This window comes from Cryobacterium zhongshanensis (assembly GCF_022760445.1).
Taxonomy (GTDB): Bacteria; Actinomycetota; Actinomycetes; order Actinomycetales; family Microbacteriaceae; genus Cryobacterium; species Cryobacterium algoricola.
Map to the genome: position 1 here is coordinate 1 of NZ_JALGAR010000008.1, position 104726 is coordinate 104726.

94 protein-coding genes are annotated in these 104726 nt (G+C 70.0%); 52 read left to right on the plus strand and 42 right to left on the minus strand.

Going from position 1 to position 104726, the window contains the following annotated elements; genetic code table 11:
- Positions 1 to 235: 235 nt before the first annotated feature.
- Positions 236 to 1090 (minus strand): RDD family protein, encoded by an 855-nt coding sequence (locus MQH31_RS19095; protein ID WP_243013371.1) that lies wholly within the window; start codon positions 1088 to 1090, stop codon positions 236 to 238.
- A 17-nt stretch (positions 1091 to 1107) separates the two neighbouring features.
- On the opposite strand from MQH31_RS19095, the gene MQH31_RS19100 reads away from it, so the two are divergent.
- Positions 1108 to 2103, plus strand: a complete 996-nt coding sequence (locus MQH31_RS19100) for a stage II sporulation protein M (protein ID WP_243013372.1) — start codon at positions 1108 to 1110, stop codon at positions 2101 to 2103.
- Positions 2104 to 2225: 122 nt separating this feature from the next.
- On the opposite strand, the gene MQH31_RS19105 is transcribed toward MQH31_RS19100, so the two are convergent.
- Genes MQH31_RS19105 through MQH31_RS19125 form a run of 5 tightly spaced genes read right to left on the minus strand, consistent with a single transcriptional unit; the run spans position 2226 to position 7638 of the window.
- The gene (locus MQH31_RS19105; protein WP_243013373.1) at positions 2226 to 3533 is read right to left on the minus strand and encodes a DUF58 domain-containing protein; all 1308 of its coding nucleotides are present in this window, start codon (positions 3531 to 3533) and stop codon (positions 2226 to 2228) included.
- Between the two features lies 1 nt (position 3534).
- A complete protein-coding gene (locus MQH31_RS19110) occupies positions 3535 to 4506 on the minus strand; it encodes an AAA family ATPase (RefSeq protein ID WP_243013374.1) in 972 nt (323 codons plus the stop codon).
- The gene (locus MQH31_RS19115; RefSeq protein ID WP_243013375.1) at positions 4503 to 5810 is read right to left on the minus strand and encodes a DUF4350 domain-containing protein; all 1308 of its coding nucleotides are present in this window, start codon (positions 5808 to 5810) and stop codon (positions 4503 to 4505) included. The genes MQH31_RS19110 and MQH31_RS19115 overlap by 4 nt, the downstream gene beginning before the upstream one ends.
- A complete protein-coding gene (locus MQH31_RS19120) occupies positions 5807 to 6490 on the minus strand; it encodes a DUF4129 domain-containing protein (protein ID WP_243013376.1) in 684 nt (227 codons plus the stop codon). Before MQH31_RS19120 ends, MQH31_RS19115 begins: the two co-directional genes overlap by 4 nt.
- Positions 6487 to 7638 carry a DUF7847 domain-containing protein gene (locus MQH31_RS19125; RefSeq protein WP_243013377.1) on the minus strand — a complete coding sequence of 384 codons (1152 nt, stop codon included), beginning with the start codon at positions 7636 to 7638 and terminating at the stop codon, positions 6487 to 6489. Before MQH31_RS19125 ends, MQH31_RS19120 begins: the two co-directional genes overlap by 4 nt.
- Before the next feature lie 135 nt (positions 7639 to 7773).
- On the opposite strand from MQH31_RS19125, the gene mtrA reads away from it, so the two are divergent.
- The 6 genes from mtrA (at position 7774) to secA (ending at position 16567) form a co-directional block, all read left to right on the plus strand.
- Entirely contained in the window at positions 7774 to 8454 is a 681-nt protein-coding gene (gene mtrA, locus MQH31_RS19130; RefSeq protein WP_134535102.1) for an MtrAB system response regulator MtrA, read from the plus strand.
- A gap of 7 nt (positions 8455 to 8461) precedes the next feature.
- On the plus strand, positions 8462 to 10171 hold the full coding sequence (mtrB, locus tag MQH31_RS19135) for an MtrAB system histidine kinase MtrB (RefSeq protein WP_243013378.1): 1710 nt from the start codon (positions 8462 to 8464) through the stop codon (positions 10169 to 10171).
- The gene (locus MQH31_RS19140) at positions 10164 to 11918 is read left to right on the plus strand and encodes an LpqB family beta-propeller domain-containing protein (RefSeq protein WP_243013379.1); all 1755 of its coding nucleotides are present in this window, start codon (positions 10164 to 10166) and stop codon (positions 11916 to 11918) included. The genes mtrB and MQH31_RS19140 overlap by 8 nt, the downstream gene beginning before the upstream one ends.
- 96 nt (positions 11919 to 12014) lie before the next feature.
- Entirely contained in the window at positions 12015 to 12764 is a 750-nt protein-coding gene (locus MQH31_RS19145) for a ComF family protein (protein ID WP_243013380.1), read from the plus strand.
- 99 nt (positions 12765 to 12863) lie between these two features.
- Positions 12864 to 13571, plus strand: a complete 708-nt coding sequence (hpf, locus tag MQH31_RS19150; protein ID WP_243013381.1) for a ribosome hibernation-promoting factor, HPF/YfiA family — start codon at positions 12864 to 12866, stop codon at positions 13569 to 13571.
- 173 nt (positions 13572 to 13744) lie between these two features.
- Positions 13745 to 16567 carry a preprotein translocase subunit SecA gene (gene secA / locus MQH31_RS19155; RefSeq protein WP_243013382.1) on the plus strand — a complete coding sequence of 941 codons (2823 nt, stop codon included), beginning with the start codon at positions 13745 to 13747 and terminating at the stop codon, positions 16565 to 16567.
- A gap of 273 nt (positions 16568 to 16840) precedes the next feature.
- Here the strand turns inward: secA and MQH31_RS19160 are convergent, their stop codons facing one another.
- Positions 16841 to 18367 carry an MFS transporter gene (locus MQH31_RS19160; RefSeq protein WP_243013383.1) on the minus strand — a complete coding sequence of 509 codons (1527 nt, stop codon included), beginning with the start codon at positions 18365 to 18367 and terminating at the stop codon, positions 16841 to 16843.
- A 104-nt stretch (positions 18368 to 18471) separates the two neighbouring features.
- On the opposite strand from MQH31_RS19160, the gene MQH31_RS19165 reads away from it, so the two are divergent.
- A complete protein-coding gene (locus tag MQH31_RS19165) occupies positions 18472 to 19179 on the plus strand; it encodes a TetR/AcrR family transcriptional regulator (RefSeq protein ID WP_243013384.1) in 708 nt (235 codons plus the stop codon).
- Here the strand turns inward: MQH31_RS19165 and MQH31_RS19170 are convergent.
- Entirely contained in the window at positions 19166 to 19603 is a 438-nt protein-coding gene (locus MQH31_RS19170) for an Rv3235 family protein (protein ID WP_243013385.1), read from the minus strand. The two genes, MQH31_RS19165 and MQH31_RS19170, sit on opposite strands and share 14 nt — an antisense overlap.
- A 130-nt stretch (positions 19604 to 19733) precedes the next feature.
- On the opposite strand from MQH31_RS19170, the gene MQH31_RS19175 reads away from it, so the two are divergent.
- Complete coding sequence (locus tag MQH31_RS19175) at positions 19734 to 20375, plus strand: hypothetical protein (RefSeq protein ID WP_243013386.1); 642 nt, start codon at positions 19734 to 19736, stop codon at positions 20373 to 20375.
- Positions 20376 to 20450: 75 nt separating this feature from the next.
- Here the strand turns inward: MQH31_RS19175 and MQH31_RS19180 are convergent, their stop codons facing one another.
- Entirely contained in the window at positions 20451 to 20753 is a 303-nt protein-coding gene (locus tag MQH31_RS19180) for a helix-turn-helix domain-containing protein (protein ID WP_243013387.1), read from the minus strand.
- 147 nt (positions 20754 to 20900) lie between these two features.
- Between MQH31_RS19180 and MQH31_RS19185 the strand changes: the two genes are divergently transcribed.
- The gene (locus tag MQH31_RS19185; protein WP_243013388.1) at positions 20901 to 21536 is read left to right on the plus strand and encodes a hypothetical protein; all 636 of its coding nucleotides are present in this window, start codon (positions 20901 to 20903) and stop codon (positions 21534 to 21536) included.
- A 2-nt stretch (positions 21537 to 21538) separates the two neighbouring features.
- A complete protein-coding gene (locus MQH31_RS19190; RefSeq protein ID WP_372488192.1) occupies positions 21539 to 22795 on the plus strand; it encodes a CpaE/TadZ family protein in 1257 nt (418 codons plus the stop codon).
- A 58-nt stretch (positions 22796 to 22853) separates the two neighbouring features.
- Here MQH31_RS19190 and MQH31_RS19195 read toward each other — a convergent pair whose 3' ends face one another.
- Together MQH31_RS19195 and MQH31_RS19200 are read right to left on the minus strand one after the other, a co-directional pair.
- A complete protein-coding gene (locus tag MQH31_RS19195) occupies positions 22854 to 24593 on the minus strand; it encodes a DUF5671 domain-containing protein (protein ID WP_243013390.1) in 1740 nt (579 codons plus the stop codon).
- Positions 24590 to 25054 (minus strand): LpqB family beta-propeller domain-containing protein, encoded by a 465-nt coding sequence (locus MQH31_RS19200; protein WP_243013391.1) that lies wholly within the window; start codon positions 25052 to 25054, stop codon positions 24590 to 24592. The genes MQH31_RS19195 and MQH31_RS19200 overlap by 4 nt, the downstream gene beginning before the upstream one ends.
- Positions 25055 to 25133: 79 nt before the next feature.
- On the opposite strand from MQH31_RS19200, the gene MQH31_RS19205 reads away from it, so the two are divergent.
- Positions 25134 to 26627: a sensor histidine kinase gene (locus tag MQH31_RS19205; protein WP_134535164.1), complete on the plus strand. Its 1494-nt coding sequence runs from the start codon at positions 25134 to 25136 to the stop codon at positions 26625 to 26627.
- An 89-nt stretch (positions 26628 to 26716) separates the two neighbouring features.
- Here the strand turns inward: MQH31_RS19205 and MQH31_RS19210 are convergent, their stop codons facing one another.
- Entirely contained in the window at positions 26717 to 26965 is a 249-nt protein-coding gene (locus tag MQH31_RS19210; RefSeq protein WP_035837005.1) for a WhiB family transcriptional regulator, read from the minus strand.
- A gap of 180 nt (positions 26966 to 27145) precedes the next feature.
- Between MQH31_RS19210 and MQH31_RS19215 the strand changes: the two genes are divergently transcribed.
- Positions 27146 to 27601 (plus strand): hypothetical protein, encoded by a 456-nt coding sequence (locus MQH31_RS19215; protein WP_243013392.1) that lies wholly within the window; start codon positions 27146 to 27148, stop codon positions 27599 to 27601.
- Between the two features lie 130 nt (positions 27602 to 27731).
- On the opposite strand, the gene bcp is transcribed toward MQH31_RS19215, so the two are convergent.
- From bcp to aroA, 3 genes are all read right to left on the minus strand, one after another.
- Positions 27732 to 28211 carry a thioredoxin-dependent thiol peroxidase gene (gene bcp / locus MQH31_RS19220; protein ID WP_243013393.1) on the minus strand — a complete coding sequence of 160 codons (480 nt, stop codon included), beginning with the start codon at positions 28209 to 28211 and terminating at the stop codon, positions 27732 to 27734.
- Between the two features lie 9 nt (positions 28212 to 28220).
- Positions 28221 to 29270: a ribosome small subunit-dependent GTPase A gene (gene rsgA, locus MQH31_RS19225; RefSeq protein ID WP_243013394.1), complete on the minus strand. Its 1050-nt coding sequence runs from the start codon at positions 29268 to 29270 to the stop codon at positions 28221 to 28223.
- A gap of 112 nt (positions 29271 to 29382) precedes the next feature.
- On the minus strand, positions 29383 to 30744 hold the full coding sequence (gene aroA, locus MQH31_RS19230; RefSeq protein ID WP_243013395.1) for a 3-phosphoshikimate 1-carboxyvinyltransferase: 1362 nt from the start codon (positions 30742 to 30744) through the stop codon (positions 29383 to 29385).
- Between the two features lie 110 nt (positions 30745 to 30854).
- Here aroA and MQH31_RS19235 point away from each other — a divergent pair, with 110 nt between their 5' ends.
- Together MQH31_RS19235 and MQH31_RS19240 are read left to right on the plus strand one after the other, a co-directional pair.
- Positions 30855 to 31499, plus strand: coding sequence for a sigma-70 family RNA polymerase sigma factor (locus MQH31_RS19235; protein WP_174775079.1), 645 nt, complete (start codon positions 30855 to 30857; stop codon positions 31497 to 31499).
- The gene (locus MQH31_RS19240; RefSeq protein ID WP_134449770.1) at positions 31496 to 31738 is read left to right on the plus strand and encodes a zf-HC2 domain-containing protein; all 243 of its coding nucleotides are present in this window, start codon (positions 31496 to 31498) and stop codon (positions 31736 to 31738) included. Before MQH31_RS19235 ends, MQH31_RS19240 begins: the two co-directional genes overlap by 4 nt.
- 50 nt (positions 31739 to 31788) lie before the next feature.
- Here MQH31_RS19240 and MQH31_RS19245 read toward each other — a convergent pair whose 3' ends face one another.
- Both MQH31_RS19245 and MQH31_RS19250 read right to left on the minus strand, forming a co-directional pair.
- A complete protein-coding gene (locus MQH31_RS19245) occupies positions 31789 to 32658 on the minus strand; it encodes a VOC family protein (RefSeq protein WP_243013396.1) in 870 nt (289 codons plus the stop codon).
- 151 nt (positions 32659 to 32809) lie between these two features.
- Positions 32810 to 36607 (minus strand): multifunctional oxoglutarate decarboxylase/oxoglutarate dehydrogenase thiamine pyrophosphate-binding subunit/dihydrolipoyllysine-residue succinyltransferase subunit, encoded by a 3798-nt coding sequence (locus tag MQH31_RS19250; RefSeq protein WP_243013397.1) that lies wholly within the window; start codon positions 36605 to 36607, stop codon positions 32810 to 32812.
- Positions 36608 to 36737: 130 nt separating this feature from the next.
- Between MQH31_RS19250 and guaB1 the strand changes: the two genes are divergently transcribed.
- From guaB1 to MQH31_RS19265, 3 genes are all read left to right on the plus strand, one after another.
- Entirely contained in the window at positions 36738 to 38177 is a 1440-nt protein-coding gene (gene guaB1, locus MQH31_RS19255; protein WP_134535171.1) for a GMP reductase, read from the plus strand.
- Positions 38178 to 38358: 181 nt separating this feature from the next.
- Positions 38359 to 39789, plus strand: coding sequence for a hemolysin family protein (locus tag MQH31_RS19260; RefSeq protein WP_243013398.1), 1431 nt, complete (start codon positions 38359 to 38361; stop codon positions 39787 to 39789).
- Complete coding sequence (locus MQH31_RS19265; protein ID WP_243013399.1) at positions 39782 to 40864, plus strand: hemolysin family protein; 1083 nt, start codon at positions 39782 to 39784, stop codon at positions 40862 to 40864. Before MQH31_RS19260 ends, MQH31_RS19265 begins: the two co-directional genes overlap by 8 nt.
- Positions 40865 to 40969: 105 nt before the next feature.
- On the opposite strand, the gene MQH31_RS19270 is transcribed toward MQH31_RS19265, so the two are convergent.
- Positions 40970 to 42097 carry an NADH:flavin oxidoreductase/NADH oxidase gene (locus MQH31_RS19270; RefSeq protein WP_243013400.1) on the minus strand — a complete coding sequence of 376 codons (1128 nt, stop codon included), beginning with the start codon at positions 42095 to 42097 and terminating at the stop codon, positions 40970 to 40972.
- 23 nt (positions 42098 to 42120) lie between these two features.
- Here MQH31_RS19270 and MQH31_RS19275 point away from each other — a divergent pair, with 23 nt between their 5' ends.
- Positions 42121 to 43002 carry an ADP-dependent NAD(P)H-hydrate dehydratase gene (locus MQH31_RS19275; RefSeq protein WP_243013401.1) on the plus strand — a complete coding sequence of 294 codons (882 nt, stop codon included), beginning with the start codon at positions 42121 to 42123 and terminating at the stop codon, positions 43000 to 43002.
- Between the two features lie 20 nt (positions 43003 to 43022).
- On the opposite strand, the gene MQH31_RS19280 is transcribed toward MQH31_RS19275, so the two are convergent.
- The 3 genes from MQH31_RS19280 to MQH31_RS19290 are packed head-to-tail and all read right to left on the minus strand — an operon-like array spanning position 43023 to position 45612.
- Complete coding sequence (locus MQH31_RS19280) at positions 43023 to 43781, minus strand: amino acid ABC transporter ATP-binding protein (protein WP_243013402.1); 759 nt, start codon at positions 43779 to 43781, stop codon at positions 43023 to 43025.
- A complete protein-coding gene (locus tag MQH31_RS19285; protein WP_372488190.1) occupies positions 43778 to 44680 on the minus strand; it encodes an amino acid ABC transporter permease in 903 nt (300 codons plus the stop codon). Before MQH31_RS19285 ends, MQH31_RS19280 begins: the two co-directional genes overlap by 4 nt.
- A complete protein-coding gene (locus tag MQH31_RS19290) occupies positions 44677 to 45612 on the minus strand; it encodes an ABC transporter substrate-binding protein (protein ID WP_134535177.1) in 936 nt (311 codons plus the stop codon). The genes MQH31_RS19285 and MQH31_RS19290 overlap by 4 nt, the downstream gene beginning before the upstream one ends.
- Before the next feature lie 166 nt (positions 45613 to 45778).
- Between MQH31_RS19290 and MQH31_RS19295 the strand changes: the two genes are divergently transcribed.
- The 3 genes from MQH31_RS19295 to MQH31_RS19305 all read left to right on the plus strand — a co-directional run bounded on the left by MQH31_RS19295 (position 45779) and on the right by MQH31_RS19305 (position 48747).
- On the plus strand, positions 45779 to 47065 hold the full coding sequence (locus MQH31_RS19295) for a glycosyltransferase 87 family protein (RefSeq protein ID WP_243013403.1): 1287 nt from the start codon (positions 45779 to 45781) through the stop codon (positions 47063 to 47065).
- A 2-nt stretch (positions 47066 to 47067) separates the two neighbouring features.
- The gene (locus tag MQH31_RS19300; RefSeq protein ID WP_134535179.1) at positions 47068 to 47394 is read left to right on the plus strand and encodes a thiamine-binding protein; all 327 of its coding nucleotides are present in this window, start codon (positions 47068 to 47070) and stop codon (positions 47392 to 47394) included.
- A gap of 72 nt (positions 47395 to 47466) precedes the next feature.
- Positions 47467 to 48747, plus strand: coding sequence for an MFS transporter (locus MQH31_RS19305; RefSeq protein ID WP_243013404.1), 1281 nt, complete (start codon positions 47467 to 47469; stop codon positions 48745 to 48747).
- Between the two features lie 93 nt (positions 48748 to 48840).
- Here the strand turns inward: MQH31_RS19305 and MQH31_RS19310 are convergent, their stop codons facing one another.
- The 5 genes from MQH31_RS19310 to metX all read right to left on the minus strand — a co-directional run bounded on the left by MQH31_RS19310 (position 48841) and on the right by metX (position 54384).
- Entirely contained in the window at positions 48841 to 49518 is a 678-nt protein-coding gene (locus MQH31_RS19310; protein ID WP_255454387.1) for a response regulator transcription factor, read from the minus strand.
- Positions 49519 to 49587: 69 nt separating this feature from the next.
- Positions 49588 to 50892, minus strand: coding sequence for a hypothetical protein (locus tag MQH31_RS19315; protein ID WP_243013405.1), 1305 nt, complete (start codon positions 50890 to 50892; stop codon positions 49588 to 49590).
- The gene (locus MQH31_RS19320) at positions 50889 to 51764 is read right to left on the minus strand and encodes a sensor histidine kinase (RefSeq protein WP_243013406.1); all 876 of its coding nucleotides are present in this window, start codon (positions 51762 to 51764) and stop codon (positions 50889 to 50891) included. Before MQH31_RS19320 ends, MQH31_RS19315 begins: the two co-directional genes overlap by 4 nt.
- Before the next feature lie 512 nt (positions 51765 to 52276).
- Entirely contained in the window at positions 52277 to 53062 is a 786-nt protein-coding gene (locus MQH31_RS19325) for a hypothetical protein (protein ID WP_243013407.1), read from the minus strand.
- Positions 53063 to 53181: 119 nt separating this feature from the next.
- Positions 53182 to 54384, minus strand: coding sequence for a homoserine O-acetyltransferase MetX (metX, locus tag MQH31_RS19330; protein WP_243013408.1), 1203 nt, complete (start codon positions 54382 to 54384; stop codon positions 53182 to 53184).
- Positions 54385 to 54508: 124 nt separating this feature from the next.
- On the opposite strand from metX, the gene MQH31_RS19335 reads away from it, so the two are divergent.
- The 11 genes from MQH31_RS19335 to tal all read left to right on the plus strand — a co-directional run bounded on the left by MQH31_RS19335 (position 54509) and on the right by tal (position 66443).
- Positions 54509 to 55135, plus strand: a complete 627-nt coding sequence (locus MQH31_RS19335; protein ID WP_243013409.1) for a TetR/AcrR family transcriptional regulator — start codon at positions 54509 to 54511, stop codon at positions 55133 to 55135.
- 98 nt (positions 55136 to 55233) lie between these two features.
- Positions 55234 to 55746, plus strand: a complete 513-nt coding sequence (locus tag MQH31_RS19340) for a CarD family transcriptional regulator (protein ID WP_134535187.1) — start codon at positions 55234 to 55236, stop codon at positions 55744 to 55746.
- A gap of 137 nt (positions 55747 to 55883) precedes the next feature.
- On the plus strand, positions 55884 to 56573 hold the full coding sequence (locus tag MQH31_RS19345) for a GntR family transcriptional regulator (protein ID WP_243013410.1): 690 nt from the start codon (positions 55884 to 55886) through the stop codon (positions 56571 to 56573).
- Positions 56574 to 56673: 100 nt separating this feature from the next.
- A complete protein-coding gene (locus MQH31_RS19350; RefSeq protein ID WP_243013411.1) occupies positions 56674 to 57633 on the plus strand; it encodes a sugar phosphate isomerase/epimerase family protein in 960 nt (319 codons plus the stop codon).
- Positions 57630 to 59360: a dihydroxyacetone kinase family protein gene (locus MQH31_RS19355; protein WP_243013412.1), complete on the plus strand. Its 1731-nt coding sequence runs from the start codon at positions 57630 to 57632 to the stop codon at positions 59358 to 59360. The genes MQH31_RS19350 and MQH31_RS19355 overlap by 4 nt, the downstream gene beginning before the upstream one ends.
- A gap of 11 nt (positions 59361 to 59371) precedes the next feature.
- Positions 59372 to 59881 carry a ribose-5-phosphate isomerase gene (locus MQH31_RS19360; RefSeq protein WP_243013413.1) on the plus strand — a complete coding sequence of 170 codons (510 nt, stop codon included), beginning with the start codon at positions 59372 to 59374 and terminating at the stop codon, positions 59879 to 59881.
- A gap of 26 nt (positions 59882 to 59907) precedes the next feature.
- Positions 59908 to 60711: a triose-phosphate isomerase family protein gene (locus MQH31_RS19365; protein WP_243013414.1), complete on the plus strand. Its 804-nt coding sequence runs from the start codon at positions 59908 to 59910 to the stop codon at positions 60709 to 60711.
- 82 nt (positions 60712 to 60793) lie between these two features.
- A complete protein-coding gene (locus MQH31_RS19370) occupies positions 60794 to 61570 on the plus strand; it encodes a hydroxypyruvate isomerase family protein (protein WP_243013415.1) in 777 nt (258 codons plus the stop codon).
- 84 nt (positions 61571 to 61654) lie between these two features.
- Positions 61655 to 62998 carry an MFS transporter gene (locus MQH31_RS19375; protein WP_243013416.1) on the plus strand — a complete coding sequence of 448 codons (1344 nt, stop codon included), beginning with the start codon at positions 61655 to 61657 and terminating at the stop codon, positions 62996 to 62998.
- 137 nt (positions 62999 to 63135) lie between these two features.
- Positions 63136 to 65316, plus strand: coding sequence for a transketolase (tkt, locus tag MQH31_RS19380; protein WP_243013417.1), 2181 nt, complete (start codon positions 63136 to 63138; stop codon positions 65314 to 65316).
- Entirely contained in the window at positions 65313 to 66443 is a 1131-nt protein-coding gene (gene tal, locus MQH31_RS19385; RefSeq protein ID WP_243013418.1) for a transaldolase, read from the plus strand. The genes tkt and tal overlap by 4 nt, the downstream gene beginning before the upstream one ends.
- A gap of 3 nt (positions 66444 to 66446) precedes the next feature.
- Here tal and MQH31_RS19390 read toward each other — a convergent pair whose 3' ends face one another.
- Positions 66447 to 66872: a MarR family winged helix-turn-helix transcriptional regulator gene (locus MQH31_RS19390; RefSeq protein ID WP_243013419.1), complete on the minus strand. Its 426-nt coding sequence runs from the start codon at positions 66870 to 66872 to the stop codon at positions 66447 to 66449.
- Positions 66873 to 67015: 143 nt separating this feature from the next.
- A complete protein-coding gene (locus tag MQH31_RS19395) occupies positions 67016 to 68347 on the minus strand; it encodes a bifunctional o-acetylhomoserine/o-acetylserine sulfhydrylase (RefSeq protein ID WP_243013420.1) in 1332 nt (443 codons plus the stop codon).
- A gap of 174 nt (positions 68348 to 68521) precedes the next feature.
- Here MQH31_RS19395 and MQH31_RS19400 point away from each other — a divergent pair, with 174 nt between their 5' ends.
- From MQH31_RS19400 to MQH31_RS19410, 3 genes are all read left to right on the plus strand, one after another.
- Entirely contained in the window at positions 68522 to 69553 is a 1032-nt protein-coding gene (locus MQH31_RS19400) for an alpha/beta fold hydrolase (protein WP_243013421.1), read from the plus strand.
- A gap of 48 nt (positions 69554 to 69601) precedes the next feature.
- A complete protein-coding gene (locus tag MQH31_RS19405) occupies positions 69602 to 70135 on the plus strand; it encodes a hotdog fold thioesterase (RefSeq protein ID WP_198415913.1) in 534 nt (177 codons plus the stop codon).
- Positions 70136 to 70243: 108 nt separating this feature from the next.
- The gene (locus tag MQH31_RS19410; protein ID WP_243013422.1) at positions 70244 to 71047 is read left to right on the plus strand and encodes an SDR family NAD(P)-dependent oxidoreductase; all 804 of its coding nucleotides are present in this window, start codon (positions 70244 to 70246) and stop codon (positions 71045 to 71047) included.
- Between the two features lie 152 nt (positions 71048 to 71199).
- Here the strand turns inward: MQH31_RS19410 and MQH31_RS19415 are convergent, their stop codons facing one another.
- The 3 genes from MQH31_RS19415 to MQH31_RS19425 all read right to left on the minus strand — a co-directional run bounded on the left by MQH31_RS19415 (position 71200) and on the right by MQH31_RS19425 (position 75184).
- Positions 71200 to 72825, minus strand: coding sequence for a monocarboxylic acid transporter (locus MQH31_RS19415; protein WP_243013423.1), 1626 nt, complete (start codon positions 72823 to 72825; stop codon positions 71200 to 71202).
- On the minus strand, positions 72822 to 73178 hold the full coding sequence (locus MQH31_RS19420) for a DUF485 domain-containing protein (protein ID WP_134535192.1): 357 nt from the start codon (positions 73176 to 73178) through the stop codon (positions 72822 to 72824). Before MQH31_RS19420 ends, MQH31_RS19415 begins: the two co-directional genes overlap by 4 nt.
- 62 nt (positions 73179 to 73240) lie before the next feature.
- A complete protein-coding gene (locus MQH31_RS19425) occupies positions 73241 to 75184 on the minus strand; it encodes an AMP-binding protein (RefSeq protein WP_308196489.1) in 1944 nt (647 codons plus the stop codon).
- Positions 75185 to 75290: 106 nt separating this feature from the next.
- On the opposite strand from MQH31_RS19425, the gene MQH31_RS19430 reads away from it, so the two are divergent.
- The 9 genes from MQH31_RS19430 (at position 75291) to MQH31_RS19470 (ending at position 82827) form a co-directional block, all read left to right on the plus strand.
- Entirely contained in the window at positions 75291 to 76007 is a 717-nt protein-coding gene (locus MQH31_RS19430) for a GntR family transcriptional regulator (protein ID WP_243013424.1), read from the plus strand.
- A 67-nt stretch (positions 76008 to 76074) separates the two neighbouring features.
- The gene (locus tag MQH31_RS19435) at positions 76075 to 77610 is read left to right on the plus strand and encodes an MmgE/PrpD family protein (protein ID WP_134535195.1); all 1536 of its coding nucleotides are present in this window, start codon (positions 76075 to 76077) and stop codon (positions 77608 to 77610) included.
- Positions 77610 to 78521: a methylisocitrate lyase gene (gene prpB / locus MQH31_RS19440; RefSeq protein ID WP_134535196.1), complete on the plus strand. Its 912-nt coding sequence runs from the start codon at positions 77610 to 77612 to the stop codon at positions 78519 to 78521. The genes MQH31_RS19435 and prpB overlap by 1 nt, the downstream gene beginning before the upstream one ends.
- 30 nt (positions 78522 to 78551) lie before the next feature.
- Positions 78552 to 79775 carry a bifunctional 2-methylcitrate synthase/citrate synthase gene (locus MQH31_RS19445; RefSeq protein WP_243013425.1) on the plus strand — a complete coding sequence of 408 codons (1224 nt, stop codon included), beginning with the start codon at positions 78552 to 78554 and terminating at the stop codon, positions 79773 to 79775.
- Positions 79744 to 80385, plus strand: a complete 642-nt coding sequence (locus MQH31_RS19450; protein WP_308196490.1) for a phosphoribosyltransferase — start codon at positions 79744 to 79746, stop codon at positions 80383 to 80385. Before MQH31_RS19445 ends, MQH31_RS19450 begins: the two co-directional genes overlap by 32 nt.
- Positions 80382 to 81131, plus strand: a complete 750-nt coding sequence (locus MQH31_RS19455; protein ID WP_243013426.1) for a Type 1 glutamine amidotransferase-like domain-containing protein — start codon at positions 80382 to 80384, stop codon at positions 81129 to 81131. Before MQH31_RS19450 ends, MQH31_RS19455 begins: the two co-directional genes overlap by 4 nt.
- A 3-nt stretch (positions 81132 to 81134) precedes the next feature.
- Positions 81135 to 81800 carry a uracil-DNA glycosylase gene (locus MQH31_RS19460; RefSeq protein ID WP_372488191.1) on the plus strand — a complete coding sequence of 222 codons (666 nt, stop codon included), beginning with the start codon at positions 81135 to 81137 and terminating at the stop codon, positions 81798 to 81800.
- 53 nt (positions 81801 to 81853) lie between these two features.
- Positions 81854 to 82432 (plus strand): GNAT family N-acetyltransferase, encoded by a 579-nt coding sequence (locus MQH31_RS19465; protein ID WP_134449800.1) that lies wholly within the window; start codon positions 81854 to 81856, stop codon positions 82430 to 82432.
- 5 nt (positions 82433 to 82437) lie between these two features.
- Positions 82438 to 82827 carry a hypothetical protein gene (locus MQH31_RS19470; RefSeq protein WP_243013427.1) on the plus strand — a complete coding sequence of 130 codons (390 nt, stop codon included), beginning with the start codon at positions 82438 to 82440 and terminating at the stop codon, positions 82825 to 82827.
- 2 nt (positions 82828 to 82829) lie between these two features.
- Here MQH31_RS19470 and MQH31_RS19475 read toward each other — a convergent pair whose 3' ends face one another.
- Positions 82830 to 83486, minus strand: a complete 657-nt coding sequence (locus tag MQH31_RS19475; RefSeq protein WP_243013428.1) for a hypothetical protein — start codon at positions 83484 to 83486, stop codon at positions 82830 to 82832.
- Positions 83487 to 83536: 50 nt separating this feature from the next.
- A complete protein-coding gene (locus tag MQH31_RS19480; protein WP_243013429.1) occupies positions 83537 to 85612 on the minus strand; it encodes an MMPL family transporter in 2076 nt (691 codons plus the stop codon).
- Between the two features lie 61 nt (positions 85613 to 85673).
- On the opposite strand from MQH31_RS19480, the gene MQH31_RS19485 reads away from it, so the two are divergent.
- From MQH31_RS19485 to MQH31_RS19495, 3 genes are all read left to right on the plus strand, one after another.
- Positions 85674 to 86312 (plus strand): MarR family transcriptional regulator, encoded by a 639-nt coding sequence (locus tag MQH31_RS19485; protein WP_243013430.1) that lies wholly within the window; start codon positions 85674 to 85676, stop codon positions 86310 to 86312.
- A gap of 51 nt (positions 86313 to 86363) precedes the next feature.
- Positions 86364 to 86852 carry a Fur family transcriptional regulator gene (locus MQH31_RS19490; RefSeq protein ID WP_243013431.1) on the plus strand — a complete coding sequence of 163 codons (489 nt, stop codon included), beginning with the start codon at positions 86364 to 86366 and terminating at the stop codon, positions 86850 to 86852.
- Positions 86853 to 86924: 72 nt separating this feature from the next.
- Positions 86925 to 88427, plus strand: a complete 1503-nt coding sequence (locus MQH31_RS19495) for a catalase (protein WP_243013432.1) — start codon at positions 86925 to 86927, stop codon at positions 88425 to 88427.
- Between the two features lie 21 nt (positions 88428 to 88448).
- Here MQH31_RS19495 and MQH31_RS19500 read toward each other — a convergent pair whose 3' ends face one another.
- Complete coding sequence (locus MQH31_RS19500; RefSeq protein WP_243013433.1) at positions 88449 to 89318, minus strand: SDR family NAD(P)-dependent oxidoreductase; 870 nt, start codon at positions 89316 to 89318, stop codon at positions 88449 to 88451.
- Positions 89315 to 89686, minus strand: coding sequence for a Fe-S oxidoreductase (locus tag MQH31_RS19505; RefSeq protein WP_243013434.1), 372 nt, complete (start codon positions 89684 to 89686; stop codon positions 89315 to 89317). Before MQH31_RS19505 ends, MQH31_RS19500 begins: the two co-directional genes overlap by 4 nt.
- A 43-nt stretch (positions 89687 to 89729) precedes the next feature.
- Here MQH31_RS19505 and MQH31_RS19510 point away from each other — a divergent pair, with 43 nt between their 5' ends.
- On the plus strand, positions 89730 to 92762 hold the full coding sequence (locus MQH31_RS19510; protein WP_243013435.1) for an ATP-binding protein: 3033 nt from the start codon (positions 89730 to 89732) through the stop codon (positions 92760 to 92762).
- Positions 92763 to 92814: 52 nt separating this feature from the next.
- Here the strand turns inward: MQH31_RS19510 and MQH31_RS19515 are convergent, their stop codons facing one another.
- From MQH31_RS19515 to MQH31_RS19545, 7 genes are all read right to left on the minus strand, one after another.
- Complete coding sequence (locus MQH31_RS19515) at positions 92815 to 93588, minus strand: ABC transporter permease (RefSeq protein WP_134535209.1); 774 nt, start codon at positions 93586 to 93588, stop codon at positions 92815 to 92817.
- Positions 93585 to 94571 carry an ATP-binding cassette domain-containing protein gene (locus tag MQH31_RS19520; protein ID WP_243013436.1) on the minus strand — a complete coding sequence of 329 codons (987 nt, stop codon included), beginning with the start codon at positions 94569 to 94571 and terminating at the stop codon, positions 93585 to 93587. The genes MQH31_RS19515 and MQH31_RS19520 overlap by 4 nt, the downstream gene beginning before the upstream one ends.
- A 116-nt stretch (positions 94572 to 94687) precedes the next feature.
- Positions 94688 to 96133, minus strand: a complete 1446-nt coding sequence (locus MQH31_RS19525) for a dihydrolipoyl dehydrogenase family protein (RefSeq protein WP_243013437.1) — start codon at positions 96131 to 96133, stop codon at positions 94688 to 94690.
- Positions 96134 to 96186: 53 nt separating this feature from the next.
- Complete coding sequence (locus MQH31_RS19530; protein WP_243013438.1) at positions 96187 to 97023, minus strand: crotonase/enoyl-CoA hydratase family protein; 837 nt, start codon at positions 97021 to 97023, stop codon at positions 96187 to 96189.
- Positions 97024 to 97188: 165 nt separating this feature from the next.
- Positions 97189 to 98022, minus strand: a complete 834-nt coding sequence (locus MQH31_RS19535; protein WP_243013439.1) for an arginase family protein — start codon at positions 98020 to 98022, stop codon at positions 97189 to 97191.
- Between the two features lie 117 nt (positions 98023 to 98139).
- Entirely contained in the window at positions 98140 to 98871 is a 732-nt protein-coding gene (locus MQH31_RS19540; protein WP_134535214.1) for a PspA/IM30 family protein, read from the minus strand.
- Positions 98872 to 98946: 75 nt separating this feature from the next.
- Positions 98947 to 101100: a TPM domain-containing protein gene (locus MQH31_RS19545; protein ID WP_243013440.1), complete on the minus strand. Its 2154-nt coding sequence runs from the start codon at positions 101098 to 101100 to the stop codon at positions 98947 to 98949.
- 207 nt (positions 101101 to 101307) lie between these two features.
- Between MQH31_RS19545 and MQH31_RS19550 the strand changes: the two genes are divergently transcribed.
- The 3 genes from MQH31_RS19550 to MQH31_RS19560 form a co-directional block, all read left to right on the plus strand.
- Complete coding sequence (locus tag MQH31_RS19550; protein ID WP_243013441.1) at positions 101308 to 102069, plus strand: gamma-glutamyl-gamma-aminobutyrate hydrolase family protein; 762 nt, start codon at positions 101308 to 101310, stop codon at positions 102067 to 102069.
- Positions 102070 to 102123: 54 nt separating this feature from the next.
- Entirely contained in the window at positions 102124 to 103494 is a 1371-nt protein-coding gene (locus MQH31_RS19555; RefSeq protein WP_243013442.1) for a M20/M25/M40 family metallo-hydrolase, read from the plus strand.
- Between the two features lie 209 nt (positions 103495 to 103703).
- On the plus strand, positions 103704 to 104726 hold a 1023-nt coding region (locus MQH31_RS19560; RefSeq protein ID WP_243013443.1), incomplete at its 3' end, for a hypothetical protein.

The following is a 104726-nucleotide window of genomic DNA, read 5'->3' on the forward strand; positions in this document are numbered from 1 at the left end:
GAGAGTAGGACACCGCCGGACTTAACTTAGAAACACCAGAAAAGCCACCCCACGGGGTGGCTTTTCTGCTTTAACCCACGACACGCACCCGACCCACAGCGCGCACCCACCACGACCCGCCGGTCCCGCATCAAGGCCGCGCTACAACACCGCCGCTCCGCACCAGGCATGCCAGGCGCGAAGCGGCGGAAGTGGCGCGCAGGCCGCAGGGCACAGCGCGCGCGGCGGCATCCGCTCAGCGGTTGGGGAAGTCGTGCGGGAGGCGCGTGAGGACCGGACGGAGGCGCTCGAGGCGCTCGCGCTCGAGGAGGAGTGCCGCATACTCGCGGCTGCGGCGCACGGCGGCGACGCCCGCCAGGAACACCTCGGGGGCGACGGCGGGAACCGGGGAGACGAAGGGCATCGCTTCGGCCGCGAGGTCCCTCGCGACGCGCACGCGCGTCTCCGGGGTGAGTCGTGCCGACTGGCGGAGGAACTGGGCGATGCGCCGGGACAGCCGGTCGGGTAGCCGCACAACATCGACGGTGTACGACCACGTAGCGAGCTCTGGCGGAAGACCGAGGACCGGCTCGTCGAACCGCGCCACCCGTTCGTACTGGCTGTAGGTGCCGGCCATCAGGTCGCCGAGGCGCTTGGACTTGCCGTTGAGCAGGGCTGTCGTCGCCGCGAGACCGCCGAAGGTGAGGTAGATCTCGAAGATCCCGATCAACGCCCGAGTGAACGCGTGCCGCAATTGGATGGATCCACCGTCGTCACGCACGATGCGGGCGCCGATCGCGAGCTTGCCGAGCGAGCGGCCGCCGGTCACGGTCTCCACGACGGTCGGGAGGACGAGGATCGAGAACGCGAGGCCCGCAATCGCCAGCGCCTGGGCGAGCGCGGGGTCCAGGGCGTCGCCCATGACGAAGTCGACGGCGAAGACGAGTCCCACGAAGAAACCGAGATAGGCGAGCCAGTCGATGATGGTGCCGGCCGCGCGCAGGACGAAACTCGCCGGCCGCACATCAAGGGCCACCGCCTCGCCAGTGACGAGCTCGTACTCATAGGGAGAACTTTCTCCCTGATCCGCCGCGTTTCCGGGGTGTGCCATGTCTACTATTAGAGCAGATGGACCTCGACGCATATTCAACGGCGCACCGCGCCCAGTGGGACCGCCTCGCCGAGCTCGGCAGGGAGCGGCGACTCTCCGGCGCGCAGTCCGACGAGCTGATCGGGCTGTACCAGTCCGGGGCCACCCAGCTGTCCGCGATCAAGAGCACCGCCGGCTCCACGATTCCGGGCGACCGGCTCTCCGTCGCACTGTCCAGGGCCCGGCTCCGCTTCACCGGAGTCGGCGCCAACGTCGTGTCCCAGGTGCCCCGATTCTTCGTGCTGCAACTGCCCGCCGCGCTCTACCGCCTGCGCTGGCTCACTCTCGCCGTCGCGGTCGTGACGATCGCGGTCGCCACGCTCTACGCGGTCTGGATCACCGGCGACCCCCGCGTGCTCGCCAACGTCGGCTCCGACGCCCAGCTGCAACAGCTCGTGAACTCGGACTTCATCGACTACTACTCCGCGAACCCCGCAGCATCGTTCGCCGGCCAGGTCTGGACGAACAATGCCTGGATCGCCGCGCAGTGCGTGGCCTTCGGCATCCTCGGCCTCTACGTGCCGTACATCGTGCTCTCGAACGCCCAGAACATCGGTACGACGGCCGCGGTCCTGTTCGCGTACGGCAAGGGCGACGTGTTCTTCCTCTACATCGCACCGCACGGGATGCTGGAGCTCACCGCGATCTTCGTCGCAGCGGCAGCGGGGCTCCGCATCTTCTGGTCGTGGATCGCGCCGGGCGGTCGTTCCCGCGGGCAGGCTCTCGCGGAGGATTCCCGGGCCCTCGCGACGGTCGCGATCGGACTCGTTTTCGTGCTCCTCGTCTCCGGCGTGATCGAGGGCTTCGTGACCCCGGCGCCGTGGCCGTGGCCGGTCAAAATCGGCATCGGCTTCGCCGCGCTCTGCGCGTTCCTGACCTACATGCTCGTGCTCGGTCGACGGGCCGCACGTGCCGGCGAGACGGGCGACATCGGCGAGTTCGAGGCCGGCAGCACCCGGATCTACGCGTCCTGAGGGCGGCATCCGCTCGCCCCCGGCGCCCTGAGGTCACCTTTCCGGTCGAGAGTGACCGGTATACGGGTGACTCTCGACCGGAAAGGTAGCTTTCGCGCGGGACGCGGGTGGGCGGCGACTGGCTAGAGGCGGCCGGCGAGCTTCAGGGCGAGGTAGTGGTCGGCGAGGCGGGGCGGCAGCTCTGCCGGCGGCCCGGTGACCACGTCGGCCCCCTGCTGGCGGATGGCCGCGGCGACCCTGGCGACGTCGAGCAGCGCCCGCTCGGCGGCGGCGGCCCGATAGACCTGTTCCCGGTCGGCGCGTTCGTGGGTTGCCTGCAGCGTCGTCGGGTCGGTGACCGACGCCACGACGACGGTGTGGCGACGGGTCAGCTGGGGCAGCACGGCGAGCAGAGCCGTCGACGCGCCCGCGGCATCGATCGAGGTCAGCAGCACGACGAGGGCGCGCTGGCTCGTGATGGCCCGCACCTGGGCGGGGACTCCCGCCCAGTCCATTTCGAGGAGTTCGGGGTCGATCACCGCGAGCGTGTCGACCATCCGCGAGAGCAGTTCGGCGCCCTGGGCACCCTGGACCCGGCCACGCACGCGGCGGTCGAAGGCGATCATGTCGACACGGTCTCCGGCCTTCGAGGCGAGGGCGGCGAGGAGCAGCGCGGCCTCGAACGCCGTGTCGAGCCTGGTCTCGTTGTCGATCCGCGCCGCAGAAGTGCGCCCCGTGTCGATCACGATGACCACCCTCCGGTCGCGCTCCGGGCGCCAGGTACGCACGACCACGTCGTGGTGCCGCGCCGTCGCCCGCCAGTCGATCGAGCGCACGTCGTCGCCGCGTACATACTCCCGCAGCGAGTCGAACTCGGTGCCCTGTCCGCGCACGAGCAGGCTCGTGCGTCCGTCGAGTTCCTTGAGCCGGGTGATGCGCGAGGGCAGGTGTTTCCGGGCGTTGAAGGGCGGCAGGACACGGATGCGTCCCGGCGCCTCGAGCGTCGCCTGGCGCGCCCACAGGCCGAGCGGTCCGTACGAGCGGATCGTGACCCGGTCCACCCGGCGTTCGCCGCGCCGGAACGGGGTCAGCGGGAGGGAGACGAGCCGGCGTTCCCCGGCCGGGACGGTCAGGGACGTGCGGTTGTTGCCGGCGCCGGCCGACGGTTGCCAGGCATCCCGCACGAGAGCCCTGAGCCGGCGCGGGCCGGAATTGGTGATGTAGAGCAGGCTCGTCAGCGTCTCGCCGAGGCGCACCCGCGTCGGAAGGCTGCGTTCGAGTCGCACGGCCCGGGGGGAGCCGGCCAGGGCGAGGTCGAGCACGCCCAACCCGACCGAGAGCAGCAGCCACAGGGCGAGGATGCCGCCGGCGACCGCCGGGCTGCTTCCGAGCAGCACGACCGGCACGACGCCGAGGGCGACGAGCAACGTGAACCGACCGGAGACTGTCACCTTAGATCGGAACCTGGACCTGCTGGAGTACGCTCCGCAGGATGGCGTCGACGGCGACGCCCTCGAGTTCGGCCTCCGGCTGAAGCTGGATCCGGTGCCGCCAGACCGGGAGGACCATCGCCTGCACATGGTCGGGGGTGATCGAGTCGTAGCCGCTGAGCCAGGCCCAGGCCTTCGTGGCCGCGAGCAACGCCGTCGTTCCGCGGGGGCTCACGCCGAGCTTGACGGAGGGGCTGCGCCGGGTCGCGCGGGCGAGGTCCACGATGTAGGCGAGCACGTCGGCGCTCGAGCCGACCTCCATGACCGCTTCCTGCGCGGCCGTGAGCTGCTCTGCCCCGAGCACGGCGGTCACGCCGGCCGCGGTGAGGTCGCGGGGGCTGAAGCCGGCGGCGTGGCGGCGGAGCACCTCGAACTCCGCGTCGCGGTCCGGAATGTCGAGCACGAGCTTGAGCAGGAACCGGTCGAGCTGCGCCTCGGGCAGCGAGTACGTGCCCTCGTATTCGATCGGGTTCATCGTCGCGGCGACGATGAACGGGTCCGGCAGCGGCAGCGTCCGGCCGTCGACGCTGACCTGGCGTTCCTCCATGGCCTCGAGGAGCGCCGACTGGGTCTTCGGCGGTGTCCGGTTGATCTCGTCCGCGAGCAGGATGTTCGTGAACACCGGCCCCTTCCGGAACTCGAACTCGCCGGCCCGCGCGTCGTAGATGAGCGACCCGGTGACATCGCCCGGCATCAGGTCCGGTGTGAACTGGACCCGTTTCGTCTCCATGCTGAGCGCCTGGCTGAGCGAACGCACCAGCAGGGTCTTGGCGACGCCCGGCACGCCTTCGAGCAGCACGTGACCGCGCGCGAGCAGGGCGATGATGAGCCCCGTCACGGCGCCGTCCTGGCCGACGACGGCCTTGCCGACCTCGGTGCGAACCTGCGCGAGCGATTCCCGGAGCGAAACGATGGTGTCGGTCGGTGTGCTCATAGGTCCATTCTTCCGGGGGCGGTGGGTGTGGCAGTGGCAGTGGCAGTGGAGGTGGCAGGAGGGGAGGCAGGAGGGGAGGCAGGGGGCGCGGCGGATGCGGCCGCGGTCGCCGGCAGGCCGCTCGCGTCGATCACGGCTCGCTCGAGGTCCTGGAGCAGGTCGGACTGGGCGATGAGGTCCCGGTCCCTGGCCGGGACCCCGTCGACGAGGACGAAGCGCACCTCGGCAGGGTCGCGCCCGGTCAGCGCGGACACCGCGAGCACGATGTCGTCGAGGCTCGCGAGCCTCGACAGCCCGACCCGGGTCGCGAGACGCTGGACGGTGGCGACCCGCAGGGAATCGAGGGCTCGGAGGCGCGCGTTGCCGCGGGCGTAGAGGCGGGCCCTGCCTTCCATCGTCTCGCTCGCGCGCACGATCACCGGCAGGTTCTCGGCGACGAGCGGCCCCAGTCGCCTGCCCTGCCATACGGCCGCGGCGAGGAAGACGACCGCGAACAGCAGGATCGAGGGCGTGACCCAGCCCGGCGTCAACTCGCCGAGGCTCGGCGGGCCGGTCACCGCGACATCCGCCAGGGTCGGCTGGTACCAGATCAGGTCGGCGCTCGCCCCGAGCAGGCCGAGTGCGAGCGCAGCGTGACCGGATGCCGTGATCTCCTCATTGCTGAAGATGCCGTCATCGGCGACGAGGGTGAGCTCCGTCGACGGCAGGGCCACTCCGACGACGGCGAAGGAGCCCCGACCGGAGGGGAAGCAACCGCGTTCCGCGGAGTCGGCGGGGAGGCTGAGCGTCTTCCCGCCGGGGGCGACGTCGCCCGCCCGGATCGCGGCGGGGAGGTCGCAGCGGGCGCCCGGCCCGTCGAAGCTGTCGGCGACCCCGCCGAACCCGACGGACGGCGCCAGCGTCTGGAGCAGGAGGAAATCGGGGGCGACCACGACCGTGCGGGGTGCGAGGCCGGCCAGGGTCGAGAGCTGGTCGTTCGACAGGTAGCCGTTCGGGTCCGTGAAGAACAGGGTCGGATCCGCGCTCGCTGCGGCGAGCGTGCGAGCCTCGTCGAGCGTTTTCGCCGTCGTGACGCGCACGCCCTGCTGGCGCAGTACCTCGGCGAGGGCCCGGGCGCCCGCCGGTGCGGCATTGTCGGCCGCGAGTGGGGTTCCTCCGCCCGAACCGGCGCCCGCGAGAAGTGTCGCGGCGATGGCGACGAGCAGGGCGCCGACGCCGGCGAGCACCCAGAACCGGGAGCGTCGTGCGGCGGCGCGCAGGGTCGGAGTCGTCGCAACGGCGTCGGTGCCCGCGAGCGTGGTCACTGCGTTGCCGTCTGCGCCGGGTCTTCGCGGCTCGTGGGCGTCCGCGTGCGCAGGGCGCTCTCGAGTGCGGCGAGCGACAGGAAGCCGGACTCGGTGCCGGCCGCGCCGAGGTAGCGCACGCCGTCGAAGAGGTCGGCCGCCGTCCGCAGGCTGACTCGCTCCTCGGGGAACGCCGTTGCCGCCCGCTCGGCGAAGCTGTGCGCGGTCGTGCCGGGAGTGGAGAAGAGCACCGTGCGTTCGACGAGCGACCTGGCCAGGGCCCGGAACATCTCGCTGATGGCGAGATTCCAGTCCTTATGCGACGCTGCGGACAGCGCCGCCCTGCGCAACTCGTCGGCGGACCGGGCGTCGTTCCTGCCGAACAGGTCGTGCTGCAGGGCACTGCGGCGGTTCCACCGCGGCAACCCGAAGACGAGCACGGCCACGACGACGACGGCGACGATCACGAGCGTCACGACGAGGGGAACCCAGGACCCGAGGCCCGCCCCGGATGGGGCGCCGAGGGAGCTGAACCAGTCGAAGAAGGCCTTGCTGACCCTGTCGAACCAGGTCGGCCGCGCGGCCTGGTACGGCGGCTTGGCGAGCTCGTCGCGCAACCAGGCCGTGGCCGTCGGAGCATCGGGATCGACCGGGATGCTCGCCAGGAGCGGCCCAGCCCACGTTCCCCCCGCACCGGTCATGACTGCGGGGCCGCCGGCATCCGCCCGGCCGGGATCAGGTACGGGTCGTCGGTGGCGCTGCCGGGGGCGGACTCGACGAAGCGCTGGAGGTCGAGGTCGAGGCCTTCCTTGCGCATCCGCAGGTCGATGTAGATGAGCGCGGTCGTGCCGGACTGGACGACCGCTGCGACGGCCCCGAGCACGAGGCTCACGATAATGGTCAGCACGTAGATCACGATCACCGGGATCCACGAGTCGATGGCGCCGGTCGGGTTGATGAGCGAGATCGCGACCCCGCCGAGCAGCGACAGCGGCGTCGAGACGATCTGGGAGACGATGTTCACAATCAGGGCCACGAGAAACTGGACCCCGAGCGTGCGCCAGAAGTAGCCCCTCGTGAGCGACCACGATCGGGCGATGGACGCCCAGATTCCGAGGCGCTCGAGCACGATCAGGCTCGGGACGAGGGAGGTCTTCGTGGTCAGCCAGGCCGAGAGCGCGAGGATGCCGAGCCCGCCGAGGATGCCGAAGATGATCCCGAAGACGACGCCTGCTCCCCCGAGCAGCACGCACACGACGACGACACCGGCGACGATGGCGAGGCCGGCGATGAGGGCGCCGCTGAGGATGGCCGCCCAGAGGGCGAGGGGCCAGAGGCGCCGGCCCGCAACCCGCCACAGCTGGCCGAGCCGGAGCTTCTGGCCGAGCATGGCACGGGAGACCTCGACGACGATGATGCCCTGGAGCAGCGCGGAGGCGATCACGGAGAGCAGGATCGGCACGATCGCCGACAACACGATGGTGAGGTTGGCGCCGGCCTCGACCGCGTCCCTGTCCGCGAGCGGGGCGCTGTCGACCCTGCCGAGGGCGAGCAGCGTCACCGGGCCGACGATCAGCAGGGTGACCAGCAGGATCGCGCCCTGCACGAGGAGTGCGCTGCCGAAGGTGGCCTTGGGATTGCGCCTGAGCACCTGGAAGGGCGCCCAGAGCAGGGAACCGAAGCCGAGAGGTCGCAGCGGGAGGAGGCCAGGGCGCGGCGGCGGGGTCCACGCGGGAGGGGGGCCCCAGGCTTGCGGCGCACCGGACGCCGGCGGCGGCGCGTATTCGCCGTATCGCGGTCGATCGTTCGCGTCACCTGTCGGTGCGTGCCAGTTCTGCGGGTCCGTCACGAGACCTATGCTGGCATACTCGGCATCGAAACGGGCGCGACGGGCAATGCCAGCCCCCCTCGACTACTCTGGTGTCAGTGATTGCACGACTCACCGGGAGTATTCCCCCCGGTGACCTAAGCGGAAAACGGTTGGATGAACGCACGCATTTTGGTCGTCGACGACGACACCGCGCTGGCGGAAATGATCGGCATTGTGCTGCAGGGTGAAGGCTTCGACCCTTACTTCTGCGAGGACGGCTCGCTCGCGCTCGACGCATTCCGGACGATCAAACCCGACCTGGTCCTGCTCGACCTGATGCTGCCCGGTCTCGACGGGATCGAGGTGTGCACCCTGATCCGCGCCGAATCGGGAACGCCGATCATCATGCTCACCGCGCGCACCGATACGACGGATGTGGTCAAGGGCCTCGAATCCGGCGCGGACGACTACATGGTCAAACCGTTCAACCCCAAGGAACTCGTCGCCCGGATCCGCACCCGGCTGCGTCCGGTGTCCACGGAGTCTCCGGCGAACCTCTCGATCGGCGACCTCACCGTCGACGCCGCCGGGCACGAGGTGCGGCGCGGCGACCGGCAGATCGGCCTGACCCCACTCGAATTCGATCTCCTCCTCACCCTCGCGTCCCGCCCCCAGCAGGTGTTCACTCGGGAGATGCTGCTCGAACAGGTGTGGGGTTACCACTACAAGGCCGATACCCGGCTCGTGAACGTGCACGTGCAGCGCCTCCGCGCCAAGGTCGAGGACGACCCGGACAACCCCCGCATCGTGATGACGGTTCGCGGTGTCGGGTACCGGGCCGGCGCGGCCATCTAGGCTCCGCATGGCCGAACCGACCGGGTTTGCCCGGACATGGCGCAGCAGGTGGCAGGACTGGCGTGACTGGAGGTCCTGGCGAGCCCGCCTGCTTCGCAAATGGCGTTCCTCGCTGCAGTTCCGCACCGTGACGATCACCGTCGTGCTGTCCGGCATCGCCATCGTCATGGTCGGCGTGTATGTCTCGGTGAGCGTCGGCAACGACCTGTTCCAGTCGCGGCTCGGCCAGGTCGAGCTCGACTCGAACCGGGCGACGAGCGCGGCCCAGGGCATCCTGGACTCCTCGGACGCTGCGGACCGCGTCCAGGTGCAGAGTCTGCTGGCCTCGGCGCGCAGCGCGATCTCCGCGGCGTCCTCGAGCCGGCTTGTCGCGGTGTTCCGGGTTCCCGGCCAGGACCCGTCGACCGCCGCGCCCCAGGACTTCTCGACGTTCGGCGACTCGACCGAGGTCATCTCGCCCGAGCTGCGCACCGCTGTACAGGGCGCGCCGGGCACCCAGTTCTGGCAGTCGGTGGCCCTCGCGACGGATGACGACGGCCAGGTCGCCGGGATCGTCGTCGGTTCGCAGATCACCGTCCCCGTCGCCGGCCGGTACGAGCTCTACATCGGCTACAACCTCGGCGAGGCGGAAACGACGCTGCAGTTCGTGCAGCGGACCCTCGGCGTTGCCGGGCTCCTGCTCATCGTCCTGATCGGTGCGGTGACCTGGATCGTCGTGCGCTTCGTGGTGACTCCGATCCGGGTGGCGGCCGAGACCAGCCAGCGGCTGGCCTCGGGGGACCTCGGCGTGCGGCTGCCCGTCAAGGGCGACGATGTCATCACGACCCTCGCCCGGTCGTTCAACGGGATGGCGGACAGCCTGCAGAGCCAGATCAAGGAGCTCGCCGACCTGTCCGAGGTGCAGCAGCGTTTCGTCTCCGACGTGTCGCACGAACTGCGCACCCCGCTGACGACGATCCGGCTGGCCGGCGACATGCTCTACGACCAGCGGTCGGGCTTCCCCCCGGCGACGGGCCGCACCGCGGAACTGCTGCACGCCCAGGTCGAACGGTTCGAACTCCTGCTCGCGGACCTACTCGAGATCAGCAAGTACGACGCCGGGTCCGTGGAACTCGAGGCCGAGCCGACGAACCTCGTGCACCTCGCCGCCGACGCCGTCGAGGGACTGCGGTCTCTGGCCGAATCCAAGGGTACCCGGCTCAATCTCGTCGCACCGGGAGGGCACCTCGACGCGGAGGTCGATCCCCGTCGCATCCGCCGGATCATGCACAACCTGATCGGCAACGCGATCGAGCACGGCGAGGGCAAGCCCGTCATCGTCTCGGTCGACAGCAACGAGACCGCCGTGGCGCTGTCGGTGCGCGACTATGGCCTCGGCATGAGCCAGGTCGACGTCAACCACGTCTTCGACCGGTTCTGGCGGGCCGACCCGTCACGCAAGCGCACCATCGGCGGCACGGGGCTCGGCCTCTCGATCTCCCTCGAGGATGCGACGGTGCACCGCGGCTGGCTCCAGGTCTGGTCGAGCCCGGGGAAGGGCTCGTGCTTCCGGCTGACCCTACCGCGGACCGCGCGCGGCGAGATCGCGAGCTCGCCGAGCCCGTTGCCGCCGGAGGACGCCGGGTCCGACGGCACGCTGCCGCGCCTCACGGTCGGCGAGGTCGGCAGGGCCGGGATCAAGGGTGCCCAACACGGTGAGGGAGCGGTCCATGACTGACCAGGACGGCGGCATCCGCCGGGCGACCCGGGCGAATCGGGTAACCCGGGCGAACCGGGCCGACCGGGCAACCCGTGGGGGCGCGCTCGCCGCCCTGCTCGTGCTCGCAGTCCTGCTCAGCGGATGCTCGGGGATACCCCGGAGCGGGAGCGTGCGCACCGGGCAGGAGGTCGCGGCCGGGGACAACCCCGCACCCGTCTTCCTTCCGTCGCACCCGCAGGCCAATGCCAGCCAGGAAGGCATCCTGCGCGGTTTCATCGACGCCCAGACCAGCCCGGAGAACGACTACGCGATCGCCCGCGAATTCCTCGCCCCCGGTTTCAACGGATCCTGGGCGGCTGACGCCGGGGTCACGGTCGACGACGGGACGGCCCGCACCATCATCCCGGTCGACCCCCAGACCATGCAGTTCTCGGTGAATCCCGTTGCCGACGTGGACGCGATCGGCGAATACCACGAGGTCGAGTCTCCCGCGCCCGTCGTGCTCCGCTACCAGTTCCAGAAGATCGGCGACCAGTGGCGGATCAGCGCGGCTCCGAACGGCACCGTCGTCGACCAGACCACGTTCACCGACGTGTTCAGCCCTCAGGCCCTCTATTTCTTCGACTCGAGTTTCGCGTTCCTGGTGCCCGACCTGCGCTGGTTCCCGCGTGGGGGCGCCACCCTGACCAAGATCGTCAACGGCGTGCTGCACGGGCCGAGCCCGTGGCTGAGCGGAGCCGTCGTCACCGCCTTCCCAGACGGGACCAAGCTCACCGCGGATGCCGTGCAGGTCGTGTCGCGCGACGCGAAGGTCGATCTCAACGGCGAAGCCCTGAACGCAGACCGGGTCACCCTGCAGCGGATGCGGGCGCAGCTCATGAGCAGCCTCCCCACGGGCATCACCGTCACGATCTCGATCAACCAGAACTCCCAGGACATCGGCGACCTCGGCGCCAACGCCCCGATCGTCAACCCGCGGGTGGACGCCCGGGCGCTCGTGCTCCGGCAGGGCGCCTTCGGATTCCTCTCGGCCGCAGGCAAGACCGTCACCCCGATTCCCGGGCTCTCCGACCAGGTCGTCGCGCTCGGACCGACGGCGGTTACCCTTTCTCCGGGGCAGACTGTCGCGGCGGCGCGGGCCGCGACCGGGGTCTCCGCCGTGCGGGTCGGCGAGGTCGCGAAGCTGCTCGATCCGCGGCCGGGCCTCATCGCGCCGGCCGTCGACAACTTCGGCTACGTCTGGTCCGTGCCCGCGAGCCGTCCGGGTGAGCTGTTCGTCTACGGCCCGAACGGGGATGCGGCGGCCGTACCGACCTCCTGGCCGGAGGCATCCGGAATCGTGGCGCTGCGCGTGTCCAGGGACGGCACCCGGCTGATCGCGCTGCTCACCTCCGGAACGGAGACCCGCTTCGTGGTCGTCTCGATCAAGCGGGACAAATCCGTCCCTGTCGCCCTCGGCGACGAGGTCCAGCTCCAGTCCGTTCCGGGCACCCCGCTCGACGCCACCTGGATCGACGAGCTCACGGTCGCCTATCTCGTCGCTCTCCCATCCGGCGAGGACCGGATCGTGACCCAGCAGCTCGGCGGAGTCAGCTCGAGCATCGAGTCGGCACCGGGCAGCACCACGATCACGGGCAGCAACACCGTGCGGGACGTGCGCGCACTCGTCGCAACGGGCAGCCTGATGATGCAGCGCGGAGTCGGCTGGCAGGAGCGCATCGACGACGTGACGCTTGTGGCCACCCAGCAGGGAATCGGCGGGTAGCAGCGGGCCTGTCCTCAACAGGCCGGCGCCGGACCGCGCGCCCACCGGTGTGCGCCGGCGGTCACCCGCCCGCGGCGGCCCGGCGAGTCTGGGGGCATGACGAGGACCGGCGCGGAACGAACGGCACGAGCCGCGCGGCGGGCCGTCCTGGACGCGTGGGCCGTTCTCCTGCCCACGGCGTGCAGCGGATGCGGGGTGCCGGACTCCGCCCTCTGTGCGGCCTGCCGCGCCCGCCTGGCGCCCGCCGTGCGCGTGACCGAGCGTGGCGGCCTGCGGGTCTGGGCGGGGCTCGACTATGCCGGTGTGCCGCGGCGCGTGATCGCGAGCTTCAAGGACGGCGGGCGAACGGATGCCGCCGCCGCGCTCGCCCCTCCGCTCCTGGCCGCCGTCGTGGCCGCGCTCGCCGCTGTGCAGCCGCACGGTGCTGTGGAGCCCCGAGGCACCCTGGAACCGGGCCGCGGCCGACACCCGGACGCGGGCATCCACCTCGTCACGATTCCCTCGTCGCGGCGCGCCTGGCGGGCACGCGGATTCCTGCCCGTCGACCTCCTGCTCCGCCGGGCCGGACTCGCACCGAGCCGGGTGCTCACCAGCAGGGAGACCGCCGACCAGGTCGGGCTCGACCGTGCCGCGCGGGCCAGGAACCGGGACGGGTCGCTCCGCGCCGTGCGCCCCCTGACCGGGGTACGCTGCCTCCTCGTCGACGACATCGTCACGACGGGCGCCACCCTCCTCGAAGCCCGGCGGGCCATCCTCGCCGCCGGGGGAGAGGTCGTCGGTGGCGCCGCTCTCGCGGAAACCCGGAGACGCCATCCGGTCACACACCGTTCATCGGAAACGGATTGACAAATTGCGGTGACTTCTCCGGCGGGCAGGGCTACGGTGGAGCTAAAGGCGCGCAACAATCGCCCGGCACCGGGCGGTTCGCCAGATCTGGAGGTCGTCATGGAAACTAACATCGTCGGACGAAACCTGGGGATCACTGATCGTTTCCGGTCATATGCGTCGGAAAAGGCCGAGAAGATTGCCGGCCTCGCCGACAAGGCCCTCGCCCTCGAAGTCAAGCTCAGCCGGAACCGCGAAAAGGGTTCAGCCACCGGCAACGACAGGGTCGAGCTGACCCTGATCGGGAAGGGGCCCATCGTCCGCGCCGAAGCGGACGGTTCGGACAAGTACGCTGCCTTCGACGTTGCACTCGGACGGCTCCTCGAGCGCGTTCGCCGCGCCAAGGACCGCCAGAAGCTGCACCGTGGCGGAGCGCACCGGCCCACGTCGCTGCATGACGCGGCATCCGTGGACTTCAGCGTCGTCGACATCAAGCCGGCCGACGCCGAAACCCTCGACGAGGTGCGCACCGGTGTCATCCGGGTGATCCGCCCCACCGAGTCCGAGGCCGCCGCTGCAGCGATCGCCGCAGAGGAGGAAGTGGACGAGGTGTACACGCCGGTCGTCATCCGCCGCAAGGTCTTCTCCGCTGCCCCGATGACCGTCGACGACGCCCTGTACTTCATGGAACTCGTCGGGCACGACTTCTACCTGTTCCAGGACTCCGAGACGAACCGGCCGAGCGTGGTCTACCGCCGCAAGGGCTGGGACTACGGGGTCATCGAACTCGATGAGAACAGCGAGGAGTTGCAGGTCGCCGCCGAGTAAGGCGTCCGGTAGGCCGTCGAGTGCACTCCCTGACCAACTAGCATTGTTATAGTTGCCGCACACCGGCGCACAACAGTGCCGGCGTGGTTCAATCCGTCGCGTGAGCAGCCAGACCCTGGTTCATCTCACCGAGACGACAGGCGTAACGGCGCCGTGACTAGTGGAGTGCATTCGTGGCCTCAATCCTTGAAAAGGTTCTTCGTGTTGGTGAAGGACGCGTCCTGCGTCGTCTTGAGCAGTATGCGAAAGCCATCAATGCGCTGGAAGAAGACTTCAGCCAGCTCACCGACGAGGAGCTGAAGAACGAAACCGTCGTGCTGCGGGAACGCTATTCGAACGGCGAGTCGCTCGACGACTTGCTGCCGGAAGCGTTCGCCGCCGTGCGCGAGGCCTCGACCCGCACCCTGGGACTGCGTCACTTCGACGTGCAGCTCATGGGCGGGGCGGCCCTGCACCTCGGCAACATCGCGGAGATGAAGACCGGCGAGGGCAAGACGCTCGTCGCGACCACCGCGGCGTACCTCAACGCCATCACGAGCCGCGGTGTGCACATCATCACCGTGAACGACTACCTCGCGAGCTACCAGAGCGAGCTGATGGGCCGCGTGTTCCGCGCCCTCGGCATGACCACCGGGTGCATCCTCTCCGGCCAGACCCCCGCGCAGCGGCACGACCAGTACCTCGCGGACATCACCTACGGCACGAACAACGAGTTCGGCTTCGACTACCTGCGCGACAACATGGCGTGGCAGGCGGCCGACATGGTCCAGCGCGGCCACTACTACGCGATCGTCGACGAGGTCGACTCGATCCTGATCGACGAGGCCCGCACCCCGCTGATCATCTCCGGTCCGGCATCCGGAGAGGCGAACCGCTGGTTCACCGAGTTCGCGAGCCTGACCAAGCGGCTCGTTCCCGAGGTCGACTTCGAGGTCGACGAGAAGAAGCGCACCGTCGGCGTGCTCGAACCCGGCATCGAAAAGGTCGAGGACTACCTCGGCATCGACAACCTCTACGAATCGGCGAACACCCCGCTGATCTCGTTCCTGAACAACGCGATCAAGGCGAACGCCCTGTTCAAGAAGGACAAGGACTACGTCGTGATGAACGGCGAGGTTCTCATCGTCGATGAGCACACCGGTCGCATCCTGATGGGCCGGCGCTACAACGAGGGCATCCACCAGGCCATCGAGGCGAAGGAGGGTGTCGCGGTCAAGGCCGAGAACCAGACCCTCGCGACCGTGACCCTGCAGAACTACTTCCGGCTCTACTCGAAGCTGTCCGGCATGACCGGAACCGCCGAGACCGAGGCCGCCGAGTTCATGAGCACGTACAAGCTCGGCGTGGTCTCGATCCCCACCAACAAGCCGATGAAGCGCATCGACCAGTCCGACCTCGTCTACAAGAACGAGGAGTCCAAGTTCGGCCAGGTCGTCGAGGACATCGTCGGCAGGCACGAGAAGGGCCAGCCGGTCCTCGTCGGAACGACGAGCGTCGAGAAGAGCGAATACCTCTCCCGGCTGCTCGCCAAGCGGGGTGTCCGCCACGAGGTGCTCAACGCGAAGAACCACGCGCGGGAAGCCGCGATCGTCGCCCAGGCCGGTCGTCTCGGCTCCGTCACGGTCGCCACGAACATGGCCGGCCGTGGCACGGACGTCATGCTCGGCGGCAACGCCGAATTCCTCGCCGTCGCCGAGATGAACGCCAAGGGCCTCAGCCCCATCGAGACGCCCGACGAATACGAGACCGAATGGGACGACGTCTTCGCCGGAGTCAAGGCGAAGGTCTCCGAGGAGGCCGAGAAGGTCGTCGAGGCCGGCGGCCTCTACGTGCTCGGCACCGAGCGTCACGAGTCGCGCCGCATCGACAACCAGCTCCGTGGGCGCAGCGGACGTCAGGGCGACCCGGGCGAGAGCCGTTTCTACCTGTCGCTGACCGACGACCTGATGCGCCTCTTCAACGCGGGAGCCGCCGAGAGCCTGATGAGCCGCCAGGGCGTCCCCGACGACATGGCGATCGAATCCAAGGTCGTGAGTCGCGCCATCCGCTCTGCCCAGTCGCAGGTCGAAGGCCGCAACGCCGAGATCCGCAAGAACGTGCTCAAGTACGACGACGTGCTCAACCGCCAGCGCGAAGCGATCTACGGCGACCGTCGCCACATCCTCGAGGGTGACGACCTCCACGAACGCACCCAGCGCTTCCTCGAAGACGTGATCGACGAGGTCCTCACCGTGCACACCGGAGAGGGCAACGGCGACGACTGGGACTTCGACGCCCTGTGGACCGAGCTCAAGACCCTCTATCCCGTCGGCATCACCATCGACGAGGTCATCTCCGAGGCCGGCAACCGCGGCAGGATCAACCGCGACTTCATGCGCAGGGAGATCCTCTCCGACGCCAAGGTCGCCTACCAGAAGCGCGAGGGCACCCTCGGCTCCCCGGCCATGCGCGAACTCGAACGCCGGGTCGTGCTCTCCGTGATCGACCGTCGCTGGCGCGAGCACCTCTACGAGATGGACTACCTCAAGGACGGCATCGGCCTCCGCGCGATGGCCCAGCGCGACCCGCTCGTCGAGTACCAGCGCGAGGGTTTCGCCATGTTCCAGCAGATGATGGGGCAGATCCGCGAGGAGACCGTCGGCTTCCTGTTCAACCTCGAGGTCGAGGTCAACCAGGCGCCCGATGCCGTCGCCGCGCCCGTCGTCGTCGCGAAGGGCCTCACCCCCGGTGAGGATTCCGGCGCCGACAAGCTCAGCTACACCGCACCGAGCGATTCCGGTGGAGTCGAGGTGCGCAACCAGCGTGGCCAGATCCAGCAGGCCGCGACCGATCGTGCCCGCCGGGCCGAGACGGACGCGAACGCCGGAGACGCCCCGGCGGCCGAGACCGCGGCACCCGCAGGGCCTCCGCGTCGCGGCGCGTTCGGCCAGCGCGACTCCGGCACGCCGGCCGTTCCGGTGAACCGCGCGGAGCGTCGGGCCCAGGGCAAGAAGTAGCACCAGCCGCCACGCAGAAAGGCCGGGTCCCAGGGGACCCGGCCTTTCTGCGCGCCGGCCCCGCCCGCCGCATCCGCCGCCCCGCCCTGTTGTGTTCCGAATTCAGGAGTACGCGCGGCCGGCGGTGCGGATGTGCCGGACCAGTGCGACCGACGAGTGACGAATCGGCGCAACTCCTGAATTCGGAACACCCTGCGGGCGGGAATACGTAAGCCGCCCCGTACCTGGGGGTACGGGGCGGCTGTGGTGGTGCGGGGTGCGGGGTGGGAGTGCCTAATGCACCGGGAGCGGAGCCTCGGCGGGTGCGGCCGCAGGGGTGCCGTGCGGGTTCGAGAGCGAAACGCCATGGCCCATCCGCCGGAAGAGCAGCCCCGCGAGGACGGCGCCGAAGGCGAAGAAGCCGGCGCCCCACCAGTACGCGACTGCGTAACTGTGGATCGCGGCATCCGCGGCCACCGCGGCGGTGAGCGGGGTGTTCGCGGCCAGGAAGTTGGTCGCAGCGGTCGCGGCGAGCGTGTTGAGCAGCGCGGTGCCGATCGACCCGCCGACCTGCTGGCTCGTGTTCACCATTGCGGAGGCGACCCCGGCGAACTGGCGGTCGACGCCGAGCGTCGCCGTCTGCATCGAGGCGGGCATGATCGAGCCCATCGCGAAGCCGAGGATCATCAGCGGCGGCAGCACGTCGGCGGCGTAGGTGCTGTTCAGGTCGAGGTGGGTCAGGTAGATCATCCCGAGTGCGCCGAGCGTCATGCCGAAGGGCACCATGATCTTCGGGCCGAACCGGGGAACGAAGATGTTCGTCGACAGCTGGGCCGAGACGACGAGCATCGCGATCATCGGCAGGAAGGAGAGGCCGGTCTGGATCGGGGTGTAGCGCAGCGAGACCTGCAGGTAGTACGTGACGAACAGGAAGATGCCGAACATGCCTGCACCCGCGATCAGCACAGACAGGTACGCGGCGCCGCGGTTGCGGTCGAGCACGATCGCGAGCGGCAGCAGCGGATGCGCGGCGCGGCGTTGCCACAGCACGAACGCGACGAGAAGCACGACAGACCCCGCGAGCATGCCCCAGGTCAGCGGCGAGTCCCAGCCGTCGGTCTCGGCGTTGGAGAAGCCGTAGACGAGGCCGAAGAGTGCTCCGGAGACCAGGATGGTGCCGGGGATGTCGAGCTTCGGGCGCGGGCCGGTGCGTTCGAGGTGATCGACGAAGACGATCGCGCCGATCACCCCGATCACGGCGATGGGGATATTGATGTAGAGGTTCCAGCGCCAGTCGAGGTTCTGGGTGAGGAAGCCGCCGAGCAGCAGGCCGACGGCGCCGCCGGCACCGGCGATCGCTCCGAAGATCCCGAATGCGCGGGCGCGCTCCTTCGGGATGGTGAACGTCGTCGTGAGGACGGCGAGGGCGGTCGGGGCGAGCAGGGCGCCGAACGCGCCCTGCAGGGCGCGGGCGCCGACGAGCAGCCCGAAGGTGCCAGCCGCACCGCCGAGCGCCGAGGCGGCGGCGAAGCCGATCAGGCCGATGATGAAGGTGCGCTTCCGGCCGATGAGGTCGGACAGTCGTCCGCCGAGCAGGAGGAGGCTCGCGAAGGCGAGCGAATAGGCGGTGATGATCCACTGGCGGTCTCCGTTGGAGAAGCCGAGGTCGGTCTGCGCGGAGGGCAGGGCGATGTTGACCACGGTCGAATCGAGCACGACCATGAGCTGGGCGAGGGCGACGGTGCTGAGGGTCCACCAGCGCCGGGAGTGCGGCACGGGAGTGCTCGTCAGAGTGGATGAAGTAGTGGAAGTCTTTGGCATGAAGGCGACTATATACGATACTGTGGAGTTCCGGATCTTAACAGTTCCTGAATTTACCTCCGGGTAACATTCGATCAGAAGGTCTCGATCAGAAAGTGGTGAGTGTGGCGAAGACGCAGCTCGATCCCGCCGTGGAGAACCCCGCCGAGGAGACGGAGCCCGTGAAGCTCGGACGGAGACGGGATCACACCCGCGATCCGGACATCCTTGCCGCAGCCGTCGACGTGCTTGCCGAGTGCGGGTACGACGGCATGACCATCGACATGGTCGCGACCAGGGCGAAGGCGGGCAAGGCCACCCTCTACCGGCGGTGGCCCTCGAAGGGCGAACTCGTCATCGACGCGGTCGCGTGCATGAAGAACGCCGACCTGAACCTGTCGCAGCTCCCGGATACCGGCACACTGCGCGGGGACCTCATCGCCATGATCAAGCCGCACTCGATCGAGGACGGCGAGAAGAAGCTCCGGGTGATCGCCGGTCTGATGTCCCTGCTCGCCCACTCGCCGGAACTCGCCGAAACCGCCCGGGTCTCCGTCGTCGAACCCCGGGTGACCGCGCATCGGTTCCTGCTGCGCCGGGCCGTCGAGCGCGGCGAGATCTCACCGGCGTGCGACATCGACAACCTGTCGACCGTGACCACCGCCATGGCCTCCATGCGGATCCTGTTCGAGAGCAAGACCATCGACAGGGAATTCCTGATCTCCCTGATCGACGGGGTGATCCTGCCCGCGGCGGGCCTGAGCCCCGGCACGGGGACCGGCCCGGTCGCGGAGCCGCCCGCCCCAGCGGAGACGGCCGTCACAGCACGTTGATCGCGCTGGCCCGCCAGCGATTGTCGAGGCCCTCAAGGCGTAACGCGACCGCGCGCACCCGTACCTTGCTGTGCACGATGACGACGGCCTCGACCACGCCGTCCCTCGGTTCGGTGATGGTGACCCTGCCGATGGAGATCGCCGGCCGCTGCGCCTGGAGGCCCTTGATCGCCCGTGCCCGGTTGGAGAGCACGACCCGTTTGAGCAGGTGACGGTAGACGTCGTCGCTCACCCAGCGCGCGAGCTGGTCGAGTTCGCGAGCCCCGGACAGCACCTCGATCACGCAGCGGGTGAGGTTGATGAGCAGCGGCTCCGGGTCGGGCAACTGCCGGCGGGAACTCGGCTGCAGCCCGAAGTAGTCTTCGTCGGCGAACCGCTCCGCTCGGGCGCTCGCCTGCTCACTCTGATTGACTGATTCGCTCATGACTCCTCCGGGGGTTCCGGGTGCTGAGGTACAGGTTCGCTACTCAACCAGCGGATGCCCGCGGTGTCGAGCGCTTATATGTCCTGTGGATAACGTGGCCGCCCGATGTGTGCCGAGCTAGCGTCGTTCTGTGCGCTGGGACAACCTGTTCGACGACCTCGAGGGGCAGCTCGAACACGAGCTGAACGCCGAGGACCTCGAGCTGCGTGCGGAAGAGGAGCGGCTCCGGCTCGGCCGGTTGTCCCTGCGGCACCGCCTGATGAGTCTCGGCGGGGGCGCGGGCCGGCGTGCGGGCGGGGGTGTCGTGCGGGTGGTGCTCAGCTCCGGGGTGACCCTGGCCATCCGCCCGACCACGTTCGGGCGGGACTGGCTCGCCGCCGAGATCCTCGACGCGCCGGTGGCGCCGGCCGGGACGGCCGCGCCGGGTGTCCCCGCCGGGGGCGCTGCGCAGTGCCTCGTTCCGATCGCCGCGATCGCCGGGGTGATCCTGCAGCCGGCGGAGGTGCACGCCTCGCTCGCGGCGCCCGCGGACCCCGAGTCCGGGGTCGTCGACCGGATCGGGTTCGCCTTCGTGCTCCGCGACCTGGCCAGGCGGCGCAAGTTCGTCGAGGTGCATACCCCGGGAGGTCTTCTCAGCGGAACGATCGACCGGGTCGGTCGCGACCACATCGACCTCGCGATGCACGAGCGCGGGGTGCCCCGCCGCAGCTCCGAGGTGCGCCAGTACCGGATCGTTCCCCTCGCAGCGATCCAGCTGCTGTGCCTGCGCTGACCGTGCCTGCGCTGACCGAGCCTGCGCTGACCGAGCCTGCGCTGACACTGCCCGCACTGACCGCGACCGCCCGGTTCAGTCGACTGGTCGGATGATCGTGCCTCCGGACAACTCCGGGATGTTCGCGTAGTCGGACTGTTCCCACAGCGACAGCCGTCTGGCCTCCTCGTACTTGGCCTCGATGTACGACTCGAGCACGACCCGCTCCACCCGCCAGTGCTGCATCCGCTCCGGCGCGGACGGGCCGATCCGGATGGCGGGGAGCTCGCCCGTGTGCACCAGTTCGCTGACCTCGGCCACGGTGAGGGCGAGGATGTCGGCGGTGTCCCCCAGCGTGAGGAAGCGGCCCAGCCCAGGATAGGCGTCGCGAGCGTTCATGGTTCGATTATCGGGGTTCCGGAGGCATTCCGCCGGGATAACGGCAGCCTGTGGATAACTTTCCCGCCGCGCACCGGGAACGGCGACGATAGAGACCGATGATCCGTCGGGCGGCGGCAGTTGCCCGCGCCAAGGAGAGGGGCAGTCATGGTCTCGAGGCCGAAACGGGCACCACGCCCGGGATTCTGGTTCGACCCGCGCCTACTCATCGGGCTGGTGCTCGTGCTCGGCGCGGTCGGCGGCGTGGCTGCGGTCGTCGCGGGCAGCGACCGGACGACCGCCGTCTACGCCGCCCGCGACGCGCTCATCGTGGGCGACCGCGTCACGGCCGCCGACCTCGAGCTCAGCCAGGTGCGCCTCGATTCTGCGCTCCCGCTCTACGTGACGCCCGAGCGGATGCCCGCTGACGGCCTGGTCCTGGCCCGCACCGTCGCAGCGGGCGAGCTGATCCCGGTGTCGGCGGTCGGCGCATCCGCTGACGCCGGTGTCACGACTGTCGTCGTCGAACCGACCGACGCGCTCGCGGAGGCGGTCGTTCCCGGCGCCGTCGTCGACGTGTGGTCGTCGCCGCAGAACGGACGCGGGGAGTTCGGCCCGCCTGCGGTACTCGTCGGGCAAGCCGGGGTGGTGCGCGTGCTCGAGCCGAGCGGACTCTCGGTGGCGGGCGTGCGCCGTTCGGTCGAGCTCCGGGTGCCGAGGGAGGCCGTTGCAGCGGTGCTCACCGCGATCGCCAACGCAGCGGCGATCGCCGTCGTTCCGGCCAACCAGCCCCTCGGCGGTTGACCGTGGCCCGGCTGCTGCTCGCGCTCGATCGCTCGACGGAGGACCGCCTCCTGCCGGATATCGTGCAATACGGGCACGCGGTCCTGGCCCGGGTGTCAGGGGCGGGGGAACTGCTCGCGGCCCTGGACCGCACCGAAGCGGATGTCGCCCTCGTCAGCGCGGGACGGGCGACCCTGAGTGCCGCCGTGGTCCGGGCCTGCGACGAACACGGCGTGCGGGTCATCGCGCTCGCCGTGACCGACCAGGACCGCAGGAACGCGGCGGGGCTCGGCCTCCTCGACGTGATCGACGCGACGGCGGACTGGGCGGGCATCGAAGCGGTGATCGAGGCCGGCGTGGTGATCCCGTTGCGGGTCACCGAACGCGCGTCCTCCCTCGCGGCGCCCGCCCGTGGCACGGTGATCGCGGTCTGGGGGCCCTCGGGCGCGCCGGGCCGCACCACGCTCGCGATCAACGTCGCCGCCGAGATCGCGGCGGCGGGACACACCGTCGCGCTCGTCGATGTCGACAGCTACGGAGGCGGGGTCGCGCCGGCACTCGGGATGCTCGACGAATCACCCGGCTTCGCCGCGGCCTGCCGCCTCGCCGGGACCGGCAGCCTCACCCGGCCGGAACTCGAACGCATCGCGCAGCGCTACACCTCGCCGCGCGGCGCGTTCTGGGTGCTCACGGGCATCGGGAGGCCCTCGCGCTGGCCGGAGCTGTCCGGCGAGCGCGTGTCGAAGACGATCGAGGTGGTGCGGAACTGGGTCGACTACGTCGTGCTCGACACCGGGTTCAGTCTCGAGAGCGACGAGGAGATCTCGAGCGACCTGTTCGCGCCGCGGCGCAACGCCGCGACGCTCACCACGCTCCGGTCGGCGGACCACGTCGTCGCGTGCGGGCTCGCCGACCCGGTCGGACTCGCCCGGTTCCTGCGGTCCTGGGCCGAGCTCGCCGAGGCGGTCTCGACCGACAGGGTCAGCGTCGTGATGAACCGGGTTCGGCCGAGCGCCGTCGGGATCGACGCGAACCGGCAGGTCATCGCCGCTCTCCGCCGGTTCGGCGGCATCCACGCTCCGTTCCTGGTCCCGCACGACCAGGCCGGCGCCGATGCTGCCGTGCTGACCGGACGCACGCTGCGCGATGCCGCGCCGAAGTCGCCGGCTCGCACGGGCATCCTGCGTCTGGTTCAGCGCGAGATTCTGCCGGAACCGGTTGCGGCGCGAAGCCGGGGTGTGCGGCGGATGCCGTGGCGTCGCCGGGCGACGGCGCTCTGAAGCTCGTGCCCTGAAGCTCGTGCCCTGAAGCGGGCGCCCTGAAGCCCGCGCGCGGCGGTCAGTCCCGTAGCGGGACCACGGTGACGCGGGAGCCCGGACCCGTCACGACGAGCACCCGTTTGCCGGTGACCCCGTCCAGGGCCGCGGCGAGGTCGGCGGCCGATGGGCCTGCGGGGGCAACACCCGTGCCTGCATCGGCGGCCTCTGTGTCGCTCTCGGCCCGCGCCCAGACGGTCACGGAGGCTCCGGTAGCCTCCGCGATCGCCCGACGGAGTGGTTCGGGGGGTGCCCCGGTGACCAGGATCACCCGTCCGATGGTGTGTCGCCTGCCGGGCGTCGCGGCGCTCACGGCCCGGTCGTGCCGCCAGACGGCGAAATGGTCCCCGGCGGCGAGACCGGTGGCGACGAGGAGCCCCAGCGGGGCGCGCACCCGCTCGAGCAGGCTGCCTCCTGTGACGTCGCCGAGGCCGAACTCGAAGATCCGGTAGCCGATCACGAGGAGCGTGACCAGGGCGACGACGGCGCTGATGCCGAAGATCAGGATCAGGTAGACCCGGCGAGCGGTCGCGGAGATGCTGCCGGGATCGACAGGAGCCAGCGGTCGCCAGGCCAGCCACCACAGCGGTCCGCCCACGATCATGGCGCTGATGCCGCCGAGCAGCAGGGCGCGCGGGCTCGCGCCGGCGAGCGGCTCCGCGAGTGCGGCCAGCAGGGAGTTGACCACGACGCCGAGCCCGGAGGCCGCGGAGACGAGCCCGATGCCGGACAGGACCAGGGATGCCGCCAGCCGGGTCGTGTCGCCGCGGAGCGGGACGAGGCTCCGGTGATAGGCCCAGACGAGGGCGCCGATCGACGCCGCGGCGAGTGCGTTGCCGAGGGGATCGAGGATGCCGGCGAGCGACTGCCCGGCTCCGGTCGACGCCTGCCGGTCGAATCCGAGCCTGAGCAGCACGAACACCGTGGTGCCTGCCCCGGCGAGCGTGAGAATCGCCGCTCCTCCGATTCCGCTGACGAGGAGGGCGACGTCGGCGAGTCCGCCGCGCAGGGAGACAGCCCGGCCGTGCAGCCAGTGCCACCACCAGACGGCGATGCCACCGGCGCACCAGACCAGGCCTTCGAGGGGGAGCCGCCACCACGGGGCGCCGGCGAACGTGGACGTCCCTGCCCCGGTGATGGCCGTGTCGAGCAGCGAACCGAGTGCGGTGACGGCTCCGCCCGCACCGATCACGAGACCGAACACGCTGCCGAGAACGAAGGCTGCCGTGGGGAGCCGCAACGGGCTCCTGGTCGCTTGCCCGGACATCCAGGCGTGCCACACCCACACGGCGGCCCAGACGAGCCCGGTGGCGAGGGTGCGGGGCTGCCAGTCCGACCGCACGAGAGCGGCGGCGGAGCTGAGCACGGCCGTGGCGAAGACGACGAGCGAGACCGTGCTCATGGTGGCCAGGTACAGACCCCAGGCGAGGGAGGACCGGTCTTCGCCGTCCAGACGCCGCCAGAGCACCCACCAGAGCACTGCGGCGAAGGGACCGGCGACGAGGGTGAAGGCGAGCGAGCGCGCGAGCCCGGACACGTCGTCCCCTACGAGTGGATTACCAGCGTCGAGCAGGCGACTGAGCAGACCGGCCAGGCCGATCGCGGCGATCACGACGAGGGCGAACAAGAGGACGAAGGCGATCAGGCGCCGGACCGTCGGCTGGGCCGAGCCTTCGCGCGGTGCCGGCGACCGGCGCACGCCGATCACGATCGCGGCGACGACCACACCGACCGCGACGAGGAGACCCGCTCCGATGATCATGGTGCGTCCGTCGTGCTCGGGCAGATCGTGAGCTGCCAGGGTGCGGAGTCGATCTTCCAGACGCCGTCGACCGTGAGCAGGTCGAACACCTCCCGGGTCTCGAATTCCGAGGACCCGAACGGGCCGGCATCCTCCGCCGTGACGATGGACACCGTGACGTCGGCCGAGCCCTGCCGTTCCGTCGTCGAGACGAGCGTGACCCGCAGGTCGGCGGCAGGCCGGTTGCCGACCGTGTCGCAGCTCGCGAGGGCGTGCGGGGTGAGGAAGTCGGCGGCCTTCTGCTCGTCACCGTCGAGGACCGCCGCCGAGTAGGCCTGGACGACGCCCGCCGGGGTCGCCCGGTCGATCTGCGCAGGGGCGCCGCGGGAGAAGACGACGACGAGCGCGACGATGACGAGACCCGCGATCACCGCCAGGACGGAGATCAGGGTGCGATCCGGCCTGCCCGACGTGGGGTTCATCTCCACAGCATGACACCGTGTGCCGATTCACTGTCATCCCCAGTCACATTCCTCGTTCGGGGGGACCTAGGCTGGCAGGGTGTCGACGCTTAGTGATCTCGTACTTGCCCAGGGCCGCAGCAGTGCCGAGGATGTGGATTGGCTCCACATGCTCGTCGCCGACGGCCAGCTCCTCGCCGACCTCGCTTTCGCGGACATCGTGGTGTGGGTGCCCGGCACGACCGGGAGCTTCGTGGCGGTCGCGCACGCGCGACCCTCGAGCGCGGCGACCCTGTTCTACCGCGACTTCGTCGGCCAGGGAATCAAGGGGGAGTGGCGCCAGCAGGTGACGGAGGCCTTCGAAACGGCCCGGATCGTGGACACCACCGCCCCGGACTGGTACGAGGAGACGCCGACCCGGGTCCGGGCGATCCCGGTGATGCGCCGGCTCAGCACGACCGGCTCCCAGATCGCGCCCGTGCCCGTCGCCGTACTCACCCGGCACACCAACCTGAGCGAGGCGCGCACCCCGAGCCGCCAGGAACTCACCTTCAACGACTGCGCCAACGACCTGTTCGCCATGATCGCCTCCGGCGACTTCCCCGATCTCGGCGCCCCGACCGGCCCGCGCCGCGGTGCCCCGCGCGCCTCCGACGGCCTGATCCGGCTCGACCTCGACGGGGTCACGACCTTCGCGAGCCCCAACGCGCTCTCCGCCTTCAACCGGATGGGCTTCGCCGACGAGCTCGAAGGCGAGTCACTCGCCGAGGTCACGACGGGCCTGCTGACCGGCACGGTCGTCGTCGACGAATCCCTGCCGCTCGTCGTCACCGGCCGCGCTCCCTGGCGCACGGACATCGAGGCGCGCGGGGTGACCGTGTCGCTCCGCGCGATCCCGATCCGCAACCGCGGCCAGCGAATCGGCGCGATCGTGCTCTGCCGCGACGTGACCGAGCTGCGCCACCAGGAGCGCGAGCTCATCACGAAGGACGCGACCATCCGGGAGATCCACCACCGGGTGAAGAACAACCTCCAGACGGTGGCGTCGCTGTTGCGGATCCAGGCCAGGCGGACCCACTCCGACACCGCGCGCGAGGCGCTCAACCAGGCGATGCGCCGGGTAGCGGCGATCGCCGTCGTCCACGACACCCTGTCGACGGGGCTCAACCAGCAGGTCGACTTCGACGTCGTCTTCGACCGGGTGCTGCTTCTGATCGCCGAGGTCGCATCCGCTCACAACACGACGGCGCACCCGAAACTGTCCGGCAGCTTCGGCGTGCTGCCGAGTGCCTTCGCCACCCCGCTCGCGCTCGCGCTCACGGAACTCGTCACGAATGCGGTCGAGCATGGCCTCGCCGGCCGTGAAGGCGAAGTCGTGATCGAGGCCGAGCGCAACGAAGAGACCCTCACCGTGCGCGTACGCGACAACGGTTCGGGCCTTCCGGAGGGCAAGGTCGGATCGGGCCTGGGCACCCAGATCGTGCGCACGCTGATCCAGGGCGAGCTCAGCGGAAGCATCGACTGGCACACGATGATGGGCAGCGGCACCGAGGTGACCATCGAGATCCCACTGCGGTACATGCGTGAAACCTGACGGACCGCGGGGGCGGCACGCCAGGTTTCAGGACACGTGCCCGGTCAGGCGTGAGCCTGGCCGGGCGGTGGGGTTGGGACGCGGTGGGGCTAGGAAGCGCGGCGCGCCCGTGCGGCGCGGCGCTTGAGAGCGCGGCGTTCGTCTTCGCTCAGGCCGCCCCAGACGCCGGAGTCCTGTCCGGTCTCCAGTGCGTACTGGAGGCACACCTCGGTCACATTGCAACGGGCACATACAGACTTGGCCTTTTCGATCTGGTCCACAGCGGGTCCAGTGTTACCGACGGGGAAGAACAATTCCGGGTCGGCGGTGAGGCAGGCAGCTTTGTCGCGCCAGTCCATAGAGATGCTCCTTTATTGCAGGGTGCCTGGCCGATTGGCCGAAGATGAGAGGCTGCCGATTGCAGGAAGGTAAGCGATTTACGCATTCATAGGGCTCACGTCCCTGTGAGCGTCAACCGGGCCTCAATTATGGTCGCATAATGGTGGGGTCAAATCAATAGTTTGGTATGGGATATCTCTGTGAATCAACAGTTCGACCAGCGTCCGGACGGTGACGCCGGTGCGTCGCGCCCGCGTCGTGCGCCCGCGCTCCTCCTCCTCGCCGGCCTGCTCTGGGCGGAGGCCGCCCTGCTCTGGGCCGCGGTGGTCTGGCTCATCCTCGAGCTCCTCACCGCGACGCCGACCTCGCTCGCGAGCGGGGTTGCGATCCTGATCATCGTGCTGATCGCCGCCGTCTGGGTGACCGCGATCGCGGTCAATTCCCTGCGGCACCGCGGTTGGATCCGCGGAGCCGCCGTCACGTGGCAGGTCGTGCAGATCGCCGTCGCCGTCGGCTGCTTCCAAGGCCTGTACGCGCGTCCCGACCTCGGCTGGGCACTCCTGGTGCCGTCGATCGTCGTGCTCGGGCTCCTCTTCACCCCCGCGGTGCTCGCGGCCACGCAGACCCCGCGCGACGAGGGCGACACGGCCGGGTAGACATCCGTCGCCTGATGTTCACCCACGATTCGTGGCGAGTCGTCGACCTCCCGGTTGGTCCGAGCCGGCAGTGGATGCCGCGCGCGGCCACAGGAGGCCGCTCACGGCTCCGGGAGCGTGGGACCGGGTGTCAGTCGCCGAGGCTGAGCTTCTTGCGCAGGCTCGCGACGTGGCCCGTCGCGCGCACGTTGTAGAGCGCGAGGGTGATCAGCCCGGCCTCGTCGATCACGAAGGTGGACCGCAGGACGCCGGTGACCGTCTTGCCGTAGAGGTTCTTCTCGCCCCAGGCGGCGTAGGCCCGGTGCACGGCGAGGTCGGCGTCGCTCAGCAGCGGGAACGTGAGGCCCTCGGCGTCCCGGAACGCCCGGAGCTTCTCCGGCGTGTCCCGCGAGATGCCGAGTACGCGATAGCCGGCCGTCTCGAGGGAGCCGAGGCTGTCGCGGAAGTCGCAGGCCTGTTTCGTGCAGGCCGGGGTGAGCGCGGCCGGGTAGAAGTACACGACGACCTTCGAGCCGGTGAACGTCGCGAGCGAGACGGATGCGCCGTCCTGGTCGGTGAGCGTGAATTGCGGTGCCGGGTCGCCGGCTTCGAGGCGCGTGGAATCAGTCATGCGCTCACGCTACCGGTGGGGGGAGACCGCGAAGGTCGCGAGCAGCCGCTGCAGGGAGTCGAGGCGCGCCTTTCCGGTGTCGCCGAGTTCGCCGGCCGCGACGGCCTCGTTGATGGCGCAGTCCGGCGAGTCCGGCAGGTGCGTGCAGCCGCGCGGGCACTTCTCCGCAATCACGGCGAGGTCGGTGAAGGCCTTGAGGATGTTGTCGGTGTTGATGTGCCCGAGGCCGAAGGAACGCACGCCGGGGGTGTCGATGACCCAGCCGCGGCCGGCATCCGTTTCGAGGCGCAGCGACACCGTGGAGGACGAGGTGTGCCTGCCGCGCCCGGTCACGGTGTTCACGACGCCGACGGCACGGTGGGCGTCCGGAACGAGGGCGTTGACGAGCGTGGACTTGCCGACGCCGGAGTGCCCGACGAAGACGGTGTCGTGGCCGACGAGCGCGGCCGAGATGCTCTCGAGCGGCATGGCGTCGTCGCGGCTCTCGAAGACGATCAGGTCGAGGCCGGCGAAGTTGTTCAGGAACTCGGCGGGATCGGCGAGGTCGGTCTTCGTGATGCAGAGGATCGGCGTGACGCCCGCGTCGTACGCCGCGACGAGGTACCGGTCGACCAGACGGATGCGTGGCTCCGGATTCGCGGCCGCGACGACGATGAGCATCTGGTCGGCATTGGCCACGATGACCCGTTCGACGGCGTCGGTGTCGTCGGCGCTGCGGCGCAGCAGGGTGACCCGCGGCACGATCCGCACGATGCGGGCGAGGCTGCCCTCCGCTCCGGTGGTGTCGCCGACGATGTCGACGCGGTCGCCGGTCACGACGGCGTGCTTGCGCAGCTCGCTCGCCCTGGCCGCGGTGACGCGGCGCTCGGTGGGTTTGTTCTCGTCGAGCATGACGGTGTACCGGCCGCGGTCGACGGAGAGGATGCGCCCGGTGAGCGCGTCCTCGTGGTCCGGGCGGGTCTTCGTGCGCGGTTTACTGCCCTTGCGGTTGGGGCGCACCCGCACGCTCGACTCGTCGAACTCGGGTTCGTCGTCCTCCGCGCCGGCCCACCAGCTCATGAGAGCACGGTCGGTGTCGTGGTTGCGCGGGACGGCCGCGCCGGTTTCGGCAGGCCGCGCCCGCCGTTTCGGGCGCGGGCTGCGGATTCGGGCGCGGACGCGGGCTGCGGCATCAGGCGCCGACCGGTGCGGCGAGGAGCGCGTGCCACAGTTCGGGGAACTGGGGGAGGGTCTTCGCCGTCGTGCCGATGTCCTCGACCTCGACTCCGGGAATCGCGAGGCCGATCAGGGCGCCGGCCGTCGCCATCCGGTGGTCGTCGTAGCTGTGCCACTGGCCGCCGTGCAGGGGCTGCGGGTCGATCTGCAGGCCGTCCGGCAGTTCGGTGACGGCACCGCCGAGGCCGTTGATCTCGGTCACGAGGGCGGCGAGGCGGTCGGTCTCGTGGTTGCGGATGTGGCCGATGCCGGTGATCGTGCTCGGGGAGTCCGCGAGGGCGGCGAGGGCGACGAGGGCAGGCGCGAGTTCGCCTCCGGTGGACAGGTCGAGAGTCACGCCGGTGAGTCGCTCGCCGGCTGTGACGGTGAGCCGGTCGCCCGAGCGGGTGACGACCGCGCCGAAGAGGGGCAGCAGGTGCGCGAGGTCGGCGCCGACCTGGGTGGTCTCGGCGGGCCAGCCCGTGATCGTGACGCTCCCGCCGGCGACGAGCGCCGCGGCGAGGAACGGCGCGGCGTTGGACAGGTCGGGTTCGATGTCGACCTCGATGCCGTGGATCGGACCGGGCTCGACGATCCATTCGCCGACGGTGGGACTCGTGACGGTGACACCGCGGCGGGCGAGGGTCGCGATCGTCATCTCGATGTGCGGCAGGCTCGGCAGGCGTTCGCCGTCGTGCCGGAGGTGCAAGCCGCCCTCGAAGCGCGGGGCGGCGAGGAGCAGGCCGGACACGAACTGGCTCGAGGTCGACGCGTCGATCGTGACCTCACCACCGGCGAGGCTGCCGGTGCCGTGCACAGTGAACGGCAGCGCGTGGCGGCCGTCGTCGTTGATGTCGGCGCCGAGGGCGCGGAGTGAGGAGATCGTGGTCGCCATCGGGCGGCGGCGGGCGCCGGCATCGCCGTCGAACGTCGTCGGGCCGAGCGCGAGCGCCGCGACGGGCGGGAGGAAGCGCATCACGGTGCCGGCGAGGCCGCAGTCGATCGTCGTCGAGCCGAAGAGCTCGCCGGGGGTGATGCGCAGGTCCGCGCCGAACTCACCGTCGCCGGGGACGGAGTCGATCGTCGTGCCGAGCTGCCGGAGCGCGCCGACCATCAGGTCGCTGTCGCGGGAGTGCAAGGGTGCGCGGAGGAGGGACGGCCCCTCGGCCAGGGCCGCGAGCACGAGCTCACGGTTGGTCAGCGACTTCGAGCCCGGCAGGGAGACCACGGCGGCGAGCGGCCGGGCGGCGACGGGGGCCGGCCACCAGGCATCCGTCTCTTCGGGCGCGTTGTCGCCGTAGGGATCGAAATCGGGCTTGGAATATCTCGAGATCAACATCGGTTATCAGGATAGTCGGTGATGAACAGATGAGGGAGGTCCCGATGGTGCTGTCAGCGGTGCTTGAACGACCCGAAACGTCCGTGATCGACGCATTAGAATTGTCCGTGATGACAACTGATGCGATCGACCTGCGGGACCTGTTCGAAGAACAGGCCATGCCTTACATCGACCAGCTCTACGCCGCAGCAATGCGGATGACGCGCAATCCCTCGGATGCGCAGGACCTGGTCCAGGAGACGTTCGTCAAGTCGTTCGCCGCCTTCAAGCAGTTCGAGCAGGGCACCAACCTGAAGGCCTGGCTGTACCGCATCCTCACGAACACCTTCATCAACACCTATCGCAAGAAGCAGCGCGAGCCCTATCAGGGCACGATCGACGACCTCGAAGACTGGCAGCTCGGGGGCGCTGAATCGACGACCGCGATGGCGAGCCGTTCGGCAGAGGCCGAAGCGATCGATCACCTGCCGGACAGCGCCGTGAAGGATGCCCTGCAGTCGATCCCGGAAGACTTCCGGCTGGCCGTCTACTTCGCCGACGTCGAGGGCTTCTCCTACCAGGAGATCGCCGAAATCATGAAAACACCGATCGGCACCGTGATGAGCCGCCTGCACCGTGGCCGGCGACTCTTGCGTGACCTGTTGGCCGGATATGCGCTCGAGCGCGGCCTGGGTTCAGCCCAGCCCGCATCGGCGGTCCCGGCCGTAACGGGCCGGGCACAGCCGGGCCGGACCACCTCTGGGAGCACGAAATGACCGATTGCGGCTGCGAGAAGGCCAAGGCCGAACTCGAGGAGTACCTCCACAACGAACTCTGCGGCGAGGACACCGCCGACATCCAGGAGCACCTCGCCCACTGCACAGACTGCAGCAGCGAACACCTGGTCGGGCGCACGCTGACCGAGGCCGTGCAACGCGCCTGCCGGGAGATCGCTCCGGAAGACCTGCGCGACCAGGTCCTGCTCAAACTGCGCACGATCCAGTCCTCCCACTAGCCCAGATCGCGCACCATCCAGTCCGCGCACCAGCGGATGCCCGGGGCGGGCTACCCGGGGGACTGGCTCGTTTCGACGTCGCTCTCGTCTACCTCGACGAACGCGGCGTCCTTGTCGACGGCGGTCGCTTCGGCTTGCCCTGCCGCGGCCGGCTCGACCGTCCCGAGGTAGAACATCGCGCCCGTCGGGTCTGCGACCTGGGCGAAGGTGCCGAACTCCGAGTCCCACGGCTCACGGAGCACCGCACCGCCCAGTTCGACGACCCGTGCTGCGGCCGTCGCCGCGTCCGGCACGCCGAAGTACACCGCCCAGTGCGAGGGGACGCCCTCCGGGAGGAACGCAGTCGCGTCCATCACGCCGGCGACGGGCATGCCCTCCGGCCCGACCGTGCTGTACCGGAATTCCGGGGTGTCGCTCAACACCTGCGGGTCCCAGCCGAAGACGGCCGAGTAGAACGGCAGGGCGGCGGCGTAGTCCCGGCTGCTGAGCTCGTGCCAGATCGGCGTCCCCGCCCGGGCGACGCTGTGGAACCCGTCGAACTCGATCGGCTGCCAGATACCGACGGCGGCGCCGGAGGGGTCGGCGAGCACCGCGGTGCGCCCCATCCCGCCGACCGTGAGCGGCTCGAGGAGCACCTGGCCTCCGGCGGCGACCGCGGCCGTGACCGTGTCGTCGACGTCGTCGACGGAGAGGTAGACGAGCCACGCGTCCGGGGCCGTCGACCCGTCCGGGGCGGCGGCCATTCCCGCGACATCCGCGGGTCCATGCCGGAAGGTCACGTAGTTGCCGTATTCGGGTCCGGAGTCGCTCGCGTTCCACCCGAAGAGCTGGGTGTAGAACGCGCGGTCCTTCGCGGGATCCGAGGTCATCAGGTCGTTCCAGCAGGGTTCGCCGAGCCGGGTCACATCGCGGGTGGACACAGCAGCACTCCTTCGGTCGCGTCGCGGTCCCTGGCACGCTCGGGGTCGCGATCGCGGCCAGCCTACGACCGGGCCCGTCTCCCGGCAATGCCTGTACCTTTCCGGTCGAGAGTGCCCGGCGGAACGGGAACTCTCGACCGGAACGGTGCGGCTAGAGGGTGAGCGCGTTCCTCAGCAGCTCGACCTGCTCGGCGGCGTGCCGCTTCGCGGACCCGGCGGCGGGCGATGCCGAGGCGGCCCGGGAGAACACCCGAACCGAGCGCTCGACGAGCTTGCTGGTGCTGAAGTAGAAGAACGGCCAGGCGCCCTGGTTCTCCGGCTCGTCCTGTACCCAGGCGAGTTCGGCGTCTGGGTACTGGGCGACGACCTCGGCGATCTCGGCTGCGGGCAACGGGTAGAACTGCTCGAGCCGCACGAGCGCGATCTCCGGGTTCGGGTTCTTCTCGAGTTCGCTGAGCAGGTCGTAGTAGAGCTTGCCCGCCATGAACAGCACCCGCTTGACGGCGGCCTTGTCCGTGATGCGCGCGTCATCGATCACGGGCTCGAAACGTCCGTGGGTGAAGTCGGCGACCGCGCTCGTCGCGCCGCGCAGGCGCAGCATCGACTTCGGCGTGAAGACCACCAGCGGGCGCCGCGGGCGCATGTACGCCTGGCGACGCAGCAGGTGGAAGTACGAGGCCGGAGTCGACGGACGTGCGACGGTCATGTTGTTCTCGGCGCACAGCTGCAGGTAGCGCTCGATCCTGGCCGAGGAGTGGTCGGGCCCCTGGCCCTCGTAGCCATGCGGCAGGAGGAGGACGACGGAGGACCGCTGGCCCCACTTCTGTTCGGCGGAGGCCACGAACTCGTCGATCACGGTCTGGGCGCCGTTGGCGAAGTCGCCGAACTGGGCTTCCCAGAGCACGAGGGCGTCGGCGCGTTCGACGGAGTAGCCGTACTCGAAGCCCATCGCCGCGTATTCGCTCAGGAGTGAGTCGTAGATCCAGAACCGGGCCTGGTCCTCGCTGAGATTCGCGAGCGGCAGCCATTCCTGGCCGTTGATGCGGTCGTGGAGGACGGCGTGGCGCTGCACGAAGGTGCCGCGGCGGGCATCCTGACCGGCGAAGCGCACCGGGGTCCGCTCGAGCAGGAGGGAGCCGAGGGCGAGCAGCTCGCCGAACGCCCAGTCGATGTTGCCGTTGCGGCTCATGTCCACGCGCTTCTGCATGAGCTGCTGGAGCTTGTTGTGCACGGTGAAGCCGGCGGGCTTGTTGAGGAAGGCGTCCCCGATGAGATGCACGACGGCCTCGGGCACGCCGGTGGTCGCCGGTTCGCCGACGGCTTCGTCCTGCAGGGTGTTGCCGGAGGACAGGCCCTGGCTGCCGACGATCGGGATCGAGGACGACTGCGCGGCGTGCGTTTCCATGAACGCGCGCTCGAGGCGGTCCTGGAAGTCGGCGTGCGCGGCCTCGTACTCGGCCTCGGTGATGTCGCCACGCCCGACGAGGGCTTCGGTGTAGAGCTTCCGCACCGAGCGCTTGGCCTCGATCAGGTTGTACATCAGGGGCTGCGTCATCGAGGGGTCGTCGCCCTCGTTGTGACCACGCCTGCGGTAGCAGATCAGGTCGATCACGACGTCGCGCTTGAACTCCTGGCGGTAGGCGAACGCGAGCTCCGCGACCCGCACGACGGCCTCGGGGTCGTCGCCGTTCACGTGGAAGATCGGGGCCTGGATGGTCTTGGCGACGTCGGTCGAGTACACCGAGGTGCGCGCGTCGAGGGGGAGCGTCGTGAACCCGACCTGGTTGTTGACGACGAGGTGGATCGTGCCGCCGGTGCGGAAGCCGCGCAGCTGGGACATCTGCAGCGTCTCGAGCACGATGCCCTGCCCGGCCATGGCGGCGTCGCCGTGCACGAGGACGGGGAGGGTCGAGAAGGTGCCGATCGGCTTGCGGTCCTGCTTGGCGCGCACGATACCCTCGAGCACTCCGTCGACCGCCTCGAGGTGCGAGGGGTTCGCAGCGAGGTAGACCGGGATCTCCACGCCGTTGTTTCCGCGGAAGCTGCCCTCGGTGCCGAGATGGTACTTGACGTCCCCGGAGCCCTGCACGCTGCGCGGGTCCTGGGTGCCCTCGAACTCGCGGAAGATCTGACCGTAGGTCTTTCCGGCGATGTTGGTGAGCACGTTCAGCCGGCCGCGGTGGGCCATGCCGATCGCGACGCCGTCGAGGCCCGCACTCGCGGCGCCCTCGAGGATCGCGTCGAGGAGCGGGATGGTGGACTCGCCGCCCTCGAGGCTGAATCGCTTCTGGCCGACGTACTTGGTCTGCAGGAAGGTCTCGAAAGCCTCGGCCTCGTTGAGCTTGCCGAGGATGCGCATCTGCTCGTCATGCGTGGGTTTGACGTAGCTCTTCTCCATCTTTTCCTGCATCCACTTGCGCTGGGCAGGGTCCTGGATGTGCATGTACTCGATGCCGGTCGTGCGGCAGTAGGAGTCGCGGAGCACTCCGAGGATGTCGCGGAGCAGCATCAGCCGCTGGCTGCCGAAGCCGCCGGTGACGAACTGGCGGTCGAGGTCCCAGAAGGTGAGGCCGTGGTTCGCGATGTCGAGGTCGGGGTGGGTGCGCTGGGTGTATTCGAGCGGGTCGACGTCGGCCATCAGGTGGCCGCGGACCCGGTAGGCGTTGATCAGTTCCTGCACGCGGGCGGTCTTGTCGACGGCGCTCGCGAGGTCCACGCTGATGTCCGGCGCCCAGTGGATCGGGTCGTAGGGGATGCGCAGGGCCGCGAAGATGTCCTCGTAGAAGTGGTGCCCGCCGATGAGGAGCTCGTGCACGATCTTGAGGAACTCGCCGGAGCCGGCGCCCTGGATGACGCGGTGGTCGTAGGTGCTCGTCAGGGTGATGGTCTTGGAGATGGCCAGCCCGGTGAGCGTCTTGACGCTCGCGCCCTGGAACTCCGCCGGGTAGTCGAGGGCGCCGGCGCCGATGATGCAGCCCTGCCCCTTCATCAGCCGCGGTACGGAGTGCACGGTGCCGATGCCGCCCGGGTTGGTGAGCGACACGGTCGCGCCGGAGAAGTCGTCCGCGGTCAGCTTGTTCTTGCGCGCGCGGGTGACGAGGTCCTCATAGGAGGACAGGTACTCGCCGAAGGTCATGGTGTCCGCACGCTTGATCGCGGGGACCATCAGGGCGCGGGTGCCGTCGGGCTTGGGCAGGTCGATCGCGATGCCGAGGCCGACGTGGGCGGGAGCGACGACGGAGGGCTTGCCGTCGACCTCGTCGTACCAGACGTTCTGGCTCGGGAACATCTTCAGGGCCTTGATCAGCGCCCAGCCGATCAGGTGGGTGAAGGAGACCTTGCCGCCGCGCGACCGGCGCATGTGGTTGTTCATCACGATGCGGTTGTCGATCAGGAGCTTGGCCGGGATGGTCCGCACGCTCGTCGCGGTCGGGACGGTGAGGCTCGTGGCCATGTTGGCGGCGAGGCTCTTCTGCATGCCGCGGAGCGGGGTCACGAGATCCTGCGTTTCCGCAGTGCCCGCCGGCGCCTGCGGTCCCTTGACCGGCGCATCGGCCGGGACGGGGAGCGAGCGCGGGGCGGTCGAGGTGGTGCGGGCGGTGCGCTGGCCGCCGATGATCGCGATCGGAGCCGTGATCGGGGCGGGCTCGACCGGGGCGGCTGCGACAGGAGCCGCTGCTGCCGGAGCCGCTGCTGCCGGAGCCGCTGCTGCGGGGGCGGATGCCGCGGGCTGGGCCGGCTGCGCGGCTTCGGCGGCGGGGGATCCCGCGGCCTGGCCTGCTCCGTTCGCGGTCTGGTGATAGCTCTCCAGCACGGGCCACCAGGACTCATCCACCGAGTTCTTGTCGACGAGATACCGTTCGTACAGCTCGTCCACGAGCCACTCGTTCGCTCCGAATTCACCCGACGTTGCTTCGTCGGATCCACTACCGGTCAACTGGCTCGACACAGCCGGTTCCCACTCTCTGCGTTGAATTTTGGATATCCCCGGCCGAAAATCGCCGGTTCGGTCTGCCCGCCCAGCCTAAACCAATCGCGCATGGCTGCGGGTATCGATGCGGGGGGCTAGCGTTATTTGCATGCAGTTCTATGGAGCGATCCCCAGCCACGATCTCACGTATTCCGACGTCTTCCTGGTGCCGAGCGAATCCGCCGTCACGAGCAGGCTCGACGTCTCCCTCGCGCCCGGTGACGGGACGGGGGCCACCATCCCCATCGTGTCGGCGAACATGAACTCGGTGACCGGTCCCCGGCTCGCCGCGTCCCTCGCGCGTCGCGGCGGACTCGGCGTGTTGCCGCAGGACATGCACCTGCAGGAACTCGACGCCGCGATCCGCTGGGTCAAGGACCAGTCGACCCGTTTCGACACCCCGTTCATCTTCGGGCCGGGTGAAACCGTCGCGAGCGCCCTGCGCCAGGTGCCTCCCGTCGCCGGCCAGGGCATCGTCGTCAACGACGCCCGCGGCGCATACCTCGGCTGCATCGACGCCGCCCGGCTCGGCACCGCCCTGCCGGACGCCCAGCTCGGCGACCTGCTGCACGGGCCGCTGACCTCGCTCGACGCTGAGGACATCGACGGACCGCGCCGTGCATTCGACGTGATGACCGCCGCCGAACTCGACTTCGCCCCCGTGCTCCGCCACGGCGTCATGGTCGGCACCCTGAGCCGCAAGAGCGCGCTCCGTTCCACCCTCTATCGCCCCTCCGTCGACGCCCAGGGGCGCCTGCTCGTCGCCGCGGCGATCGGCATCAACGGCGACGTCGCCGCGAAGGCGCGCGCCCTCGTCGCCGCCGGTGTCGACGTCCTCGTCGTCGACACCGCCCACGGGCACCAGGCCGGCATGATCCGGGCGCTCGGCATCGTCGCGGAACTCGGCCTCGGCATCCCGATCGTCGCGGGCAACGTCGTGACGGCGGATGCCGTCAACGACCTCGTCGGAGCGGGCGCCACCATCGTGAAGGTCGGCGTCGGGCCGGGAGCGATGTGCACAACCCGGATGATGACGGCCGTCGGCCGGCCGCAGTTCTCCGCCGTGCTCGAGACCGCGGCGGCTGCTCGCGAACTCGGCGCCCACGTCTGGGCCGACGGCGGGGTGCGATACCCCAGGGACGTGGCGCTCGCGCTCGCCGCAGGCGCGGCATCCGTCATGATCGGTTCCTGGTTCGCCGGCACGATCGAGGCGCCGGGGCTGCTCGACACGGATGCCGCCGGCGCGGTCTACAAGGAGAGCTGGGGCATGGCATCCACCAAGGCCGTCCAGGAACGCTTCGACCGGCTCGACGCCTACGAGCTCGCGAGGAAGACCCTCTTCGCCGAGGGCATCTCGAGCTCGAAGATCTACCTGGACCCGCTGCGCCCCTCGCTCGAGGACCTGCTCGACATGATCACCTCCGGCGTGCGCAGCTCGTTCAGCTATGCCGGGGCGACGAACCTCGACGAGTTCCACGAGCGCTCCCTCGTCGGCATCCAGTCGGCCGCGGGCTACGAGGAGGGCAAGGCGCTGCCGGTTTCCTGGTAGCGGAAACGGTGCCGGTGCTTGCTGGCAAAAGGGTCCGGGTGTGCCTCGCGCACCCGGACGCTTCCCGGTCGCACCGGTATAGTTGGATGAATAATGGACGACCCTCCTCCTGCGAATTCGCCCAGTGACCGTTCTCCGCGCGAGAACGGCTTTCCCCCTGTGATGACACCCGGATCCCACCATGTTTGAGTGGGCCATGCTCGGCGTCGGCATCATCCTGACCATCGGCACCGGCCTCTTCGTCGCGAGCGAGTTCTCCCTCGTGAACCTCGAGCGCAGCGACCTCGAGGCCAGGCAGGCCCGCGGCGAGACGCGGCTCGCCAAGACGATCGCCGCCCTGAAGATCACCTCGACGCACCTCTCGAGCGCCCAGCTCGGCATCACCCTGACCACGCTGCTCACCGGTTACGCGCTCGAGCCCGCCATCAGCAGCCTGCTCGCGCCGCCGTTGCTCGCGGCCGGGCTGCCGAAACTCGTCGTCCCCGTCGTCGCCTCGACAGCCGCGATCGTGATCGCGACCCTCGCCTCGATGATCATCGGCGAACTCGTGCCGAAGAACTTCGCCCTCGCCCTGCCGATCCGCACCGCGAAGCTCGTGATCCCGTTCCAGACGCTCTTCACGACGGTGTTCCGCCCGGCCGTGACCGTGCTCAACGGCAGCGCGAACGCCGTGCTCCGCTCGATCGGGATCGAACCCAAGGAGGAGCTCTCCGGTGCGCGCACCGCGGAGGAGCTCTCCTCGCTCGTGCGGCGCTCCGCGAGTGCCGGGCTGCTCGAGAAGGACACCGCGACGCTGTTGCACCGCACCCTGCTCTTCTCCGGCCACACCGCCGCAGACGTCATGACGCCCCGCCCGCGCGTCGCGAGCATCCAGCGCACCGCCTCCGCCCAGGCCGTCATCGACCTCACCCGCCAGACCGGGTACTCGCGGTTCCCCGTCGTCGATGAGGGCGTCGACGACGTCGTCGGCATCGTGCACGTCAAGCAGGCCGTCGCCGTGCCCCGGCACCGCCGGGCGGATGTCCCGGTGTCCGCACTCCAGTCCGAGGCCGTTCGCGTGCCGGAGACCATGAAACTCGACGGCCTCCTCGTCGAACTCCGCGGCCGCGGTTACCAGATGGCGGTCGTCGTCGACGAGTACGGCGGAACCGCCGGCGTCGCGACCCTCGAAGACCTCGTCGAGGAACTCGTCGGCGAGGTCGCCGACGAACACGACCGCACCAGGGCTGGGGTCGTGCGTTCGCCGGACTCGCTGACCTTCCCCGGCATGCTCCGCCCGGACGAACTCCTCGAACGCACCGGCGTCGAGGTCCCGGAGGACGGCCCGTACGAGACCGTCGCCGGTTTCGTGATGAGCGAACTCGGCCGGCTGCCCGTCGTCGGTGACGTCGTGCTCATCGACACGGGAGAACTCTCCGTCGAACGCCTGGACGGCCGCCGGATCGACCGCATCCGCTTCACCCCCACCTCGGAGCCCGAGCCGGAGACCGAGTCGGAGCCAGGGACCGCTGTCGCGCAGACGCCGGTCGCGCAGCAGGCGACGCCGGTTCCGGCGCCCGCTGCGCCCGCCAGACCCACCTCCACGAGGTCGAAGGAGCGCCGTCATGAGTGACTGGGCCGGAATCGTCTGGCTGTTCGTGCTGCTCGCCGGAAACGCCTTCTTCGTGGCCGCCGAGTTCGCGGTCATCTCCGCCCGGCGCTCCCAGATCGAGCCGCTCGCGGCCGCCGGCCGGATGGGCGCCCGGACGGCGCTCTACGCGATGGAGCACGCGACGCTCATGCTCGCGACGACCCAGCTCGGCATCACCGTGTGCTCGCTGCTGATCCTGAACGTGTCCGAGCCGGCGATCCACCACCTGCTCGAGGCGCCGCTCGCCCTGACCGGGCTGCCGGACGAGGCCCTCACCGCGATCGCGTTCATCGTGACGCTGCTGCTCGTCTCCTACCTGCACGTCGTGTTCGGCGAGATGGTGCCGAAGAACCTGTCGTTCTCGATCCCGGACAAGGCCGTGCTCGTGCTCGCGCCGCCGCTCGTGTTCTTCGGGCGCCTCGTCAAGCCCCTGATCGTGGCGCTCAACTCGACCGCGAACGGCGTCCTGCGGCTGTTCAGGGTCGAGCCCAAGCACGAGGCCAACAGCACGTACACGCTCGAGGAGGTCGCGACGATCGTCTCGGAGTCGACGCGGGAGGGCGTGCTCCGCGACGGGACCGGCGCGCTCAACGCGACCTTCGAGTTCACCACCCGCAAGGTGCGCGACGTCGCGGTCCCGCTCGCGGACCTGATCAGCCTGCCGGAGTCGGCGAGCCCGGCCGACGTGGAGAAGGCCGTCACCAAGCACGGTTTCTCGCGCTACGTGCTCGTCACCGCCGAGGGGGAGCCGACCGGCTACGTGCACCTCAAGGACGTGATCGATCTCGACGGCGACGCCGGGACCCCGGTCACGGGAAGCACCGCGGAGCACGGCCTCGGCAGCTACGCAGACCCGATCCCACCCAAGCGCATCCGCCAGCTTGTGTCGATCTACGAGGGCACCGACCTCGAGGACGCCCTCGCGACCATGCGCCGCTCCGGAGCGCACCTCGCCCGCTCGTTCACCGCCGTCGGGGCGACGACGGGCGTGCTCTTCCTCGAGGACATCATCGAGGAACTCGTCGGCGAAGTTCAGGACGCGACCCGGCGCCTCTGAGCCTCTGAGCCTCTGAGCCTCTGACCCTCTGACCCTCTGACCCTCTGAGTCTTTGAGCCTCGTGCGTGACCGGTCGGGGTGCCCGTCCAGGGCGGCCTGAGAGGCTCAGGCCTCCGGCCAGCGGGCGCGCAGGTACTGCGGCGGCCAGTAGCCGATGGTCGCCCCGAGTTCGTGGGCGGCCCGCAGCGGGAAGTGCGTGTCGCGCAGGAGTTCCCGGCCGAGCATGACCGCGTCGGCCTGCCCGCTCGCGAGGATCTCCTCGGCCTGCGCCGGGGTCGTGATGAGTCCGACCGCGTTCACCGGGACATCCGCTTCGGCCTTGACGAAGGCGGCGAGCGGAACCTGGTAGCCGGGGCTGAGCGGGATCTGCACGCCCGTCACGTTGCCACCGGAGGAGATGTCGAAGAAGTCGGCGCCGGCATCGCGCGACCAGCCGGCGACCGTGGCGGTCTCCTCGGGGGTCCAGCCTCCCGGGGCCCAGTCGGTGGCGGAGAAGCGCACGAAGAGCGGATGCGTGTCGCCGACGGCGGCGCGGACGGCCGCGACGACCCGCAGCAGCAGCCGGGCCCGGTTCTCGAGGGAACCGCCGTATTCGTCGGTGCGGTCGTTGCTGAGCGGGGAGAGGAACTGGTGCAGCAGGTACCCGTGGGCGGCGTGGATCTCGAGCACGTCGAAGCCCGCGTCGATCGCGCGGACGGCCGCGGCGGCGAAGTCCTCGACGACCGTGTCGATGCCGGAGGCGTCGAGGGCGACGGGAGCCGCGTAGCCCGGGAACGGGATGGTCGACGCCGACAGCGTCGGCCAGCCGCCCTCCGCGACGGGGACGGTGCCGTGCCGGACGGCGCCGTGACCGTCGGTGCCCCAGGCCGGCCAGGTCGAGGCCTTGCGGCCGGCGTGCGCGAGCTGGATGCCGGCCGCGGCGCCCTGCCCGTGGAGGAAACGGACGATGCGGGCCCAGGCGTCGGCCTGCTCCGGGTTCCAGATGCCGGTGTCCCGGGCGGTGATGCGGCCCTCCGGGCTGACGGCGCTCGCCTCCGCGATGATGAGGCCGGCCCCGCCGGCAGCGAGGCCGCCGAGGTGCACGAGGTGCCAGTCTTCCGGAACGCCGTCCTGCTTCAGGATCGAGTACTGGCACATCGGGGCGACCCAGAGCCGGTTGCGCAGGGTCAGGCCGCGGACGGTCAGGGGGCGGAAGGCGAGGGGCTGGGCGGGGGCGGGCTGGGTCAGGGGCACACAAACCAATCTATCGTGGGGTCATGAGTGGTTTCGCGGGATGGCAGGCCTGGACCGGTGAGCAGGCGCGGGAGTGGATCGCCGTGCCTGCGGCATCCGCCGACAAGTACAGCAGGGGCGTCCTCGGCGTGCGCACGGGCTCGCGCGCCTACCCGGGCGCCGCCGTGCTCGGGGTCGAGGCGGCCACGCGCACGGGTCTCGGGATGGTGCGCTATCTCGGCCCGCGCCGGGCCACGAACCTCGTGCTGCAGCGCAGGCCTGAGGTCGTCACCGCGCCGGGGCGGGTGCAGGCGTGGCTGCTCGGTTCGGGCATGGATGCCTCCCAGCGCTCGACGGCGACGCTCGAGGCGCTCGAGGCAACGTTCGCCGAGGGGGTTCCCGTCGTCTGCGACGCCGGCGCCCTCGACCTCGTGCACCGGAATGCCGGTCCGACCGTGATCACCCCGCACTACCGGGAGCTCGCCGGGCTGCTCGCCGGCGCGGCGTCCGGCGCCGCCTCTGGAGTGGTCTCCGGGCGGCGAGTCGACGTGACGCCCGCGGAGATCGCCGCGGACCCGGGGGAGTGGGCCGTGCGCTCCGCGGACCTGCTCGGCGTGTCCGTGTTGCTCAAGGGGGCTGTGACGTACGTCGCCTCGCCCGGCGGCACCCGGCTGACGGTGACCGGGGCCCCTTCGTGGCTCGCGACCGCCGGCGCGGGGGACGTGCTCGGGGGCATCCTCGGCGCCCTGTTCGCCACACACGCCACGGCCCTCGAAGCGGATGCCGAGGCGTGCGCTCCCCTCGCGGCGACCGCCGCGCTCGTGCACGGTCTCGCGGCGGCCCGGGCGTCCGCCGGTGGCCCGCTCGTGGCCCTCGACGTCGCGGAGGCCCTCCCGGCGACGATCGCGGCCCTCCTCCGCCCCTGACCCGGCTCTCGCGGACCGAACTAGCGCGGGGGGATGCGGGCGAGGAAGGCGCGGGTGCGGGGTTCGCGTGGGGCGTCGAAGACCTGCTCCGGCGGCCCGAACTCGAGCACCCGGCCGGCGTCGATGAACGCGACCCGGTCGGCGACGTCGCGCGCGAAGCCCATCTCGTGGGTCGCCATCACGATCGTCGTTCCCGACTGCTTGAGCTGCCGCACGAGGTCGAGCACCTCGCCGACGAGTTCGGGATCGAGTGCGCTCGTGACCTCGTCGAGGAGGAGCAGTTCGGGGTCCGTCATGATCGCCCGCACGATCGCGGCACGCTGCTGTTGGCCGCCGGACAGCCGGTCGGGGAAATCACGGGCCTTCGCGGACAGACCGATCTGGTCGAGCAGTTCGAGGCCGCGCGCCTCGGCCGTGCGGCGCGGCACCCGGTGAACGATCCGGCTGGCGAGGGTGACGTTGTCGAGCACACTCAGGTGCGGGAACAGGTTGAACTGCTGGAACACCACACCGATGCGGGCGCGCACGGCGTCTCCGTTCGCGCGGGGGTCGCTGATGTCCCGCCCGGTGAGCCAGACCTGCCCGTCGTCGACCCGCTCGAGCAGGTTGATCACCCGCAACAGGGTCGACTTACCGGACCCGCTCGCCCCGATCAGGGCGACGACCTCGTGCTGGTGCACGACGAGGTCGATCCCGCGGAGCACGGGAACCGAACCGAAACTCTTGTAGACGTCGTCGACCCGGAGGACCGGCACGGCGACATCCGCTGCGCCGCTCATCCGACGCCGCCGACCTGTTCGCGGCGACGCATCCGGGCGGACAGCCAGTCCGTGAGCCGGATCATCGGGAGGGCGAGCAGCACGAAGAGCAGCCCGGCGAGCACGTAGGGCGTGAAGTTGAAGCTCGCGGCCGTCTCGATCTGCGCGGCCCTGACCGCGTCGACGGCGCCGAGCACACTGATCAGGCCGACGTCCTTCTGCATCGCGACGAAGTCGTTCATCAGCGCCGGGGTCACCTTGCGGAGCGCCTGCGGCAGCACGATCGTGCGCAGGGTGCGCCCGTGGCTGAGGCCGAGCGACCGCCCGGCGAGCACCTGCGAGGGGTGCACGGCCTCGATGCCCGCCCGCCACACCTCGGCGACGTATGCCGAATAGGTGAGCACGAGCGCGATCGTGCCCCAGACGTACGAGGGCAGCTTCGGGAAGACCCCGAGACCCGGCAGCCCGAACCCGACGAGGTAGAGCACGATGATGAGCGGCAGCCCGCGGAACAGGTCGGTGTACCCGGCGGCGAGGGCGCGCAGCGGGAAGAAGACCGCGCCGCGCAGGGTGCGCAGCGTCGCGAGCACCAGGCTCAGGAGCAGCACCCCGACGGCAGCGACGAGCAGCACGCGGATGTTGAGCAACAGCCCCTCGAACACCCGCGGCCAGGCCTTCACCGCGACGGCGGGGTCGAAGAAGGACTGCTGCACCCGGGTCCAGCCCGGTGTGTTGACCACGAAGACCCAGATCACCGCCGCGAACACGAGAGTGCTCACGGCGCTCAGCAGCACGGACCGGGTGGTCTGCGTGCGCCGGTATGCGCGACGACCCAGCTCGACCGCGCTCGGCGACCTGGTCGGCCCACCGGTGCCGGCAATCGGGTCGGGGCCGGCCCCCGGGTCGTCCGCCGGCGTCACTTCAGGACGGGCGCGTCCGCGTTGCCGGCGAGCCAGGTGTCTGCGAGGTTCGCGAGGGTGCCATCGGCGCGGAGGGCGTCGACGGCCGCGCTCACCGCGGCGGTCAGCGGGCTGTCCTTGGCCAGGACGAGGCCGAATGCGTCGGTACCCGCCTGGGTGCCGGGCGTCGCGCCGGGGGTGGGGGTCGGGCTGCTGGACCCCGCAGCGGAATCGGGCAGCTGCCCGATGATCGTGCCGCCGTCGAGTTCGACGCCGGTGAGGTAGAACGCGGTCGGGAGATCGACGACGATCGCGTCGACGGTGCCGTTCTGCAGCGCGAGCTTGGCGTCGTCGTTCGTGTTGAACGCCTGCACGCCCTGGGTCGGAGCGATCAGTTTCTCCGCTTCGATGAAGCTCGTCGTGCCGGTCGCGGCCCCGACCAGGAGCCCCTTGAGCCCGGCGAGCGAGGTCACTCCGGCGGCCGGGGAGGTGCCGACGGTGATCACCGCCTGGGTGGTCTCGTAGTACGGCGAGGAGAAGTCGACCTGCTGGGCGCGTTCCGCCGTGATCGAGAACTGCTGCAGGTTGAAGTCGAAGCCCTTCGGCCCCGGAGCGATCGCCTCGTCGAAGGTGCTCCGCACCCACGTCACGTTCTCCTTCGCGAAGCCGAGCTTGCCGGCGACGGCATAGGCGACGGCGGCCTCGAAGCCCTTCCCGGATGCCGGTGAGTCGTCGATCACCCAGGGGAAGTATGCGGGTTCCCCGGTTCCGATCGTGAGCTTGCCGGGCGTGAGGTACATGCTCGGATCCGGCGAGCTGAGCGACTGGCCTGCGGTCGAATCCGAGCCCGTGCTCGGCGCGGGGCTCCCGGCAGAGCATGCGCTCAGGAGCAGCGCGCCCGCCAGCGAGAGCGCGAGCACCAAAACGTGACGGGACCTGCGACGATTCAGCATTGACCACTCCTTGGGATGACTGTCTCTGGCCATCATGACGCATGTTTTCGCGGTCGTCGGCACGCACCCGCGAATGTGACGGTCTCGTTAGGAACACCGGGGTGTGCGAAAGTGGAACGTGCCCGATTCCCGTCCCCCGAAACCACCGGTTTGGTCCGCATCGGGGGTGAGCCTGCGCGTCGCGCTCTGGGCCGGGTTCGTCGTCGTGCACGCGTGGCTCGTGTACCTCTGCTTCACGGCGATCGGCTGGCCGCTCGGCGACGTCGACGTCGTCTACCTGGGCTGGGCGACCGATGCGGCGAGCGGCCAGGCCCTCGTCGGCATCACCGCACCCTTCGTCTACCCCCTCCTGGCCGTCGTGCCGATCTTCGCGGCCCTCGCCTTCGGCACCGCCTCGTACACGGCGACCTGGCTCGGCATCGTCGCCCTGCTCAACGCGGTCGCCTTCGCGGCCCTGACCGGTCGACGCCGGGGGCCGCGCGCGCTCCTCGCCGCGGCCTGGTGGCTCGGCTTCCTGCTCCTTCTCGGTCCGATCGCCCTCGCCAGGATCGACTCGATCACGGCCCCGCTCGTCATCCTCGCCGTACTGTGGCTGCGGACCCGCCCGGTCTGGGGCACCGTCATCCTCACGATCGCGACCTGGGTGAAGATCTGGCCGATCGCCGTCATCGCAGCCCTGGTCGTCGCCTCGAAACAGCGGATGCGCGCCGGTTACGTCTTCCTCGCCACGAGCGCCGTCATCGTGCTCACCGCATTCGCCCTCGGCAGCGGCCTCCGGGTGTTCAGCTTCATCTCCGCGCAGACCAGCCGCGGCATCCAGATCGAATCTCCGGTCGGCGCCATCTGGATGGTGCAGGCCGCGCTGCGGATCCCGGGCAGCTACATCTATTACGACCACGACATCCTCACCTTCCAGGTCGTCGGTCCGGGATCGTCCATCGCCGTCGCGCTCATGACGCCGGTGCTCGCGCTCGGCATCGCCGCCGTGCTGCTGATCGCGCTGCGGGCGACGCGGGCGGGGGCGACCTTCGAGAAGCTCTTCCCGCCCCTCGTGCTCGCGCTCGTCGTGACCCTGATGGCGGTCAACAAGGTCGGCTCGCCGCAATTCGTGATCTGGCTCGCCGCGCCGACCATCCTCGGTATCCTGCTGTGGGGGCGTGGCTGGCGCACCCCGACCATCCTCGTCGCCGTCATCGCCGGGCTCACGCAGCTCGTCTACCCCTACCTCTACGACTGGCTGCTCGTCGCCAACCCGCTGATGGTGCTCGCGCTCTCCGCGCGCAACGTGCTCGAGTTCGTCCTGCTCGCCTGGGCCATCCGCGAGGTGTGGGCTCTCGGCAGCCGCTCCGTCCCGCACGGCGCCGTCCGCGGCGGCCACCACGGCGACAACGCAGCCCCGCACGACCCACCGGCGGCCGGCCTCGACCGCCCGATCCTCACCCCCAGGGAGTAATCATGCTCGTCGCCTTTTCCGTTTCCCCGTCCGGCGCCCAGGACGCGGAGGGATCCGTGCACGACGCCGTCGCCGCGGCCGTGCGCATCGTCCGCGAATCGGGCCTGCCGAACCACACCGATTCGATGTTCACGACCATCGAGGGGTCATGGGACGAGGTCTTCGCCGTCGTCAAGGCCGCGACGGAGGCCGTCGGCGCCTTCGGCCCCCGGGTCTCCCTCGTGCTCAAGGCCGACATCCGCCCCGGACACACCGGCGAGCTGACCGGCAAGGTCGAACGCCTCGAGGTCGCGCTCCGGAACGCACGGGAGACCGGCGACGAGGCGTAGCCGACACGGCACGGGCTGGCGGTCGCCGCGGGACGCTTCCGGACGGATCCGTCCGGCCCTAGGCTGGAGCGCATGCCCTCAACCACCGACGGGTCGGCGATTCTGTCTCCGACCCGCATCCGCCTTGCCCTGCTCGCCCTCGCGCTCGGCGGCTTCGGCATCGGCGCGACCGAATTCGTGGCGATGGGGCTGCTGCCGAACCTCGCGCAAGACCTCCTGCCCGGCCTCTACGCGAGCGCGCCGGACGCCGCGAACGCCCAGATCGGCTGGCTGATCTCGGCGTATGCCCTCGGCGTCGTCGTCGGCGCCCCGACGATCGCGGCGGCGGCGGCACGCTGGCCGCGCAAACAGCTCTTGCTCGCCCTGCTCGCCGCATTCACCCTGGCGACGATCGCCTCCGCCCTGCTGCCGACCTTCGGGCTCGTGCTCGTGGCCCGGTTCGTGGCCGCGCTTCCGCACGGAGCCTATTTCGGCATCGCCTCGCTCGTCGCTGCCGACCTGATGGGCCCGGGCAAGCGCGCACGCGGCGTCGCGCTCGTGCTCAGCGGGCTGACCATCTCGAACGTGGTCGGCGTACCGGTGATCACCTGGATCGGGCAGGTCTACGGCTGGCGGGTCGCCTATCTCGTCGTCGCCGCCGTCTTCGCGGTCACGTTCCTCGCCGTGATCCTGCTCGTGCCGTTCCAGGCCGGTGACCCGCTTGCGACCATGCGCAACGAGCTCAAGGCCTTCGGCCGGCTGCAGGTCTGGTTCGCGCTCGGCATCGGCGCGATCGGCTTCGGCGGCCTCTTCGCCGTCTACACCTACGTCGCCCCGCTGACCATCGAGGTCACGGGCCTCGGCGCCGGGGCGGTGCCGCTCGTGCTCGTGGTCATCGGCCTCGGCATGACCGTCGGCAACCTGCTCGGCGGCCACCTGGCCGACAAGAGCGTCCGCCGCACCCTCTACGGCTTCTTCTTCGTGATGATCGTCGCCCTCGTCGGGCTCGCCCTCTCCGCGCAGTTCCTGCCCGGGCTCCTGATCGGTGTGTTCCTCGTCGGCGGTGCCGCCGCCGGACTCTCCCCGGCGATCCAGACCCGGCTGATGGATGTCTCGGCGGACAGCCAGTCCATCGCCGCGGCCCTCAACCACTCGGCGCTCAACATCGGCAACGCACTCGGCGCCTTCCTCGGCGGCCTCGCGATCGCGGGCGGCCTCGGCTACGTCGCCCCGGTCTGGATCGGCGCGGGACTGAGCGTCATCGGACTCGTCCTCGCCGTCGTGAGCTTCGCGATCGACCGGTCCCGGCGCCGCAACGGACAGCACGTGCCGTACGGCACCGACCTCATCGACATTGTCAGGGACGCCGCTTAACGCCGAAGTCGGAGCCTTTCGTGATCCACCGTCGGCGCAGCAGCGCCTGCGACGGGTCACGGAAAACTCCGACAGGGGGTCGGGAGCGCCCGGTCAGTCCGTCTGCAGCAGGATCCCGTCGTGGATCGCGCGCTTCCGCAGCGCGACCTTCGTTCCGACGTCGAAGCCCGCGAGGCGGTACTTCTCGCGAATCCGCTTGAGGTAGGACTTGGCGGTCTCCTCGGAGATGCCGAGCTGGTGGGCGACGGCCTTCACTGGTTCTCCGGCACCGTAGAGCGCCATCACGCGGCGTTCCTGCGCGCTCAGTCGCGGTGAGCCGCCGCCCGTGCCCGCGCTGAGCGCTTCGTCGAGCTCAGCGGAGATGTAGGACTCTCCGTCGAAGGCGGCGCGGATGGCGTCGACGATCATGCCGGCTTCCTCGCTCTTGACGAGGTAGCCGAGCGCCCCGGCGGCGAGTGCCTCGCGGACGAGTCCGGGCTCCGAGTACGTGCTCATCAGGACGGTCTTGACGCCGGCCGTCTTGAGCGTCGAGATCTTGAGCGAGACCGGGATGTTGTCCTTGAGGTCGAGGTCGAGGAGCACGACGTCCACCGGGAATTCGGGGTGGGTGAGGAGTTCCGGCCACGTTGTGACCGCAGCGACCATGTTGATGTCGTCCGCAGCACCGCGGATCCATTCCGTCAACGCGCCCAGGAGCATCCTGTGGTCGTCGACGAGGGCCAGCCGGATGGGATTCTCCCTGCTGGGCACCACTCGGGTGGTCGTGCTGATGTTCGTCACTGTTGCCTCCTGTTGCCTGTGCATTCGACTGGTAGCCCGGCGATGCCGGACCAGAAAATTTCACGCATCTGCGGGATTGTCAATGCTGCATTCGATCTCCACGTGCAGACTGCCACCCCGGCTCGACGCAGTGTGCGGGCCGACTACCCGGATAGCTTGCCACGTCTCGGGGTCGACCCGTCGTCGGGGCACACCGGTGGTGGCCAATTCGATGGGGAATCGTAACTTGTGACGGTCGATCAGGCCATTCGTGTGGCGGATCGGTCCGAGGGACAGGGCGACGGATGCTTCGGAGCGCTGCGTGTCGCTGATCAGGAGCCAGATGGTGCGCAGCAGGGCGTCGCGCTGGGCGGGGTCGAGCAGCCCGGCGAGTCCGGCTGGGTCGTTGAGGCTCACCGAGGGACCGAGGAACTCGGACTCCGTGATGGCGTGGTGGAGCCAGGTTTCCCGGCGGCCCTGGATCAGGTGCAGCCGCAACTGGGTCGCGAGCGAGGACGCGGTCGTCGATTTGGCCGCATTGAGCGGGAGCGCGGTGCGACCCTTGGCCACGTCGTCGAGCAGGGTCTCCGCGTCGAGGTCGATCCGGGCGAGGTCCTCCGAGGCGAGCATGCCGACCGCGAACCGCGGCTGGGAGACCGTGCTCTGCACGAGCACGAGGTCCAGTTCCCGCTGCACCATCCGGTGGAACGACCGAACGATGGCGACGCCGAGGAGCGGGGGAATCACGGCGAGTCCGAACGCGACGAGTTCCGGCGCGAACGACAGCGGGTCGCTGCGCGGCTCGGTGACCGCGAACACGGCCAGGATGGTGCCGAGGACGGCCGTCGACGAGACGACGTCCCTCCCGCGGCGCACGGTCACGAGCGCGATCAGCAGGCTCCCGACCGCGGCGGCCGCCGTCGGGTAGACGCCCTGGTCCGCGCCGGCGTGGGAACCGGCCAGGTCGAGCGCGACGACGACCGCGCCGGCCGCGAGGGCCGCGGCGAACAGCCAGTCCGGCATCCGTGCGGAGAGCCGTTGCACGACGACGATCGCGAATGCCGTCGCCGCCACCAGAATCACCCAGGCCACCAGGGTCGGGACGGGAGTCGAGTATCGGGGCAACTGATCGAGGCATTCCCAGAACAGGTAGGCCGCAACGATGCCTCCTGCGATGGAGAGGCCGATTCCGAGGTGGCGTCCGCCGAGGCCGCTCTGGTTGGCGCGTGTCGTCTCCACCGTGCGTTCGGGCCTGCGGAAGCTGCGGCGGCGGTCCTGGCGCTCCTGGCGCCCGTGCTCCGCGAGCGGGCCGGCCTCGGTCGCGGTGCGCCGGGCCTGGCGACGGATGCCGCGCTCTGGCGGCACGGTGACGCCGCGGGTGCTCACTTGGGCACCTCGAGCACGACCGTCGTTCCCGAGCCGGGGGACGAGAACAGCCGGGCGTTGCCGCCGACATCGCGGAGCCTGGCGACGACGGACTCGGCGAAACCGAGGCGCTCCGGGCTGACCGCCGCGAGGTCGAAGCCGACGCCCGCGTCGGTGACCATGGCGCGCACCGTCGTGTCGTCGTCCGTGATCGTGACGTCGGCGCGGGCGACCCCGGCGTGCCTGCGCACGTTCTCGAGGCACTCGCCCAGGGCGAGCAGGAAGGAGTCCAGGACCGTGCTCGGCAGCAGGACCTGGCCGCTCCCGTGCCAGTCCACGTCGAGTCCCATGCGTTTGAAGCGCTGTTTCACGGACTCGAGGGTGCTGCCGAGGGCCGACTCCGATGCGGGCTCGAGCGTGTAGACGCCCGAGCGGTGCGGTGTCGGGAGGCCGCCGAGCCGCAGCTGCCTGAGGAGCCGGGCATCATCGCCGGCCTGCTGGCGCAAGGCGGCCGGGCTCACGCCGACGCCGGAGTGCGCGAGCAGGGTGAGGGTGGCGAGGACGGTGTCGTGCAGGAGCCGTGCGTCCTGGCGGCGCTGGGCTTCGAGTTCGCTCGCATGCCGTTCGGCGAGGTGCGCGCGGCCGATTTCGGCGATGCGCTGCATGACGCGGGGAATGCTCTGGGCGATCCACCAGCCGGCGATCGCGATCGCGAACCAGCCGGTGATCGTGAGCATGACCGGGAAGAGAGCGTCGTCGGTGAGCCGCGCGGCACAGAGGACGCTCGCGAGGGTCGCGCAGAAGGCGAGACCCAGCATGATCAGCCGGCGTGCGGTGGTGACGAGCACCAGGGCGACGGAACCGATCGTCGGCGAGGCGATGCACGCGACCACGGCCTGTTCGCCGAGGTTGAGTCCCGATGTTCCCCCGGCCGACGAAGCCGATCACGAGGATCATGGCCACACCGCACGCGACGACGACCGCTGCCCACCTCAGGTGCCCGTTGCGGCCGAGCAGGTACTGGGCGCCCACGATGACGAGGAGGAGGGGAAGGTTCACAGCGAGCGCCAGCGGGACGAGGCTGCCGGGCACCAGAAGGGCCAGGAACGCGGCGATGGAGCCCGCGAGCCCGGTCAGCCGCGCACCCTTGCGCAGCAGCCGATCCCGTTCCTTGAAGATGCGTTGCATACCCGTAGCATTACCCCTCGTCGTGCTCCACAGAGCACCATATCCGGATGCGGCGGGTTTCGACGCGCCCGTGGCACTCAGTTTCCCGAATGTGCCTTGTTTACGGGCCACGCCAACGGGGGGTTCGACCGGGTGCGGGCGGGCCGGGGGCGTTTGGGCGCGTGCAGGGGGGACAGTGCGGTGCCTCGAACTCAGTCGGGTCAGCATCCGTGCTTCCTCAGGTTGTTTTCACCCTAGCAGCCCCGTCGATTCCCCCCGCTTCGGTGCCCCCCGTTTCCGGCCCGGTCGGACCCTGGGGAGTGTCTCGCCTGCCGAGTCCCATCGCGCCGAAGATCACCAGGAGCACCCCGGCCACGAGCAGGAGCCCGCCGCCGAGCAACAGGGCGACCGCCGCCGGCACGAAGAGGGCGGACCGGACGCCGGCCCGCACCTGCACGTCGACGCCCTGCGTCGCATCCGCGTTCATCACGACGACGGCCCAGTCGCCGCTCGCCACCGGCCAGACCACGCGCTGCGTTCCCGGGCCGGACGCCGCGACCGTCCACCAGGTCTGACTGCCCGGGCGGGCGGGCCGTCTGCTGCCGGGTGCCTCGCGGTACTCGGTGCGGAACGGCGACGAACTCACCGAGGTGAGCTCGCTGTGCGCGACGGATGCGAGGTAGCGTTCCACGTCCGTTCGCGGTCCGATGCCGATGAAGACGCCGGCGCCCCGGGTGCTCGTCGCCTCGAGCATCACCGTCGCGAGCCCGGAGGGTAGCCCGCCGGAACCGGGCTGGGTGCCGGTCTCTGTGCCGGTCCCTGCGCCGGTTCCGGTCTCGAGGTTGGGAGAGGTGATCGCGTAGGAGGCCACCGAGAGCGTTCCGGATGGCGTGGTCAGGAACCCGTCCCTGCCCTGCCCCGCTGCGACCGTCGCTGCCGCGACCCCGGTGGCGAGCATGCCGATGCTGGAGAGGGCGAGCAGCGTTCCGACGATGACCATGACGACGTAGCCGGCTTTCATCACGGGGCTCCTCTTCGCTGGGCGGAACGGATCGAGCAGGCGGTGTCTGGGTTCCCTGTCAGGGTCGTCCGGAATGCCTGCCCTGTCAATTGCCGGGCAGCGGGGGAGGAGTCAGCGGAAAGTCAGCGGAGCAGGCGGCCGATTTGCTCGCCGACGGCGGCGTTTTCGATCAGGAAGCCGTCGTGGCCATAGCTCGACGAGAGCACGACGGGTTCGGTGCCGTCGAGGCCGTTGCGGAGGTGCGCCGCGATGCGCCGCTGGCCCTCGACGGGGAACAGCCGATCGCTGTCGATTCCCACGACGAGGGTGGTCGCCTCGATGGCGGAGAGCGCCTCCGCGAGGGAACCGCGGCCGCGGGACACATCGTGGGAGTTCATCGCCTCCACGAGGACGATGTAGCTGTTCGCGTCGAATCGGCGGGTGAACTTGTTGCCGTGGAAGTCGAGGTAGGACTCGACGGCGAATCGACCGCCGGAACCGAGCGGGGAGATCCGGCTCTGCCAGCCGCGCTCGAAACGCTCGTTGAGCTCGGACGGGCTGCGGTAGTTGAGGAGGGCCATCCTCCGGGCGAGGGCGAGCCCGCGGGTCGGGCCGTCGCCGTCCGCCGCGTCGTAGTAATCGCCGGACCGGTACAGCGGGTCGCTGCGAATGGCTTCGATCTGCACCGAATTCAGGGCGATCTGGTCTGCCGTCGTCACAGGGGGCGCCGCGAGGATCGCGAGCCTGTGCACCCGGTCCGGTTGGTCGATCGCCCATTCGAGGGCGTGCATCCCGCCCATCGAGCCGCCGACGACGAGAGCCCAGGAGTCGATCCCGATCCGGTCGGCGAAGGCGACTTGCGCGGCGACCTGGTCGCGAATGGTCAGGTAGGGGAAGCGGATGCCCCACTCCGAGCCGTCGGGGGAGAGGGACGCCGGGCCCGTGCTGCCCTGGCAGCCGCCGAGCATGTTCGGTGCGACGACAAAATAGCGGTCCGTGTCGATGGCGAGGCCGGGGCCGACGATGCCGCCCCACCAGCCGGCGGTCGCGTGGCCGGGCCCTGCCGGGCCGAGGAGATGGCTGTCCCCGGTGAGGGCGTGCAGCACGAGGACCGCGTTGTCCCTGGCCGGGGAGAGCTCGCCCCAGGTCTCGTAGGCGATCCGCGCGGAGCCCAGCCGCCCGCCGGCCTCGAGGTCGAGCGCGCCCACATCCTGGAACCGGCGGTCGCCGACGGGGTCGCCGTCGCGCCAGGCTCCCGTCGCCGGGGGTTTGCCGAGCAGCGAGCGCGCCTGAGCCTCGGTGATGAAGCTGGACGGGACCGTGTCCGCCGAGGTCTGCCATTCCATATGCCCTCATTCTGCCCGGTCGGACGCGCCCGCGTCCCTTTGTTACGTGCGCTTGTCATGGACGCCCGCCGCCCGACTGCGGCCACTTCTCGGACAGGTGTCCGAGAAGTGCTAGACTGTCCTGATGACCCGCACCGAGTATGTCCGAGAACCCGCGGTGCGCGGTACAATCAGCGCCGCGCGAGCCTCGGACCCGCGGGCGGAGCGCACCAGGCAGGCCATTTTCGCGGCGGTCCGCACCCTCATGACGCAGCGCGTCGCATCCGTCTCGGTCAGCGACATCGTGCGCACGGCCTCGATCAGCCGGAGTTCGTTCTACGCGCACTTCAGCAGCCTCGACGACCTCGCGACCGGTTTCCTCCGCGAGCAGTTCGCCGAGATCGGCGTGACCGGGTTCGACCTGCGGAGCGACGACCTCACCGCGTCGGAGGCCGCACGCGCCGGCTACCAGCGGCTCATCTCGCACATCGTGGAGCACTACCCGCTCTACTCGAGCGTGCTCGATCTGCCGATCACCCGCACGGCATACGACGATGAGATCGAGGCGTACTCGCGCCGCCTCGTCGAATCTCTCCTCGCGCTCTCCGGCGCCCCGCGGGTCGTGCACCCCGAGTCCTTCGCCACCTACGTGGCCGGGGGAGCGCTTACCCTGATCAGCGCCTGGATGCGCGGCCACCTCGACGTCACGGACGACGAGATCGTCGCCCAGCTGGTCGAATTCTTACCCGATTGGCTGGTCGACGCGGCCTAGCGACGCGTCACCGGCACCCTGCACACCACCACACCACCACACGACCGACCGACGATGGTCGCGAGAACCCCGCATCACCAACGAACAAGAGGCAGCACATGAATTTCACCGTGGGAGAAACCCTGGTCTACCCGCACCACGGCGCGGTCACCATCACCGAAATCACGACCCGCGCCGTGAAGGGGATCGAGAAGAAGTTCATGACCCTCACCGTGCACGCGAACGACCTGACGATCAAGCTTCCGATCGAGAACGCGGAGCTCGTCGGCGTTCGCGACGTCATCGACAATGCCGGAGTCCAGGCCGTCTTCGACGTGCTCCGCGAATCCTTCGTCGAAGAGCCCGGGAACTGGTCGCGCCGGTACAAGGCCAACCAGGAGAAGATGGCGAGCGGCAGCGTCTATCGCGTCGGCGAGGTCGTCCGCGACCTGTGGCGTCGTGACCAGGAGCGCGGCGTGTCGGCCGGCGAGAAGAACATGCTCGTCAAGGCCCGCCAGGTGCTCGTCTCCGAACTCGCGCTCGCCCAGAACTCGACGAGTGAAGAGGCGTCCGCCGTCCTCGACACCGTTCTCGCGAGCTCCATCCCCGCGACGGGCACCACCGCCGCCTAAGGGCGCGGGCCGAGAGTCGCCGTTCCCGCCGAGAGTCGCCCGTTAGCCGGGTCGACTCGGCAGTATGGGCGATTCTCGGCGGCCGGGTGCCGCGCGTGAGGCCGGGAGCGATCGGACCGGCGGGATACACTCGGCCTATGGCTATAGGATCTCCGACCCGACGTGTGGCCTCCCGCCAGGTACTGGCCGACCACGTGTACGACGAACTGATGATCGCATTCGTCGACGGCCGGCTCGAGGCCGACCAGCCCCTCAACATCGACGCCCTCGCGCGGGACCTCGAGGTCTCGCAGACGCCGATCCGGGAGGCACTGGCCCGCCTCGAGTCCACCGGGCTCGTAATCCGGGCCGCTCTCAAGGGGTATCGGGTGGCGCCGTTGTTCTCGAGCGACGAGATCGTCGAGCTGATGGACGCCCGCGACGTGCTTGAACCCGAGAATGCCTTCCGTGCCTGTGCGCGGTCGTCGGAGGACCTCGTGCAGCGCCTCCAGGTCACGATCACCGATCTCGACCGGTCCCTGAGTGAGGACGACGGTACCGGGATCTCGCCATACTGGCAGGCCGACGAACGTTTCCACCGCCTGGTCGCCGAGGCGGCGGGCAATCGCTTCCTGCTCGCCGCGTACAACGCCCTCGGAGGACAGGTCCAGCGCTTCCGGCTGTTCGGCGGCATCGGAGTGAGCGACGCGGGATCGGCGATCGCCGAGCACGGCACGATCCTTGAGGCCTTCCGGGCCGGCGACCCCGACGCCGCCCGTGCCCAGATGCACGCGCACATCGAGGGTGTGCGCACCCGCGCCGTCGCGGACACCCACCGCGCCCGCTGAAGGCCCGCCGCGCTTGACAAGTGCGAACGGATGGACAATCCTATAGGAAACACGATATTTCCTGTCGGTTACGACCGACCTTCACACGACGAGGTGTTCGATGTCCCTGAACCGCGAAACATGGCCGATTGCCGCGGCCCTCCACCAATTCGCCACTCCCGAGGTTCAGTCCGCGGACGCGTCCTCGTGGCTCGCGACTCTCTCCGAAGTGGCCGGGGTTGGCTTCACGAACATCGACCTCACCGACAGCTGGCTCAGGATCGGCGACCTGTCACCCTCCCGCCTCGCCGAATTCGAACTCGCCCTCGTGGCAGCCGGGATGCGGGTGCCGTCGCTCTCGATCACGCGCCGCAGCGTGATCGACCCGCGTGCCGGCGCCGACAACCTCGAGTACACCCACCGCACCCTCGAGGCCGCCGCCTCCGTCGGCGTGAGCGTGCTGTCCCTGGGTCTGCACCGCCCGCTCACCCGTGCACAGCAGGACCAGCTCTGGTTCTGGAACGCGCCGGGGGAGCGGGACCCGGAGAACGACCAGGTGACCTGGGCGCTCGCCGTGTCACGGTTCCAGGAGATCGGCAGGCACGCCGCCGACTACGGAATGATCGTCTCGCTCGAGATGTACGAGGACACCTACCTCGGCACCGCGGATTCCGCGGTCCGGCTCGTCGAAGACATCGGCCTCGACAACGTCGGCCTCGACCCCGACCTCGGTAACCTCGTGCGCCTGCACCGCCCGATCGAGAACTGGCGCGAGATGCTCGACAAGACGCTGCCGTACGCGAACTACTGGCAGGTCAAGAACTACCTCCGCGACGAGGACCCCGGCACCGGCGCGATCTTCACCCATCCGGCCCCGCTCGCCCTCGGCTTCATCAACTACCGCGACGCGATCCGGCAGGCGCTGTCCCTCGGCTTCCAGGGCGTGCTCTGCTGCGAGCACTACGGCGGCGACGGCCTGATGGTGAGCGCGATGAACCAGGCCTACCTGCGCACTCTGCTTCCCGCGGCTCCCGCCGTGCCCGCATGCATTCCCGCCGTCCTCCGCGGGGCGAGCGCATGACGCACCTCGTGACGGATGCCGCCACCTTCGCCGCCGACGCCATCTCCGGCTTCGTCGCGGCGAACCCCCGCTATGTGCGCCCTGTCGACGGCGGCGTCGTGCGTTCGACGGTCATGCCTGCCGGCCGTGTCGCCGTCGTCGTCGGTGGCGGCTCCGGCCACTACCCCTCCTTCGCCGGGCTCGTCGGCGCCGGGCTCGCGTCGGGGGCCGTGTGCGGCAACATTTTCGCTTCCCCCTCATCCGGGCAGGTCTACCGCGTCGCGGCGGCCGTTGACCGCGGAGCCGGGGTGCTGCTCAGCTACGGGAACTATGCGGGAGACGTGCTGCAGTTCGGGCTGGCCGCCGAGCGTCTCCGCGGCGAAGGCTTCGACGTGCGCGCCGTCGCCGTGACTGACGACGTCGCGAGCGCCTCACTCGCGGAGATCGAGAAGCGCCGCGGCATCGCAGGTGACCTCGTCGTCTTCAAGGTCGCCGGGGCCGCGGCAGAGGCCGGACTCGGCCTCGACGCTGTCGAGGCCCTCGCGCTCCGGGCCAACGCCCGCACCCGCACCCTCGGGGTCGCATTCAGCGGCTGCACACTGCCGGGAGCCCGCGAACCGCTCTTCACCGTTCGCAGCGGCAGCATGGCCATCGGACTCGGCATCCACGGCGAACCCGGCCTCAGCGAGAGCCCGGTCACGACAGCGGGGGAGCTCGCAGAGCTCCTCGTCTCCCGCTTGCTCTCCGAGCGTCCCTCCGGGTCCGCTGACCGCGCGATCGTCATCCTCAACGGTCTCGGCACCTTCAAGTACGAGGAACTCTTCGTGCTCTTCGGTGCCGTGGCCACCCGGCTCGCCGCCGCCGGGATCGCCATCGCCGCCTCCGAATGCGGTGAGCTCGTGACGAGCCTCGACATGGCCGGCGTCTCGCTCACGCTGTTCTGGGCCGACACTGAACTCGAAGCGCTCTGGACCGCCCCGTGCGACACCCCCGCGTTCCGCACCGGAGCGATCACTGCCGAGCCAGACCTCGCCGTGCACGGAGCGGATGCCCGGGTTTCCGTGGCCCGCCCCCAAGCGAGCGAGGAACACCGGGAGGCCGCAGCGGCTTCCCTCGCGGTCTTCCGTGACGTGTGCGCGATGATCGCAGACTCCGAAGAGGAGTTCGGCCGGATCGACGCCGTGGCCGGCGACGGTGACCACGGCATCGGGATGAGCCGCGGATCCCAGGGCGCCCTCGCCGCCGCCGAGCGGGTGGTCGCCGAACACGGCGGCATCCTGGAGCTCCTCGCCGAGGCGGGCGAGGCATGGTCCGAATGCGGTGGAGGTACCTCCGGCGCACTCTGGGGCATCGCCCTGACCGCGGCGGGCACGAGTCTCGCCGGCGCCGCCGGGCTCGACGCCCTCGCCGTGAGCCATGCCGTCGACGCCGCTCTCTTCGCGGTGCAGCGCCTCGGCAAGGCCAGGGTCGGCGACAAGACCATGATCGATGCCTTCGTGCCCTTCGCCGAACGCCTGCGCGGGGTAGGAACCGGTGAGGCGCTCCCCGTCGCCTGGGTCGCCGCATCCGTGGCGGCCGAAGACGCGGCGAACGCCACCTCGGCGCTCCGCCCGGTTCTCGGCCGCGCCCGCCCCCACGTGGAGGCGAGTCTCGGCCACCCGGACGCAGGCGCCGTGTCGCTCGCCCGGATCGCGACGACGGCGGGCGCGAGCCTCTCCGCCCTCCTGACACTCTCCCCAACGGAATAGGAACTGAACCCATGACTACAGAACAGCCCAGCACCACGCCCGTCTCAACGCTCGCGCCGCTTCGGATCGTGATCGGCAGCGACGACGCCGGCTACGCATACAAGGAGGCGCTCAGGGCCGACCTCGAGGCCGACCCGCGCGTCGAACTCGTCGAGGACGTCGGCGTCAACGCGGACGGGCACACCGCATACCCGCACGTCGCCGTCGCCGCGGCGAGGAAGGTCGCGGCGGGGGACTTCGACCGTGCCCTGCTCTTCTGCGGCACCGGCCTCGGCGTCGCGATCTCGGCCAACAAAGTGCCGGGAATCCGCGCCGTGACGGCCCACGACAGCTACTCGGTCGAACGTTCCGTCCTCAGCAACAACGCACAGGTGCTTACCATGGGACAGCGCGTCATCGGCCTCGAACTGGCAAGAAGGCTCGTGAGCGAATGGCTCGACTACCGATTCGACGAGTCGTCGGCCTCCGCGGAAAAGGTCGCCGTCATCTCCGATTACGAGTCCGTCGTGCACGCGGCGTGACCCCGCAGGCCGCGACACCGAACCCCATGACAGTTCGCAGACCCCCGACCCAGTACATCGGCGTCAGTACCAAGGCGTACTTCGGCTACGAGCGCACGCTCGGCTGGCTGAACGACGTGCGCGACATCGTGCTCGCCCGGCCCGGCCTGGCCGGGGCCGGAGTGATCCCGTTCGTGATCCCCTCCGATCCGACCCTCCCGGAGGCGATCCGGATCCTGGCCGGGACCGGGGTCGTGGTCGGCGCACAGGACGTCGCCTGGGGAGACGGCGCCCTCACCGGTGAGGTCCCCGCGACCATGCTCGCGGAGCTCGGCCTCGGCCTGGTCGAGCTCGGCCACGCCGAGCGGCGCGCCCTGTTCGGAGAGGACGACGCGGCCATCGCCCGGAAGCATCTGGCCGCCGCCGCCGCAGGACTCACTTCCCTGCTCTGCGTCGGTGAGCGGGACCGGGTCGATCCGGAGACCGCGGCAGGGCTGTGCTTCGCGCAGGTGGCCGCTGTGCTCCCGCCGGACCAGTCCGCCCGGGTGCTGCTCGCCTACGAACCGGTCTGGGCGATCGGCGCGCCGCAGCCAGCCGACCCCGGCCATGTCAACGCCACCGTCGACGCCTTGCGCCGCAGGGTGGATTCCGCCTGGCCGGGTATCGAGCTCGGCATCGTCTACGGCGGCAGCGCCGGGCCTGGCCTGCTCGCCGATCTCGACGCGGTCGACGGGCTCTTCCTCGGCCGGTTCGCGCACGACGCCCGCAGCCTGGGGACCGTGCTCGACGAGGCATCCGCCCGCTCGCAGCGTTCTCAGCAGTTTTCTCACAGAATGTGCGCCCCACAATGATGCGGCGTGTCATATATCCGATAGGATATGTGATTAGGCGCGAGTCAGCACCGACGTGGAATGAATCAAAGGAGATCAGCACATGGTCAACATCGCAGCAAACCTGACAATGCTTTACACCGAACACCCGTTCCTCGAGCGCTTCGACCGGGCAGCTGATGACGGCTTCACCGCCGTCGAGTTCTTCTTCCCCTACGGGCTGCCCGCCGACGACATCCAGGCGGCACTGACCCGTAACGGCCAGGAGCTGGTGCTGTTCAACCTGCCGCTCGGCGACTGGGACGCCGGCGAGCGCGGCTTCGTCGGCCGGCCGGAGCGCTCGGCCGATTTCGCAGCGGGGCTCGCCGAGGCGGTCTCCTACGCTCGCGTGCTGCACCCGACCAGGATCAACACCCCTTCTGGCCCGGCGCCGGACACCGCGGAATCGTTCGAGACGCTCGTCACGAACTTCTCCCTCGCCGCGAGCACCCTCGCCGCGGAGGGTGTCGGCCTCGTGATCGAACCCATCAACCGCTTCGACGTTCCCGGCGCGCTGGTCTCGACGGTTCCCCGTGCCGTGGAACTGCTCGACCGCGTCGGAAACGACAACTTCGGCGTCCAGTACGACCTCTACCACTCCGTCCGCGCCGGCGAGGATCCGTTCGAGGTCATCGCGGAGTACCTGCCGCGCATCCGCCACATCCAGATCGCGGATGTTCCCGGCCGGCACCAGCCCGGAACCGGCGCCCTCGACTTCGAGCGTTTTTTCGCCGCCCTCGACGACGGCGGCTACGAGGGCTGGGTGAGCCTCGAATACCACCCGGAGGGCCTCACCGGGGAGAGCTTCGGCTTCTTCCGCTCCGCGGGCCTCCTGGCCTAGGCGCCGAACGGAAACAGCTCAACCGGAAGCAGCACAGCACAGCATCACGAGCACGGCCCCACACACATACAAAGGAGTAGTGACATGGCAACAAACACCCAGAGTACGACACCGGACACCGGTAAGGACTCGGTCAGGGACCCGCGGGAGGCCCGCAAGGTCGCCCGCGCGTCCATGATCGGATCCGCGATCGAGAACTACGACTTCCTGTCATACGGCACCGCAGCCGCCCTTTACCTCGGCCCGGCCTTCTTCCCCGGCGACGACCCCGCGACCGCAACGCTCGCCTCCTTCGCCGTCTTCGGCGTCGGCTTCGCAAGCCGCCCCATCGGCGCGGCGATCGGCGGCCAGCTCGGCGACCGGATCGGCCGCAGATTCATCCTGATCGCGTCGCTCCTGATCGTGGGCCTCGCGACCTTCGGCATCGGGCTCCTGCCCACCTACGCCCAGGTCGGCGTCCTCGCCCCGATCCTCCTCGTCACGCTCCGCCTGATCCAGGGCATCGGCCACGGCTTCGAGTGGGGCGGCGCCGTCCTGATGACGACGGAGCACGCCCCGGCGGCCAAGCGCGGTCTGTTCGCGAGCATCCCGCAGATCGGCGTTCCGGTGGGGATGATCCTCGCCAACGTCGCGTTCATTGTGAGCAGGGACCTCACCGGAGACTGGGCCTGGCGGATGCCGTTCCTGCTGAGCGCGATCCTCGTCGCCTACGGCCTCGTGCTGCGGATCCAGATCTCCGAGTCGCCCGTGTTCGCGGCGATCAAGCAGCAGAAGAAGGTCCTCCGCAACCCGATCGGCCAGGTGTTGCGCCGCGACTGGCGGATGATCCTGCGCCTCTTCGGACTGCGGATGGCCGAGACCGGCGGCTTCTACCTCACGACGACCTTCGCCATCAGCTACGTCAAGAGCAACGACCTCGCCTCGAGCGCAACGACCCTGACCGCGATCGTGATCGCCTCCTCGATCGGACTCGTGCTCTACCCGGTCTACGGGCACCTCGCTGACCTCTACGGGCGTCGCCCGGTCTTCGCCGCCGGCGCGATCGTCGCGATCCTGTTCGCGTTCCCGATGTTCCTGCTGCTCAACACCGGGCAGGCCTCCCTCGTGATCCTCGCGATGGCCACCTCACTGCTGCTCAGCCACGACCCGATCTTCGTGGTCGAGGCATCCTGGTTCTCCGAGCTCTTCGACTCCCGCGTCCGCTCCTCGGGCATCTCGCTCGGCTACCAGGGCGCATCCGTGATCGGCGGCTTCATCCCCTTCATCGCGACGGCCCTCATTGCCGCGTTCGGCTGGGTCGGCCCCGCCGCGCTCTTCATGCTGCTCGGCATCATCTCGCTGCTCGCCGTCTTCGCCACCCCGGAGACCCACGTCGGCAGCCGTCGCCGCCCGCGGATCCTGCCGCCGGCGTTCGCGACAGAGGACTAGGCCAGCTGCTCCGGTCAGACCCCTCCCGACCCGGCTCGATTCCCGCCCCGGGGAGCGTCAGCCTGCGCTCCCGCTCCCCGGCCACCCCCGGCACCCCCACTTCGTCAACAGAAGCCAAGAGAAAAGGACACCGCACCGTGTCAGACACCCCCGCACAACCGCTGGTTTGGACCGACCTGGATCGGCGTGCCGTCGACACCATCCGGGTCCTCGCCGCAGACGCGGTGGAGAAGGTCGGGCACGGACACCCCGGCACGGCCATGAGTCTCGCACCCGTCGCCTACCTGCTCTACCAGAAGCTGATGCGCCACGACCCGGCAGACCCGGACTGGCTCGGCCGAGACCGGTTCATCCTCTCGCCCGGCCACACCTCGCTGACCCTCTACCTGCAGTTGTTCCTGTCCGGATACGGACTCGAGATCGAGGACATCGAGGCCCTGCGCACCTGGGGGTCCCTGACGCCGGGGCACCCGGAATACGGGCACACCCCCGGCGTCGAGATCACGACGGGACCGCTCGGCCAGGGCCTCGCCTCCTCCGTCGGATTCGCATACTCCCAGCGCCGCCTGCGGGGCCTCCTCGACCCGGACGCCGCAGCGGGAACCAGCCCCTTCGACCACACCGTCTGGGTGATCGCCTCCGACGGCGACATGCAGGAGGGCGTGACGAGCGAGGCATCCTCCCTCGCCGGGCACCAAGAACTCGGCAGCCTCGTCGTGGTCTACGACGAGAACCACATCTCGATCGAGGACGACACCGACATCGCCTTCACCGAGGATGTCGCGGCCCGCTACGAGGCATACGGCTGGCACGTGCAGCGCGTCGACTGGACGAAGACCGGCGAATACGTCGAAGACGTGCAGGAACTCTACGACGCCCTGTGCGCCGCCCAGGCCGAAACCGGCAGGCCCTCGCTCGTGTCGCTGCGCACGATCATCGGCTACCCGGCGCCGAGCAAGCAGAACACCGGGAAGATCCACGGCTCCGCGCTCGGCGCCGAGGAGGTCGCCGGCCTCAAGCGGGTGCTCGGCTTCGACCCGGAACAGCACTTCGTCATCGAACCCGCCGTGCTCGACCACGCCCGCCTCGTGGCGCAGCGGGGGAGTACCGCACGGTCGCTCTGGGACACCGGATTCGGCGCCTGGCAGGCCGCGAACCCCGAGCGGGCAGCCCTGCTCGAACGCATCGGGGCCCGCCGGCTGCCGGACGCCTGGACCGACGCGCTGCCGCAGTTTCCCGCCGGAACCGCCGTCTCCACCCGGGCAGCCTCCGGCCGGGTGCTGAACGCGCTCGGGCCCGTGCTCCCCGAGCTGTGGGGCGGCTCCGCCGACCTCGCCGAGTCGAACAACACCACGATCGCCGGCTCCACGTCCTTCATCCCCGCCTCCCGGCAGACGGGGGCGTGGGCGGGCGACCCCTACGGCCGCGTGCTGCACTTCGGCATCCGTGAGCACGCCGCCGCCGCGATCGTCAACGGCATCACCCTCGCGGGTGGCACCCGGGCGTTCTCGGGCACCTTCCTGATCTTCAGCGACTACCAGCGCCCAGCCATCCGGCTCAGCGCACTGATGGGAGTGCCGTCGATCTACGTCTGGACCCACGACTCGATCGGACTCGGCGAGGACGGCCCGACCCACCAGCCCGTCGAACAACTCGCGACCCTGCGCGCCATTCCCGGCCTCGACGTCGTCCGCCCCGCCGACGCCAACGAGGTGTCGATCGCCTGGCAGACCATCCTCGAGAACACTCGGAACCCCGCCGGAATCGTGCTGTCCCGGCAGAGCCTGCCCACCTACGCCCGCGGGGACGGCGAGGCGTCCGGAGATGTGTTCGGCGCGGCATCCGGTGCGGCCCGCGGCGCCTACGTGCTCGCCGAGGCCTCGATCGACGGCGCGAGCGTCACGCCGCACGTCATCCTGATGGCCACCGGGTCGGAGGTCCAGCTCGCCGTCGCGGCCCGCGACGCGCTTCAGTCCGAGGGCGTGCCGACCCGCGTGCTCTCCGTCCCGTGCCTCGAATGGTTCGAGCGGCAGGGCCCCTCCTATCGCGAACAGATGCTCCCGGCCGCGGTGACCGCGCGGGTGTCGATCGAGGCCGGAATCGCCCAGGGCTGGCGCGACCTCGTCGGCGACGCCGGGCGGTCCATCTCCCTCGAGCACTACGGCGCCTCCGGGGCGGCCGAGCGGCTGTTCGACGAATTCGGCATCACCACGGCGGCCGCCGTCGAAGCCGCGCAGGCATCCCTCGCCCACCACGACCACCTCGACCACCCGGCCCAGCCCGCAGTATCCACCCACCAAGGAGACCCCAGATCATGACCGCACCCACCCCGCTCGCCGAGCTCTCCGACGCCGGCGTCAGCATTTGGCTCGACGACTTGTCCAGGGAACGGATCGGCTCCGGCGGGCTCGCGCGCCTCATCGACGGCAGCAACGTCGTCGGCGTCACCACCAACCCGACGATCTTCGCCGGCGCACTCGGCAACGGGAAAGCGTACGCTCCGCAGGTGGCGGCGCTCGCCGCCGACGGAACAGACGTGCACGATGCCGTCTTCCGGATCACGACCGACGACGTCGCAGCGGCGTGCGACATCTTCCGCCCGGTCTACGACCGCACCCGCGGCGTCGACGGCCGGGTGTCGATCGAGGTCGAGCCGGGCCTCGCCCACGACGCGGCGGGCACGATCGCCCAGGCGAGCGCGCTCTGGGCCACGGTGAACCGACCGAACGCGATGATCAAGATCCCCGCCACGGTCGAGGGCCTCGACGCCATCACGGCGAGCATCGCCGCCGGGATCAGCGTCAACGTCACGCTCATCTTCAGCCTCGAACGCCACCGCCAGGTGATCGACGCGTACCTCGCCGGGCTCGAGCTCGCCCATGCCGCCGGCCTCGACCTCACGACCATCCACTCGGTCGCCTCGTTCTTCGTGTCGCGGGTCGACACCGAGATCGACCGGCGCCTTGTCGCCCTCGGCACGCCGGAGGCCCTCGCCCTGAAGAGCCGGGCCGGCGTCGCGAACGCCCAGCTGGCCTGGGAACTGTTCCGGACCGCATTCGACGGCGAGCGGGCGCAGGCCCTCCTCGCCCTCGGCGCGCACGCCCAGCGCCCGCTCTGGGCCTCGACGGGCGTCAAGGACCCGACGGTGCCCGACACCCTCTACGTCACCGAACTCGTAGCGCGCGACGTCGTGAACACCATGCCCGAGAAGACGCTCCGCGCGACGGGCGACCACGGTGTGATCGTGGCCGACCGCGTTCCCGCTGGCCTCGACGACGCCCGCGCCGTGCTCGCGGCGCTTGCCGGACTCGGGATCTCCTACGACGAGGTGACCGCGCTGCTCGAGGCGGAGGGCGTGTCGAAGTTCATCGTCTCCTGGAACGAGCTGCTCGACACCGTGCAAGCGGCGCTCGACGCGGCGGTAGCCGCACAGACCGCCGCCTAGGAGCTACTCCGGGTCGCCCGTCCAGCCGAGGTTGCGGGCGACCTGCTCGAGGGTGGCGAGGGTCGTGGCGTAGTCGGCAGGGCTGACGTCCTGGGTCGCGGCGTCCCGGTTCACCGAGACGACCTCGGCGAGGCGCTGGTAGGCGGTCCGGCCGCGGTCGGTGATCGCGTACCCGGACTCCGATACCGTGACCCAGCCGCTCTCGACGAGTTCGGCGAGGTGCTCGACGACGGTCTCGCCCTCGGTATCGAGGAACGGAGCGACCTCGCGGGTGAGTTCGTCGACGGAGGCGGGGCCGCGGGACAGCATCCCGAGCAGCTGCCACTGCCGCCGCGTCACCCCGTGTTCCTCGAGGGTCGTCGCGAATTGCTCGTTGATCAGTTGGTCGACGAGCTTGAGCCAGTATCCGATCGGTCGCAGGTCAGTCATACCGACAGGATATTCACGGACCCGCCATCCGGATCGTTCTGTGAACCAATTCGACGGAGATTTCGCCTCGCGCGGCCCGAAAACGGCCTGCAACGTACAATCTCGGCAAAATCTCCGTCGAATCAGTTCGGGGTGCTGGTGACTCAGGCGTTCGCGCGGGAGGCCAGGGTGACAGCGCGGGCAGCGGCGAGTCCCTGCTCGAGGTCGGCCTTGAGGTCGACCACGTTCTCGATGCCGACGGACAGGCGCACGAGGCCGGGGGTGACGCCGCTCGTGAGCTGCTGCTCCGGGGTGAGCTGCGCGTGCGTGGTCGAGGCCGGGTGGATGACGAGCGAACGGACGTCACCGATGTTGGCCAGGTGGCTGAAGAGCTCGAGGTTGTCGACCAGCGCGCGGCCGGCATCCACCCCGCCCTTGAGCTCGAAGGAGACGACCGCGCCGACGCCCTTGGGCGCGTACTTGTTGGCCGTGGCGTACCAGGGGCTCGACGGCAGGCCGGCGTAGTTGACCGAGGCGATGTCGGGGTGGTTCTCGAGCCACTCGGCGATGTCCTGGGCGTTCTGCACGTGGCGCTCGATGCGCAGGCTCAGGGTTTCGATGCCCTGGATCAGCTGCCAGGCGCTCGCGGGGGCGATCGCGCTGCCGAGGTCGCGGAGCAGCTGCACGCGCGCCTTGATGATGTACGCGATGCCGTCGCCGACCGCGCCGGTGTAGCTGACGCCGTGGTACGACGGGTCGGGCTCGGTGAGGCCGGGGAACTTCTCGACGTTTTTCGACCATTCGAAGGTGCCGCCGTCGACGATGACGCCGCCGATGATCGTGCCGTGGCCGCCGAGGAACTTGGTGGCGGAGTGCACGATGATGTCGGCGCCGTGCTCGAAGGGGCGGATCAGGTACGGGGTCGCGATCGTGCTGTCGACGATGAGCGGCACGCCGTTCTCGTGCGCGACGTCGGCGACGAGCGAGATGTCGAGCACGTTGATCTTGGGGTTGCCGATCGTCTCGGCGAAGAACAGCTTGGTGTTCGGGCGCACGGCGCGGGCCCACTCCGCCGCGTCGTCCTGGTCCTCGACGAAGGTCGTCTCGATGCCGAGCTTGGCGAGGGTGTACTTGAAGAGGTTGTAGGTGCCGCCGTAGATCGAGCTCGAGGAGACGATGTGGTCGCCGGCCTGGGCGATGTTGAGCACGGCGAAGGTCGACGCGGCCTGGCCGGAGGCGAGGAGAAGCGCCGCGGTGCCGCCTTCGAGCGCGGCGATGCGCTCTTCGACGACGGCCTGGGTCGGGTTCATGATGCGGGTGTAGATGTTGCCGAACTCGGCGAGGGCGAAGAGGTTCTGGGCGTGCTGCGCGTTGTTGAACACGTAGGACGTGGTCTGGTAGATCGGGGTGGCGCGCGCGTTGGTGACCGGGTCGGGGTGCGCGCCCGAGTGCACCTGCTTGGTTTCGAACTGCCAGGCGGCCGCGTTGTCGCTCATGAAGAACTCCCTGTAATCCGTGACGAGCGTGGACCGTCCAACGCTCTTGGGTGCGAGTTTAGGCACGCGTTCGCGGGGGCGGCAATGCGGGCGAAACACGGCGTCATCTGGCGGGTGTGACCCGGGTGCGCCGGCGGCGGAGCGTGCGCAACGTGCGGCGAGCAGAATGGGTGGATGCAGCAGGAGATTGCGCGCGCGGAAACGACCGACGGCACCGGCGTGGCATACGCCTCGGCCGGCTCCGGTCGGCCGCTCGTGTACGTCGCCGGGTGGCTCAGCCACCTCGAGCTCAGCTGGCAGCTGCCCGAGGAACGGGCATTCTACGAGAGCCTGGCGGCGGACCATCGACTCATCCGGTACGACCGCGCCGGATGCGGCCTGTCGGCTCCGACGAGCCGGCCGCCGTCGATGGACTTCGAGCTGGAGCAACTCGCCGCGGTCGTCGCGACGCTCGGCCCCGAGCCGTTCGACCTCATCGGCACGTCGATGGGCGCGCTGGTCGCCGTGGCGTGGGCGGCGGCGCATCCGGACACCGTGCGGCGGCTCGTGCTGTACGGCGGCTGGGCATCCGGCGCGGCGGTCGCCCCGCTCGGCGTGCGCGAGCACGTCCTCGGGCTGATCGAGACGCACTGGGGACTCGGGTCCGACGTGCTCACCGACATCTTCGCGCCCGACGCCGCTGCCACGATGCGCGCCCGATTCGGCCGCTACCAACGAGCCTGCTCGACGGCCGTGACCGCGCGGGCGATGCTGGCGCTGTGCTACGACCTCGAGGTCACGGGCCTTCTCGGCCAGGTGCGCACCCCGACGCTCGTGGTGCACCGCGCCGACGACCGCGCCGCCCCCGTCGCGCAGGCCACGGCGCTCGCGGAGGGCATCGCCGGGGCGCGGCTCGTCGTGCTTCCCGGTCGCTCACACCTGCCGTACGCCGGGGACGCCCATGAGCTCGTCGTGACCGTGCGTCGCTTCCTCGGCGCGCGTGCCCCGCAGCGCGGGCCCCGGACCCTGACGCCTCGCCAGAGCGAGGTTGCGGCGTTGATCAGTGAGGGCTGCACGAACCGCGAGATTGCCGTGCGGCTGGGAATCGACGAACGGTCGGCAGAGGGCCACGTCGAACGGATTCGGCTGCGCTTCGGCTTTCGATCGCGGGCACAGGTCGCCGCGTGGTACGCCACCCACCGGGACCGGACGGAACCGCCCAAGTGAGGTAGTTTCCCGCCTGACCGTGCGCGCCGGATCCCGCACGCTGGTGGGATGAATCACGACACAGACACAGACACAGACACAGACACTGACACGGGTACGGCTGCCTCGGCCTCCGCCCCATCGATCTGGCACGGTGACGTCTCGTTGCGCGTCCTCGAGGACATGGGCAGGGACTGTCTCATCGAGACGCTCGGCATCGAACTCACCGACGTCGCGCCCGACGCCCTGCGGGGGCGGATGCCCGTGGACGCCCGTACGACACAGCCGGCGGGGGTGCTGCACGGCGGCGCGTCCGTCGCCTTTGCGGAGACGCTCACGTCGATCGCGGGATACCTCGCGATCGATCGACACCGTTTCCACGTGGTGGGGATTGAGATCAACGCCAACCACCTCCGGCCCGTCGCGAGCGGATGGGTGACGGGAGTCGCCCGCCCGATCCATCTCGGTGCGCGAGTCCAGGTCTGGGAGGTGAGGATCAGCGATGGCCGCGAGCGTCTCGTCTGCGTTTCGCGGTGCACGCTCGCGGTGATCGACAGGCCGAGCGATTACGTCTCACCGGAATTGCGCCGCCCGAGGAGCTGATCGCCGAACCGGGCGCCCAGGCGAGCGAGGGTGGCGCGCACGACCCGAAAACACGGCGTCACGTACCGGGTGCGCACCGGGTGCCGTTCGTGCCGTCAGAATGGGACCATGGCAAATAAGCGAGTTGTGGTGACCGGTGCGAGTTCGGGAATCGGGGCGGCAACGGTACGACTGTTCCGGGCGCACGGCTGGGACGTCGTCGGCGTCGCCCGGCGCGCCGACCGGCTCGCGGCGCTCGCCGAGGAAACCGGCGCGGACGTCTTCACCGCAGACCTGACGGTGCAGGCCGATGTCGACGCCCTCCGCGACTATCTCGCGGCATCCGGCCCCGTGCACGCCCTCGTGAACAACGCCGGCGGCGCCCGCGGCCTCGACAGTGTCGAGACGGCCCCGGTCGAGGACTGGGCCTGGATGTTCGAGATCAACGTGCTCGCGGTCAAGCGGGTTACGAGCGCCGTGCTTCCGCTGCTGCGGGCGACCCTGCGAGAAGAGGCCGCAGGCAACCCAGCGGATGCCGCGGGCAGCGCAGACATCGTCACGGTCACCTCGATCGCCGGTCACGTCGCGTACCTCGGCGGTGGCGGCTACAACGCAGCGAAGTTCGCGGCCCACGCCCTCGTTGAGGTGCTGCGGCTCGAACTCAACGGCGAGCCGATCCGGGTGATCGAGATCGCGCCCGGAATGGTCAAGACCGAGGAATTCGGTCTGGTCCGCTTCGGCGGCGACCCGGAGAAGGCCGCTGCCGCATACGTCGGCGTGGAGAACCCGCTCACCGCGGAGGACATCGCCGAGACGATCGTGCTGAGCGTCGAGCTGCCCGCCCACGTCAACCTCGACCTGATCACGGTCAAGCCGGTCGCACAGGCGGCCCCCACGCGCGTCGCGCGAGGGCCCCTCGTCCCGAAGGACTGACCCGCGGCATCCGCTGCCCGCACTCACGCAGCGCCCGCCGGTTTGTCCGCCGGTTTGTGTTCCGAATTCAGGAGTTGAGGCTGATCTGGGCCGGTCTGGCCCCGTTTCGGGCCGGAAAAGCCCTCAACTCCTGAATTCGGAACAGCGGATGCCTAGTGCTCGACGGCCTTCTCGGCGCCGTGGCCGGTGAGGGAGCGGACCGACATCTCGGCGGCGAGCAGGGGGTCTTCCTTGCGGGTGCTCGTGACCGAGCCGAGCCAGCCGAGGAAGAACCCGATCGGGATCGAGACGATGCCGGGGTTGCTGAGCGGGAACCACGCGAAGTTGACCCCCGCGCCGAACATCGAGGTGGGCGTGCCGGAGAACACCGGCGAGAAGACGATCAGGATCATCGCCGCTGCGAGGCCGCCGTACATGCTCCAGACCGCACCGCGCGTGGTGAAACCGCGCCAGAACAGCGAGTAGAGGATCGTCGGGAGGTTCGCGCTCGCCGCGACGGCGAAGGCGAGCGCCACGAGGAACGCGATGTTCTGGCCCTGCACGCCGATGCCGCCCGCGATCGCGAGGATGCCGATCACGATGACGGTGCGGCGTGCGACCTTGACCTCGCTGTCCGGGTCGCCCTTGCCCTTCTTGATCACGCTCATGTAGATGTCGTGCGCGAAGGACGTCGCCGCGGTGATCGTGATGCCGGCGACGACCGCGAGGATCGTCGCGAAGGCGATCGCCGAGATGAAGCCGAGCAGGAGCGGCCCGCCGAGCGCGAGCGACAGGAGCGGCGCCGCCGAGTTGACCCCGCCCGGTGCCGCCGCGATCACGTCGGCGCCGACGAGGGCCGCAGCGCCGAAGCCGAGCACGAGGGTGAACAGGTAGAACGCGCCGATCAGCCAGATCGCCCAGACCACGGAGCGACGGGCCTCCTTGGCACTCGGGACGGTGTAGAAGCGCATCAGGACGTGCGGCAGGCCCGCGGTGCCGAGCACGAGCGCGATCGCGAGCGAGATGAAGTCGAGCGGGTTGTGACCGTACTTGAGGCCCGGCACGAGGATGGCCTCCGCCGGCTTGCTGATCGAGGCCGCCACGGCGCTGTCGAGCAGCGCCGAGAAGTTGAACCCGTTGATCGCGAGCACCCAGATCGTCATGGCGAAGGCGCCGATGATGAGAAGGAACGCCTTGATGATCTGCACCCAGGTGGTGCCCTTCATCCCGCCGATCAGCACGTAGAGGATCATCAGACCGCCGACGACGACCACGACGACCGACTGGCCGAGCTTGTCGTTGATGCCGAGCAGAAGGGACACGAGTCCGCCGGCGCCGGCCATCTGCGCGAGGAGGTAGAAGAAGCACACGGCGAGGGTCGTCGTGGCCGCCGCGACCCGGACCGGGCCCTGCTTGAGCCGGAAGGAGAGCACATCGGCCATCGTGTACTTGCCCGTGTTGCGCATCAGCTCAGCGACGAGCAGGAGCGCGACGAGCCAGGCGACGAGGAACCCGATCGAGTACAGGAAGCCGTCGTAGCCGCTGATCGCGATCGCGCCGACGATGCCGAGGAAGGACGCCGCCGAGAGGTAGTCTCCCGCGATCGCGAAGCCGTTCTGCGGCCCGGTGAACGACCGTCCGCCGGTGTAGTAGTCCGCGGCGGAGCGGTTGTTGCGGCCGGCCCGGATCACGACGATCAGGGTGACGGCCACGAAGGCGAGGAAAATCGAGATGTTCAGGACGGGGTTGGTCTCCGTGGCCTTCGCGGCGGCCTGGACGATCATGGTGTCGGCGCTCATTTCTGCTCCATCTTTTCGAGCTCGGCGCGGAGCGCGGCGCCCATCGGGTCGAGGGTCTTGTTCGAGAAGGACACGTACCACATGGTGATCGCGAAGGTCGTGACGAACTGGCCGAGGCCGAGCACGACGCCGAGGTTGACGCTTCCGACGACCTGGATGGCCATGAAGGCCGGCGCGTATGCGGCGACGAGCACGAACCCGAAGTACCAGACCAGGAAGAACACGGCGAGCGGGATCACGAACCGGTTCCTCCTTCGCTTCAGTTCGAGGAAGCGCGGCGATTGGGCGAAAGCGACGTAGTCGATCGACGACGGCGTCGCTCCCGGTCGTGCATCTCTCAGTGATTCCGTCATGGGGGCTCCTTTGCTCCGGTGAGGATGAGGCTGGATGGTGCAGGGGTGGTGCGGTCTGGGGGTCAGTGCGTGTGGGCGGTGCCGTGCACGGCGAGCTTCAGCGCGTCGAGCACGGTCGGGTCCTCGATGGTCGGTGGCACCGTGTACGGCTCGCCGTCGACGATCTGGCGGATCGTCTTGCGCAGGATCTTGCCCGAGCGGGTCTTCGGCAGCCGATCGAGGATCGTCACGTCCCGGAAGGCGGCGACCGGGCCGACGTGCTCCCGCACGAGACCGACGAGTTCCTTGGCGAGGGTGTCGTGGTCGATCCTCGCCCCCGCCTTGAGTGTCACGAAGCCCGCGGCGCGCTGGCCCTTGAGCGGGTCGTGCACGCCGAGCACGGCGCACTCCGCGACCGCAGGATGCAGGGTGAGCACCTCCTCGAGGGATCCGGTCGACAGCCGGTGACCGGCCACGTTGATCACGTCGTCGGTGCGGCCCATCACGTAGAGGTAGCCGTCCGTGTCGACGTGGCCCGAGTCGCCCGTCGCGTAATAGCCGGGGAATGCGGAGAGGTAGGCGTTCCGGTACCGGTCCGTGCTTCCCCAGATTCCGAGCAGGGTGCCGGGCGGGAGCGGCAGGCGGATGGCGATGTTGCCCTCCTTGCCCGCCTTCGTCACGGGCCGGCCCTTCGAGTCGAGGATCTCGACGGCATAGCCCGCGACCGGGAACGTCGCAGATCCCGGCTTCGTCGGGATCTCCTCGATGCCGCGCGGGTTCGCGCAGATCGCCCAGCCGGTCTCGGTCTGCCACCAGTGGTCGATCACCGGGCAGTGCAGCCCGTCGTTCGCCCAGTGGTACGTCTCAGGGTCGAGTCGCTCCCCGGCGAGGAAGAGGCCGGTCAGGCTCGACACGTCGTACTTCTTCAGCTCGGCGAGCTCGGGGTCGACCCGGCGGATGGCCCGGATCGCGGTCGGCGCGGTGAAGAGCACGGTGACCCGGTAGTCCTCCACGACCCGCCAGAAGGCGCCGGCGTCGGGGGTGCCGATCGGTTTGCCCTCGTAGATCACGGTCGTCGCCCCGACGAGGAGCGGCGCGTAGACGATGTAGGAGTGCCCGACGACCCAGCCGACGTCGGAGGCGGCCCAGAAGACGTCGCCGGGGCCCGCGGCGTAGATGTTGCGCATCGACCAGGCGAGCGCGACGGCATGGCCGCCGTTGTCGCGGACGATGCCCTTCGGGTTCCCCGTCGTTCCCGAGGTGTAGAGGATGTAGAGCGGGTCCTCGGAGCGGAGGCTCACGGGTTCGGCCGGGGTCGCGGCATCCTCTTCGGTCGCCCAGTCGAGCCACGTGACCGGTCCCTCGCCGGCGTAGTCGGCCGCACTCCCGGGGATCGACTCGCGGTCCCGCACGATCACGGTGCGCACCGATCCGGTCGACCGGTCGAGCGCCTTCTTGACGAGCGGCAGGTACTCGACGACGCGGCCGGGCTCGAGCCCGCCCGACGCGGTCACGATCACGGTGGGACGGGCGTCGTCGATCCGCACGGCGAGTTCGCTCGCCGCGAAACCGCCGAAGACCACGGAGTGCACGGCGCCGATCCTGGCGCACGCGAGCATCGCGACGATCGCCTCCGGGATCATCGGCAGGTAGACGATCACCCGGTCGCCGACGCCGACACCCTGGGCGCGCAGTACCCCGGCGAACCGGGAGACGCGTTCGAGCAGCCGGCTGTAGCTGATGCTGACCCGGGTGCCGCTCATCGCGGAGTCGTAGATGACCGCGGCCCGGTCGCCGTGGCCGGCGAGCACGTGCCGGTCGAGGGCGTTGTAGCTCGTGTTGAGCTCGCCGTCCGGGAACCAGCGCCAGAGCCCGGGCTCGCGTTCCTCCAGCGCGGTGCGCGGCGGCACGGTCCAGTCGATGAAAGCTGATGCCTCGAGCCAGAAGTCGGCGCGGGTCGCGGCATCCGTCGAGCGCAGCCAGGAGTCGCGGTAGCTCCCCGCCGTGCCTGTCGCTGTGTATGTCACTGTGAACCTCCCCATTGAAGCTCCTATGTATACATAGAATTCAGGAAGTCTTGCACACGCCGGGTAAAAAGGGAATAGCATGGCGTCTGTGTATACAGAAACCCCAATGGCGGGGATCACCGGTTCCACGACTGCACCCACCGCCCCACCGGCGGCCGCAGCGGTCAGCGCGAGCGAACGCGCCTACCGGCAGCTGCGCGACGAAATCCTCGACGGAGTCCTCGCCCCGGGCGCCGGTCTCCTCGAGGTCGAGCAGTCCGACCGCATCGGCGTCTCGCGTACCCCCCTCCGGGCCGCCATCGCCCGCCTGATCGCCGACGGGCTCGTCGCCGGCCGCGCCGGCCGCGGCTTCATGGTCACGGAGATGTCCGTCGACAGCATCCACGAACTGTACGAACTCCGTCGCGCCCTCGAGGAGCACGCGGCCAGGATCGCGGCGACCAGGCGCGACCCCCACGTCTTCCTCGAGCTGCGCGACCAGTTCCGCACGGCACCCGAACTGTTGCTGCAGGGCGAGGCCGGCCTGCACCGGTACTACGAGCTCATCGACGACTTCGACGACGCGCTCGACGCGGCCGTCGGCAACCCGTTCCTCGTCACAGCGCTCGCCAACGTGCGCACCCACCTCGCCAGGATCCGCAGGCTCGCCAGGCACAATCCGGCCCGGCTGCGGGCGGCGGCGGCCGAGCACCTCCTGATCATCGAGGCCATCGTCGCCGGCGACACCTCGCTCGCCGCCCATGCCACCCATGTCCACCTTCACCAGAGCCTCAGCAACGTCCTCGCCGCGCTCGAGGCGAACCCGGCCGCCCAGGCCGACTGAAACACCACCCACCCGAAACCACCGCCCAACCGAACCACCGCCCAACCGAACCACCGAAGGGAACCCTGTGCAGTTTCACGATGTTCGAGTCCACCGCAGCGACGAAGACCTGGCCCGCACGGACCAGCTCGCCTGGAAGATCGCCGAGTGCGCAGCCGACCCGGTGGAGGTCTCCGCCGAGGTGACCGAGATGATCATCAACCGGGTCATCGACAATGCCGCGGTCGCAGCGGCCTCGCTCACGCGGCGACCGGTCGTCGCCGCGCGCTCACAGGCGCTCGCGCATCCGCGTTCCTTCAACGGCGTCGGCGCGACCGTGTTCGGCGAACAGCGTTCCCGCCGGGTCTCGCCGGAATGGGCGGCCTGGGCCAACGGCGTCGCCGTCCGCGAACTGGACTACCACGACACCTTCCTCGCCGCCGAGTACTCCCACCCCGGCGACAACATCCCGCCGGTCCTCGCCGTCGCCCAGCACCTCGCCGTCACCCGCGGCCTGACCGGGCGGGACCTCGTGCGCGGAATCGCGACCGGCTACGAGGTCCAGATCGACCTCGTGCGGGCGATCAGCCTGCACGCGCACAAGATCGACCACGTCGCCCACCTCGGCCCGTCGGCCGCCGCCGGGATCGGCACCCTGCTCGGCCTCGACACCGAGACGATCTTCCAGGCCATCGGCCAGGCTCTGCACACCACAACGGCCACCCGGCAGTCCCGCAAGGGTGAGATCTCGAGCTGGAAGGCGTACGCCCCCGCGTTCGCCGGCAAGATGGCCGTCGAGTCCGTCGACCGCGCCATGCGCGGCGAGACGAGTCCGACCCCGATCTACGAGGGCGAAGACGGCGTCATCGCGTGGCTCCTCGACGGTCCGGAGGCTTCCTACCAGGTAGCCCTGCCCGGCCGGGGTGAGGCCAAGCGGGCCATCCTGGACAGTTACACGAAGGAACACTCCGCCGAGTACCAGGCCCAGGCGCTCATCGACCTCGCCCGCAAGCTCTACCGCGAGCACCCTGAACTCGCCGACCCGGCCAATATCACCCGGATCGTGATCCACACGAGCCACCACACCCACAACGTGATCGGCTCCGGTGCGAACGACCCGCAGAAGTACGACCCGAGTGCGACCAGGGAGACCCTCGACCACTCGATCCCGTATATCTTCACCGTCGCACTGCAGGACGGCAGCTGGCACCACGTCGACTCCTACCGGCCGGAACGCGCGAGCCGCGCGGACACCATCGCCCTCTGGAACAAGGTCACGACCGAGGAAGACGTCGAGTGGACCCGGCGCTACCACTCGCTCGACCCCGCCGAGAAGGCCTTCGGCGGCCGGGTCGAGATTGAGCTGGCCAATGGCAAGCGGATCGTCGACGAGCTCGCCGTCGCCGACGCGCATCCGCTCGGCGCGCAGCCCTTCGGCCGGGCGGAGTACATTGACAAGTTCCGTACGCTCGCCGCGGGCGTGCTCGAGGAGGGCGAGATCCTGCGCTTCCTCGACGCCGCCGAACGGCTTCCCGACCTCGCCGCCGACGACCTCGACCAGCTCACCATCGTGGCCCGCAACGGCCTGCTCACCTCGGTCCCCATCCCGAATGGAATCTTCTGATGTTGTATTCGACACGCACCCCCGCCGCCAAGCGCGAGGGTTTCCGCCGTGACCTGGCCAGCGGACGCCTGCTCCGGTTCCCCGGGGCATTCAACCCGCTCTCCGCCCGCCTGATCGAGGCGAAGGGGTTCGAGGGCGTCTACATCTCGGGCGCCGTGCTCTCCGCCGACCTCGGCCTGCCCGACATCGGCCTGACCACCCTCACCGAGGTCGCCGGGCGCAGCCAGCAGATCGCCCGGATGACCGACCTGCCCGCGATCGTCGACGCCGACACCGGCTTCGGCGAGCCGATGAACGTCGCCCGCACCGTGCAGACCCTCGAGGACGCCGGGCTCGCCGGCATGCACATCGAAGACCAGGTCAACCCGAAGCGCTGCGGCCATCTCGACGGCAAGCAGGTCGTCGACCTCGAGACGGCGAGCAAGCGCATCCGTGCCGCCGTCGACGCCCGCAGGGACCCGAACTTCCTCGTGATGGCGCGCACCGACATCCGCGCGGTCGACGGCCTCGCCGCGGCCGTCGACCGGGCGAAGGCACTCGTCGACGCGGGCGCCGACGCGATCTTCCCGGAGGCGATGGCGTCTCTCGCCGAATTCGCGGCGATCCGTGCGGCCGTCGACGTGCCGGTGCTCGCGAACATGACCGAGTTCGGCAAGGGGGAGTTGTTCACGGTGCAGCAGCTCGCCGATGTCGGGATGAACCTGGTGATCTTCCCCGTCTCGCTGCTGCGCCTCGCGATGGGGGCCGCCGACCGCGGCCTCGACGCGATCATCGAACACGGCTCGCTCGAGTCGATGCTGCCCGAGATGCAGCACCGTTCGACGCTCTACGAACTGCTCGACTACGAGTCGTACAATCACTTCGACTCCGGCGTCTTCAACTTCACCCTCAACCCCACCCTTCCCGCGTAACCACGCACTCGCCGCACGCAAAGGAGCGACATGAGCCAGAACGAACCAGCCGTCACCGAACCGACGGTCTACAAGGGCCTCGCCGGAATCGTGGTCGACCGCACCCGCGTCTCCAAAGTCAACGACCTGTCGAACTCCCTGCTCTACCGGGGCTACCCCGTGCAGGAACTCGCCGCGCAGAAGAGCTTCGAGGAGGTCACCTACCTGCTCTGGAACGGCGAACTGCCGACGCCGGATGAACTCGCCGCCTTCGAGGACGAGGAGCGGTCGCTCCGCCACCTCCAGCCCGCCGTGCGCCGCGTGATCGACGAGCTTCCCCTGACCGCGCACCCGATGGACGTCGTGCGGACCGCCGTGAGCCTGATCGGCGCCTTCGACCCGCAGGTCGACGACGCCTCCCCGGAGGCGAACAAGGCCAAGGGCCTGCGGCTCTGGTCCCAGATGCCCGCGATCGTCGCGTACGACCAGCGCCGCCGCCACGGGCTCGAGCCGATCGAACCGCGCGACGACCTCGGCTACTCGGCGAACTTCCTGTTCATGACCTTCGGCGAGGTGCCCGAACTCGTCGTGGTCGAGGCCTTCGACGTGTCGATGATCATGTACGCCGACCACTCCTTCAACGCATCGACCTTCACGGCGCGGGTGATCACCTCCACGATGAGCGACCTGCACTCGGCGATCACCGGGGCCGTCGGCGCCCTCAAGGGCGCGCTGCACGGCGGCGCCAACGAAGCCGTCATGCACATTTTCGAGCAGATCGGCCTCGGCGAAGGCTCCGGCGAGCGGGCGGATGCCTGGCTCACGGCGACCCTCGACGCGCACCAGAAGGTGATGGGTTTCGGCCACCGCGTCTACAAGCACGGCGACTCCCGGGTGCCGACGATGAAGACCGCGCTGCTCACCCTGGTCGAGCACTACCAGCGCCCTGACCTGATCGAGCTCTACGAGCGCCTCGCAGCGGGGATGAAGGAGCGCACCGGAATCCTGCCGAACCTCGACTACCCGTCGGGGCCGGCGTACTACCTGATGGGCTTCGACAACCTGACGTTCACGCCCATCTTCGTGGCCTCCCGGATCGCCGGCTGGACCGCGCACATCATGGAGCAGACCGCCTCGAACTCCCTGATCCGGCCGCTCTCGCTCTACGACGGGCACCCGGAACGGCATCTGCCCGCTGCAGCGGAACCCGACCTGCAACCGGCCGGTGACCTACCATTGGACAATGGCATTCGAAGCAGACGACTCAGCAACTGACACGCCCGGCATCCAGCGGGAAATTCTCGGCTGGGAGGACTTCGCCAACGCCTCGCGGCAACTGGCCGTCGACGTGCTGTCGAGCGGATTCCGCCCGGACGTCGTGATCGCGATCGCGCGCGGCGGACTGCTGCTCGCGGGCGCGATGTCGTACGCGCTCGGCACCAAGAACTGCGGCAGCATCAACGTGCAGTTCTACACCGGGGTCGACGAACGCCTGCCGGAACCCGTGCTCTCCGGGCCGATGCTCGACGCGCCCGCGCTCGCCGGCCTCAGCGTGCTGCTCGTCGACGACGTCTCCGACTCCGGACGCACCCTCGCCCTCGTGCTGGCCATGCTGCGCGAGTCCGCTGCCGAGGTGCGCTGCGCGACCCTGTACACCAAGCCGCGCACGGTCCTCATCCCGGACTACACCTGGCGCGAGACCGACGACTGGATCGTGTTCCCGTGGTCTGCCCTGCCGATCGTCGACGCGCCAGAGGTGACGGCGCTGCTCGCCCCCATCGTCGCGACCGTCGTCGCTCCCGCAGTCGCTCCCGCAGTCGCTCCCGCAGTCGCTCCCGCAGTCGCTCCCGCAGTCGCGGATGCTGTCGCCGGCGTCGTCGCATGAGCATCCACCTCGTCGGCGGTGGCTGGGCCCCCACGCACAGCGCGGCCGTGTTCGGGCCGTTCCTCGCCGAGGCGACCGTGCGTGCCACGGCGGCCGGTCGCGACGAACCCCGGATCGCGATCATCGCCGTGCGCGCCCCAGGCACCGCCGGCCTCGACGACGTTGTCGACGACGCTGCCCAGCACGCCGCCAGGCTCGCGGAAGCGCTCGGCACTGCGGGAGTCTTCGAGGCGAAGATCACCGAACTCGCACTGAGCGACGCGGCGACCCTGCCCGCGATCGCGGACGTCGACGGCATCCTCGTCGGCGGCGGGCTCACTCCCGCCTACCTCGCCGCACTCACCCCGATCGCCGGCGAGATCCGCCGCCAGGTGTCCGCCGGCGTACCGTACCTCGGCTACTCCGCCGGCGCCATGATCGCCGCGGAGCGCGCCCTCGTCGGAGGCTGGCGCCTCGGCGAGGTCGAGGTCAGCGCCGAAGCGGCCGCGGAAGGCCTCGACGAACTCACCATCCAGCCCGGCATCGGCCTGCTCGACGTCACCGTCGACGTGCACGCCGCCCAGTGGGGTACCCTGTCCCGGCTGATCGCCGCAACGGAAGCCGGCCTCATCGACGGCGGCCTCGCCGTCGACGAGAACACCGCGCTCATCGTTGGGGAGGGCGCCCTCCGCGTCGTCGGCGCCGGCAGCGTCTGGCGGGTCAGCCAGTCCGAGAACGGCGTCCTCGTCAGCACCTTCGGCGCCTAAGCAGTGATCGACCCGGCAGGGATCGACCCCGGCTGGTCAGCGGCCCTCGCCCCCGCGGCGGGCGCGCTCGCCCAGGCCACCGGTTTCCTCGACGCGGAGTCGGCCGCCGGGCGGCCCTGGCTGCCGGAGCCTGCGAACGTGCTGCGCGCCTTCCTCTCCCCGTTCCAGGAGGTGCGCGTGCTCCTGGTCGGCCAGGACCCGTATCCGACGCCGGGGCATCCCCTCGGCCTCGCCTTCGCGGTCGACCCTGCCGTGCGGCCCCTGCCGCGGAGCCTCGTGAACATCGGCGCCGAGCTCCAGTCGGACGTCGGAGTCACCCTGCGCACCGGGGACCTCTCCGCCTGGTCCGCCCAGGGCGTGCTGCTGCTCAACCGGGTGCTGACCGTGCGCGCCGGCGAGCCGGGTTCGCACCGCGGGCACGGCTGGGAGGCCGTCACGGACCAGGCCATCCGCGCGCTCGTCGCCCGCCGCACGCCACTCGTCGCGATCCTGTGGGGAAAGGACGCCGCGAAGCTGCGACCGTTGCTCGCGGACACTCCCGTGATCGAGTCTGCGCATCCGAGCCCGCTGTCCGCGCGGCGCGGCTTCTTCGGGTCGAGGCCGTTCAGCCGCGCGAACGACCTCCTCGTCGCGCAGGGCGCGGCACCCGTCGACTGGACTCTCGGGTAGCGCTCTCGGGTAGCGCTCTCGGGTAATCTGGAAGTCCGTGTGAGGAGCCAGCCATGCTTGAAGAGGAATACCAGCCGCGCCGGCAGTTGCCCAGGCACCTGCGCCCGGCGCCGGAGACCGAGGCTCCGTTCGAGTACTCGATGCGGGACGCGCTCATCACCGACCTCCCGTACATCCGGGAGATCTACAACTATTACGTCGCGAACAGCACGGTCACCTTCGACGTGGACCCGATGACTCTCGCCGCCTGGCGCAGCAAGTTCTACTACCTCGGCAAGCTCGGCATGCCCTTCATCGTGGCCGTGTCGCCGGCCGGTCAGATCCTCGGCTATGCGCTCGTCACGCCGTGGAAGGAGAAGCGCGCGTTCCGCTTCACCGTCGAGAACTCGATCTACCTCGGAGCGGCCTCGACCGGGAAGGGCCTCGGCCGGGTGCTCCTCGGCGAACTCATCACCCGCTCCAAGGACGCCGGCCTCAAGGAGATCATCGCCGTCATCGCCGACCAGGGCGCCGACGCCTCGATCAAGCTGCACCTCGACTTCGGGTTCAAGGAGATCGGCCGGATGGGCAAGGTCGGCTTCAAGTTCGACCGCTGGCTCGGAACCGTGCTGCTCCAGAAGAGCCTGAAGTAAACCCGGTGACCGACCAGGAAATCTCGTTCGAACCGCCGAAGCGCCACACCGTGCTGCGGTCCTTCGCCGGACATCTCGAAGCACCGCCGGAGACCGTGTTCGTGCGGCTGCTCGCGGCGCTGATGCCGGAACCGAGCGCGGGTGCTGTCGCGATCGGCCGGCATTTCCGCGCCGATCCCGCCGAGCGCCTGATCGTGGTGCAGGGGAACTGGTGGTACCGCGGCGAGTACCGCGTACTCGCAGAGGACGAGGGGTCGCTCGTGCAGTACGAGATCGTCAACGTCGCGCAGGCATTCCACACCGCCGGGGCGCTCACCGCCCGATCGACGCTTCGGGCGGCGCCCCGCGCGTTCCAGGACCTGCTCACGACGGTCGCAGGCCCGCTCGCCCACTGAGGTCAGGGCGCGAGGTGCAGCGTGAGCTCCGGTCTGCCGAGCAGCACCGCGAGCACGGATGCCCCGAGCCCGCCGACGAGAAGCAGCCCCGGATGGGCGAGCCCCACGACCGTGGCCCGCACGCGCGGCCTGGTCCGCAGGAACTCCTCCGGAACCGCGTGCGCCGCGGGCACCTCGCGCCAGCCGCGTAACCGCCGCAGGAACCAGCTGCACCGCACGACGAACGCCATCCACAGCACGAGCAGCACCACCGGGATCGCCGCGAGCATGAGCGCGAAGCCGAGCCCGGTCACCGCGGCGTCGTCGTCGTGTGCCGCGGCCTGGATCGTCGTCGAGATCGACGAACTCGCGACCACCGACACGCTCCAGACCAGGAATGCCGCGCACAGTGTGAGGAACCGCACGAAGAAATGGCCGAGGACCGAGTCGTTCCCGGGCGGCAGGTGATCACGCGGCGTTGCCGCGAGCAGCCACAGCGTCGCGCAAAGGGCTGGCAGGGAGGCCAGCAGCACGACCGCATACCAGCCTGGGTCCGGTACCCAGGGCGCGAGGGCATCTGAAGCGACCACGACGCCCCAGAGGGCCAGCCAGGCCCAGCCCGACCGCAGCGGATGCCGCACGAGCCACGCCGGCAGCATCCGCTCGAGCACCGCAGTCATGCGCACACTGTACTCGCGAGGTGTGCCGGGGCTCGAGACCCGGTGCGGGACTACTCGCGGAGCGCCGGGCGCGACGGCCACCAGAACCGGTCGCCGGTCAGGAAGACGAGCGCGGGAACCACGAGGGTGCGCACGAGCAGGGTGTCGAGCAGCACGCCGAGGCAGACGATCACGCCGATCTGCGCGAGCGCGACGACCGGGAGCACCCCGAGCACGACGAAGACCGCCGCGATCAGGATGCCGGCGCTCGTGATCACCGCTCCGGTCGAGGAGAGGGCGCGAACCATGCCCTCCCGGGTGCCGTGCAGCCGGGCCTCCTCCCGCGCCCGCGTCGTGAGGAAGATGTTGTAGTCCACACCCAGCGCGACAAGGAACAGGAACGCGAACAGCACGACGTTCGTATTGAACGCCGGGAACCCGAGCAGGTTCTGGAAGATCAGGTTCGAGGCGCCGAGGCTCGCGAAGAACGTCGCGAGCACGCTCGCGATCAGCAGCACCGGGGCGACGAGCGAGCGGAGCAGCAGGGCGAGGATCCCGAAGACGATCGCGAGGATCATCGGCAGGATCAGGTCCTGGTCGCGCTGCGAGCTCGTGCGGGTGTCGAGGGCCGTCGCGTCGGTGCCGCCGACGAGGGTGTCTGCGACGGGGCCGCCGGCATCGGCGTACGCGCTCCGGAGCGACGTGATCGTCGCGAAGGTCGTCTCGCTGCCCGGTTCGCTCCCGAGCGACAGGTTGAGGCGGGTGAGCCCGTTCGCGCTCTCCCCGGTCTGCACCGCGGCGACGCCGGTCGTGGCGGTCGCGAGGCTCGCGGCCTCGGTGGCCGCGGCGTCCGGCGTCAGCACGACGGTCTGGCTGGTGAGCCCCGACGAGAACGACGCGTCGACGATCGCCTGCGCCTGCACCGATTCGGGGTTGCCGAGCAGCTGGTCGGCCTGAGAGAGTCCGACGGATGCCCCGATCAGCCCGAGACTGAGGGCGCCGAGTCCGAGAGCGGAGCCGACGATGATCGCAACGGGGCGGCGGGCGACGCCGCGGCCGAGCTTGGACCAGAATCCGGTGTGCACGCGGGGCGATGCGGGGTCGTAGCGGGGGACGAACGGCCAGAACAGCCCGCGGCCGCAGACGACGAGGGCGGCGGGCAGCACGATGAGGGCGAACAGGATCGCGATGACGACCCCGATCGCGCACGCGAAACCGAGTGCGCGGTTGCCGGAGAGTTCGGCGAAGAGCAGGGTCAGCAGGCTGAGCGCGACGGTCCCGCCGCTCGCCGCGATTGCGGGACCGGCGCTCCGTACGGCGATCCGCATCGCCTCGTTCCTGCTCTCCGTGTGCAGCAGTTCCTCGCGGTAACGGGCGACGAGGAGCAGCGCGTAGTTGGTGCCGGCGCCGAAGACGAGCACGGACTGGATGCCCGACACGCTCGCGTCCAGGGTGATCCCGAACGGCCCGGCGAGGGCGCTCACGACGACCCCGGCGAGTCCGTCGGCGAGTCCGACGACCACGAGCGGCACGATCCAGAGCACGGGGCTGCGGTAGGTGATGATCAGCAGCACCGCGACGACGATCACGGTCACGAGCAGCAGCCGGAAGTCGGCGCCCGCGAAGGCGTTGGAGATGTCGGCCTGGAACCCGACCGGCCCCGTCACGTAGGAGCTCAGGCCGGCGGGCAGGTCGCTCGAGGCGGCCGAGCGGATGTCCGTGGCCGTGCCCTTGACGTCGGCGCTGACGGCGGCGGCCTCGAGCGGCACCACGCTGATCGCGGCGAGCCCGTCGTCGCTGAACTGCGGTGTCGTTGCACGCGGTGCGGTCGACAGGGCGCCGAGCTCGGCGGCCCGCGCGGTGATCGCGGCCTTGTCCGCCTCGGTCAGTGCGCTGTCCGGACCGGTCGCGTCGGCACCGCCGCGGCTCCAGACCACGATCGCGGAGGTCTGCTTGGCCGAGGGGAAGTCGGCGAGGAGGGCGTCGACCCTGGCCGCCTGGCTCGCCGTGGGCAGTCCGGAGGTCGGGAAGTCGTTCCCTGCGCTCTTCGGCAGCAGGGCGAACAGCAGTCCGACGGCGATGACGGCGCCGACGAGGACGACCCAGGCCGTGCGCCGACCCGTGATGATGCGCACAATCCCGAGCACTTTTCCTCCAATAGTCCTGATTGCTAAGCATCCTAGCAATGTCAGGACTAGTATGGCGGTCATGGCAGAGCCTCGCAAGTCCCCGCTCCCGGCGAGCGCGCCGACCGGTTCCCCGGCGGGAGCGCCGGTTGCTGCGCCCGTCGGCACGCCGGCCGGCGCCGTCCAGCCCCTGGTCGGCGACAACGATATCGGCCTGCCCTATTCCGGAGAGATCGGCACTCAGCTGCGTGAATTCGTGGTGCTGTCCCGGGCCTTCGAGCGCCAGGTCGGTCAGGCGCTCGCGGTGAACCCGACCGACTTGTCCGCAATGGAACACTTGATCAGCGCCGGTTCGCTCACGCCGAGCGAACTCTCGCGGCGGCTTGACATCTCGACGGCCGCGACCACCCTGGTGGTCGACCGGCTCGTCGCCCTCGGCCATGCCCGGCGCGAGGCGCACGCATCGGACCGTCGGAAGGTCGTCGTCCTGCCCGCGGCGAAATCCGTCGCGATGGCCGTCGGCGCGCTCATGCCCGTGATCGGGGGAGTCGCCACGGTCACCCGCGATCTCCCTCCGGAGGAGCGGGCGGTGATCGCTCGCTTCCTGTCACGCGTGCTCGAGGTCTACCACGGCGCCCTCGACGGCGGCGCCGCTGGAGCAGAGGGAAACGGAGACGGCACCGACACCACCGCTCCCCGGTTCCGACCCCCCGCTTCCTGAACGTTCCGTGAATTGTTTTGAGGAAATCAAGACAACTGTTAGCGTGAGGGCATGACGACGACGGGGGTGCCGAGTACGACCCCTGGTTTCTCTGGCCCTGGCTTCTCGGGACCGGGCGAGCCCGGGCAGCTCGGCGACAGCATCCGCCGGTCGGGCCTCAAAGTCACAGCGCCTCGCCTTGCCGTGCTGCGTGCCCTCGACGATTCTCCGCACACGAGTGCCGAACGACTCTTCGCCCTCGTGCGGACCGAGTTGCCCGGCACGTCGCTTCAGGCCGTCTACGGTGTGCTCGCGGCCTTCACCTCGTCGGGCCTCACCCGCAGGATCGAACCCTCCGGGTCTCCCGCGCTCTACGAACGCCGCGTCGGAGACAACCATCACCACGTGATCTGCTCGCGCTGCGCCGCGGTGCGGGACGTGGACTGCGCCGTCGGCGAAGCGCCCTGCCTCGAGCCGAACGACGCCGCCGGTTTTGTCGTGCACGCGGCCGAAGTCACCTTCTGGGGCCTGTGCCCCGACTGCCAGGCGGCGACCGCGTAGCCGCACCGCCGGCCCGGACCACCCACTCACCCTTACTTTCGCAGTGCACATGTAGTCGAACAAAGGAGCAGTATGACCACCGAGTCGAAGCCAACCACCACCCAGAGCGGAGCGCCCGTCGCGAGCGACGAGCATTCCCTCACCGTCGGGACCGACGGCGTTGCAGCCCTGCACGACCGCTACCTCGTCGAGAAGCTCGCGCAGTTCAACCGGGAGCGCATCCCGGAGCGGATCGTGCACGCCAAGGGCGGCGGAGCGCACGGCGTGTTCGAGGTCACCGGCGACGTCTCGGCGTACACCCGCGCCGCGGTCTTCCAGCCCGGCACGAGTACCGAGACGCTCCAGCGCTTCTCGAGCGTCGCCGGCGAGCAGGGCAGCCCGGACACCTGGCGCGACGTGCGCGGCTTCTCGGTCAAGTTCTACACGACGGAGGGCAACTACGACATCGTCGGCAACAACACCCCGGTGTTCTTCATCCGCGACGGCATCAAGTTCCCCGACTTCATCCACTCCCAGAAGCGCCTTCCAGGCTCCGGCCTGCGCGATGCCACGATGCAGTGGGACTTCTGGACCCTCTCGCCGGAGTCCGCGCACCAGGTCACCTACCTGATGGGCGATCGCGGCCTCCCGCGCTCCTGGCGCGAGATGCCCGGTTTCGGCTCGCACACCTACCAGTGGATCAACGCCGCGGGCGAACGCTTCTGGGTCAAGTACCACTTCGCCTCCAACCAGGGCAACGTCGAGATGGAGGGCTCTGAGGCCGAACTCATCGCCGGCGCAGACGCCGACTACTACCGCCGCGACCTGCACGACGCGATCGAGGCAGGCAACTTCCCGTCCTGGACCGTCTCGGTGCAGATCATGCCGTACGAGGAGGCCAAGACCTACCGGTTCAATCCCTTCGACCTGACCAAGGTCTGGCCGCACGCCGACTACCCGCTGATCGAGCTCGGTGTGCACACGCTCAACCGCAACCCGCAGAACTTCTTCGCCGAGATCGAGCAGGCCGCGTTCTCGCCGGCCAACTTCGTGCCCGGCATCGCGGCGAGCCCGGACAAGATGCTGATGGCGCGCATCTTCTCCTACCCGGACGCCGCGCGATACCGGGTCGGCACGAACTACGCCGAGCTGCCCGTCAACGCCCCGCACGCCGCCCCGGTGAACGGCTACTCGCAGGACGGCGCCGGCCGGCATCACTTCAACGCTCCAGAGGCCCCGAACTACGCGCCGAACTCGCTCGGCGGCCCCGTGGCCGACCCGCTGCTCGCCGGTGAGGGCAGCTGGGAGAACGACGGCGCGCTGCTCCGTGCCGCCGCCGTGCTCCGCAGCGAGGACAGCGACTTCGGCCAGGCAGGGACGCTCTACCGCGACGTGTTCGACGACGCGGCCAAGGCCCGCTTCCTCGACACCATCACGGGCGCGATCAGCGGCGTGCAGCGCCCTGAGGTCACCGAGCGCGCGATCTGGTACTGGACGAGTGTCGACGCCCAGCTCGGCGCCGCACTGCGCGCGAACCTCGCGAAGTGGGCCGAGGCGGACATGCTCGCCGAGGCATCCGCCCAGTATTCAGAGTAAGCAGCGTCTCGGAGTAAGCGACTACTCGAGAGTGGGTGCGGCGGCGGCCGCACCCACCATCGCCGCGCTGCGCTCCCAGAGGGCTGCGGCGAGTGCCGGGTCGTAGGCGAGCTTGTTCGCCTTCGCGACCAGGCGCTTGTCGTAGTACTCCCCGGAGATCCAGTCGCCCAGGGGAGCCGTGGCGAGCCAGACCAGGGTGTCAGCGCCCTGCTCCGGGGTGATCAGCATCCGCTTGAGCGGGGTCTGGTAGATGAACCGCATCACGCTCGTCGAGTTCGACGAGAAGCTCGTCGCGACGACGCCGGGGTGGAAGGCCGCGGTCGTGAGGCCCCGCTCGTGGTAGCGGTGGTGCAGCTCGCGGGTGAAGAGGATGTTGGCGAGCTTGGCGTTGCCGTACGCCCGGTTGGGCGAGTACTTTCGGCTCCCGTCGAGGTCGTCGATGTCGAACCGAGCGTAGACGCTGTTCGCCACGCTCGCGGTGTTGATCACCCGGGCACGGCTCTCCAGCAGCCGGTCGGTGAGGAGCGTCGTGAGCAGGAACGGCGCAAGGTGGTTGACCTGGAAGGTCATCTCGTGGCCGTCGACGGTGAGCACGCGCTTGCCCATGATGCCGCCGGCGTTGTTCGCGAGCACGTCGATGCGCGGGTAGCGCTCGAGGAGGGTCGCTGCGAGTGCGCGCACGTCGTCGAGGCTGGCGAAGTCGGCGGTGAACGAGTCGGCGCCGAGCTCGGCGGCGACGGCGGCGGTCTTGGCCGCCGAGCGTCCCACGATGACAACGGATGCCCCGGTGCGGCTGAGTGCGCGGGCCGCGGCAGCGCCGATGCCGTCGCTGCCTCCGGTGATGATGATCGTGCGAGCGGACGGTGCGGATTCTTCGGACATTTCTGTCATGACTTTCCTTTGGCCAGGTAGCCGCCCTTGTCCAGGCCGGCCTCGATTTCAAAACGGTTGGTGAGTGGGTTGCGGCCGGCCGCACGGTATAACAGCGGGAACAGCATGCCGTAGTGCTGCCACTGGCGCTTGTGCACGGCCTCGTGTTCGAGGATCGCGTCGGAAACGTTGTCCCGGGTGAGATAGCAGCCGCCGACGCAGGACCCGCCGCGGCCGAACGCCCAGTCCGGCAGGCCGCGGAAGACGATCAGGCCGCCGCGTCGCTCGACGCGCCCGGTGCTGAGGAGCCCTCCCCAGACCAGCCCGACGGCCGTTGCGTAGAGGTATCCCGCCCTGCTGAGGGAGGAATCGAAGAGGATCCGGCGCATGAACCAAGCGTATGCCGCCTGACCGGCACTTAGAGTTAACCCCGTGCGAATTCGACTGCTGGGCGGCCTGAGTGTCGAGCACGACGGACGACGTCTTCCCGTGACCGGGGCGATGCAGCTCGCCGTGCTGTTCCGGCTTGCCGTCGACGCCGGGACGGCCGTGAGCTACCGGGCGATCGCCGAGGACGTCTGGTCCCGCGATGCGCCCGAGAACCAGCGGGCCGCCCTGCAGTCCATCGTCTCGAGGCTGCGGGCCCAGCTCCCGCCCGGCCTGATCGAGTCGACGGTCGGCGGCTACCGCCTCCGGCTCGCCAGGTCCGACGTCGACGCACTCCGTTTCGAAGACCTCGTCGCCGAAGCCGGTGCCGCCGCCGGGGCCGGTTTGCCGGCGGATGCCCGGCGCGGCGCGAGCGCGGCCCTCGCGCTCTGGGCCGGCGAACCCTGGATCCCGTCCCCGGACTTCGACTGGTTCCTCCGCGACCTGGCCCGGGACAAGGCCAGGGCACTCGAACTCGCCGCCCCGGACGCCGCCCCGGACGCCGCCCCGGACGCCGCCGCCACGGAGGGCTGCGCACCCTCGGTTCCCTTCGCACCCTCGGCCGCCCGCGGCATCCCGGTGTCCCTCACCCGCCTCGTCGGCCGGGAGCGGGAACTCGCCGCGATCGAGGAGCAGCTCGCCGGGTCCCGGCTGGTCACGATCGTCGGAACCGGTGGAATCGGGAAGACGCGGCTCGCGCTCGAAACGGCAGCGGGCATCCGTGGGGCCGTGCTCGTCGAACTCGCCCCGGTCGGCCCTGGCGAGGTGCTCGCCGCGGTGCTCGCGGCCACCGGGCGCGAACTGCGCACCTCGGACGCGCCCGTCGAACCCGTCGGCAGCCTCGAGCGGGTCGTCGAGGCGCTGCTCGGCCGCGCGGTCGTGCTCGTGCTCGACAACTGCGAGCACGTCATCGATGCGGTCGCGCGGCTCGCGGAGAGCCTGCTCGGCGCACTCCCCGCGCTGACGATCCTCGCCACGAGTCGCGAGCCGCTCGGTATCCCCGGCGAAGCCTTCGTCACCGTCGGGTCGTTGCCGCACCCGAGTGAGTCGGAGCTCGCGGCCGCCGTCGGCTCGCCGGAAGCGCCCGGCTCGCCGGCGTCGCCCGGCTCGCCGGAGAGCCTGCGCGAGTTCGCCGCGCTCGAACTGTTCAGCCAGCGTGCCGTCGCTGCGCGGGGCACCGGCCTCTATACCGCGGAACTGGCCAGTGCCGCCCGGATCTGCGCGCGCCTCGACGGGCTGCCGCTCGCCATCGAGCTCGCCGCCGCGAAGCTCCGCACGATGACCCTCGACGAGGTCCTCGACGGCCTCGACAGCCGCTTCACCCTCCTCACCGGCGGGTACCGCACCGCACTGCCCCGGCACCAGACCCTCCGCGCCCTGATCGACTGGAGCTGGAGCCTGCTCTCGGCGGACGAACGCACGGCGCTCGGCCGACTCGCGGTGTTCCCCGCCGGCATCGACACCCGGGATGCGGCCGACGTCGCCGCCACGGCCGGTCTCGCCGGGGCATCCGTTTTCGAGAGCCTCGTGGACAAGTCGCTGCTGCACCGCGAGCGCGGACGCTACCGGCTGCTCGAGACCATCCGTGAGTACGGCATCGAGCGACTCGCGGAGGCCGGGACTCTCGCTGCCGAGCGAGCGGCGCAGGCCGAGTACGCGATGCTGCGGGCGGAGGCCGCCGATGCGCTGATGCGCGGGCCGCGGATCCGCGAGGCGATCGCGTGGTTCGACGCCGAAGACGACAATGTGACCGCAGCGCTCCGTTACACCACGAGCGCGCGTCTCGCCGAGCCCGCGGTCCGGATTGCGCTCGCCTGCGTCTGGTACTGGGGGATCCGGGAGCGGCGCGACGAGCTCGGCGCCTGGCTCGGTGCGGTGAGCGAGCTGGCCGCAGCGGTCGACAGTGACGAAGCACGCGCCATCGTGCTGTTCGCGCCGGTCGTCCGGGCCTTCTCCGCGGAGGAGGCCAACCTCGATGCCGCCCGCGACTCGGCACTCGTGCCCGAGGCGCTCGCCGAGGCAGCGCGGCGTGCGTTCGACGCCTGGGCGCAGGACCCGCCGGGGCGGGGCGGCGAGCTCATGCAGCTGGCCTTCCCGCTCCTGTCCGCGTTCCGGACCTCGTTCGGCGAAGAGGGCTGGATGCTGCGAGTGCGGATCCCGAGCGGCGAGGAGCTCGGTCTCGATCCATGGCCAACGGCCATGCTGCACGTGATCCGGGCCGCGACGGCGCAGAACCGCGGCGACATCACTGAGCTCGGCGAGGCATCCACTCGCGCCGTGACCGCATTCGAGGAGATCGGCGACCTCTGGGGCCTCGCCCTCGCCCAGCAGATGCGCGCGGAGTGGTTCAGCCTGCAGGGGCGCCTCGAGGAAGCGCTCGACGTGACCGATGCCTCGACCGCGAACATGAGCCGCATCACCTCGAGCTGGGACCTCGCCCAGCAGCAGGCGCTTGCCGTGTCGATCATGCTGCGGCAGGGCAGGCTCGCGGCGGCCAGGGAGCGCGCGGACGAAGTCCTCGCCGGGGCGGCGGAGTCCGGCAACATCTTCACGGTGATCCTGGCCGAGGCGACCGCGCTCGTGCTCGACCTGAATGACAGGGACGCGCGCGCAGCGAGCGCCCGGCTCGCCAGGATCGAGGACCTCGCGTCGGGCTGGCCGAACATGCCCAGCCAGCTCGTGGCCATGATCGGCGTGCGCCGGGCCGAGCTCGCGCTGCTGCTGGGCGACCCGGATGCCGCGGAGCGGGCCATCCGGGTCGCCGCGGGGGCTGCGATCGCGAGCCTCGACCACCCCGTGATCGGCCAGGTCGCCCTGAGCCTCGGCGGCCTCGCGCTCGCCCGCGGACAGGTCGAGGAGGCCGTGCGGGCGCTCGACCTCTCCGCGGCGATCATCGGGGCGTACGACCGCCTCGAACCGCGCGCGATCGCGATCGAGGCCGCGGCCGCCGCCCGCGGCATCGACCGGGCGACGCCGGCGCCCTCCTCGCGCCCGCAGGCCCTCGCGACACTCCGCGCCCTGATCGATCCCGCGCCCTGATCCCGCCCCGCCCGCCCCCGCTCGCGGAGGGATTTCGCGGGAGGGATGGGGGCTAGAGCTTGGTGCGGTAGGCGCGCATCGCCAGCGGGAAGAAGACCCCGACGAGCACGACGCAGGAGAGCAGCACCCAGAGCACTTCGCCGCCGACGGTGGTTCCCGGGGTCATGATCGAGTTGCCGACCAGGAGACCGCGCATCGCGTCGGTGACGTGCGTGACCGGGTTGATCGCGACCCAGCCCTGCAGCCAGCCGGGCATGGTCGCAGCGGGCACGAACGCAGAGGAGCCGAAGGTGAGCGGGAAGACGATCAGGAACGACAGTCCCTGCACGGCGCCCGAGCTGCGGGCGAGCATGCCGATGAAGACGGATGTCCAGCACAGGCTCATCGCGAAGACGATCATCAGCACGATGGCCGTCGCGACCGAGTACCACGGGGTCAGGAACCGGAAGCCGATCGCCGCACCGAAGGCGAGGGTGACGCCGATCGCGATGCTGTGCCGCACCACGTCGCCGGTCACGGCGCCCATGAGCGGTGCGGACCGGGCGATCGGGAGGGACCGGAACCGGTCGAACACCCCGTTCTTCAGGTCGGAGTTGAGGTTGACGCCGATGGTCATCGCCGTCGTCATGATCGTCTGCACGATGATGCCGGGCAGCGCGAACTGGAGGTAGTCCTGGCTCGTCCCCGCGATCGCGCCGCCGAAGATGAACACGAAGATCACCGTCATCACGATCGGCTGCACCGAGACGTCGAGGAACTGTTCGGGGTTGCGCACCATCTTGGTGACGGTGCGCTGGGCGAGGATCAGTGAGTCGCGGACCATCATGATGCGGCTCCTTCCGTGACGAGGCCGGGGGTGGACGGTGACGCGGGCGCTGCCGGCGTGTGACCGGTCAGGGAGTAGAAGACCTCGTCGAGGCTCGGGAGCCGCAGCGAGAGTTCGGTGACGGCGATGTTCTCGGCGTGCAGCCGGGCGACGGTCGCGGTGAGGGCGTCTGCGCCTGCGACGGGGACGGAGACGAGGCTGGGGGAGGGGAACTCGGGGGAGCGGGTGCCGACCGAGGCGAGCAGGGCGGTGACCCGGTCCAGGTCGCGATCGTCGGCCGGCCGCACCTCGAGGGTCTGCCCGCCGACCTGGCGTTTCAGGCCATCCGGGGTGTCGTGGGCGATCACGAGACCGTGGTCGATGACGGTGATCTCGTTCGCGAGGGCATCCGCTTCTTCGAGGTACTGGGTGGTGAGAAGAACGGTCGTGCCCTGGCGGACAAGGGTGCGGATCATCTCCCAGACGTCGTCGCGCTTGGCGGGGTCGAGGCCCGTGGTCGGTTCGTCGAGGAAGACGACGCTCGGCCGGCCGATGAGTGAGGCCGCGAGGTCGAGACGGCGACGCATGCCGCCGGAATAGGTCTTGGCGAGGCGGTCACCCGCGTCGGTCAGCTCGAATTCCTCGAGGAGCTCGGCGGCGCGCGCCTTCGCGCTCGAGCGGGACAGGCCGAGCAGGCGCCCGATCATCACGAGGTTCTCGACGCCGCGCAGGTCTTCGTCAACGCTCGCGTACTGGCCGGTCAGGCCGATCCGGCGGCGCACCTCGACGGGGTGCGACAGGACGTCGAAACCGGCGACCCTGACCGTGCCGGCGTCGGGCTTCAGCAGGGTCGCGAGAATGCGCACGGCGGTGGTCTTGCCCGCGCCGTTGGGTCCGAGCACGCCGAGCACCCGGCCGGGTTCGACGGTGAGGTCGATTCCGGCGAGTGCCTGGGTCGAGCCGAATCGTTTGGTGAGCCCGCGGGCTTCGATTGCTGCGGTCATTGTGCCTCCTGGGTAGGACACCAGTAGACAATTCCCGCGCTGTCGCCCCGCTGCCGCGCGCTGTCAGCGCCTGTCAGCGCTATCCTGTCGCGCGGCAGCGGGCAGCGGATGCCCCGTTACGGGCGGCCGTATGCCTCCAGCAGGCGCAGCCAGACTTCGCTCATCGTGGGGTAAGCCGGCACCGCGTGCCAGAGCCGGGCGATCGGAACCTCGCCGACGACGGCGATCGTCGCCGCGTGCAGGAGCTCGGAGACGTCCTGGCCGACGAAGGTGACACCGACGAGCACCTCCCGGTCGAGATCGACGACGGCCCTGGCCCTGCCGGTGTACCCGTCGGCCTGCAGGCTCGCCCCTGCGACATTGCCGATCGGATAGTCGAGCACCCGAATCCGGAGGCCGGCCTTCTCCGCCGCCGCCTGGGTGAGCCCGACCGAGGCGACCTCGGGATCGGTGAACGTGACCTGGGGAACCGCGGAGTGGTCTGCGGTCGCGACGTGGGTGCCCCAGGGCGCGTCGTCGACGGCGCGGCCGAAGGCGCGGGTGACAATCACGTCGCCCGCCGCGCGCGCCTGGTACTTGCCCTGGTGGGTGAGCAGCGCCCGGTGCGTGACGTCGCCGGTCGCATACAGCCAGTCGCCGGCGAGGTCCGCCGCGTCACCCTGAACCAGCAGGGTGTCGTCGACGGTCAGCCAGTCGCCGTCGGGGAGCCCGACGGACGCGAGCCCGACGTCCTCGGTCCGGGGCGTGCGACCCGTCGCGACGAGGACCTCATTCGCGGTGACGGTTCCGCCGCTCGCGAGGGTGAGCACGACGGTGCCGTCTGCCGCGCGCATCGCGAGCACCGGGGCCTCCCCGGTCAGCACGGTCGCTCCCGCCGCGCGCAGCGCCTCGATGACGAGCTCGCCGGCGAACGGCTCCTCCTTGCCGAGGAGGGAGTGGCGCACGATGAGCGTGACCTTCGCCCCGAGCGAGGTGTATGCGGTGGCCATTTCGGCCGCGGTGACGCCGCCGCCGATGACGGCGAGGCTCTCCGGGACGTGCTGGGCGCTCGTGGCCTCGCGGCTGGTCCATGGGTCGACGATACCGATCCCCGGAATGTCGGGCAGCACGGCGGACGACCCGGTGCTCACTACGACGGCATGCCGGGCGGTGAGGACGCTCGTCGTGCCGTCGGCCCCGGTCACGGTCACCTCGCGCACGCCGCTCAGGCGGGCATGCCCGCGGACGAGGGCGATTCCCGCTGAGTCGAGCCAGCCGACCTGGCCGTCGTCCGACCAGTGGCTCGTGAACGAGTCCCGGCGACGCAGCACCGCGGCGACGTCGAGCTGGCCGGTCGCGGCCTCTGCGGCCCCGCCGACCCGGCGGGCGGCGGAGAGTGCGGCGCCGCTCCGCAGCAGGGCCTTCGAGGGCATGCACGCCCAGTACGAGCATTCGCCGCCGACGAGTTCGCTCTCGACGATGACGGTGCTCAACCCGCCCTGAACGGTGCGGTCTGCGACATTCTCTCCGACGGCGCCGCCGCCGATCACGATGACGTCGTAGGTCGTGGTCTGGTCGTTCATTGTGTCTCCTGTCGTCGATGAGTCATGCTGTGGGGGAAACCCCAGCGGGTACCTCAGCGCCCCACGAATTCCGCCGGGGTGCGGGTGCGGAACGCTTCCATGCCGATCCGGGCATCCTCGCTCGCCGCAAGCACGCCGAGGGCCGGCTGCAGGCCGGCCTCCGCGACGGCGTCGCCGAGTCGCACGGCGTCTCGCGCGCTCGCGAGGCTCGCCTGCACCGCGAGCGGCGCCTGGGCGGCGATCCGTCCGGCGAGCTCGAGCGCCCGGTCGAACTCGGTGCCGTCGGGGACGACCTCCTGCACGAGGCCGATCCGCAGCGCCTCCGCGGTGTCGAACATGTCACCGGTGAGGATCCAGCGCATCGCATTGCCCCAGCCGACCGCGCGCGGGAACCGGATCGTGGCTCCGCCGAACGGCAGGATGCCGCGGGCCACCTCGATCTGCCCGAACCGCGTCGAGGCGGCCGCGACCGAGATCTCGCTCGCGAGCATGAGCTCGATCCCGAGCGTGAGACAGGTGCCCTGCACGGCCATCACCACCGGCTTCGAGACCGCGTGACCGTCGACCTGCCAGGGGTTGATCCCGCCGTCCGGCACCATGTCGATGCCGTCCGGGCCGAGGCGGGGGCCGATGTCGGCGAGGTCGAGACCGGCCGTGAAGTGCTCGCCGACCGCGTAGACGAGGCCGACCCGCAGCTCGGGGTCGCGGTCGAGGTCACCGTAGGCCAGGGACAGCTGCTGCAGCATCAGCAAGTCTGCGGCGTTGCGCTTGTCCGGCCGGTTGAGCCCGATCAGGAGCACGTGCCCCCGTCGTTCGGTCAGGACCCGGGGCTCCTGCCGGTCGGGGTCGTGCTGATTTCGGCTCTGTTCGGTGCTGCGCTGCTCGCTCACGGATGCCTTCCCTGGTTGTTGAGTTTCGACGCGTTGCCCGCGGTGCAGGACAACGCAACGTCGGAGTTTTGCGCGACCCGCGGTATCCGCTGCCCGCGTGCACGGCGTGTCGGAAAAATCTCCGATTCTGCGTGACGCGATTGTGCGTGCGTGACGACGAGCAAATCAGCGGGTGAGGGCGCCGATGATCCGCAGGATGCTCGGCAGGTCGTCGTTCGCGGCCTCGGGAGAGGCGGGCGCAAAGCCGGCGATCGTCGCGCCGGCGAGCTCGAACTCGGCCCTGAGCGCGGTGATCGTGCGACCGAGCGTCTCGACACTCAGCCCGAAGGGCAGCAGGTTCGCCAGCCCGGTCAGCACCGCGGGGTCGAGCACGTCGAGGTCGAGGTGCAGGTAGAACGCGGTCGCGCCGGTCGCGCGGACCGCGGCGACCAGGCCGTCCGGCGTCTCGAGCTCCTCGATCGACAGGCTGCGGATGCCCGCCGCACCGATGAGCTCGGCCTCGGCCGGGTCGATGTCGCGGGCTCCCGCGATCACGATCCGGTCGAACGGGACCCGTTCCTCCGCGTTGAGCACGAGCCCGTCGACACCCTCGCCGGCGATCGCCCGGAGCACCATGCCGCCGAAGGCTCCGGAGGGAGACGATTCGGGGGTGTGCAGGTCGGGGTGTGCGTCGAGCCAGACCACGGCGAGGCCGCCCGGATGCCGCGCCGAGGCGTGGCCGACGGCCGCGAGTGAGACGCCGCACTCCCCGCCGATCGTGAGGACGGGTGTGACGCAGTCGCGCAGCGCACGGGTGAGGCGCTCGCGCACCATCACAAGGCTCGAGAACCGGTCGATGCCGGTGTCCTGCGCGTCGCCGGCCTCGACCGGAACCGGGACTTCGACGGTGGCGGAGGACGGGAGATCACCCCGGATCGCCTCCGCACCATCACTGAGGCGCATCGCGCGCGGCGAAACCGAACCCTGCCATTGCGGCACGACAACGAAGGAGGGAGCCATACTCCAGTATGCGCCTCGCCGGTTGCCGCGCGCGAGGGTATCCGGCGCGTTCTCCGAACTCAAAAGTGCACCCTCTCGGCGGTTTAGCGCCGGCTCGGGTCCGCTGACCACCCGCTCCTATTTCTCGATCTCACTCGTCCCTGAGGACTTGAGTGCGGCCAGGCGGGCGTCGACCTCGGTGAGTTCGCCGAGGTCTTCGAGGCTTTCGAACTGGGCGTCGAGGCTCGACGCTGCGAGCTCGTTCGCCCCGCGCACCTTGGCCTCCTCGCGGCGGATCTTGTCCTCGAACCGGCTGACCTCGCTCGTGGGGTCCATGATGTCGATGCTCTTGACCGCGTCCATGACCTTGGTCTGCGCCGCGGCCGTCTTCGAACGGGCGATGAGTTCGTCCCGCTTGGCGGACAGCTGGCCGAGCTTCTCCTTCATCGCGTTGAGGCCGGTCTTGAGCTGCTCGACGACGGTGGTCTGCGAGGCGATCTGCGGCTCGGCGGCCTTCGCCTCCTTCTCGGACTGCAGCTGGCGGCCGAGCGCGACCTTGGCGAGGTTGTCGAACTTGTCGGCGTCGACGGAGTTGCCCGCTGCGCGCAGCTCGTCAGCCTTGCGGCTCGCGGCGAGTGCCTTGCCGCCCCACTCCGCGGCGGCCTCGACGTCCTCCCGGTGGTCGTCCTCGAGGAGGCGCAGGTTGCCGATCGTCTCCGCGATGGCGCCCTCGGCGTCCGAGATGCTGTTGCTGTAGTCGCGCACCATCTGGTCGAGCATGAGTTTTGGGTCTTCTGCCGAGTCGATCAGGGAGTTGATGTTCGCCTTGGCGAGTTGTGCGATGCGGCCGAAGATGGATTGCTTGGTCATGACAATGTCCTTTCGAGTGATTCTGCGGGCGGGTCCAGTGTGGCGCGTGTCTGTGTGCTTCCGCTGTAAGGGGGGTCAGAACCTCCCGCCCCCGCCGCGGTGGGACCGGGTGCCCGCGCCGCCGAAGCCGCCCGGCAGGCCGAAACCGCCGCCACCGCCCCGGCCGCGTGAGCCGCCGAAGGGGCCGCCCCCACCGAAGGAACCGCCGCCGAAGAGTCCGCCGCCGGGACGGCCGGTGAGCACCGAGTTGATCAGGATCCCGCCGAGGACGGCACCGAGCATGCCCGACCCGTTTCCGGCGCTCTGGCCGCCCCCGAGGCCGGTACCGGGACCGGGCACTCCCGCGAAACCGTCGACATCCGCCCGTGCCAGAGTGATCGCCTCTGCGGCGAGCGAGCCGGAGCGTTGCGCCGCGGCGAGGGCGGAGCCCGGGTCGGTCGCCCTGGCGGCGTCGGCCTGGGCGAGGAGGCGTCCGGCCTCGGCGAGCCGGGTGCGGGCCTCCGCGCCGACCGCGCCGCGCCTGGCCGTGATGAAGTCCTCGGCGGCGGAGACCTGGCCGTGCGCGGAGAGCAGGGCCTGGTCGAGCGCGGCCTCGGTGCGCTGCGCCTGGGCCGCAGCGTCCCGCACCCCCTGCAGTGCGGCATCCATGCGCCCGTTGGCCGCCTCGAGCCGGCCGAGCAGCTCGAGCGGGTTGATCGGCCCGGCGCCGAGCCGGGCGGAGACGTCGGCGACGACGCGTTCGGTGTCTGCGATGATGCCGGGAGGGGTGGCCGGGAGGGCGTGCGCCGCCGCGAGGTCGCCCTGCAGCTCCGTGAGCGTTGCCGTGACCCGGTCCGCCGCCGTGGACAGGTCGGTTCCAAGCCGGTCGACGGCATCGAGCAGCAGGCCGGCCTGGTCGACCGACTCCTCGGCCGCGCGGATCCCGACGGCCGCCCCCGGCGGGTCGCTCTCGATCCGCTTGCCGGCCTCGGACAGTGCCGTCCGGGCGAAGATGATGCGTTCCCTGGCCTGGTCGGCGTTGTCGGCGACGGTGCCGAGCGCGGCCGCGGTATACCGGCCGGCGAGCTCGGCGAGGCGGGTCGCGGCGGGCGCGATCCTGCTTTCGGTGGCGTCGGCTGCGCTCGTGGCGGATGCCGCGGCGGCCGGGGCGTTCTTCTCCAGCTGGCGCAGCGCGGCGAAGTCCGCCGCCTGGTCGTCGAGGGTCGCATTGGCCCGCTCGCAGCCGTCGAGGATGGCGACGAACCAGTCCCTGCGCTGCTCCTCGGTGTCGGGGACGGCGTCGTCGAGCTTCTGCTGCAGGGTGAACGCGGCCCGGAGCTCGGCCTTCGCGGAATCGAGGGCCGTGCGGAATGCCTCCGTTGCCACCTGGCCGTACTGGGCGAGCGCGAAGCCGAGTTCCTGCTCGCTCGACGTCACAGCATCATCGGTCTGGACGAGGGCCGTCGCCGCCCGCCGGGACAGCTCCTCGGTCGACAGGGCGGCCGCTCCGGTCGGTGGGGCCGCACCGGCCGGCGGCCCGGCACCGGCAGGCGGCCCCGCTCCGGGTGCGGTCACCGCGCCGCGCCGCGCCCTCCGGGCGAAGAACACGATCGTCCCGACGACGATCGCGAGGAAGACGACGAGGGCGACAAGCACGACAATGAGGACACCGCCGCCAGAGGAGCCCCCGCCTCCGGGGTTCGCCGCGCCCGGCGTGAGCGAGGGGGCCGGAACCGGCTGGCCGCCGATCGTCGCGGCGAAGCCGTTCGCGGCGCCGATCGCGGCTCCCGCCCAGTCGTTCACCCGCAGGGCCGGCTCGATCGCGACGGTTTCGACCTCCAGGAGCTGCGCATCCGTCAGGGCCGAATTCTGCGCGACCGAGAGCTGGTACTGCCGGTCACCGGTTGCGACGGCGAGCAGCACGTCGTTGGTGCCGAGCCCGTTGTCGTCGGCGGTCTGGTCTGCCCACTGCTGCCGGTCGGCGACGCCGCTGAAGCTGCCGACGTAGGCGACGAACAGGTCGGTGCGGGTCTCCACGTAGAGCCGGTCGAGAGCGGCGGTGACCTCGTCGGTGCGGGAACCGAGAGCGCCGACCGTGTCGACCACGTGGCTCGACCCGAAGCTCGGGGGATCCTCGGCGTAGGCGGGAGTGCCCGGTCCCGCGCCGAAGCACAGCCCGACGAAGCACAGCCCCACGACGACCAGCGCCGCGAGCCCGGTTCCCCGGAACAGCAGCCGTCGTGACCGCATGGACTCGCCTCCTTCGGCGCGGGAATCGCAGGCGCGGACCGGTGTCCGGGGCCTCCTGCCGTGAGCATAGAACGCCCGGACGTGTCCGTCTACGAACCGCTCTGTTGCGGACTGTGACGGGCCCGTTCGCGTCCGGAGCGGACAGTCTCCACACTGGGAACACCCGCACACGAGCGGCACCCCTGACCGACACCCCTGGAGGACAGCATGGCCGAGACCACCTCCCCGCGCCTCGCGGTCGTCGAGGTCACCGGAAGCCGCCCGGACCGGCCGGCGTACCACGCGAAGGTCCAGGTCCTCAACGGAACCGTCGTGGCCGCCGCCGAACAGGGCGGCTGGGCCGTCACCCGCCTCGCAGCGGCCGACATGACCATCGCCACCCTGCTCACCGCAACAGCGGATGCCGACGCGATCGTCATCCTCGGCGGGGAAGACATCACGCCCCGTTTCTACGGCGGTGTCTCCGGATACCCGGAAGAGACCCTGCACTTCCCGGTCGCCGACGACGGACAGCTCGCGCTCGTGCGCCGCGCCCTCGACCGCGGCACCCCGCTGCTCGGCATCTGCCGCGGCCTCCAGATCATCAACGTCGCCCTCGGCGGCAGCATCGTGCAGCACATCGACGAGGGCATCCACCGCAACGTCGACGTGCCGATCGACCGGATCCTCCGCGAGCACACCGTCGAACTCCTCGAGGGCACCGTCCTCGCCGACAGCCTCGGCGGCGCGTTCGCCGCCGTGCAGAGTGCACACCACCAGAGCGTCGACCGGCTCGGCGCCGGCCTCCTCGCCGCGGCGTTCGCGCCGGACGGGCTCATCGAGGCCGTCGAGCACGAGTTCGCACCGATCACGGGCGTGCAGTGGCACCCGGAGGCCCCCGACGCTCCCGCCGACCAGCTCCCGCTGCTGCTGAGGAGCCTCGAGCGCCAGCTCGCGGCCATCGAAGCTGCCGGTCGCATCGCCGCCTGAACCGAGCCGGCAGCCGCGCCGGGCAGACGCGCCCGGCATCCGCTCGGGTAGAGTGTGGGCACCCGTCGAAAGGACCGCACCATCGCCGCCGACGCCCTTCCCGACGACACCCTCACCCGCGCCACCGTCGACCTGCTGCGCGACCTGATCCGCAACGCCTGCGTCAACGACGGCACCGCGGATTCCGGCGGCGAGATCCGCAGCGTGCGCACCCTCGAGGGCTTCTTCGCCGGCTCCGGCCTCGACCTCGAGGTCGTCGAACCGCACCCGGGCCGGGCCTCCCTGATCACCCGCATCCGCGGAACGGACCCGGACGCCCCCTCCCTCGCCTTCGTCGGCCACCTCGACGTCGTCCCCGTGCACGAGGCCGGCTGGAGCCGCGACCCGTTCGCGGCGGAGATCGTCGACGGCGAGATCTGGGGCCGCGGCGCCCTCGACATGCTCTGCCTCACCGCGAGCTACGCCGCCGTCACGCGCGCCATCGCGACCGGTTCGTTCCGCCCCCGGGGCGACCTCGTGTTCGCGGCCGTCGCCGACGAGGAGGCCGGCAGCAGCCTGGGCGTCGAATGGCTCACCGAGAACCGCCTCGACCTGATCGACGCCGACTTCGTCCTCACCGAGTCCGGCGGGGTCCCGGTCGGCCCGACCCCCTCGATCTCCACGACGATCGGCGAGAAGGGCATCGCCGGCCGCCGCCTGATCGTGCACGGCACCCCCGGGCACGGTTCGGCCCCCTGGGGTGCCCGCAACGCAGCCATCATCGCAGCGGATGCCGTCTACCGGCTCTCCCGCTATCACGCGCCCGTGCAGATCACCCCGGACTGGCGCCGCTACGTGGCGGCACTCGGCCTCGACCCGGCGCTCGCCGCCCGGCTCCTCGACCCGGTCCGCATCATCGACGCCCTGCACGAACTCGGCACCCTCGCCGGTTTCGCGCACGCCTCGACCCACACGACCATCTCGCCGAACGTCGTGCGGGCCGGAGACAAGGACAACGTCATTCCCGCCCTCGCGACGGTGACCCTCGACATCCGGGTGCTGCCCGGCATTGCGGCGACGGATGTCGACGCGTACCTCCGGGAGGCGCTCGGCGAGCTCATGGCCGACGTGACGATCGAGGGCGAGGGGTTCGACGCCGCGACCCGCTCTCCGATCGACACGCCGCTCTACGACGCCCTCGGCGCGGCCGCCCGCCGGGCATACCCGAACGCCGACCTGTTGCCGATGCTGAGCGTCGGCGGCTCGGACGCCCGGTTCTACCGCCGCCGCGGCATCCCCGCGTACGGGTTCGCCCTGCTCAGCCGGCGCTGGGACTACGGCATGTTCCGCCAGCTCTTCCACGGCAACGACGAGCGGATCGACCTCGAGTCCGTCTCCCTCACCGTGAACGCCCTCGACGCGGTGGTGAGGGACCTGCACGGCTGACCGCGGTGCCCGGGGAGACCCGATGCCTGCGTCGCTCACAGTTGATAAATTGCATGCAATACTGCACTGTATGTAGCAGGTGACCTGTACTCAGGGTCATGCAGCATGGAAGAGTCGACGTCCGTAATCGTCCGTGCCGGGAGTGCAGGGAACGGTCCGGCTCCCACCGGTCCGGTCTCCGGCGATGACGTGGACGAGAGGTTGTTCTGGTGGCACAGCGTGGCCTCACCATCCTCGGTCGAGTCCTGCCCGACGCTCCGAAGCGGATCAGGGTCGCGTTCGCTCTCATCCTCGCCGGGACCGTCGCCTATGCCGCATCGACATTCGTCGTGACCGGACCTGGACGTCCCGGGTGGCTCGACAGCTGGTTCTACATCGCTCTCGAACTCGGCACCGCGACCCTGATCGCGATGCGTGTGGCGCAGCGTTCGATCGAACGCACCGCCTGGGGATTCCTGGCCGGGGCCTTGTATGCCGTGTCCCTGGCCGATGTGGCCGGTGCCGCCTCGGGCCCGGTGGGTCGTGCCGCGGACGGCGTGCTGAGTGTGTTCGTGTTCGTCTTCGATGTCCTGTTCTTCGGGTTCGCCTTCGCCGGGCTGGTCCTTCTCGTGCGCAGACGACTTCCGGCCGGGACCGCCTCGGTCTGGCTCGACGGCCTGATCGCCAGCCTCGGACTGCTCTCGATCTCGTCCGCGCTGTTGTTCCGCAGTTCCGACGACGTCAGCCTCGACACGCTGCAGTCGCTGCTCTACCAGGTCGCCCTCCTGGTTCTCGTCGCCGTCCTCGTCGGAACGGCTGCAGCCCTCGGCCGCCGACCGAGCCAGATCTGGGCATTGTGTACCGCCGCCTTCTCGCTCATGGCGATCGACAACCTCCTTGAGGCGAGCGGGCTGGTTCCGAATCGGGACACGCCGGGAAGTCCGACCGATGCGTTCTGGCCCCTGGCGGGCCTGCTCCTCGTGGCGGCCGCCTGGAGGTCCCGGTCGACCCCGACGCCGGTCGGCTCTCGGTCCTCCACTCTGGTCGTCGCGATGCCGTCGATCCTCACCCTCGGGGCCCTCGGGGTCATCTTCGCCAACGAGTTCACCTCCCTGTCGTACTTCTCGATCTTCACCGCGGTGGTGACCGTGATGGCCGGCGCCCTGCGCCTGTTGTTCGCGGTGCGGGATGCGGATCGGTTGCGGGTGCGGCAGGTGGAGTTGAATGTGAGTCTGGGGTTGGCTCGGGATGCG

Coding starts and splice junctions, on each gene's coding strand:
- MQH31_RS19095 (WP_243013371.1), bottom strand. CDS start 1,090: ATGGCACACCCCGGAAACGCGGCGGATCAGGGAGAAAGTTCTCCCTAT.
- MQH31_RS19100 (WP_243013372.1), top strand. CDS start 1,108: ATGGACCTCGACGCATATTCAACGGCGCACCGCGCCCAGTGGGACCGC.
- MQH31_RS19110 (WP_243013374.1), bottom strand. CDS start 4,506: ATGAGCACACCGACCGACACCATCGTTTCGCTCCGGGAATCGCTCGCG.
- MQH31_RS19120 (WP_243013376.1), bottom strand. CDS start 6,490: ATGACCGGTGCGGGGGGAACGTGGGCTGGGCCGCTCCTGGCGAGCATC.
- mtrA (WP_134535102.1), top strand. CDS start 7,774: ATGAACGCACGCATTTTGGTCGTCGACGACGACACCGCGCTGGCGGAA.
- mtrB (WP_243013378.1), top strand. CDS start 8,462: ATGGCCGAACCGACCGGGTTTGCCCGGACATGGCGCAGCAGGTGGCAG.
- MQH31_RS19140 (WP_243013379.1), top strand. CDS start 10,164: ATGACTGACCAGGACGGCGGCATCCGCCGGGCGACCCGGGCGAATCGG.
- MQH31_RS19145 (WP_243013380.1), top strand. CDS start 12,015: ATGACGAGGACCGGCGCGGAACGAACGGCACGAGCCGCGCGGCGGGCC.
- hpf (WP_243013381.1), top strand. CDS start 12,864: ATGGAAACTAACATCGTCGGACGAAACCTGGGGATCACTGATCGTTTC.
- MQH31_RS19160 (WP_243013383.1), bottom strand. CDS start 18,367: ATGCCAAAGACTTCCACTACTTCATCCACTCTGACGAGCACTCCCGTG.
- MQH31_RS19170 (WP_243013385.1), bottom strand. CDS start 19,603: ATGAGCGAATCAGTCAATCAGAGTGAGCAGGCGAGCGCCCGAGCGGAG.
- MQH31_RS19180 (WP_243013387.1), bottom strand. CDS start 20,753: ATGAACGCTCGCGACGCCTATCCTGGGCTGGGCCGCTTCCTCACGCTG.
- MQH31_RS19185 (WP_243013388.1), top strand. CDS start 20,901: ATGGTCTCGAGGCCGAAACGGGCACCACGCCCGGGATTCTGGTTCGAC.
- MQH31_RS19195 (WP_243013390.1), bottom strand. CDS start 24,593: ATGATCATCGGAGCGGGTCTCCTCGTCGCGGTCGGTGTGGTCGTCGCC.
- MQH31_RS19200 (WP_243013391.1), bottom strand. CDS start 25,054: ATGAACCCCACGTCGGGCAGGCCGGATCGCACCCTGATCTCCGTCCTG.
- MQH31_RS19210 (WP_035837005.1), bottom strand. CDS start 26,965: ATGGACTGGCGCGACAAAGCTGCCTGCCTCACCGCCGACCCGGAATTG.
- bcp (WP_243013393.1), bottom strand. CDS start 28,211: ATGACTGATTCCACGCGCCTCGAAGCCGGCGACCCGGCACCGCAATTC.
- rsgA (WP_243013394.1), bottom strand. CDS start 29,270: ATGAGCTGGTGGGCCGGCGCGGAGGACGACGAACCCGAGTTCGACGAG.
- aroA (WP_243013395.1), bottom strand. CDS start 30,744: ATGTTGATCTCGAGATATTCCAAGCCCGATTTCGATCCCTACGGCGAC.
- MQH31_RS19235 (WP_174775079.1), top strand. CDS start 30,855: ATGACAACTGATGCGATCGACCTGCGGGACCTGTTCGAAGAACAGGCC.
- MQH31_RS19240 (WP_134449770.1), top strand. CDS start 31,496: ATGACCGATTGCGGCTGCGAGAAGGCCAAGGCCGAACTCGAGGAGTAC.
- guaB1 (WP_134535171.1), top strand. CDS start 36,738: ATGCAGTTCTATGGAGCGATCCCCAGCCACGATCTCACGTATTCCGAC.
- MQH31_RS19260 (WP_243013398.1), top strand. CDS start 38,359: ATGTTTGAGTGGGCCATGCTCGGCGTCGGCATCATCCTGACCATCGGC.
- MQH31_RS19265 (WP_243013399.1), top strand. CDS start 39,782: ATGAGTGACTGGGCCGGAATCGTCTGGCTGTTCGTGCTGCTCGCCGGA.
- MQH31_RS19275 (WP_243013401.1), top strand. CDS start 42,121: ATGAGTGGTTTCGCGGGATGGCAGGCCTGGACCGGTGAGCAGGCGCGG.
- MQH31_RS19280 (WP_243013402.1), bottom strand. CDS start 43,781: ATGAGCGGCGCAGCGGATGTCGCCGTGCCGGTCCTCCGGGTCGACGAC.
- MQH31_RS19290 (WP_134535177.1), bottom strand. CDS start 45,612: ATGCTGAATCGTCGCAGGTCCCGTCACGTTTTGGTGCTCGCGCTCTCG.
- MQH31_RS19300 (WP_134535179.1), top strand. CDS start 47,068: ATGCTCGTCGCCTTTTCCGTTTCCCCGTCCGGCGCCCAGGACGCGGAG.
- MQH31_RS19305 (WP_243013404.1), top strand. CDS start 47,467: ATGCCCTCAACCACCGACGGGTCGGCGATTCTGTCTCCGACCCGCATC.
- metX (WP_243013408.1), bottom strand. CDS start 54,384: ATGGAATGGCAGACCTCGGCGGACACGGTCCCGTCCAGCTTCATCACC.
- MQH31_RS19335 (WP_243013409.1), top strand. CDS start 54,509: ATGACCCGCACCGAGTATGTCCGAGAACCCGCGGTGCGCGGTACAATC.
- MQH31_RS19340 (WP_134535187.1), top strand. CDS start 55,234: ATGAATTTCACCGTGGGAGAAACCCTGGTCTACCCGCACCACGGCGCG.
- MQH31_RS19345 (WP_243013410.1), top strand. CDS start 55,884: ATGGCTATAGGATCTCCGACCCGACGTGTGGCCTCCCGCCAGGTACTG.
- MQH31_RS19350 (WP_243013411.1), top strand. CDS start 56,674: ATGTCCCTGAACCGCGAAACATGGCCGATTGCCGCGGCCCTCCACCAA.
- MQH31_RS19355 (WP_243013412.1), top strand. CDS start 57,630: ATGACGCACCTCGTGACGGATGCCGCCACCTTCGCCGCCGACGCCATC.
- MQH31_RS19360 (WP_243013413.1), top strand. CDS start 59,372: ATGACTACAGAACAGCCCAGCACCACGCCCGTCTCAACGCTCGCGCCG.
- MQH31_RS19365 (WP_243013414.1), top strand. CDS start 59,908: ATGACAGTTCGCAGACCCCCGACCCAGTACATCGGCGTCAGTACCAAG.
- MQH31_RS19370 (WP_243013415.1), top strand. CDS start 60,794: ATGGTCAACATCGCAGCAAACCTGACAATGCTTTACACCGAACACCCG.
- MQH31_RS19375 (WP_243013416.1), top strand. CDS start 61,655: ATGGCAACAAACACCCAGAGTACGACACCGGACACCGGTAAGGACTCG.
- tal (WP_243013418.1), top strand. CDS start 65,313: ATGACCGCACCCACCCCGCTCGCCGAGCTCTCCGACGCCGGCGTCAGC.
- MQH31_RS19390 (WP_243013419.1), bottom strand. CDS start 66,872: ATGACTGACCTGCGACCGATCGGATACTGGCTCAAGCTCGTCGACCAA.
- MQH31_RS19395 (WP_243013420.1), bottom strand. CDS start 68,347: ATGAGCGACAACGCGGCCGCCTGGCAGTTCGAAACCAAGCAGGTGCAC.
- MQH31_RS19400 (WP_243013421.1), top strand. CDS start 68,522: ATGCAGCAGGAGATTGCGCGCGCGGAAACGACCGACGGCACCGGCGTG.
- MQH31_RS19405 (WP_198415913.1), top strand. CDS start 69,602: ATGAATCACGACACAGACACAGACACAGACACAGACACTGACACGGGT.
- MQH31_RS19410 (WP_243013422.1), top strand. CDS start 70,244: ATGGCAAATAAGCGAGTTGTGGTGACCGGTGCGAGTTCGGGAATCGGG.
- MQH31_RS19415 (WP_243013423.1), bottom strand. CDS start 72,825: ATGAGCGCCGACACCATGATCGTCCAGGCCGCCGCGAAGGCCACGGAG.
- MQH31_RS19420 (WP_134535192.1), bottom strand. CDS start 73,178: ATGACGGAATCACTGAGAGATGCACGACCGGGAGCGACGCCGTCGTCG.
- MQH31_RS19430 (WP_243013424.1), top strand. CDS start 75,291: ATGGCGGGGATCACCGGTTCCACGACTGCACCCACCGCCCCACCGGCG.
- prpB (WP_134535196.1), top strand. CDS start 77,610: ATGTTGTATTCGACACGCACCCCCGCCGCCAAGCGCGAGGGTTTCCGC.
- MQH31_RS19445 (WP_243013425.1), top strand. CDS start 78,552: ATGAGCCAGAACGAACCAGCCGTCACCGAACCGACGGTCTACAAGGGC.
- MQH31_RS19450 (WP_308196490.1), top strand. CDS start 79,744: ATGGCATTCGAAGCAGACGACTCAGCAACTGACACGCCCGGCATCCAG.
- MQH31_RS19455 (WP_243013426.1), top strand. CDS start 80,382: ATGAGCATCCACCTCGTCGGCGGTGGCTGGGCCCCCACGCACAGCGCG.
- MQH31_RS19465 (WP_134449800.1), top strand. CDS start 81,854: ATGCTTGAAGAGGAATACCAGCCGCGCCGGCAGTTGCCCAGGCACCTG.
- MQH31_RS19475 (WP_243013428.1), bottom strand. CDS start 83,486: ATGACTGCGGTGCTCGAGCGGATGCTGCCGGCGTGGCTCGTGCGGCAT.
- MQH31_RS19485 (WP_243013430.1), top strand. CDS start 85,674: ATGGCAGAGCCTCGCAAGTCCCCGCTCCCGGCGAGCGCGCCGACCGGT.
- MQH31_RS19490 (WP_243013431.1), top strand. CDS start 86,364: ATGACGACGACGGGGGTGCCGAGTACGACCCCTGGTTTCTCTGGCCCT.
- MQH31_RS19495 (WP_243013432.1), top strand. CDS start 86,925: ATGACCACCGAGTCGAAGCCAACCACCACCCAGAGCGGAGCGCCCGTC.
- MQH31_RS19500 (WP_243013433.1), bottom strand. CDS start 89,318: ATGACAGAAATGTCCGAAGAATCCGCACCGTCCGCTCGCACGATCATC.
- MQH31_RS19505 (WP_243013434.1), bottom strand. CDS start 89,686: ATGCGCCGGATCCTCTTCGATTCCTCCCTCAGCAGGGCGGGATACCTC.
- MQH31_RS19515 (WP_134535209.1), bottom strand. CDS start 93,588: ATGATGGTCCGCGACTCACTGATCCTCGCCCAGCGCACCGTCACCAAG.
- MQH31_RS19520 (WP_243013436.1), bottom strand. CDS start 94,571: ATGACCGCAGCAATCGAAGCCCGCGGGCTCACCAAACGATTCGGCTCG.
- MQH31_RS19525 (WP_243013437.1), bottom strand. CDS start 96,133: ATGAACGACCAGACCACGACCTACGACGTCATCGTGATCGGCGGCGGC.
- MQH31_RS19535 (WP_243013439.1), bottom strand. CDS start 98,022: ATGGCTCCCTCCTTCGTTGTCGTGCCGCAATGGCAGGGTTCGGTTTCG.
- MQH31_RS19540 (WP_134535214.1), bottom strand. CDS start 98,871: ATGACCAAGCAATCCATCTTCGGCCGCATCGCACAACTCGCCAAGGCG.
- MQH31_RS19545 (WP_243013440.1), bottom strand. CDS start 101,100: ATGCGGTCACGACGGCTGCTGTTCCGGGGAACCGGGCTCGCGGCGCTG.
- MQH31_RS19550 (WP_243013441.1), top strand. CDS start 101,308: ATGGCCGAGACCACCTCCCCGCGCCTCGCGGTCGTCGAGGTCACCGGA.